Below are 115,343 nucleotides of genomic sequence, written 5' to 3'. Positions count from 1 at the left end.
GCAAAAGAGGTTAAGGAATTACCAGCAAAGTTTAAAAGCTTAAGAGCAGACCTGGAAACAGTATACGGCAAGACTCGTAAACTCAACAAGCCGGACAATTATATTTTAGACCAGGATCATCATGTTCACCTGGCCAATCAGTCACTTAATTTCGACTGGCAGTTTTATGCTGAAATGTTGTTCCTTGAAAAAGTGAGCGAGGCTTTCGGAAAATAATTTAATTACGCATAGTTAGATGGTTAAACTGTGGTAGGGTCTACTTAATCCTATCACAGTTTTTATTTATATTGGGCTCTAACTGACCAATACCAACTGGCTATCATGCATAAACACTTTGCTGTTCTCGCTTTAATTTGCACTTTATTAAACCTTACATCATGTAAAACAAAGGAGGAATCTTCCGTACCCCCACCTAACATTGTCTGGATTACTTCAGAGGACAATTCTAAACACTACATGAAACTTTTTGACCCCCATGGGGTTGCCACTCCGAATATTGAAAAACTGGCGGAGCAAGGTCTTAAGTTTAACCATGCCTTTTCTAATGCTCCTGTATGCAGCGTGGCTCGTTCGACGATTATCAGCGGATGTTATGCGCCAAGAACGGGCACTCAGTTTCACCGGAGAATGAAGCTGGTTACTATGCCTGAACATCTGCAGATGTTTCCTGCCTACCTGAGGGCTCATGGCTACTATACCACCAATAACAACAAGGAAGACTACAACTATATTAAAGGTGACAGTGTATGGGACGAATCATCAAAAAAGGCCAGCTGGAAGCACAGAAAACCCGGACAACCTTTCTTTCATGTTCAGAACATTGCTAATACCCATGAAGGCAGTTTACATTTCAAAAAGGAGCAATTGGAAAAACGACCTACAATCACTAACAAGGACAGTGTATTCGTATTGCCAAACCATCCTGACTCTGAACTTTTCAGATATACGAATGCTCGCTACCGCGACCAGATCGTCAAACTGGATTCATTAGTAGGTTCTGTTGTTAACGACCTGGCTCAAGATGGCTTATTAGAAAACACCTTTATTTTTTATTACGGAGATCATGGCGGCGTGCTACCGGGTAGTAAAGGTTATTTATATGAAACCGGGTTGCATGTTCCTATGGTTGTTTATGTTCCGGAGAAATACCAACATCTGGCGCCTGCCAACCAAGGTAGCAGCATTGACGGCTTTGTAAACTTTATTGACCTGGCTCCTACGGTACTTAACTTAGCAGGTATTTCTATTCCGGAACAAATTGACGGTAAGCCTTTTATGGGAGATGGGGTAAACCTGACAGAGCTAAACACCCGAGATGAGAGTTTCGGATATGCGGATCGTTTTGACGAAAAGTACGACCTGGTGCGAAGCTATCGCAAAGGGAGGTTCAAATATATCAGAAGCTATCAACCTTTTAATTACGACGGCTTATTCAATGAATATCGTTACCGTCAACTGGCTTATCAGGAATGGAAGCAACGCTATGAGGAAGGCACTCTAAATCTGGCACAAGCTGCATTTTTCGAATCCCGACCGGCCGAATTATTATTCGACCTGGAGAGCGACCCCTATGAAACCAAGAACCTGGCTAACGACTCTGCTTATCAGGACACCCTTTTAACGCTGAGAAAAGGCTTAAAGAAATGGGTCACCAGAATGCCTGACCTTTCTTTCTTTCCTGAATTCTATTTAAGGCAAAAAGCATTTGATAATCCGGTGGCTTTCGGGAAGAAACATCAAAGTGACATTGAAACTTATATTGCCATCGCGGACTATTCGTTAAATCCTTTTGAAGAAGTCAAATCGCAACTTCGAATGGCTTTGAAAGCTAAGGACCCATGGAAAAGATACTGGGCATTAATCAGTTGCAGTGCTTTTGGAGCGGAGGCTCTTTCACTGGCCGGAACTATAGAGAACATTCTAAGCACCGACCCTGAACTTATCAATAAAGTAAGAGCTGCCGAATTTTTGGGCCTTACGAACTCCGAAGATCCAGCACCAGTAATGACGAAAGCTCTTTATGAAAGCACCGATCCGGTGGAAGCCTTGTTAATCATGAATTCCATTACCCTGATGCATGATGCTCCTTATACATATGACTTTAACATCGATAGTGATAAATTACAACCTGCGGTGGCTAAAGACATGGAAATAGGCAGAAGAATTAAATATTTAAAAGATTAATGAGCCAGGTGACAAAATCAATTATTGAGGCATTCATAATAAGGTCTGCCCTGATAATTTGTTCCCTAACGTTATATCTATTAACTTGTAACTGAGATTCATAATCAAGTATAATTTAAAGTAGCATCAAATGGTAGAGCAGTTAAAAACATTTACCAACAACGTGTTGGCCCTTGAGGTTATTGACGGGTTTACAGAGAACGACGAAAAGCTTTGTCAAAAATTTTTCCAGCAAAAAAGGGATGCAGGTTTCGACAGTATCAATGTTCTGATCAAACTGGATGAGATGAAATTATCCAAGACAAGCACCAAAGCTTTCTTTGAAGATGTATTATGGTCTTTAAGAAACTATCAGCATATGGGGCATATTGCCATTGTAGCGCATTCAAAAATCTTAAAAGCCCTCGTACCTATAGATAATCTGTTTTTTGAGCGTGCCAGCAAGGGCAGACAAGAACGTTATTTTGATGTGTCTGAAATAGACGATGCGTATGCTTTTGTAAAAGGCAGCCGGAGTCAGTTTTTGCATTAATGCCGACGTCTTTATTTCCCTTCGGAAAATTATAAAATCCCCGTATTTGAGGTTAATCCGAAGAATTCCATATCAAATCATCAATTAATAGTATCTTAGAGGAAAATCATGTCTTTCTTAGGCATGTACTCAAATAAATAAAACGTTTATGGATTTAAATATTGCCGTCCTTATCGACGGAGACAACATCCCCTCTGCTTATGTAAAAGAAATGATGGAAGAGATTGCCAAATACGGGAATCCGACCATTAAACGTATCTATGGTGACTGGACATCTCCCAGACTGGGCAAATGGAAAAACATGCTATTGGAAAATGCCATCACTCCCATACAACAATACAGTTATACGAGCGGAAAGAATGCGACAGATTCAGCTATGATCATCGACGCTATGGACATCCTCTATTCCGGAAAGGTGAATGGATTTTGCCTGGTTTCCAGCGATAGTGACTTCACCCGACTGGCCACCAGGTTAAGAGAAGCCGGAATGCATGTATTAGGTATTGGGGAGAAAAAGACACCGGATCCTTTTATAGTGGCTTGCGACAAGTTCATCTATGTAGAGGTATTAAAAACCAATAACAAAAAAGAGACTGAAGAGGACAAAAGCAACGCGAAAGATTCATTCGACAAACTGACGTCTAAAGAAATTAAACTCATAGCAACTTCAATCGAAGATCTATCGGACGAGAGTGGCTGGGCATTTTTGGGTGATGTCGGGAACCTCATACAGAAAAAGAGACCGAGTTTCGATTCCAGAAACTACGGTTTTCAGAAACTTACTCCACTTATTAAATCGACCGGAACCTTTGAAATCGAAGAGCGGGAAACTTCTAAAAGTCGCCATAAACTCATTTATGTAAAGAATAAAGAAAATACCAAAAGAAAGTCACGGTCTCGCAAAAATTAATGGTGACTCATTTGTACCGTTACTGCATGAAACTGGTAGTAAACTATTTGCATTCATTTCAAGATATTATATGTTTACCTCAACTAAGCTATTCTCCAAACTTTAAATAATTATGAAATGAGGCTACCAAGACTATTCATGATCTGTATACTTCTAATGGGTATATTCCCAACAGTGGCACAAGGCCAGACAAAAGATCAACAACCTAACATTATTCTTATTGTAGCCGACGATCTGGGATTTGGAGATTTAAGTATAAACGGGAGCAAACAAATTAAGACACCATACATTGATGCCCTGGCTAAAAACGGCATACGTTTTACGGAGGGTTATGTATCTGCCCCAGTTTGTAGTCCGTCGAGAGCCGGACTTTTAACGGGTGTGAACCAGGTTGAATTCGGACATGACAATAACCTTGGCGGGAATCAACCGGGTTTTGATCCGGAATATAACGGGATGCCTGTCAGTCAAACCACCATTGCCGACCGTCTCAAATCATTAGGTTACGCCACGGGTATTATCGGGAAGTGGCATTTAGGGAAGCTCCCGCAATTTCATCCGTTAAAAAGAGGGTTTGATGAATTCTGGGGTTATACTGGTGGCGGCCATGATTATTTTGAAGCCTTACCTAATGGAAAAGGCTATAAAGAACCGTTGGAAAGTAATTTCAAGACCCCACAGGCCATTACCTATCTAACGGATGATAAAGGTGATGAATGCATTGACTTTATTAAAAGGCATCGCGATGAGCCCTTCTTTTTATATGCTGCTTTCAATGCCCCTCATACGCCTATGCAGGCAACTAAATCAGACCTTACATTGTACAAGCACATCGCTGATAAAAAAAGAAGAACTTATGCCGCCATGGTCCATCGCTTAGATGTGAACGTCGGCAGGATCATGGAGACTTTAAAAAAGGAAAAACTCGATAAGCAGACTCTGGTTGTCTTTATAAGTGATAACGGGGGACCGGTTACCACCAATGCGTCGAATAATGCGCCGTATCGGGGACAAAAAGGCATCCTGCTCGAAGGAGGTATTCACGTACCCTTTATTATGAGTTACCCAGATCTTTTGGAAAAGAATCAGACCTATAAGAATCCGGTATCGGCCTTAGACCTGGCTCCCACATTTGTAGCCCTTGCCGGGGGATCACAAACCATAGAAGCCGATACGTTTTCGGGAGAAAACCTTATCCCTTTTCTGCAGGGTTCTAAAAATGCAACTCCTGAACGTGAATTTAAATGGCGTTTTACCATTAGTGCGGCTATCAGAGAGGGCGACTGGAAACTCATCAGGTTACCGGACCGACTTCCACAACTCTACCATTTACCAACGGACGTTACTGAAGAAAACGACCTGGCACTGGAGCGTCTTGATATAACCAAAGCGCTTCTTAAAAAGCTAGGTGATTGGGATGTACAACTCCCCCACCCTGTATTTTTAGAAGGTCCGATGTGGCGAAAAAGACAAGTAAGCCTTTATGATTATGACTATATAATGAAGCAACCGGAGTAATTGGCTTTATCTGTATAGATTGATGAGAGAACTATACTGGTGAAGAGAAATTATGTATGTTTGTAAGCCATAGATAAAAACCATGTACGAGAACAGTTTTCCGAACAAACGATATAAGCACACCATTAGCTTTTTAAAAGAACACATCGATACTTCTGCCAAGATTTTAGATCTTGGTGTGAGTAATCCCTTCTCCGATATTATGCAACAACAGGGGTACAATGTTACCAACACCAAAGGAGAAGATCTGGACCTCCATACGGAAGCGGTTCAAGGCACTGACTACGATGTGGTAACAGCCTTCGAAATATTCGAACATTTATTAGCGCCTTTAAACGTTTTAAAAGATATTAAAGCCGATAAACTGGTGGCCAGCATACCGCTTAAATTATGGTTTGCTCCTGCATACCGCAGTAAAACTGATATGTGGGACCGTCATTACCACGAGTTCGAAGACTGGCAGTTTGATTGGCTGTTAGAAAAGGCTGGCTGGGAAATAAAAGCGAGGGAAAAATTCACCAATCCGGTTAAAAAACTCGGTATTCGTCCGCTATTACGTAGTTTCACCCCTCGTTATTATATGGTTTATGCTGAGCGTAAAAAGTAAGATACTATCGTCATGAAGTATTATGTAGTTATCCCTGCTCACAACGAGGAAGCGTTTCTTAAACTAACGCTTGACTCTGTAGTCCAACAATCCTTACTCCCTGAAAAAGTAGTAGTGGTTAATGATCACTCTACAGATGGTACCGAGCAGATCATTGACAGTTTTACTGTTAAGTATGATTTCATAGAGAAACTAAACACGACCTCTTCTACGCTGCATATGCCGGGTAGCAAAGTTGTAAATGCGTTTAAAAAAGGACTGGAAGTATTGGATGATGCCTATGACTTTATCGTAAAGTTAGATGCTGACCTGATCTTACCTCCTCATTATTTTGAACGTATTGCGGCTATCTTCTCTGTAAATAAGAAGGTGGGACTGGCCGGAGGATTTGTTTATGAGGAAGCACCTGAGGGACAATGGCTGTTAAACCACCCTATGAACAAAGATCATGTTCGCGGTGCTTTTAAGGCTTATTCCAAAGACTGCTTTAAAGCAATTGGCGGATTACAAAGTAGTATGGGATGGGATACGGTTGATGAGCTCTTATGTCGTTATCACGGTTTTGACATTATTACAGACGAATCGCTTATTGTAAAACACCTACGACCGACGGGGAAAGGATACAATAAAAAAGCGAAGTTATTGCAAGGGGAGGCTATGTATAAAATGAGGTATGGCTTTTTACTAACCGTTATCGCTTCGGCTAAAATGGCTATAAAACAACAGAAAGCCAAGGTGCTTATTCACAATCTCAAAGGGTATTTTCAAGCCAAAAGAAATGGAGTTCCATTAATGGTGAATGAGGCTGAAGGGAAATTTATAAGGAACTATCGTTTTCAGAATATCAAAAAGAAGTTATTTTAGTAGTCATAATCACTACTTTATGTATTTCAGAGGTCTTTTTGTTTTTTATCTACTACTTACTTTTTGTCAATCTCATGCGCAGAAGTCGGTGGCAATCACCATCGACGATGTGCCGAATACCAGAGCCTACGAAAAAGCTAATTATCAAACGCCTTTACTGGACCAGCTCGATTCGCTGAAAATTCCTATTGCAATTTTTATTAACGAAGGATTAATCTATAAAGGAGGTGCTACTGCCAAGAATTTTGCCCTTCTCGATGCTTGGAGTCAAAGATCTTATATTACGCTTGCCAATCATTCCTTTAGTCATTCAAGGTATTCTGAAGCTGGATTTGAATCTTTTTCTGTGGATGTTCTAAAAGGGGCTTATATCACCCGCGAACTTTCTAAGAAATACGAAAAGTCACTCTCCTATTTTCGGTTTCCATTCAATGACTTGGGGAAGGACAGCTTACAGCACAAGCAGATAGCAGAATTTCTTTCTTCAAACAACTATACGATCACGCCATTCACTATAGAAAGTTCGGACTGGATGTTCAACTATATCTATGAATATTACCTCGATAATAATCAGCCGGAGAAAGCTAAAGCGATTGGTTTGACCTACGTAGAAAAGACGCTCGAATATTTTGAGTTTTTTGAGGAGCTAAGCGATACGATCTACAACCGTGATATAAAGCATATCTACCTCTGTCATGATAATCCGTTGAATGCTGCTTATTTACCGCAACTGGTAAAGTTGCTCAAAGACAGGGGCTACGGTTTTATCAGTTTAGATGAAGCGCTGACAGATTCGGTGTATCAACAGGAGGACACTTATTATAAAAAATGGGGTGTTTCGTGGCTGTATCGTTATATGCCGACCCAAGAGGAGCGATTGCCATTTATGAGGAGTGAGCCTGATATGAAGGAGGTTATTTCTTTGTATGAGGGGATTCAGAATAAGTCGAATTAGTCCTTCGACTTTCGGCTCTTAATATTATTTTTCTAATGTTATTCCACATTTATTGGGGAATCTATTGAAGGAAGGAATTCGAAGTCCCTTGTCATTCCGCACTTGGTGCGGAATCGATTGAAGGCTGATAACTACCATTGAAGAGATTGCGAGCCTTTCTATCGAAAGGCTCGCAATGACGTATCTCAATTTCTTACCCCTGCACCCCTAAAGGGGAGAAATTGCTTCTCATGCTCTTTGTCATTCCGCATTTATTACGGAATCGATTGAAGGAAGGAGTCGACCATTACCTGGGAGAGAATGTTATCTTTTTTAAAGGAAAAGGGTTTATATATGAAGCTTTAAAGTGGATTTGATGAAATCATGATGAATCTTTATTCACCAATTTACTTATTGCTTTGTTTAGGAGCTCCTGATTTGCTACGCAATTGCCCATCCACAGAGAACGAATCAAAAGAAAGGATGCCCGTCAAGAGGTATTTTTGCTAGCACAAAACCATAAAGCACTTTCATTCTTTTTTGCATTGCCAAAAAAAGAACCAAAAAACGCTAGGCTTGGCTATTCAGCTACCCCCTGGTATTTCAATCACTAAATTTTCTGAACTCACCTCGTTCATAAACGAGGCTCAGACAGCAGATAATTTAACGCGATTTTCAATTAGGGGGCCCCAGCTTGCCATAGCCCATGCCGTCTTATTTCTTAAGAAAAGTTATCTTTTTTATTGAAAAAGTAGTTCGACCAAGAAAAATTGCTTTGCTTACTCTATGTTATTCCGCATTTATTACGGAATCTATATCTATTGAAGGTGTAAGTCGAAATCAAACCGTCATCGCGAACGGAACGAAGTGTAGTGCGGCGATCTTTTGAAGGATAGTAACCATCATTGAAGAGATTGCCACGCCTTTCTATCGAAAGGCTCGCAATGACGTATCGCAATTTCTTACCCCTGCACCCCTAAAGGGGAGAAATTGCTTCTCATGCTTTTTGTCATTCCGCATTTATTACGGAATCCATTGTCCAAGGCTTACCTTTTAGGCGAGGGTGCGGCACCACAATCGCTGTTGCAGTAGTATTTGCTCTATTTCTCTTTCGGTTATACCACTAGAGACTACTCTTAAGATGTTGTCTACGTCTTCCATATCGAAATTGGCTTGTTTTACGCCATCGTGTAAAAGGAGTTTTTCGAGGATAATATTGGCCTGTTCTACAGAGGTAACACCTGTAGCAAAAACCATAATATCTAATGTGGTTGCAGTGTTATTCATCATTGTTTTGTTGTTGAGTTTTACATTTTTCTTCCCACCGTTGTCTGAAATTTGACTTCCAGTGGGCTTTATAAGCCTCGTCATCCTTAGATGATTCATCTTTGTTACATCGCCAACCGTTTCCTAAGAATAATAGTTTAAATAGTAGCAACAGACCGGCTGCCTGCCAATAGGTAATAGAGGTAACCCCAAACATATCAGGTATTAACCAGTTCCATAAGTGCATGATCACAAACACATACAAAGCGACGAGTGTAACTCCCAGAATTACGGCTCCAATAATTTTTAATGCTTTCATATTCTTAATCATTTAGTTCGTTATACAATAGTTGTAATTCTTTTTTTAGTGCTGTAACGGCATAACGCTTACGCGATAATATGGTGTTAACCGATACCTGTTCCTGTCTGGCTATTTCTGCCATTGGCACCCCTTCCATTTCATGTAATACAAAGGCATCACGCTGAGCTGCCGGTAAACGGGCCAAGGCATTTGCCAATACTTCATAGACCTCTTCCTGCCACATCGCAATCTCTTGTTGCGGAGGGATGTAGTCTTGCAGCCATTCAAAGATGTCGCTCGCTTGTTCTTCAGTATCATGGCTCCTGTTCATATCCGAAGCCAGGGTGGGTTTCTTTTTACGTAAGAAGTCGATGGCCTTAAACCGCGCTGTGCTATACAGCCAAGAGGTCATTTTATCGATATCTTTTATTTCTTCGAACCCTAATACCAGGTTATAGAACACATCTTGCGCAATGTCTTTGGCATCTTCCTTATTAGGAATCCACTGTTTTAAAAAGTGCACCAAACGACTTTCCTCCTTGCGGGTAAGTTGTTGAATGACACTGTTTTTTTCTTTTTGATTCATGAATTGGTTGATGCTATACTATATAGTCGTTCGAAAAGCAGAAATATTTTAAATAGTATTGATTTTTATTCATTTCTCCTCAAAAAACTAACGGATTTTATGGCACTTTTTACTTGGTTTAGTTGAATTATCATCTATTTATGCCCCATCGAAGGTATATATTAACCCTATGGTATCCATGCCTTATCTATGCCTTATCTATGCCTTTGCACCGGGCCTAGAGGGTACAAAACTACCTTAACGGTAGGATTAAACCTATTTCATGTAGTGTTTTTCGTCGAAAAAAGATAAGATTTCATGGATTCGTTTTAATTAAGGGTTATATTGAACTATTCATCAACGCTAATTTATTGATTATGGGAGAAGTAAAAGGTCCGGTTCAGTTATCGGGAAGCATAGGAAACACCACCTATTACAACAAGGATGGAAAAACCTTTACCAGAAGGAGGACGGTCACCGTCACCGCGGATATGATCCAAACCTTGCCTAGTTTAGAGGAGGTAAAGCAGAATGTTTCAGAATTTGGAAAAGCTTCTTTGACTGCCAAATCAGTGTATGCAGCAATTAAGTATTTTAGTTATCAGGCTTCTGTAAACAAGTTGTATGCAAAGCTAACCGGGTTGTTCACAAGGGTCATTAAGGAGGATACGTTATCGGAACCAGGTGAGCGCAGCCTTATTAAGGGATTAGGTTTCAGGAAAGGCTTTCAGTTATTAAAAGACTTCGCCCTGAATCCGTGCGCTCCCCTATCTACGAAATTACATGGTGAAATAATGTATGCAACTGAAACGAACAGCCTACATATAAAGAACCTTGAACCCTCCGATCGACTGAAGAAACGAGTCACCCACCTGGAACTGATGGTAATCGTCGTAGAAATCGACCTAAATACATACGAAACGATGGCTTACACCGGTGATGCTGTTGTTGTGCAGAAAGGGAAGTCGGATATGGGGGAAATTATATTAACCTGTGACCCATTGGAACATCCGGAACATTCGCGGTTCGTTATTTTGTGTTGCCAGGATCTTATAAAGTCGGAAGAAAATTTCTATGACCGAAAGGGTAAAGACAGCTATGCCCTGCAGTTTGTTGATTTTAAGGTTTAATAATCGGGTATTTAAAAATTAAGGAGGTGATATAATCGACCTCATAGCCGTTATTGTGAGAAATTATTAGATGTGCCCCTGATGGAAATAAGTCCTACAAGAAAAAAACTTTTCATCGTGTAAATTATGAAACAAAACCGTAAGGCTATTACGCTCATTATATCACAAATTTACTATATTGTCGATCATATTAAATTTGACATTACAGTTCCACCTATGACTTATTCTTGCAGTCCGACCTCAAGGCTTTTATTTTTAATATTTGGTTTATTCCTGATTACAACGGGTGTTTACGCTCAAGAAGATCTAACGGTAGATGAAGGGGATCAAGCCTATAATTTTATTGGTATTGACGAGAAAGGTAAGGAGATCGCTTTAGAGGACTATCGGGGTAAGCAATATGTATTATTGAATTTTACCGCCACCTATTGCGGACCTTGCTGGGGTACCTATGAGCAAATGAATCACGTACAGAAAAAGTATGACAAGGAATTAAAGGTGATTTCATTTCATTGGGACGATGCAAAGGCGCATTGGAATAAAATGGCTGAGAAAGCGAAGATAGATTTTGAATGTACTTCTATATGGGAGGCGAAGGATAAGGCTAAGATCAGTGAAGTATATCAGATTGATGGCTGGCCGTATTTTTTCCTGATTGATAAAGAAGGTAAGATCGTAGCGAAGTGGTTTGGGAACAATGAGAAGAAGCTCAACAGAAAAATTAAGAAATGGGTGTTATGAGGTTTAATTACTAAGGATTAGGTAATCGGTTCAGAAATTATGACCACAATATTCGACAAAAACGTAAAAACTAAATTTGACGTTGTCCCATAAAAAAACCAATCACAACACCGCATATAGTTCATCACCACTGACTTTTCCAGAGATAAGTTACTCAGGATAAACACTATAAGGCTTGTTTTTTTTCTTAGTCTTCAACCAAGGTAACAAAACATATACAAAATCGTTGGCAAACCTTAATGAATACTACATGAATAATCTTAAAACCTTAATTTATTTATTACTATTTCCGACAATTATTTTAGCGCAAGAAAATAAACTTTCTTCAATTGATGGAATAGTGAATGAACTTCTTGGTCAAATAACAATTGAAAAGGGAGAAAAAATGGATACTACCGCAATTAGAAATTTATTTCATCCTTCAGCGATACTCACAGTTGCCAATTCCTCAAATGCCGAAACTGTATCCATTGATGAATTCTTAATACTATTAAAAGATCCGTACTATGAAGAGGGATATCTTGAAAGGGAAATCTATAAAGTTGTCGATGAATACAATGGAATAGCACAGGTATTTCAAAGTTTCTATGGCAAGGACTCTGAAGGACTGGAAGAAAAGGGTATAAATAGTTATCAGTTGACTTACTATCAAAAACGTTGGTGGATTGTTAGTCTTTTATGGACCATTGAATCCGAAAACTTAAAAATACCTTCCAGATATTTGAGAAATTAAAATTAACATTGGCCAACAACGCCTATTACAAATTTCTCAGTAACCAACTAAATTTAAATTCCTACTTTTAATAAAATAACAGGTTCTAATTATCATTGTTAAGCAACACCGCCAATACAGCTGATTCCTATGCAGGGCAGAGCGCTGCTTACCACAAATCTTTACAGGGTTTTTGACTCTGAGCCAATACAGTGTCATTAATCGCAACTATTAATAGCCGGAGCCGTTGTGCGTTACCTTTAAACAAGTATGATTTTTAAAATTTAAGTATTATGAAATATTGTCGGATATTATTGACCTGCATCGTAGTAACCATATCCTTACAAACTTTATATTCCCAAAGCGGCAATAAATCGGTTTTTGTTTTAGTTCACGGGACCTGGGGTGGTGGATGGGCTTTTAAAGAGGTGGACTCATTACTTAGTGAAAATGGTAATATAGTTTATAGACCAACTCTTACCGGCCAAGGTGAAAGAGTTCATTTTATCATCACCTGAAATTGGATTAAAAACACATATCACAGATATTGTAAATACAATTCTTTATGAAGACCTTCATGATGTTATTTTAGTTGGTCATAGCTATGGTGGAATGGTTATTACCGGAGTAGCCGACAGTATTCCAGAGAGAATAAAGAAACTTGTATATGTTGATGCAGTCATTCCTGATAATGGTGAGAGTATTTCATCCATTTTCAAAATAAAAAATGAAGGTCCTTTTAGAAATGTAAATGGATATCTAATACCAACTTGGGTTGCAGAAGGACAAAAACCACCAAAGGATGTGCCTCATCCGTATAAAACTTACACAGACACCATAATTCTTAAAAACCCTTTGAGGATACAACTTCCAACAACCTATGTCCTGACGGTTGACAAAGGTAAAGAACCAAAAAATGATGATTTTGCCTCTCAAGCCGAACGTGCTAAGGAAAAGGGATGGATTGTTTTGCAATTAGAAGCTGACCACAATCCTCAATGGTCTTCTCCGGAGGAATTTGTTAAACTGCTCCAGGAAATCGTCGAAAACTAAAAAAGCGAATGCACAACATCGTATAAAATTCATTGCTCCAGACCTTCCTCTCGGAAAGATCTCAAAGATTTGCTATCTTCGGTTTACGGCCAAATATCCGCGAGGATTTTATTCATGTAATATTGATGGTTAATCAGGTATTCATGAAATCCTTTGGTTTTCACGCAACCCAACCATTGCCGAACCGCATACATATTAAATAACTCATGCAAAAAGAAAACCGTAAGAAGGATATGAATTGGCCCAATGAGGCCGATAGAGAGTTATATACTTCTGAATGGTTCGGTGCAATTATTCGGTATTTTTGGAACTTTGGCAGAAAGAAATTTAATGATCTATACACACCTAAAGAAATAAAAAAGAATGCGCTTATTGGATGGCTATTTAAGGTCATTTTTGTTTTGATTTTAATATATCTAAGCTACAGATTTAGCTTAGCTGACTAAAAAACGATTTACAACACATTATAACCGCAATTTAGCTCGTTGATAATCTTGTTAAGGAGATGTTCCAAACCGAAAATCACTATCTTTAATCCCATTATTAAGGCTTATACAAACCATTGTGTGGCATTAAACTAAACATATCAAAATGAATCTGAGAGAAAAGAAACCTGCATTAATTCTTATAGACGTTCAAAAAGCCTTTCTTGATGAGGACTACTGGGGTGGAAACAGGAATAATAAAAACGCTGAAATCGTTTGTGGAAAGATCCTTAACAAATGGCGTGGACTAAATTTGCCTGTTTTTCATATTAGACATAGTTCTTTAAACCCAGAATCTAAACTTAATAAAGATAATATAGGATTTGAGTTTAACAGCAATGTTTTACCCAAAGAAAATGAACCTATAATAACTAAAAATGTAAACAGTGCTTTTATCGGCACCAATTTAAAGGAGCAATTAGATGAAATGGGTATTACTGCATTGGTAATAGTTGGAATCACTACTAATCACTGTGTATCGACAACGACTCGAATGGCCGGGAATTTTGGCTACGAGACCTATTTAATCTCTGATGCAACCGCTACTTTTGACCGAATTGGAATTAATGGAGAAAAATATGACTCTGAAATAATACACTTAACAACACTTGCTAATTTGAACGAAGAATTTGCTACTATCTGGAATTCTGAAACATTGACAAAGGAGTTGTAAAAAGTATCACACAACAATAGCAGTGAATAATTACTACCACTCGCCTACTTCTAAATCCTGATAATTATCGGGGCTTGGAGGTTTTTATTGGGTTTGAATTTGTTAAGTCAGAAAGTTATAACACGCTACAAACCATACGACAATGGAAGTATAATCAATATGAAAAAACTAATTCTGATTTTTACCATTCTAACTTTTATATAATGCGGAATTGAATCGGGTAAAATGATTTATAAAACCAAAGGCGGAGCATTTGCCTCCCTACCTGGGAACTATATAGCTGACTTCGAGATTTTCGGAAAAAAATCCAAAATCCATCGACTGCCAAAGTAGATTTTTATGTAGGTGTAAAAGTGAACAAAATGGGTAAACTAAAAATAAAAACTGATCCGAAAGTAGAAAAAGTCTTTGCGAATTATCCCGACATTGTTAGGGATAAAATACAGTTTTTAAGAAAGCTGGTCATTGAAGCGGCTGAAGAAATGCAGGAGGTAACCATTTTGGAGGAAACTCTGAAATGGGGAGAACCCAGCTTTGTCACAAAGTATGGCAGCACATTACGAATGGATTGGAAAGATAAAAGACCTGACCAATATGCCATGTATTTTCAATGCTCCAGCACATTGGTCGAAACTTTTAGATTAGTTTTTGACAACAAATTTCAGTATGAGGGAAAACGAGCAATCATTTTTCAATTAAACGAAAAAATTGCTGAATTAGAATTAAAAGAGTGTATTAAAGCGGCTTTAAGATACCATAATGTCAAAGACCAAATAACATTGGGAATATAAAAAGTAATGCCTATCAACGGATATAAAAAATAGTGGCTTAGCTACTTACACTAATTAAATTTAACAATTTAAATGTCGTTGTAATACTGAATATCCAGGCCTTAAAAAAAAGCTACTCTTCATTTAATGAGACCGTTGTACTTAATTGAAAAAATCTATCGAAATATTAACACAAAGAACAAGATTAAGATTGATTGAAATCTCAGATTTAGATTCAATTCATAAACTGCATTCATTACCTGAAACTGATAAATATAATGCGCTAGGAATACCCAAAAGTATTGAAGAAACTAAATCTGTAATTGAACCTTGGGTTGCAGAGAATAAACAGAATAACATTAGGAATTACACTTTTGCTATCGAAAATAATTTGAATAAAGACTTCATAGGGTTATTTGGATTAAAACTCGGAAATGAAAAATATAAACGAGGAGAGATTTGGTATAAAATACATTCTGATTATTGGAAAAAAGGTATTGCAACAGAAGTTTTAGCGCGAATGATTGATTACGGATTTAATGAATTAAATCTACACAGAATTCAAGCAGGGTGTGCCGTGGACAATATAGGTTCAATCAAGGTTCTTGAAAAGGCTGGTATGATACGAGAAGGAAGAGGAAGACAAATATTGCCTTTAAAATCGGGTTGGTCTGATAATTTTGAATACTCAATTCTTGAAACAGATAACCGAAAATTAAGTTCAACAATACCTTAACTGCATTAAAACGTTGTTTAACCACCGCATTAGCCATTTAAAGAAATGAAAAAACTAATAGGAATTGAAGTAATATTTTTGACTTTATTTTCTTGTCAATATCTGGACACATTGCATTCGGACCATACTCTGACTGAAAAAATTGAAGCGGAATTTAATTCGGATTCGGAAATAATTGACCTGACCGAACTGAATAATTTTGAGTGGGAGGCATTACTAATACTTGGGCCTTATTCTGTGATTGAAAATATTGAGAAAGAACTGAATTTGGATTTAGAAAACATTAGAGAAAATGGAATTGAATTTAGCGACTCTATCAATCTTCTGATTTTTTTAAAAAATGGAAAATCAGTTAAAATCTCAGAGGTTTCAAGAGAGATAGGAGATTTTACGAATATGGGAGAGGTTATTAAAAAGAACGGGGTAAAATTTGTAAAAACAGCGAACAGGGTAAATAAATTAGCGGAATAAAATTGCTAAGAACAATGTATCCCCCCTATTAAGACTGATTAATGCATATGAGCATTATTTAAACCAATAAAACTCGTATCTTAAACCCTAATTGACACCATACGAGACCATTGTGCGTCATTTTAACTAACCAAAGGCCAATGATAAAATTCTTTCGAAAAATCAGACAAATCCTACTTTCAGAAGGCAAAACCGGAACGTATCTGAAATATGCTATTGGCGAAATAATTCTTGTTGTCATTGGTATTTTGATTGCCATTCAAATTAATAATTGGAGACAGCTAAAGGTCGAAAACACCTTAGAAAACAAATATCTAAAGAACCTTATTGTTGAATTAAAGCAGGACTCTCTTAGCTTGATGAACACCTATCTAAAATTAGATAGACAGGCAAGAACAAAAGGTCCCTTTTTAAATATGGTTAAAGGAAAAATCAAGAATGATTCTTTAATAGAATACTTTGAATACCAATGGCGGCCGATATCACGATATAATCCAATAAAATCTACATACACAGAAATGGGTACCAATTCTCATTTAAGAATCATCAAAGATGATATACTTCGAGAAAGAATAATTAAATTATATAATACCTATGAAGCCCTGGAAAAAGAAGAGGATTTTTTGATTAATTCTTCAACAAATAGTGTTCTAAATATAATAGCAGAAAAAATACCTGATATGTCTGATTACGATATAGATGATATTATGTCACTAAAATCCGAACCTCAATTATTAAATACTATTCAATTAAATGGTGCTTATACCCGACGTGATAATTACAAAAAAATATTGACAGAATGTTCGGCCTTAATTGAGAGCATTAAGGAATACAGGCCAATACTTAATTAATTGTACTATACAATTATCGAGAAAGAACTAAGGTAAGTAATGCTTTAAGTAATTTTGTGTAATGGTTAAGAAGTAGAATTATTCTTAATTTTATACTGCATCACAACCTGAGAAAACAAAAAATCAAAAATCGCAACCGCTAACAGTCTAATTCGTTGTTATTCATTGTAAGTAAAACTATGAATCGGAATTATAAATCTTTAAGAAATTGAGTACTATGAAAAAACTCTTAATACTGACAACCCTCTTATTCTTTTCATTTTCATCATCGCTCATCGCCCAAGAAAATGATTTTATCAAAGAATATTTAGAGCGACTTGAAACTTCAAAGAACTATTTAATTCTTGTAGCGCAAATGATGCCGGAGGATAAGTATGCCTTTAAAGCAACGCCTGAATCGATGAGCTTTGAGGAAAATTTAATGCATATCGGTTGGGCCATGGATTGGCACAGTCAATCATTGATGGGAGGACGTGAAGCCAGGGATTGGAATGCCGACGCGGAACTTAAAGTGGACAACAAATCGAAAAAGCAAATGATTGCCAAAATCAACGAAACCTTCGACAAAACCATAGAATTTATCTCAAATTTTGACGTGAATAGACTTGTAGAAAGATTGGACTATTTTGGAGCAGACCGAACAAAAAGACAGATTTTATTATTGCTTGCCGATCACATAACCCACCACCGAGCACAAATGCTTGTTTATATGCGACTCAATGGACTAAAACCGCCGAGGTATGTTTTGTACCAATAATACCAAATGAAATACATACATTTAACCTAATTCCTTTCACGGAATAATCCTGTGAACTGTTCCTTTCCGAAATCATATATAAAACCGTTAGCGCTAAACACCAAAAATGATATGAAAAAAGTCTGTTTCATACTATTTCTTCTTTTAACAATCAATCAAGTCGTATCTCAAAGTACAAAAGAAGGAACATTATTTAATCATTCGATAGTTTTAAAATCTGATGTTTTACAGGAAGAACGGGAAATCCAAATCTTCTTACCTCCCGACTACGAAAAAAATTCAAATAAATACCCAGTTCTTTATGTCCTGGATGCCCAACGTTATTTTTTAAATGGCATTGTGTTTCAGCAAAATCTTGTATGGCAAGAAATGGCACCTGAATTCATTGTTGTTGGAATAAATACAGATCCGGTAAAAAGACGCAACCTGTTTTATAAGGAGTCATCTAAATTTATTCAATTCATGGAAGAAGAATTGATTCCCAAAATAAATACCAGGTTTAATACTCTCGACGAGCGCATTTATTTTGGATGGGAAATGGCAGGCGGCCTGGGAATTCAAATCTTTAGCCAAAAACCTCATCTTTTTAATGGCTTTCTTTTATCGAGTCCGACACATATTTCTAAAGACCGCCTGAAAATGGTGGGGAAAATGTTGAAATCAGCTCCTAAAGATGATCTACAACTATATGCAACCTTAGGGACAGTTGAAAATTGGGCGACAGCATCCATGGCTTCTTTAGATTCTATTTTTCAAAAGTATCCGGTAAAAAATATCATATGGAAATATCATCTTTCCGATAATGAGAATCATTATACCACTCCATTAACCACTATAAATGAGGGGTTAAAATTATTTTTTAGTAACTATGGCCCACTAAGGTTTTATTCAGTCCAGGAGTTTAAAGATTTCGGAGGTATTGATAGTCTTAAAAAACATTATCAAACCAGGGGTGAAAAATATCATATTTCAAATGAGATTCATTCCGACACCAAGCACTATCTTCTGCTACAAGCTCTTAAAGAAAATAATTTTATACTCTTCGATGCGTTAATGACTGAAATGGATGGCAAAACTTTTATTAAGAGTTACTATCGTCAGGCCAGATGGTTTAATAGATTTTCTGGTTTTTATACAGATAATAACCGGTTCGCCGATGCTCTTGAAATAATAGAATCAGGACTTCATAAATTTCCGAATGCATCCATTTTACATTTTGCCAAAGGGAATTATTACAGGATAAAAGGTGATTTTAAAGAATCCAGAAAATGGTATGAAGAAGCTATTGAGATCGCAAGAATGAATAATGAACCTGAACTCGAGAAGTATGTTAGTGAAATAAAAAAATATAACAAGGATTAACAAAGTTCGTAAATCATTACTTCGATTCAGGATATTTACTGAATTAAAGATTCTATAGCCAGCACCTCATACAATTCAGCATGGTTGAATTATTAAAATTTGGCTATATTCATATCAATGAAATTTGATTTCGGCTGAAATAAACTGTGAATTTATCAATGCCATAATCACATGCAAAACCGTTAGTATTAATTAAAAATGAAAACACGGGGGTTAAAAACAACGATCAACAAGCTCCTACAGCCAAATTTCGGAACGTTGGTGGTATTTTGTATCGCACTTTATGGGTTGGCAATTTTTCAAGACTACGTCTTCTCCAGAATTAAACCAACTCATTTTTATTGGACTGATACTATGCTCTATAACATTTATTGGCTTCTATTTATTCCATTTATTAAAATTGCACATTCCTTTTACATTAAAATTCAATTCAAATCACTTCATCGGAAAGTACTTTACGCTATTGGCAGCGGACTTCTATTAAGTGTTCTTCATATATTAATTTTTACCTCCATATTTATTTTAGGGAGTCATCTTATTTATTCTATACCTCACCGTTTTTTAACCATCCTTAAAAATGCAATCTCAAATCAATTACATATAACCATTATTGTTTATTTATTTAGTCCTTTGGTTTTTGACTTTCTTAAAAGAAAAAGGTATCCCACTGCTAAAAAAGCCAACACAACCATAACCCTAAAAAGCGGAGTTAGAAGAATAAAAATTGACATTTCTACCATTCTATTCATTGTAACTGACAGACCATATGCGGCGGTTTATTCAAACGATCAAAAGTATCTACATGATGAGAGTTTGAAAAAACTTGAAAAACTTTTAGACCCTCAAATCTTTTTAAGGGTTCACCGTTCAGCAATTATCAACAAAAATCACATCACTGAACTAAAATCGCGGAAAAATGGTGATTACGATGGTATACTAACCAATGGACAATCTATCAGGCTCAGCAGACATTATCGCCAGAATTGGAATCAATTGTTAAACCACTAAGCTGCAAAACCACTCCAGCCAGCCAATTTACAGGCGGTTCCCTTTTCAATACATTAGATTTAGCAGACTTTTGAAATTCATTAAAACTTAAACAATGAATAAACAAAAAGTCACCTTAGTACAATGTATTGTGAGTTTATTTTTCACTCTAAGTGCCTGTTCACAAACGACAAAAAAGAATGATCCGATCTTAAACAGCCAAGCGTCATCTGAATTCACCAATAGAGAAGATTGTAGTTGGTGCGGAACTTCAGAAGCTCCGGAAGATGTATCCTGGAGAACCGTTATTCCTCCAAAAGGAGAACCCGGAAAGAAGCTTATTATATCCGGAACCGTTTATTTATCCGATGGTAAAACCCCTGCCAAAGATGTTATTGTTTACGTTTATCACACCAACGTTAATGGAGTTTATCCTAAAAGAGGAAACGAAAAAGGAAATGATAAATACCATGGTTATTTGAGAGGTTGGATGAAAACAGACGCTAACGGAAAGTACGAATTTGAGACCATTCGTCCTGCACCCTATAACACCCATGAGGGAGAACCAGCACATATCCATTATACCATTGAAGGTCCTGGTTATCCCGAGTATTGGCTGACGGGGCTATGGTTTACTGACGATCCCAGAGTAGGTGCATATGAAAAGAAAATTGAAAGAAGCGGAGGATTTTCAAATATTGTCACCTTAACAAAAGATGAAAACAATGTTTTAAGAGGCAGAAGGAATATTAGACTGGAAAAATTTAAAAATTAAAGTTTGAAATCATTATTAAATAAAACTATTTGGACGATCTCCGAAAAAGGTGTCAGTATTAGCATCCTTGTACTAAGGGTTGGCGTTTCATTTTCAATGCTTTACCTTCATGGATATCCAAGACTCATAAGTTTCAATGAAATAAGTTCTGAATTTGCCGACCCTTTAGGAATAGGATCTCCCACAAGTTTAGGTCTTGTTGTGTTTGCCGAGTTCTTCTGTTCGTTGCTGTTAATTATTGGGTTATTTACAAGATGGAGCTGTATTCCGTTAATAATTACCATGATGGTAGCTACCTGGGTGATTAACGAAGGGAAAGATTTTATTTTTCAAGAAAAAAGTTTTGTTTACTTAATTACCTATTCCAGTTTATTTCTAAGTGGAGGAGGATACTTTTCTTTAGACCATCTACGATCAATTCAAAAAAAAACTTAAACAATAACTATTACCAGCAAATATGCATAACCGCCATTACGGTCAATCCCACTAACCTTCAACTGTCCTCTAGGCAAGTTAGAGTTTCGCCTGTCAAAACAGGTCTTTCAGGTAAATTGGAGTTGGTTTCGCCAGACATTCATTTTTCCTGACCTCATACTAAATCAAAAATCATTAACTTTAAAATAATAACTAACACATATACAGCTTGTTAATTAAAATCATGATTTTAAAACAACCAAAGTATGATAACAAAAAACACGCTCTTCATAGCTGTGACCCTTATTTGTCTCACCTCATCGTGTACCCCTAAAACAGATTCGGAGACTAAAAAGTCAGTGGTTGCAAAAACAATCAATTCATTTTACCAATCCTTTGAACAGAAAGACATCAACCTCATGTCTGAAGTAATGGCACACGATGATAGTATGCTCAGTTTTGGCACAGCTATGTTTGACATTCATAAAAGTTGGTCGGAATGGAAAGAAAATCACATCGCGCAATTTAAAGCCTTTGATAGGGCTACAATCAACCCCACCAACTTAAATGTATATCTTAGCAAGAATGGAAATGTAGCCTGGTTTGCGGATATAACTAATTGGGCACTCGTTATTGAAAATGAAACTATCGAGATTGATAATGTCAGAATTACCGGGGTGCTTGAAAAGCGAGACCATGAATGGAAAATAGTGCAAATTCATGCTTCCGTCCCCCAAGGATAGCGTAATTACATTTGCCCAAGGTTGGATGTAAGAAATTGCAGAAGATAATTAACCTGAAGAATTATCCTTACATTTATAATGTATCCTAACCGTAGGATATACAAATTACAAAACCCAACTGCGCTTAGACGAACTGATATAAGCAATACAAACAGCACTCAACATGATTATCAAATCCTGGAGCATCTTATTTTTTTTATTGATTTCAGTTGTTTGTACCGGGCAGGGAATACAAGATTTTAAACCCAAATTTAAAACATCAAAAAAGACAACTCATAAAATCCCCAAGGTACAGGCGTATACTTTTGGGTATTTGGAGGTATTGGAAAACAGAAATAACCCAAGTAGCAAAACCATCCAAATTCCCATCTACATCTTTAAAAGCAGAAGCGACCATCCTAAACCTGATCCGATCATATATACCGTTGGGGGTCCGGGTTCTACTACGATGCCATCGGCCCAATATATGAAATATTATAAATATCTGGACGACCGAGACTTTATTTTGGTAGAGCAACGAGGGAACTATTATGCGAGTCCTTCTTTAAATTGTCCTGAATGGTCGCAGGCTCTTAAAACCATAAATCTACCTGGTTTTGATGCTAAAAAATCCGGTTCGCTTCTTACAAAAGCAGCTAAAAGTTGTAGAGACCGATTGACCAGAAAAGGGATTGACCTGAATGGATATAATACAAACGAAATAGCTGCTGATATCAATGACCTGGTTACTGTTTTAGGGATCAAACAGTACAATCTGCTCACCATGTCTTACAGTACAAAGATCGCACAGGTATTAATGCGGGATTATGCACAGCGGATTAGAAGCGTGGTGATGGATTCACCTCTACCTTTGGAAGTGAACTATGATGAAGAAAGCGTTCAAAACCTAATAGAATCTGTGGACAGGCTTCTTTCTGATTGTGAGGCTGACAAGCAGTGTAACAGTGCCTTCCCTAACCTAAAAAATAGATTCTATACGTATCTTAAAGAGAAGACCAAAGATCCGTTGGAGGTCCATATTGAAAATCCGAAGAATGGAAAAACAGAAATCTTTTACTTGGCAGGAAAGGATTTAATAACGGTATTTACCTCTGCATCCACTGCAGATGTTATCAGTATTCCATTGGAGATGGACAAGCTGCTCAAAGGGGATTTAACCCTTGTGAAAGAACAGCTTATATATGTATTCCAGGAACCAGGAAATGGGGCTGGAGTCGGGATGCGGCTATCGGTCTGGTGTTCGGAGGAACATCCATTCAATTCACGGGAAATCATAAAAGCCGAAACTTCAAAATATCCTCAGGTTGAGGGATTATCACCAGCGGTTTTCGATGATGAAATCTGTAACATCTGGAGTGTCAAAAAAGTATCTGATATCGAAAATCGGCCCGTTAAAAGTGATATTCCTGTATTACTCATAAGTGGCGAATATGACAATGAAACCCCGGTTAAATGGGCGAAAGCAATGATGACCAATTTAACCAATAGCTATCATATAATTTTCAGAGGCTGGAAGCACACCCCAACTACTAATTGGGGAAATCAATGTGCGATGCAAGCTGCCAATGACTTCTTTAATCATCCATTTGAACAACCAAAACCAGATTGTTTTGAACACCTCAAAAATCCTGAATTTAAAACGGAATGAATAATTGTTTGGAACATTCTACAACCCCAACTTAGCCCGCTAACTCATCGTACTCTGTTAATGAATTCTATTTGTTAACGTACGTTCTAAGTTGAAAATCGTTAACTTTAGTAAAATAACTGACGGCTAAACAAAATCATTGGGAATCAATGACAATTTTGAATAAACAATGAATAAACCTGACATCATACTTAGACCCACGAAGATTTCGGATTTAGAAATTTTGTTTGAATTCCAACTTGACGAAGAAGGTGGATACATGGCTGGATTCATGCCAGAAGACTCGACTGACAAAGTTGCCTACGTCAGCAAATACACAAAATTGTTGGGGGACCCTGAAGTTAATAATCAAACCATCACGGTTAATAATATCATAATAGGAAGCATTGCTAAGTTTGTAATGGCCAATGAAGCAGAAATCACCTATTGGATTGATCGAAATTTTTGGGGACAAGGCATTGCCACCACAGCGTTAAAATCATTTCTTAATGATGAAACTGCCAGACCAATTTTCGGACGAGTGGCTTTTGATAATTATGGTTCGCAGAAAGTTTTAGAGAAATGTGGTTTTAAAAAAGTAGGCTCCGACAAAGGGTTTGCTAATGCCCGACAGATGGAAATAGAGGAATTCATTTATAAACTTGAAATATAAAAACGAAGAATCACATTTTATATTCCATTTAGGTTTTGAGGTTTTCATAAAAAATCCAATTCGCTATAACACAAAGACAAAATCAAACTTTAGACCAAAAATAGAAATCATGAAAAAATTAGAATTCAAGATAGATATCAACGCGTCGGCTGAAAAGGTTTATAACACTATGCTTGGTATTAACAATATTGAAACCTATAACCAATGGACGTCCGAATTTAATCCCACCTCAACCTATGAAGGAAGTTGGGATAAAGGCTCAAAAATCTACTTTATCGGAACGGATAAAAATGGTAAAAAGGTTGGAATGATATCTGAAATTGCTGACAATATTCCTTACCGATTTGTTTCTATTCGCCATTACGGAATTTTAGATGGTGAAAATGAAATTACCGAAGGTCCTGAGGTTGAAGAATGGGCAGGCGGACTTGAAAATTATTCATTCCATGAGGATAACGGGGTGACAACGGTAGCCGTATCAACTGATGCCGCAGATGACTATCATGATTATTTTAACACCACCTGGTCAAAAGCCTTAAATAAGCTTAAAGAGCTTGCGGAAATTTAAAGGAACCATAATTGTTCAATTAAATAAGCAACCACTCCAGATAGCTATCGCACCTCTCGGGATTTCTATTTGGTTTGAATTTGCTAATCTATAGAACCCTGATCTTGAATTCGATTTTCTATCGTGCATACTAAGCCGAAAAACATTAACTTTAATACTTTAGGTTACTGACACTTATACGAATCCCTGGCACGCATTGGATAAAATTTAAATTATGACTTTAGAAACAGGAATCAGTTTATTGACTTCAATTGGCGTCATTATCTCAGTTATTTTTCTCGCCATAGAAATTAAAAAAAACACACAAGCTGTGCGATCTAACTTTTACGACTCTTTTGCGAATTCCAACAGAGAGTTTCTAAATCAACTCATCGCCAATAATGATTTAGGGAAATTGTTCGAGAAAGGAACCAAATCATGGAAAACATTAGAAGAAGATGATAAGCGAACTTCGAATTATATGTATATCCAACTTTTTCGTATTTGGGAGAACTTGTACTATCAAAACAAAATGAAAGTTCTCGAGCCATGGCTTTGGCAAAGTAATAAAAACACCATAGTTTCTTATTTCTATCTGAAAGGCATTCAGGAATGGTGGCAATTCCGGAGACAGTCATTTTCAAAAGAATTTGTTGATTTCCTGGAAAAATCGAAAAAGCCTACGAATGAAATTAAAGTTATTGAAGATTTATTGGCCACCGACAAAGAAGGAAAAATTCCCGCTAACTAAATATCAGTCCAATAAAAACGTTCTACGGTTGGGATTTTAACCTGTTATCAAAAGAATATTAGAGGTTTCCCATAAATAATAGGCACATACTAAGATTATAATCAATTTTAAACATACTATTATGAAAGCAATTAAGTATCCTAAATCCTTTTCTCATATTGGAATAACCGTCCCCGATATCCACAAAGCGGTTGATTTCTATGAGAGCGTTATGGGATGGTATGTTATTATGCCCCCGTCAACGGTTAAGAAAGAGAGGGAAACTACTATAGGACAGATGTGTATTGATGTATTTGGAGAGGATTGGGTGCAATTTGAAATTGCTCATATGTCGACATCTGACGGCATTGGAATTGAACTTTTTTCATTCCCACATGGAATTAAAGAAGCACCGGAATTCAACCCATTTAACACAGGACTTTTTCATTTTTGTGTCCAGGACCCTGACATAGAAAATTTGACAAAAAAAATTGTTGAGGCCGGAGGAAAACAAAGAATGCCTATACGGTCATATTATCCGAATGAAAAGCCATATAAAATGGTTTATGTCGAAGATCCATTTGGAATCGTATTTGAAATATATACCCATAGTTATGAATTGACCTATTCTTCAGGGGCCTATCAAGAGTAAATGAATGAGTATGCGACCAAAAATAAAACTGCCATTAACGCCGGCTGATAAGGTCATTGAATTTATCGGTTGGAGTGCATTGATAGGAATTTGGATCCTGACCTTACTAAATTATAGTAGGTTACCAGAAACTATTCCGATTCATTATAATGGGGCTGGAGAAGCAGACGGATATGGGACCAAAGGAAGTATTCTGACCTTACCTATCATATCGTCATTTTTATTCATTGGGTTAACGGTACTGAATAAACATCCACACCTTTTTAATTATCCGGGTACCATCACCGAAGAAAATGCTGTCCGACAATATACCCTTGCAACCCGATTGATAAGACTTTTAAAATTGGTTATCTTAATCATATTCGGACTTATCGTATATCAAACCATTCAAAACGCAAACGGTATTTCGGACGGACTAGGAATTTGGCTTTTACCCATATCGATTTGCCTTATTTTTATTCCAATTGCCTACTATCTGACCAAATCAATTCAATCGAACAAGGATAAAAAAAGGTCTATAAGTAACAACTCATAGCTTAAACCGATATCTATAAATAAAATACGATGTAACATAATCAGTATCTCCTCGTCTTACTTTTATCGTAAAATGTCGTTTTAATGTACAAATCCATTATTCCTGTATTATTCTTACTTACTAATGTATCGGTTAAATCACAGAGTATAAAAGATTCAATCACTTTGGAGTTAACAGCGTTCAGTAAAAACAGTTCACTTGCTGGATTTGGTGTTGCCATTGTAAATAAAGACAGTATTGTCTATTCAAAAGGCTTTGGTTACGCTGATATAGAATCTCAAAAAGTCTACACTAGTTATACCCAGCAACCCATTGCCTCCATTTCAAAAACATTACTAGCCGTTGCTTTGATGAAAGCTCAAGAAATGGGAAAATTGAATTTGAATGATCCTATCAATAAACACCTACCATTTAAAATTGTTAATCCGAATTTTCCCGGTGACAACATAACCATACAACAGCTTGCAAATCACACTTCCAGTATTCTTGATGGTGAAACATATTTAAATACGTATGTATTTAAAAAGAAGATCCCGCCGTTTTACACCCATTTAGCTGACAAGGATATAAAATTGGAAGTACAAAAATGGGTTGAATTGCTCAATGCAAATGAGATGATGACGTTCGGTGAATTTATTAAAAAACAGTATGTGAGGGGACAAATATGGTATGATGAAAAGCAAAACTTTTCCACCAACAAACCTGGAAGCACCTATAAATACAGTAATATGGGAGCTAATATTGCGGCTTATATAATCGAACAGGCATCTGGAGAAAGTTATTCCTCTTTCATACAAAAATATATACTAAATCCGCTTCAAATGAATAACTCGGGTTGGCGAGGAAAAAGTTATGAGCCAAAGAACGCTTCAACCCTATATTGGTATGGACATCCTATTCCGGAATACGATCTCATAACCTATCCTGATGGAAATTTCATGACCAACATTGTCGATTATGGTAAGTTTTTATGTGCTATGATTCGTGGGTATGAAGGTGAAGATAATTTATTAACCGCTGAGAGTTACAAGGAAATGATGAAAGATCCGGTTTCATCTGATTTTAGAAAAGGTATTTTTTGGAGTGTGGATTCGGAAAAAATTGGTCATAGTGGCAGTGATTTTGGTATTCTTACTCACGCTTATTTCTTAAGGGAACATAATATGGATATTATCGTATTCGTCAACACCTCGGATACCAAGAACGGGACAACGGAAGTAAGAGATATTTACAGAACTCTTTTAAAGTATGTGAGGCTTACCCCATAAAAAGTTAATGGCTACCGCATGCCTCCTCATGAATCCCAATTTCTCTAAGAGGTTATAAATTTCCTAATCGCTAAGCATTTGCTAAATTAGCTATTTAAACCATGTAATAAATCTTACAGAACAGTGTTGTTTACAAGTTAAATCGAAAGAATAAAAACATGAATAAGACTCTTGAAGTTATTATAATTGGTGGTGGTCCTGCTGGAATGAGCGCCGCCCTTGTATTAGGTCGCAGTAGAATACAAACACTTGTATTGAATACGGAGAGACCAAGAAATATGGTTACAAAACATTCTCATGGCTTTCTGACTCAAGATGGAAAACATCCTACGGAGATTTTTGAAACTGCCAAAAAGCAAATGGCCAAGTACCCGTCGGTGGTCTATAAAAACGAAAAGGCGTTGCAGCTAATATCTAATGAAAGTGGATTCCGCGTTGAAACAGAAAACGCTGTATACGATTCCAGAAGAGTCATTATCGCAACGGGACACCGTGATAATATCGAAAGCATTGGGATTAAGGGCCTGAAAGAGGTGTATGGTACCTCCGTCTACCCTTGTCCGTTTTGTGACGGTTTTGAAATGGCAGATAAAAAACTGGCTGTAATCGGTGATGCTGCAATGGCAACTATGTTCGCAAAAAAAATCAAGCATTGGTCTGATGATGTTATTGTATTTACCAATGGAGAACCGGTATTAGATGAGGCTATTGTGGAAAACCTTAATCTGAATGGTATCCCCATCATGGAGGAGAAAATCACACAGCTGAATTCGAACCATGGAGTATTACAATCTATTGTGCTCGAAGGTGGGCAAATGATCGAAAGAGAAGGTGGTTTTATACCAGATACCAAATCGACCGAGTATACGGATTTTGCAAAAACTTTGGGAGTCGCTAAGGAAGAAGGGTTTATGGGAATGGAAATCTATAAAGTTGACGATTTTAAAGAAACGGATATTAAAGGATTGTTTATTATTGGAGACGCCAGAACGGGATGGAGCGGAGTGGCTTCTTCGGTAGCGGAGGGCAGTGAAGTTGGCAAAGCAATTACCTTTCAAATCATCGATGAAAATTGGAAATAAAGCCCTGTAAGCTACATTCTCTTTAAATCAGTTAGATCATAGTTCAATTCACAGACCTTGCTCTCTTTTAAGTATATTTATCAACATCTAAGTCAAAACATTACATTCAATCCAAAAACCATGAAACATCTGTTATACGTTTTCTCACTGCTACCATGCTTCATCTTAAGTCAGGAAATTGAATTTGTTTCAAGTCCGAGATATGTATTAGGTACCGACATGAAAAAATCGGCTTCGGTAAGTGCCGGTGATATTGATAATGACGGGGATATAGATATTATTGTTGCTAACGGACGGCATTGGCCTGAATATAATAAGGTATTCTATAACAGCGGGCACGGGATATTTACCGTATCTAAGTTACTGGACCATATCGCTGAAACCAGTTATGCAACAGAATTGGCAGATTTTGATGGCGACGGTGATCTGGATGTGGCCGTTGGTAATGATATGGCTCCCAATGCTCTTTACTTAAATGACGGCAAAGGAAATTTCATAAGGGCCGATCATTTTGGAAACCCATACTCCCCTACCCGGAACTTAAAAACAGCGGATATTGATTCTGATGGGGATATTGATATTTTAATCACCAACCGGGGAAAAGAAAACGAGATATGCTTAAATAATGGAAAAGGAAAGTTCACTGAAACAGTATACTTCGGAACAAAAGATGACTCAACCATCGATGTGGAAGTAGCTGACATAAATATAGATGGTAAGCAAGACTTAATTTTAGCCAATCGTGACGGTCAACAAAATTACATTTACCTGAATGATGGTGGTTTACATTTTAATCAAAAGATTCCTTTTGGCAATGGAACCGATGAAACACGATCTGTAGGGGTGGCAGACATTGATCAGGACGGTTATCCGGATATTATTACTGCGAATATCGAAGAGCCAAACGTTATTTACTTCGGGAGTAAAGAAATAAACTATGGTAGAAAAATGATTTTTGATCCTGCCTCCGACCCTTCCTATTCTCTGGATCTTGGAGATATAGACGGGAATGGTAGTATTGATATCGTTGTGGCCAATTCAGGGTCACCCAATAAGGTCTTTCTGAATTTTAATAAAGGGGCTTCGTGGAAGGAAATCAGTCTGAGCGATGAAGAACTTCATACCTATGATATCATTCTCGCCGATTTGAATAAAGACAACAGACCCGATATTATAGAAAGTAATTCGGATGCCATTAATTACTACTATCGCAATAAAGGTGTTGGCAATTAAATTGCAGGCTGATCCTTACTTCAAACAATATTGGTGAATCGCTGCAATCTTTTAGAAGAAGGCTGTTATCTTTGGGATCCGTTATGCAAATGTTGTACTCCGGGTCTTAATACGCCATTATTCGGGGGATAGACCCCATTACAGGCAAAGACTGCAAACAATATAATTTTATAAACTAGCATGAAACAACACAACTACCAAGTCAAGGTTGAATGGACGGGTAATGAAGGAAAAGGAACCCTTAATTACAAGTCGTATAATCGTAACCATACCATTATAGCTGAGGGAAAATACGATGCTATTTCGGGTTCATCTGATCCTTCATTTATGGGTGATAAGACCCGCTATAATCCGGAAGACCTTTTTCTGTCCTCACTATCGGCTTGTCATATGTTATGGTATCTGCATCTATGCTCTTTACACAAAATCGTGGTGACCGAATATCTGGATCATGCTACGGGGGTTATGGAGGAAATGGCCAACGGTAGTGGAAGATTTACCGCAGTTACGCTCAACCCCCAGGTGAAAATAACTGATCCCAGTAACATCGAAAAGGCAAATGAATTGCACGAAGAGGCTAATAAAATGTGTTTTATTGCTAATTCCTGTAATTTTAAGATTGGACATAAACCGAATACCACAGTTGAATGAAGGATGCTTTCATGATACCCTATTCCCGATACTTGCATTTCTTTAATATAGCATGAAATAAACCAAATAATTGTAGTTCCATTAGAACCATGAATATTGAAAAAACCTTAGATGAACTTGGAGCAATCTATACTCCTTTATCTCCTGAATGTCGCCAGGAACTAATTGCTCATTCAAACATTGAAAGCTTCCAAAAGCGAGATGTTGTAGTACGTGAAGGAGAATACTCCAAAAAGGTTCATTTAATTTTACAAGGTTGTGCGCGGGCCTATTATTTAAAAGACGGGAAAGATATATCGGATTGGTTTTCTTTCGAAAAACAGTTTATGGCCCCTATTGTGAGCTTTTTCAGCGATCAGCCAAGTCCTCATTATGTCGAATTTGTAGAAGATTCTATAGCACTTGAATTTACAAAAGACACCATGGATCTTCTCACTGCGAAACATCATGACTTCGAACGTTTTATCAGCAGGGTCGTTACTGAAACCATGCTCGGTCTCTGTGAACGCTTATATACGATTCAGTTTAACAAGGCAGAAGAAAGGTATACTCACCTGCTCAGCATTTACCCCGACATTATCAATCGGATTCCGCTAACCCATATTGCTTCTTATTTGGGAATTACCCTGGAGACTTTGAGTAGAATAAGAACCCCTAAAAAACGAATTTGATCTATATCAAATGATATGGCTTCGGTTACCCTGATCTTTGAAAAAAGATTTAAAAAATGGAAGCAACCAACAAACAATTAACATCAATTTGGGGCCCCTGGTGGGTACCTGTAAGAAGGTGGTTTTATCCAGCCTGGCTCATTTATGAAACCTCCTGCCGTTTTTACAATTACTCTATAGATGTTTACCTTTATATTCATCATTCTCAAGGCGGCATCACCACATATATTGGAGATACGGCAACACAAGTTTTAGCCATCCTTGGGGGGCTTGCTACCTTCTTGATTTGTACTGCGTTTTTAACCGCTCCTACCTCTTTTATCTTGTTTAAATTCTTCGAAAAAGAGGGATTAACCGGTAGCACCCTGGAAACACAAATAAAAAGATTCCTCTAATTCTTCACCTACATTAAATACACTTATGAAAAGAATACTCATTATAAACGGGCATCCTGACAAGGAGAGTTTTAATTTTGGCCTAGCAGAGGCTTATAAGAACGGAGCTGTAAAGTCTGGCGCTGAAGTCAAAGAAATAAATATCCGGGATCTAGACTTTAACCCTAACCTTCAATTCGGATATCGAAAGCGCACCGAACTGGAGCCTGATCTGATAATGGTTCAGGACCATTTAAAATGGGCTGAACATTTAGTTTGGGTTTATCCTGTTTGGTGGAGTTCTGTGCCTGCAATGATGAAAGGTTTACTGGACCGGGTTTTGCTTCCCGGGTTTGCCTTTAAGAAAAGAGAAAACTCCTTATTCAGCGATAAATGTCTGACGGGAAAGACGGCACGTCTTATATGCACCTTAGACCAACCCGGATGGTACTATAAGTTAATCTATGGCAGCCCGAGTCATAATGCCCTGAAAAAAGGAACCCTGCATTATATTGGCGTTAAAAAAGTCGGTATCACCGCTATAGGCCCTATACGATTATCTAAAGATGAATTTAGATCAAAATGGTTGAAAAAAGTAGAAAGATTGGGAAGTCAGCATAAATAACATGCACTAAAAACCAACTGAAGGTGATTAAATATGTTTTAATCACCTTCATGGTTCCGTCGTGAAAGATCTCACAAAATTTAGCTATCTTCATATTAATAAAAAACAGGTTTGATCGGATGGTTTTATAAACCATTTATCAAGACAAACCCCAGGCAACATCTTTCGCATTAATTATACTACAATGAGCAAGCTACAAGACAAAATGTTTCTGGACCTCAGGAACAAGAATATATTTAACCAGGCCCAACAGTATTCCTATGAATATTTAAAAAGTATTTTTGACCGGGAGGTTTATCCGACAGAGGCAGCGCTGAAGAATTTGTCTGCTTTCGACGAAGAACTCCCTGAAAACCCTACGGAGGCTTCTAGCGTCATTGAACAATTAAACACTTATGGGAGTCCTGCGACAACCGCTACTTTGGGAGGAAGGTATTTTGGATTTGTATGTGGTAGTGTGGTTCCTGTAGGATTGGCTGCCAAAAACCTGGGCACTTATTGGGATCAGGCACCAGCCATGAATGTGCTCTCCCCTATTGGAAGCAAATTAGAATCGGTGGTTGAAAAATGGTTAATTAATTTATTTAATTTGCCGCAGCATACCTCTGCAGGTTTTGTAAGTGGAACCTCTTCCGCGAATTTGTGTGGTTTGGCTGCCGCCAGATATCGTATTCTGGAAAGAAATCAATGGGATATCAATAAAAAAGGACTAAGGAATGCTCCAGAAATCAGAATTGTAACCGGTAAACAAGCACATTCAACCGTTTTAAAAGCCATCGGAATATTAGGCTTGGGAACAGAAAATATTGAGTGGGTAGATGTCGACGATCAAGGCAGGATCTTATATGAGTCGATTCCGAAATTAGACGCAAATACCATTTTGATTCTTCAAGCGGGAAATGTAAACAGTGGGGCTTTTGATGACTTTGACCGCATTTGCAAAAAAGCGAATAAAGTGGGCGCCTGGGTACATATTGACGGGGCATTCGGATTATGGGCTGGGGCTGTAAATGAATTGAAGTACTTAACGAAAGGAATGGAGCATGCATCTTCATGGGCGGTTGATGGTCACAAAACGCTTAATACTCCTTATGACTGTGGCATTGTTTTATGCTCGGACCCGGAAGCTATGACCTCAGCGCTGCACATGTCTGGAAGTTATATCATTGAAAGCTCAGAAAGAGATGGTATGTTCTTTACTCCGGAAATGTCGAGAAGAGCAAGGATTATTGAGTTATGGGCCATACTGAGGCACCTTGGGAAACAAGGTGTAGATGAAATGATTTTAACCATGCATCACCGAGCTAAACAGTTTGCAAATGAAATCACACCAATAAAGGGATTTTATGTGGAAAATGATGTGGTTTTTAATCAAATAATCGTTCGGTGTGACACCGATGAACTTACAGAAAGAGTTTTAGGAACCATTCAAAAGCTAAGAACGTGTTGGCTAGGTGGTTCTTTATGGTCTGGTAAAAGAGTCATAAGGGTTAGCATTTGCTCCTGGGCAACCACTGAATATGATATCACTACTTCTGTAAAATCATTTAAAAAGGCATTAGAAATTGTTAGAATTAAGTAACCATCACAATAAATAGGGATAAATGGCATATGATAATTTTTTAGCGGATCGCATCAGGCTTTGCCTTAAAGAGAAGCATATCTCTTTTGAGGAAAAGAAAATGATGGGAGGGCTCTGTTTTATGGTTGAGGATAAAATGTGTGTAGGGGTTGTAAAAGACAATTTGATGGCGCGTATTGATCCGGACATCTATGATAAGGCCTTACAAAAAAAAGGTTGTCGCGAAATGGACTTTACGGGACGCCCTATGAAGGGCTTTGTGTTTGTAGAACCTGAAGGGATCGATTTGGATCAGGATCTGAATTATTGGATTCAATTGTGCCTGAAATATAACCCAAAAGCTAAATCAAGTAAGAAAAAGCAGCCTTAAAAACTAGACCTCAACCGTATATGATGACTATTGACCATATTCTTGACCAAATATATGTGATTCCTGAATCCTCGAAGCAGACACTCAAAAAACACTTTAATGAAGTCAGTTTTCCGAAGGGACATATTTTACTTCGGGCTGATACGGTTGAAAATTCAGCTTACTTTATCAAGAAAGGCATTGTTCGAGCGTATGCCAAAACACCTGATAACGACATTACATTTTGGTTTGGTAAAGAGGGTGATCCTGTACTATCAATGAATAGTTATGTTGCTAATAAAAAGGGGTATGAAGACATTGAATTACTAGAAGCATGCGAATTGTATCAAATAAAAACAACCGACCTTCAAAATCTTTTTGATAAAGACATACACTTGGCCAATTGGGGAAGAAGACTCGCTGAACAAGAGCTTGTAAAAACAGAGGAGCGACTTATTTCCCGACAGTTTCGGACAGCCAAGGAACGATACCTAGATCTTTTGATCCAAAATCCCGACTTAGTAAGACGTGTCCAGTTAGGGCATATTGCTTCTTATTTGGGCATTACGCAGGTCACTTTAAGCAGAATAAGAGCGAAAAAGCATTAAGGTTACATTTTTTATCATTTGTAAAATTTTTATTCAATTCCATTGCTGACCTTTGCCAAAAAATTAAGGAGATGAACTGGATTCTTTTGATTATTGCAGGTTTATTTGAGGTAGCTTTTGCTTTCTGTTTAGGAAAGGCGAAAGAAGCTACAGGAAATGAGATGTACCTATGGTATGGAAGTTTTATTATTACGCTAGTAATAAGTATGGCCCTTTTAATAAAAGTAACTCAACATTTGCCCATCGGGACGGCCTATGCCATTTGGACAGGAATTGGTGCTGTAGGAACTGTTATCATTGGTATTACAGTTTTTAAGGAGCCTGCATCCTTTTTTCGTTTACTATTCCTTACCACTTTAATTGGTTCGATTGTTGGGTTGAAAGTTGTATCTCATTAAACCTTTTAGTATTCTATATTTATTTGAATTGGAACACCTCAGGATGTTACTCATTAATGGAATGACTTTGGACGCAACCTATGGCTGCTATTAACATCTTTTAGAAAACAGCTTTATGAAGTGTATTTTAAGTTTACTCCTGTTTGGACTCTTTATCGCTAGTTGTTCTAATAAAGATGATGGGATCGATTGTTCACTTTTTGATCCGGCATTTCCGGAATTAAACATACGTATCACAGATGAGGCAGGAAACAACCTCATTGAAAATGGCACTATTGACCCGGATAGCATTACGGTGACAGGTGATTTTTCCGGAGCGGGATTTCGATATATTCCGGCTATAGATTATGTTAGTCCAGATGCGGAAATACGAGCCTTTGATCATACTCTTTCGCTATATATACCCAGAGAATCGGAATTTCAGTATACCATAAACCTGAAGGATTACGAAGCCATTAATATAGATTTTACAGCCACCTTCATTAAAATCCCTTGTGACCTGTCTTACTACATCCCCTCAGAGGCTTTTTATAATAATGAGAAACTTGAATTACAAGAAATTTCGCCTCTTCAATTTTTGGTAATTATCGGGTTGTAAAAAAGGATTGTCTCTTTCTATAAATATTTAGGCATTTATGTTTTTTACTCATTAGTTTAATATAAGTAAAATTTGTAGTTTAGTTCCTCAATAAACCTAAATCCAACCAAACCATTTCAGGTTCATTATAAACGATTTATGAAAAACCTATTTTTAGTCTTTTTTACAACAAGTATATTATGCTCATGTTCGAACACCAAAAAACAAATTCTACCTGTTTCTTCTGAAACTCCAAGTGAGGCACAGCGCAAACAAATTGAACGTCAATATGGGATGTTCATTCATTTTGGGATCAACACCTTCCATGATATGGAGTGGACTGATGGCACGAAACCTGCTTCATCATACAAACCATCCGATATCGATGCTGATCAATGGGTAAAAACGGCTAAAGATGCCGGCATGAAATATGTTATTTTAATTACCAAGCATCACGATGGATTTTGTCTTTGGGATAGTGAATATACTGACTATGATGTGGCCAGCTCCGGAAATTCTACCAATGTGGTAGAAGCGGTAGCTAAGGCATGTAAAAAGTATGATGTTGGCTTGGGTTTATACTACTCATTATGGGATCGAAATAAAAATGGTGACGTAAAAAACACCGAACTGGACCGCACTTATAATTCCTATATGGTTAAACAATTAAATGAATTATTAGCCATTTCCCAAAAACATGTAAATATTGTAGAATTCTGGTTTGACGGGGGTTGGGTAAAAGAAAATCATCGCTGGCCATTAGGAGACATATACCAAACCATTAAATCGAGAGAGCCTGAATGCCAAATAGGGGTTAACTGGTCTATTGGTTTACCGGAGGATCCGGATCATCACCCTGTGTATCCCGAAGACCAAAAAGAGGGATATCCGGTCAGGTATTTCCCTAGTGATTTTAGACTGGGGGATCCATATTTGCCGGGGAAGAACGATCCAAAGGTATTTACCCATAATGGAAAGCCTTATTATATGCCTTGGGAATCTACCATTTGCATAAGTCAACGTTGGTTTTACAATACGAATGACACCCTTTTTAAATCTGTAGATGAACTGGTTGATTTGTATAAGGTTGCTACGGCACAGGATAATATCCTGATCCTTAACTGTCCTCCAGATCGAGCGGGCAAAATAAGGACTAAAGACATTGAGATCTTATCGGAATTAAGAACGAGGCTAGACATCAAACTATAGTTCAGGAATTGGAGTAGACTTAAATTCATCCAGTTAGACTATTGAGGTAAGTGGTAGTACTTATTATGAAATAATAAATCTGAAACTCGAAATTTACTCTTTTGTATATCGAGGTTGGTCGTGATGCCAACCAAAATGCTTATATTGTTGTTACACAACTAAATCAACTGATCTCTATACGTTTCAGGTCTATCTGGAAGTAACTAGTTTTTATAATATTTCGACTAATTTTAATTGGATTAGCACCATGTCAAATGGCCGTAATTATTAAATGACGTATAAATGTCGTGCCTATGACACTTCATTCTTTAACCTTTAAATATAATTTTACGATGTATAAAGACAAACAGCAAATGATAGCCAAAATCGTAAAAGAACAAAGGATTCAATTAAATTATACACAAAAGGATTTAGCGGACATTTCCAATATTAGTCTACGCTCCATTCAACGTATTGAAAAGGGAGAGGTCACCCCGAGAATTTCTACGCTAAAAATTCTTTCAAAATTTTTGAATTTCACCTTAGATGATTTGGACAACAATCACCTTAATGGTTCAAAAAAAAGAGTAACGTTTTTCAGGGAGGTCACCATTTCGATTTTACTAATATGTATTATTCTTTTGATAGCGACAGCCTATATCGCTCAATCAAAAACATTCCCCGAAACCGATTTTGAGCTTTTGATGTATTACTCTATTGTAATTGTGTTGTTGGGGGTTATTTTAATCAAGCTCTGGAAAAATAAAAAGATAGGTTTACTAACCCAGTCGAAGGGAAAAGTTTCATAATATGATCGGTATTCTTATAATCCTTGGTGTATCGTGGTTATTGCTACATTATTTTGAGAAAGAAAACCTAGGTGTCTTAGGTTTTCGCCCTGTCATGAATGGATTACAGCAATTTATAATTGGATTAAGTTTTATCATTTTTCTTAAACTACTTTTCATTCTAATTGAAACCCAGGTTAATGGTATCTCCTGGAGCTTAAATCAATCTTTTGATTATCGCTCTCTTTTTGGTTCTTTTTGGTATCATTTAAAGTCGGCTCTAACGGAAGATCTTATTTTCCGTGCAGCTCTTTTATATCTCTTAATTAAACGATTGGGAATGTACCGGGCTATTTTTTTATTAGCGGTGGCTTTTGGTGTATATCACTGGTTTTCTTATGGCCTCCTTGGTTCCAGAATTATAGTTTTATTGTATGTATTCCTCACTACTGGTTTTACAGGATATGTTTGGGGTTATACCTATGCAAAAACCAAATCTATACTGATGCCGTTAGGCTTTCATTTGGGTTGGAATTTTATTAATACCCTCTTTTATGATACCCAACCTTATGGACAGCTTTTATTTCAGGAAACTGGAAATATGGCATTACAAGAGCCTTATCAAACTTACTTTTCACTATTTATTGGTTTTGCACCTTCGATCATCACTTTAATTTTTGTAAAATCAGTACTAAAGATACCTTCGATTAACAATCTATTTAATTCAGCATAGGAAAGGTTTAAGATGGTGAAGGTTTTTTTTTTACATGAAAAGGTCACTATTTATAATCTTCAACAATCCATTATTAGGAATCGGCAGCGTATTAATCTTTAAAATTAGTCAATACGGTCAGGCCTACCAGATCGCCCTTTTTATTATATTCTTCTTGTTTAACTAAGCCAACTCCCTTGGCATACCATAATTTAGAAGTGGTCTTTTTAGTAATCATCATTTTTGTTTCTGTGTGTTCCGTAACTACCATACAATCATAGGTGCCTGCCGGGACATTAATGGTTTCTTCGGCAACCACTTTTTTATTAAAGCTTTTCACCCCAAAATCCATTTTAACGCTCCCTGCCATGATTTCCATTTCCATAGTTGAATCTGGTAATTCTTGTCCTACCCTCATTAATCTTTCAACATGGTACTCTTTTACGAATCCATATCCTCCATGAATTTGTACAGCCTCAACAGTTACGTCCATAGCTACCTTAGAGGCGTAGACTTTTGCTGCCGCACTAGAGAGGTCATAATTATCATCATTGTCTTTGTCTCTGGCGGCCTTCATAATGAGGAGTCTTGCTGCTTCAATCTCAGTATACATATCGGCTAATTTAAAAGCTATTGCCTGATGATTGCAAATTTCAGTACCAAAAGCTTTGCGTTCCTTGGAGTATTTTTTGGCGAGCTCATAAGCGCCTGAAGCAATACCAAGGGCTTGAGAAGCAATTCCTATTCTGCCGCCAGATAATGTTTTCATGGCAAATTTAAAACCAAACCCATCTTCTCCAATCCTGTTTTCTTTAGGTACTTTAACGTCTGTAAACATTAAGGAGTGCGTGTCACTTCCGCGAATACCTAACTTATTCTCTTTAAGCCCTACCTCAAAACCGGGCATTCCTTTTTCAACAATTAATGCGTTAATACCGTGATGTCCTTTTTCAGGATAGGTTTGAGCAATAACTAAATATACATCTGCAGTACCACCATTAGTAATCCAGTTCTTGGTCCCGTTTAATATGTAATGATCCCCTTGGTCAATGGCCGTAGTTCTTTGAGAAGTGGCATCACTACCAGCTTCAGGTTCCGATAAACAGAACGCGCCAAGAATTTCACCTGATGCAAGCCTTGGCAGGTATTTTTGTTTTTGTTCTTCGGTCCCATATTTTTCCAGACCCCAACAAACTAACGAGTTGTTTACGCTCATGACTACAGAGGCTGAAGCGTCAATTTTGGATATTTCTTCCATAGCTAGTACATAAGAAACAGTGTCCAGGCCGCTTCCGCCATATTCAGGCGCTACCATCATTCCCATAAATCCAAGCTCGCCCATTTTTTTTATTTGTTCAGTAGGGAACTCTTGTAACTTCTCTTATACCATAAAAAAAGAAGTGAAGACTAAAATTAAAACAATTGATGGAATTCAATATTATTTTAAAAACCATGCAGTATATGAAAATACGGAGGCTCCGTTCTCTGAAAATTTCAAATTTAAAAACACCGTTTTTTTTAATGGGTTGGAAGAGGATATTTGTAAAGTGTTTAGCAAATCTGATTTTAAGAAAAAAATCAACTTTGAAAACATTGACAAATTTCATATCGACAGTGTTTCGTTTTCCATTAATAAATTTAAAAATAAAATAGACCTGATTTATTTTCTTGACTTAGGCAGTCAATTAAAATCTATCACCATGGTACTTGAAAAGGAAGAAAACACCTGGATGTTGTATTAAAATTAACCCTGGTAATACTTTAATTTAACCATTTACTTCACCAAACCAAGACATTGCACTATCCATAACTCACGACCATAGAACGGACTGTTATTTAACCTTCTGATTGTAGCAAATTCAGAACTGTATCGTCTAAAATGAAAACAATATTCTATGGATCCACTTGACAGAATCAAACGGAATAAGGCTTTCATTTTTTTGTACTGGTGTGCGAGGGTTGGTATGGGAATCACATTTATAATATCCGGCATCAGGAAACTTCCAGGTGTAGAGTTTACGACCCTGCCCATTGATAATCCAGTTGGAGCCTACTTTAATGCCATGTATGAAACCGGCTTTTATTGGAATGCTATTGGATATCTTCAAATAATTATCGGGGTATTGCTATTCTTTAACCGGTTTGTGGTGATCTCCAGTATACTTATGATGCCTGTGGTGATCAATATATTTTTAATTTCTATAGCTCTACATATGCAAGGCACCCCTATTATTACTTCAGCAATGGTTTTAGGAAATACATTTCTAATTACCTGGCATTTTAAAAACTATCGATCTTTATTTCTAAGACCCCTACAATAACTACGCTTTAAATAGGAGAAGATGTTATCAGTCTATTTTTGAGAAGTATCATTCATACGTATAGAGAACTTCAGTCTAAAGCTTATAGTCATAATAATAATTTCTACAAATTAAATTAATAAAATTTCCATTAATCATTTTTAGGGATTTTCCTAAATCCATCTTTATTTAATTAAGCAACTATGTAGTTAACTAACTAATTTTCAGTATATTTATAGTGGAATAAAAAATATAATGGAAAGAGATTTTTTAATGGAGCAAGGCTTCAGAGCTCTGGACAATCGATTAAAACGGATTAGTGATCGAATGACTCATGATACGCGTAAATTTTTTAAGCAAATTGACGTGGATGTGGAGCCGAGTTGGCATCTTGTTTTTAAACTATTGAGGGATCATGATTCCTTTACCATGGTAGATATCGCAGAAAGGTTGGGCTATAGCCATCCATCTACGGTGAATATGCTAAAGAAAATGACCCTAAAAGGTTATATCATCTCGGAAAAAGACTCCTATGATAAAAGAAAACAAAATATAAAACTAACTCAAAAGTCTTTGGACCTTCTACCAAAACTAGAGCACATTTGGACTTGTTGCGAATCAACCATATTTAAATTACTAAATGAAGATCTTTCTATTATTAAACAACTTGATGAACTTGAAACGTCATTAAAAGCCAAGCCTTTAAATGAGCGTTTTTTAGACGACTACCAAAAAGATTAAAAAATGAAATTATGTGTAATGAAAATGAAGAATCAAGCAAAACTCCTAAAGGGAATGATAAGGAAGTATCGAGAAGAGGTATGATAAAAACTTTGGGATTAGGATTAAGCCTTACTGCCCTTCCCTCATTTATGCCTTCGAAAATGACAGCGATTTCATTAGAAATTTTGGATCACGGTGAACGTATAATTCCCATTCAAAAAAAGGAATTAGAACAAATGCAAAAGTTCATTGAAGCCTGTGTTAAAGCTAACAAAGAGTCCAATCCTCAAAAAGCAGTAAAAGAAGTAATGAAAAGGGCTTTCTCAAACCCAGCTTCCATGCTGAAGGCCATTGGAGAACCTAAGAAAGCAGGTTTAAAGGTATTTCTTAGATCAAAAGATCTTACCATTTTCGCTGCTACGTGGACTCCTCAAATGAATCTTATGCCTCATAATCATTTAATGTGGGCCAATATAGGTATCTACACGGGACGTGAAGACAATATATTATGGGAGCGAAATAATGAAGGCTTAGCTGCCTCTAAAGCACGATGTTTATTTTCGGGAGATGTAACCTCCCTTGATAAAAATGCTATTCACTCGGTCACTAACCCTTTACAGCGGTTTACTGGCGGACTTCACATTTATGGAGGTGATTTCTTTGCTACGGAGCGCAGTCAATGGAATCCAGAAACCTTAGAAGAAAAACCTTCCAATGGGGAAGTAATTCGAGAAGTTTTCAGGCAGGCTAATAAACAAATGCGTAAATTGAAAAACGATTAAAATAATTCTGTGGTTTCAACAAATTATGATGAAGCGAAAATTAATTTCAAGTGGAAGTCCTTATGAAAAAATTATAGGATTTAGCAGAGCGGTTCGCGTTGGACCCTACATTACGATTGGAGGAACTGCGCCTCTGGATTCCAATGGTAAAACGATTGGTGTCGGGGATATCGGCCTTCAAACTAAACAATGTCTGGAAACAATAAAAATTGCTTTAGAGAAAGCCGGTGCCACACTTGAGCATGTGGTTAGAACTCGCATGATGTTGACTAATATCGAAGATTGGAAGATTGCTTCTGAAGTGAGAGCATCGTATTTTAAAACTATTAAACCTGTTGATACTATTGTTGAAGTGGGAGGTTTTATCAACCCGGATTGGTTGATAGAAATAGAAGTTGATGCTATTGTAGACTTTTAATATTCATTTCACCATTTATAAAAAACTCATGACTAAATATTCTAGAATGGAGTCCTCATTGATATTCCGTGTTCGATTATCAATCTTCTTTTTAACATCAGTACTTATATTTGGTTGTAAGGAACAAAATACCAGCGAGTCATTAAAGGATCCGGTTTTGGAATCTACGATCTCTAACCAAAACAACTCGCATCCTCTTTTGTTCAAAAAAGAAGCAACAGATACGCTATCGCATGCAACTTTTAATGGGGTAATTACTGAATTCGTTTGGCAAATATATCAAGATAAACAAGGGCATTTTTGGTTTGGAACGAATCATAATGGAGTCCTGTATTACGATCATAAATTACTTAGGCAATTTACCTCCCAGCATGGAGTTGGGGGCAGTGCGGTAAGAGCGATCATCGAGGATAAGGAGGGCACTATATGGTTGGGAACATCGGAAGGCCTCACCAGTTATAACGGAAAATCATTTACCAACTATACGGTTACCGACGGGTTAGCCAACGATGAAGTCTGGACCCTGGCCATTGATAAATCTGGCACCCTCTGGGTTGGAACCGTTGGAGGAGTAAGTACGTTTGATGGATATCAATTTGAAACCTTTAAAGTGGACAAAGCGAAGGTATCTGATCCAAAGCCGATGTTGTCTGAAAACAGAATCAGTGATATTCTTATCGATTTAAATGATCATATATGGTTCGTTACTGATGGTTATGGCATCAGCAAATATGATGGAAAAGGATTTGAATTTTTCACTGTAAATAACGGACTTCCCGATAACCATGTTGCGGATCTGCTACAAGATCATGAAGGAAATATCTGGATCGGTACCTTTTATGGTGGCGTCAGCAAATACGACGGTCGGAAGTTTATTAATTTCACGAAAGACGGCCTTATTCAAGGTATAGAAGCTTATAACTTTTTGGAAGATAGCGAAGGTAATATTTGGTTTTCGGCAGAAAATCACGGAGTGTATCGCTATGATGGCAAACAGTTTGTTCTATTTACAACCAAAGACGGGTTAGCTACCAATGGCATTCAAAGCATTTACCAAGATAAAAAAGGGCAGATCTGGTTTAGTACCTGGAATGGGCTAAGTCTATACGATGGAAAGAATATCAGTAATGCTGCTTTAAAGGAACCGTGGGTTCAATAACTATCGTAAAAATTTATTCTCCTTCGAAATTAGCAGGACACATTTAAATCATAGGTTATGGCAGTTTTATTTATATTTACTCAGGACGATAAATAATTTTCAATTTTTAAATACCATCCGATAACACTCACCTTATGAAGTACTCTGTTAAGCTTCTGGCTTTGTTTTACCTCAGCTGTTTATCATCACTTTTTGGGCAGTCCGAAAACAGCTTACAACCTGTAAAGGAATTTAGCATTAATTCTACTATTCTCAATGAAGACAGAACATGCTTAATAAGTCTGCCTGACTCTTATCATGATGCTCATAACAACATGAGCTATCCACTGATAATTCTTTTAGATGGTGCTACCTTCTTTAAAACGGCCACTGGAACTGTTCATTTTATGAGCTCGAGGATCAACAGAAATTATTTAATGCCGGAGACTATAATTGTCGCTATTGAAAATATTGACCGTGAGCGTGATTTTACTGTAACGAAACTAAAAACTAAACGTCCGAATACGATGGGTGGAGGTAATAATTTTTTAGATTTCATAGAAAAAGAGCTCATTCCGTATGTTGACCATCGTTACCGAACATTACATCACAGAACGCTTATAGGACATTCTTTGGGTGGCCTTCTCACCTTAAATGCCTATATGGACGAGCACAGAAACTTTGACGCTTTTCTTTGTATAGACCCAAGTATATGGTGGGATGAGGAGACCATGAAAAGGAAAACTGAAATGGTCAGCTCATCATGCTTAAAAAAAAAGATATACATGGCCACCGCTAATCAGGGGGAAGCTAATTATGCCCGAAACAAAAAAAGACATGATCGTTTATATGCGTTGTTAAACAGCAAATCTAATGAACCGCTTCAATTTAAATTGGAGTACTTTGAACATGAAAACCATCGCTCGGTTCCATTATTGGCCTTATACAACGGTTTGAGATTTCTCAATAACGAAAATGAATAGATACCTTATGTAGGGATATTATTGGCTATGTTCTTTATAGCAGCTTCCTTGGATCGACTTACCTATCAAGCTTAAGCTGCATCTTTATTACAGTGTAGTCCTGCCGGGTTCTATCATATGGTCTCTTTATACCTGACAGGCTACTGATTAGGTATACTATTTTTAAAGGGTTCTTTTTTTTATTATATTCATAATCAACACACCACCCTTATTATAAATTAATAATCACCAATCCTAACCATTATGAAATCATGTTTCTCAAAACACCGTTTTAGATTTTACCCACCAGTATTATTTCTCCTGCTGTCATTTTCTCTGACTCAAACAACCTCTTCCCAAACGACAACAGAATCTACAGCTAAGACTTTTAATCTTAAATTACAACATACTACCTTAGTTGTCAGTAATTTTAAGAAAAGTAAAAGGTTCTACACAGAAGTATTAGGATTAAAAAATTTAAATGCTTCATGGTTACCAAAAAATCAGATGTTCCTTTCTCTGGGTAATAATTTAGAGCTACACGTAGGAGAGGTGGATGGTGTTGAAATTAATCCTAGTAAATTTAATCACTTTGCCATTTCTACGAATGATTTGAATGGCTACCTAAAACATTTAGAAGCACATGGAGTGGTTTATTATAGTTTAGGAGGGGCCAAAAAACATTTTATCCAAAAGAGGCCTGATGGTATAAGGCAAACCTTTATACAAGATCCGGATGGGTATTGGATTGAAATTAACGACGCGAATTAATTATTGGTTTTATAATTAACCCAAAGCCATTACAATAATCGGTGATAATGTGCTAAATTAGTAAGGTATTAATTCAACTATAAAATTCAGAATTATTGTTATTGTACAACCTAGAACGCTTTAAATGATCCTAAAAAAACTAGTCCCGCTCCTTCTATCTATTTTTATTAGTTCACAACTTCTTTCACAAAATAAGGCTGTAAGCATTGGTGTAGTTGGGCTTACCCATTCACATGTACAATGGATTTTTGACAGTGAAAAAATGGGTACTATTAAAATTGTGGGGATTGTTGAACCCAATAGAGAATTAGCAGAACGGTATGCTCGCCTGAATAATTTCCCAATTAGTATGGTATATCGTACTATGGAAGAAATGATCGAGGCCACAAAACCAGAAGCCGTATGTGCATTTGGCACCATATATGACCATTTGGAGGTTGTTGAGAAAGCTGCTCCACGTGGTATTCATGTTATGGTAGAAAAGCCTTTGGCTGTAAGTTTAGACCATGCACAACGAATGCAATCCTTAGCTAAAAAGCACCGAATTCATCTCCTTACCAATTATGAAACCACCTGGTATCCTACCAATCATAAAGCCATGGAATTCTTACGTAAAGATTCTATTGGCGCTATTCGAAAAGTTGTCATTCGCGACGGACATAAAGGACCCAAGAAAATAGGTGTTAATAAGGAGTTTTTAGAATGGTTGACAGATCCGAAAGAAAATGGAGGCGGTGCCATCACCGATTTCGGTTGTTATGGGGTGAATTTAATGACTTGGTTAATGCAAGGTGAGATTCCACTAACTGTTACAGCTGTCACTCAACAGCTGCAGCCTGAAAATAATCCTAAAGTGGATGATGACGCAACCATATTACTCAATTATGCCAAAGCAAATGCTACAATTCAAGCTTCCTGGAATTGGCCAATAGGACGAAAGGATATGGAAATCTATGGTTTGACCGGAGTTATTTATGCTGACAACCGACATAATCTCCGAATGCGCATAGCTGAAGGTTATGATGGTTACCAGGAAAGATCGTATGAGTTGGCGGAAAACGAAGCCCCTATGAATGATCCATTCTCCTATTTTGCAGCGGTGATACGTAATGAAATAACTCTTGAACCCTATGATCCGTCTTCCTTAGAAAACAACATGATCGTTATGAAAATTTTAGATGCCGCTATAAAAAGTTCAAAAACAAACCGGGCCATAGAATTGGAAAAAAGATGATTGAACTCAAAAAAATAATTTTTATCCTGGTTATTAGTTTTGGATTCCCTTATGTGACATGTGCTCAAGATATTAAAACCATAAAGGTCAAGGATAACCTTTATTTTGTAGGTGACAGGGCTTTCTCTTGTTTCTACATCACCGATAAAGAGGTTATTGTAATTGACCCTTTGGATTCTGCAAGAGCTGAAGCAACATTAACTGCAATTCGAGAAATAACTCAAAAACCTATTACCAAAGTTTTCTATAGTCATAATCATTGGGATCATATTCGTGGAGGCCAGGTATTTAAAAACCCAGAAACTACTTATATTGCTCATCGTGAGGCAAAAAATAATATACCCCCACATACCGATGTAATTACTCCTACAGCAGTCTGGGAAGGAGCATATAAGTCTTATGATTTTGGAAATGGGCAGGTTTTAGAATTACATTATTTTGGAGCTAACCATGGTGCGGGAATGACGGTGTTTCGATTTGCTGAACACAACGCCATTTTTGTGGTGGATCTGGTAGTACCCGATCGGGTATTGTATGCCTATCTACCTGATGCCAGTCCGAAAGCATGGGTTAAAAGTCTGGAAAAAATTCAGGAACTTAAGTTTAAAGAGGTATATATGGCCCATGTGCGTGTACAAGGAGACAGAAGTGATGTTACCTTTATGCAAAATTATTTCAGGGCGCTGTATGCCGGTGTAGAACAGGAGCTCAAAAAAGGGACTCCTTTTTTTGATATTCCTCATACGGTAAAATTACCACCATATAACCATCTTAAAAATTATGATGAATGGCTTCCTATGAACGTCTGGCGTATTCTGATGGAGCTATCGATTGGACAATAATTTAAAAATATGTAAAAGCATTAAATCCGGAACATGAACAGCTCGCAAATATTTAACAGGAACCTTTTAAATTTTGGAATCCCTTTAATTTTACTAGGAAGTCTTATTCTGTTAATGACGTCTTCGTCCATCATAATTAACGACACATTAGGTATGGCAATCTCCGCAGACCTGTTACTCACCATTCCAGCAATATATTATCTGCTTATTCGTAACACAAAGGTTTCTAAACTCACCGTGATTCCATTCATAGTTTTTGGGCTATTAGCAGGTTCTTATTTTCTACCCATTGAAAAACAAACCTATTTAATATTATTTAAAACCTGGGCTTTACCTGTAATTGAACTATCTGTTTTTAGTCTCATTATTATCAAAATTAGTCGTGCCATAAAAAAATTCAAGGCGTTAAAAGGTGATTCACCTGACTTTTATGATGTTTTGAGAAGAACCTGTTATGATGTGCTGCCCGGCAGACTTGTTTTACCCTTTGCCACAGAGGTTGCGGTGCTTTACTATAGTTTTATTTGCTGGAAAAGACGACCATTGAAAGAGAATGAATTTAGTTATCATTTAAAAAGTGGATCTCCAGCTCTCATGGGGGCTTTAATTTTTATAATACTGATTGAAGCTGTTGCCATGCACTTTTTAATTGTTTTATGGAGTCACATAGCTGCCTGGATTCTGACAGGGCTGAGTATTTACACGGCCATTCAGTTTTTAGGGTTTGTAAAATCGCTTTCCCAAAGACCTATATCTCTTGACGGTAGGCATATGAGCCTCCGATATGGCATTATGAATGAGACCCGAATTCCTTATTCCTGCATCAAATCAATACACATTTTCACCAAAGACCTCAAAAAAGACACATTGACCAGAACTTTATCTCCATTGGGAGCTCTTGAGAGTCACAACATAATTATCTATCTAAAAGACGTTCATACCTTAAATGGTCTTTATGGTATTAAAAAGGATTATAAAGTTATAGGTTTTCATATTGACGAACCACAAGAATTTGTAGTACAGGTTCTGCACCTCATTCATTCCGACGTTAAGTAATACTACTATTATTTATCTTAATTAAAGAATTACATACGCACTGTTATTAAATTAGATCAGGAAAGATAAATGTTATTGATTATCTTAGAGACAGAACAACCTCACTTCAATTCAGGAGGTTCTGATTCTAATATGCTTTACCCCATCAAATGGCATTTTAACAAGGTTGATATAAATTAACAGCAACATGGAGCGTATCATTAAAAGCATCAACAACGTATGGATTGAATTCCAAAATAGCGTCATTGATCATATCCCAAAGCTCATTCTGGCGATTCTTGTAATCCTTATTTTTGCACTGATTGCCAATACGATCAAGAATCTTTGCTTAAGGGTTTATAAAAAAGTTTTTAAAAATCATTATCTGAATATTGAACGCATACTGGCCTCCACTTTTTATGTATTATTTTTTGCCTTGGGAATATTCCTTGCTCTCAACATTTTAGGACTGGAAAAACCTTTGGAGAAATTATTAGCTGGAGCTGGTATAGTAAGTATTGTTGCCGGATTTGCCTTTAAGGACATTGCATCTAACGTGTTTTCCGGGCTTTTAGTAGATCTACAAAGGCCTTATAATATTGGTGATTGGGTAGAAATTGATGGAAATTATGGTGATGGTTGTAGACATCAGTTGGCTTACCACCAAGGTAAAAACCGTGCCCGGGCAAGAGGTTTTTATTCCCAATCAGATTATTTACAATGGCACCTTTACAAATTATTCAACATGGGGGAAGCGACGAATCATTTTAAGAAGTGGTGTGTCTTATGGAGATGATCTTGAGCGGGTAAAAAGTGTTGCCATGGATGAAGTAAAGAAAATTGAAGAGCTACTTCCCGAAGAGGGCATTGATTTTTACTTTACAGCCATTGGTGATTCAACTTATAATTTTATGCTCAGATATTGGGTACAGTTTAATTCGAATGATGACTATTGTAAGGGTATGAATGATGTGATTATTCGCATTAAAAAACGATTTGAACAAGAAGGCATTTCGATCGCATATCCTGTTACTACACTTGACTTCGGTGTAAAAGGAGGAGTAAATTTATTCGACAAAGAAATTAATATAAAATCGTAATGTACTACTTGGTTTACCTTGTGTGTCATTTCGATATCAATATAGTTTTGCAGTCTACTTATTCAAGTATATAAAATAATCCTTACCTTTATATCGCAAACGATTTAATCACTTACGATCACCAAATGAAATCTATTCAAAATTTCTTAAGAATACTACTCGGTTCCCTCATGTTACTTGCAGGTATAGGGCATCTTAGCTTTCAAAGAGAAGAATTTTTAGCCCAAGTGCCATTGTGGTTATCTAATGATCCTGCAATAATGGATTTTGTGGTGTTGTCTTCAGGGATTATTGAGATTTGCCTGGGACTTGCCATGGTTTTTTTAGTGAAACATAAGATTAAAGTGGGGATTGTACTGGCCATTTTTTACGTTTTAATATTTCCCGGTAATATTTCTCAATATACCCATGAGATAAATGCTTTTGGTCTGGATACGGATCGAAAAAGGCTTATAAGACTCTTTTTTCAGCCTGTACTTATACTGTGGGCCTTGTGGTCGACAGAGGCACTTAAACATATCATCAACAAAATAAAAGGATAATATGGAAACATTTTCATTTTATGACTTTGAAGCTGATAAACTAAATGATGAAAAAATTCGTTTAGATGCTTATAAAGATAAAACTGTTATCGTAGTTAATACCGCCAGTAAATGTGGGCTTACACCTCAGTATGAGGGGTTAGAAAAATTATATCAAAAATATAAGGACCGGGGGTTGGTAATCCTCGGATTTCCATGCAATCAATTTGCGAATCAGGAATCTGGAAGTTCCGATGAAATTCAGGAATTCTGTCAACGCAATTATGGGGTAAGTTTTCCGATGTTTGAAAAAATTGAGGTGAATGGTAAAAACGCCCATCCTTTATTTAAATATTTAAAATCTGAACTTTCGGGTGGGATTTTTGGCCGAAAAATTAAATGGAATTTCACCAAGTTCTTAATTGACAAAAACGGGAATCCTGTGAAGCGGTATGCACCAACTACGGTTCCTGAAAAGATGGAGAAAGATATTATAAAAATATTATGATGATGAAAAAAGATGTACCAGCGCTGTTTTTGGAGAATCAACTTTGCTTCCCTCTTTATGCTGCTTCGCGTTTTACTACGAAAATGTACACTCCTTATTTAAACATTTTAGGAATTACATACCCACAATATTTAGTCATGTTAACTCTCTGGCAATATGACCAGCAAAGTGTGAAGGAAATAGGACAACGCCTTTTTTTGGAATCCAATACCCTTACCCCTTTGTTAAAACGATTAGAGCAGAAAGAACTGATACGAAGAACTCGTTCACCTTTGGATGAACGCACTGTATTGATCTCACTGACGAATGCAGGGATTGAGATGAAGGAAAACGCCCAGGAGATACCTTATAAAATTTTAGCATCCTTTAAAGAAGAATCAATTACCAAAGATGAATTCGAGACTTTCCAAAAAACCTTATTCAAGTTAGTAGATGCATTAAATAGAAAAATCACCATTCAGGAGAAAAATGAATAATCTCAATTTACATGGATTCAATTTTTTAAGCTTCTTTTAAAATTCGTCTTATCCAGTTGTAAAAATTGCTGAGAATACATTTGTTCCCTTTTAATTATCTTTAATATTAAAACACTTCAACTTCAAAACGACCAATATATCCTGACCTCATTATGAAAAGCATCCATGAATATAAATTAAAGGCTTTTGTTCTTATTTTCATACTCATTAGTTTACCTTGCTTTTGTCAACCTAATTCAAAAATTCACACTACACAAAAAAATATTCAAACGAACCAATCGAGACCTTTTGTCAAATATACCTCTGGCATTCGTTCTGTTTTGGAGGATTCTAAAGGCAACACCTGGATTGGCAGTCATAGCGAAGGTGTCTGTTTGATCAGGAATGGGAAATTCAAATATTTCACCATCGCTGATGGATTGAGTGACAATCAAGTCCGTAATATTTATGAAGACCAACATGGACTCATATGGTTTGAATGTGGGAGGGGATTGAGTTTTTATGATGGTCAACATATAACTGTCTATGACCAAAGAAACTATGATTTTAAAAATAAATGGTCCCCAACTTCTAATGACCTGTGGTTTAAAGGAGATCTAAGTACAGGTTACAATGCACGTGAGGAGCAACCCGGAGTTTACCAATACGATGGTAACACCCTTTCTTTTCGCAAATTCCCAATTGCGCCGAAAGGTGGAGAGGAAAATTACTTTTCAGTGACCACGCCATTTATCAAGGCAAAAAACGGGACCCTATGGTTTGGTACCTACGGAGCTGTTATAGGATATACAGGTTCGACTTTTAAAATTATAGATAACACTTACCTTGGTTTGAATGAGGCTAACGCTGCCTTACATATTCGAAGTATTATGGAGGATCGTAATGGAAATTTATGGATTGGAAATAATGGTATTGGTGTTTTCAAATATGATGGAAATAAAACGATCCATTTCAGCAAGCAACAATCAATAAAGAAAGATGATTTTAACGGTAACACACTTGACAGGGTCTTTGCTTTAGGGGAAGATTCTAAAGGAAATATTTGGTTTGGAACCGTAAAATCCGGTCTTTGGAAATTTGACGGTATTTCATTGACAAATTTCACTAAAAAAGATGGATTCCCTTCAGGTCAGGTTTGGACCATCTATAAAACCATAAATGGAACATTGTGGTTTTGTGGTGCGAATCCGAGCGGGATCTATAAATTTAATGGCAAAACCTTTGAACGGGTATATTAATTATAAGTATTTACAAGTGAATTGATATTTTAGACCGTTGAAACATAAAAGTGAATCATCAAAAACAGTTCAAAAGCTCATGATCATTACTATCTTAAATAGGAACGCACCATGAAACCATCTAAAAGGATTCTTCCCGTTATTGTAATTTCACAGTTCTGCTGCACCTCTTTATGGTTTGCTGGAAATGGTGTAATGCGTGATTTGGTTATTAATTTCAATCTTAACGAAAGTGCTATAGGGCATTTAACCTCTGCCGTTCAATTCGGATTTATTATAGGTACGCTCATCTTTGCCATTTTAACTATTGCTGACCGATTTTCTCCTTCAAAGGTGTTTTTATCATCAGCGCTTTTGGGAGCTTTGTTTAATCTTGGGATCATTTGGGAAGGAAATAGTTTTACCAGTATATTGAGTTTTCGTTTTTTAACCGGTTTTTTTCTAGCTGGAATTTACCCTGTTGGGATGAAGATTGCTTCTGATTATTTTGAAAAAGGCCTTGGTAAGTCTCTGGGTTATCTCGTTGGTGCTCTTGTGGTAGGCACGGCATTTCCTCATCTACTGAAAGACATGACCGGTAACTTTCCCTGGAAATCTGTGTTGTTGATCACCTCAACCCTTGCGATTGCCGGAGGTGTCTTGATGTCGGTTTTAGTTCCTGATGGTCCATTTCGCAAACAGAGTCAGCAATTGGATCTTTCGGCCTTTTTCAAAGTATTCAGGCAACGAGATTTTCGTTCGGCTGCCTTTGGCTATTTTGGACATATGTGGGAACTCTACGCATTTTGGACCTTTGTACCGTTGATGCTTCAAACCTACCTTCTAGCAAATCCGAATGCAGCATTTAATATACCATTTTTGTCATTCCTGATCATTGGAATTGGTGGGTTGGCCTGCATCATTGGAGGATATCTTGCGGAAGCCCTTGGTACCAAACGGACCGCATTTACAGCCCTTCTTTTATCATGTATCTGCTGCTTAGCCTCACCCTTGATTTTCTCTCTTAAAGCTCCTGGTTTTGTTATAGCTTATCTTTTATTTTGGGGGATGGTAGTGATTGCTGATTCTCCTTTGTTCTCTACTTTAGTCGCTCAAAACAGTCGTCCTGAAATAAAAGGAACGGCTCTGACTATTGTTAACTGCATAGGTTTTAGCATTACCATAGTAAGCATTCAAATAGTAAATGTTATCAGATCCCTGACTGACACGAATAGTATTTATGCTGTATTAGCCATCGGACCTGTTCTTGGCTTAATTGCATTACTACCCAAAAGAAAGGTTACAGCCTGATTTTGACGCTTGAGCAGTGAAAAGCTATTTTTTGTATGTCAAATCTTATTTTAAAAAATCATCTTGTGATTTTCAACCCATTAAAATTCATTAGAGTTTCTTAAATTTATGACAGGGTAACTATTATCCAAACTACCCAACCTGAACTAATATTAAAAGCATCATACAGAAATGAATGTTTCTATAAAATTGAAATTATTAATCTTCTTCACCTCCACTTTATCACTGATCAGTTGCCAAAACGAATCGAAAATTGAAGGACAATGGGTTATAAAATCAGCAACCGTTGGAAATGAAAAAATGACTCCTGATGCACGATGGGTACGTTTTCATTCCGATTTCACTCAAGAATCAGGTAATGGGTGGTTGCAGCATTCTTTCGGCACTTATAACTTTGATAAAGATACGGGGTCCCTAACTATTATTAACACCAACGGAATCCATGATTCTAATGAACCATTTAAGGTTGAAATAGATAATAAATCCATGACATTGAATCGAATTCAGGATGGACAAATGGTTGAAGTAATTTTAGAGCAGGCTCAAAAACTCCCCATGACTCATGGTGATGAATTATTTGGATTATGGAAATTAAATGAGGCAATTGGTTCAGGACCTTATTTTAAAGATCCTGACCGTATAATTGATAGTGATTATATATTTTTCAGATGGGACAAACGCTTTGTTATAAGTTCTGGCACAGTAAATATTAATGGGGTTTATAATGTTCACGGACATAAACCTGAGGTTGAGTTGATACCGTATGGCGCGCATCTTCAACGAAATTTTTGGAATATGAAAATTAATAAAGACACAATTACATTACAGCTTTTAAATACGGACAGTACTGTAACACGAACATTTAAGAGGATTCATGAATTCCCTGGCTCCTAAACCGATTACAAAAAGCAGGCAGATCATACGGAAAGCGCCTCTTCTTTTTACTTAAAAAAGATTCGATCACTTAAATTCGTTACCTTATAAATGAATCCCATAGGAATTGTATTTTCGTCAGTTGATGGTCAAACCAGAAAAATCTGTGAAAAATTGGCCAGTATCATTCGTCAGGAGGGAATTGAGGTAGACCTATGTTCCATTGACCAATTTCAAAAGCACCTATCGGATTATGAAATTTTCGTTATTGGCTCAAGTATTCGCTACGGGAAGCATCATCCTTTAATTGAAAATTTTGTTGTTAATCATACAGACCAATTAAATAAGATAAATACGGCCTTTTTTTCTGTGAATCTTGTCGCTCGTAAAAACGACAAAAACAGTCCGGATACCAATCCATATATGCAAAAATTCATTAAGTCAATTCATTGGTCACCCAATTTATTAGAAGTTTTCGCTGGCAGGCTTGATTATAGCATATATTCATTTACCGATAAGTTAATGATTAAACTTATTATGTTATTCACCAATGGTCCAACCAGCACAGAACACCCCATAGAATATACAGATTGGCAACGCGTCGAGAAATTCGCAGGAGAAATACTCCAACTTGGAAAAAGAACCAATCCAGACAGTACTGAATAACCATTTGAAAGGTATATTCCACTTATAATACCCTCTCAAATTTTGAGATAAACCAAATTTGATCTTAAAGTTTATGAAACTCTTCAACAACAGTACTGAAGATTCAAACCACCTTCTTCAAACTAAATAATTAGTTAAAACTAATTATTTAGTTATATTTGTTTTTATCAATCAAAACCAACAACATGTATTTAAAAAAATTCTCTAAGACTTTTTCAGTGGGTCTTATCATGATTGTGTTTTCAAATTGTCATTCATCGAAAAATATCACTGAAAAAAATGATTTTAAAACACCTTATCAATTTTCTTCTTCAATCGCCAATAAGGTTGCTAAAGACACTGTACCCTGGAAGCATCAATTATCGGCTGCAAACTATGCCAACAAAGGCGATTATAGAAATGCCCTTATTGAATGGGATTTGGCTATGGGTACCAGGGAGCGAAATTACAATTCCATTCAAATTGATTCTATAAAAGATTTGTATGCCACTCTAAATGCTAAAAAGTATATTATTGAAAAAGCTAAGAAAACCAATGTAATTATTATTAACGAGGCTCATCACAACTCTTTTCACCGTGTTTTTACAAAGTCTCTTCTTAAAGAGCTCTATGATCTCGGATATAGAAACCTTGGCCTTGAAGCTCTTGGGAATGGAGGTTACCTGGATAAAGAAATCAATATCAGGAAATATCCCATTCTCGAATCCGGGTATTACACCAAGGATCCTCAATTCGGAAATTTGATTCGTGAGGCTTTAGCTATTGGCTATGAGCTTTTTCCGTATGAAAATACGGGTGAGGGAAATGGTAAAGAGAGAGAGATCGCACAAGCCCAGAACATCCAAAAGTATATGAGCACCAAACCCAATGAAAAGTTTTTAATTCATTGTGGTTTTGAACACGTCCTAGAAGGGAAACATAAATCATGGGAAAAAGCCATGGCCTCACGTTTAACTGAATATACCGGAATAGATCCGTTAACTATAAATCAGGTGATTTATAGTGAAAGAAGTGATGTGAAATTCAACCATCCATTCAGGAAAGCTTTTGATATTGATGAATCTTCTGTTATTATTAACAAGACAACAGGTGAAGCTCTACCTTATAAACGTAGGGAAGCCTGGGCTGATCTTATTGTTTTACATCCTTTAACCTCCTATATTAATAACCGGCCACATTGGGTCTTTCAAGGAGCAAACAAAAATGTTTCCATTAACTTAAAAGATATTTCAATTGAATTTCCGGTAATGTTACTAGCTTATAAAAAGGGAGAGCCCATAGATTTAGCGGTTCCAATTGATGTTACCGAAGTTACGAATCGAAATCTGACAGGCCATCTAGGCTTGAAAAAAGGCACTTATGAAATTATAGTTACGAATGGAGCGGAGTCTCTAAAGCTTGAAAAGCGAGTACATTGATTCTGAAAATCTCTAAGCTTTTTGCTTATTCATAAACCTGATTTTATTTTCCAGTATGTTTAACTTGTTCATTTTCCATCAAATATTTAGTTTTATCTATTGTTCAAAAAACTATTAAAGGCTACACATCGATGCTCAACCTCAACAAATTCATTCTTGCCCTCCTATTCATCTCAAGTATTTCCACAATCGGACATTCTCAACAAAAAGAGAAATCCTCCTTGAAGATAATGACCTATAATATCTGGAATGGTTTTGACTGGGGTAAAGACATAGAGCGCAAATCGAATTTAACGGCATGGGTTAAAGCACAAAATCCGGATGTATTAGCACTACAGGAATTATGTGGTTATACTGAAGAACAACTTAAGGAAGATGCTTTGAAATGGGGGCATGAGTATGTAGCAATTTTAAAGACAGAAGGATACCCTACCGGAATAACTTCAAATCAACCCATCATTGTAAAAGATCGAATAAAAAAACCTTTCTGGCATGGTTTATTACATTGTGAGACTTATGGGATTGATTTTTATATAGTTCACCTTTCGCCTTCTGATGCTGATATCAGATTAAAAGAAGCGCAGTACATTACTAAGCTTATTTCAGAGAACGCTCATAAAAATTACTTAATCTTAGGTGATTTTAATGCCTTCTCCCCTTTTGATGCCTACTGGATGGAATCAAAGCCGGCTCTTAAAGATAGATCAAAAAGCAATGAAAAATACTCAAACCTAAGACTTGGAGAGTTTGACTACGCTGTAATTTCAAAGTTTTTAAGCATTCCTGCTATTGATGTTAGTATTAATACAATAATGCCTTCTAATAAAAATTTCACTTTTCCTACTCCGGCGTTAATTGGGAAATACAACAATACTGCTAATTCAATAATCAAAAACCGACAACGGATTGATTATATTTTTGCGAATCCGGAGTTGGCAAAAAAATGTATGAAGGTTACTTTCTTTAACCAAGAAGATACAAGTCTATTGTCTGACCATTATCCGGTTATGGCTGAATTCAATACTCAGAAAACACCTTAAGTTTCTTTATACTGATCCGGCTAAGGTATAGATGGTATGATTTTACTCAATTATTACTTTTTTTAAAATTTCTAAACAGTCGAATTTTAAGCGGAATTGATACACCAATTCTGGTTCAGGCAATTTGCCACCCAAGGCTATGTTTGTATAAAAAATAAAATGGTGATAAAAACTTAACTTTTGTTATCCTGTAAAAATCATTTCTGGGTTTTTAAAAGTTTTACCTTTGATCCTAAAATTAGACTTAGTGTTACAACAATACATAATTCCTATTATCAATAAGCCTTATCCGTATTTGTTTTATTTTAAACGAAATTTGGGGGTTGCTATGGCAATTGGACTACTTATTTCAATGATCAATTGGTTTGCCTTGGATATTGATCAGGTCAATAGCCAATTTATACTTTCTAAAATACAGGTTTGCACCCTAGCCGGTTTATCCAGTTTTTGCAGTATTTTATTTATCACAGAGTTGGTACCCAGGTTATTTTTCAATCCAATTACAAGGGAGCATTGGACCATCGGCAAAGAGTTTCTTTTAATTGTTTCTCTGCTTTTCTTTATTGCAGTCTGCAATAACATAATGGCTTATATTATTGAAAAAGAACATCATAACACTAATCTTTTATTAAAGTTTATAAACGCTTCCTTTTATGTCGTTGCTGTTGGCTCGCTACCTACATTTTTGATTGTTTGGTTTAATTACACCATTATTTTAAAACAAAACTTAAAGGAAGTTTCTTTATTCAATGAAGAACTACAGCGTAGGATTGATTTTACCAAAAACAGTGAAGGTGATGTTGTTAGGATTCAAACCAATAATAAAACTGAATTAATAGAACTCGACACTGATAAATTTCTCTTTGCAAAGGCCGATGGAAATTATATTGACTTGTATTCCAAAAGCACTAACGGGGTGGCCTGTAAACCCTATCGAATTGGAATTCAAACTTTAGAAAACGCTTTAGACAAATTTCCTTTTATCATTTGCACCCATCGATCGTATGTTGTAAATATTAAAAATATTAAGGCTACTGCCGGAAATGCTCGAAATTATCGGATTATTTTTAATGGAGTAAAGGAGGAGGTTCCAGTTTCAAGAAATAAGTTTCAGGTATTTAAGGAAGCTTTTCATTCTGAAAAGGTGTAATCAGGACTCAGATTACACCTTCATAATTTTATACTCCCTATTTCATATTTATAAAGAATAGCCTAAGCCAATCCCCAGAAAAAGTCGTGAATCAAAATCTGCAGGGCGACTTCTTCCATTGTCTAAAAATCCTTTTAAGGATCCCCATGCAAAACCACTAATACTAAAATCATTTATATTAATTCCAATTGATTGGGACAACCCATAATTAAAGTACGTATAGTTATTCTTATATTTTTGGTAGACATCATGTTCGGGTATTCGTAAAGTTCCTTTTGATTTTAAATGGGTTAATCCGATAAATGGCTCAAGAGACACATAAAACTTTTTCTTTTGAAAAGGCTGGTAGCGTAGTTCATATACCACATATAGTCCATTGTCTTTGGTATAGCCATCTATTCCCTTCGTAAATAAATTATCGGTTTCATCTATATAGCTATTTTGATAACAAACCCCATAATAAATGTCAAAATGCTTTTTTTGAAAAGCAGGTCTTTTCACTTTAAATACGAAACCAAAATTATCTCCATAGCTGGTATTTAGAATATCTTGGGTAAATAAAAGCTCCAACCTCCACTTTTTTTTCTCCGGGTATTTAACCGAAGGCTGGGTTTGACCAATGGTTTTAAATGTAATTAAGGTTATTATGATGAATAGTTGATTTTTCATGAGGACTTTATTAAAATAAAATTGAAACTGAGTTTTCAAAGGTGACTATAGGACTATTTCTATGCGAGGTATTTTTAAGTCGTTCAAAATTTAAGCTGAACCCTGAATACGATCTACTCCTTAATTTTTCAACAAACGCATCATGAAACAAGTTTAAGGAGGCTCCTTCGAGATCACCCACAGCAAGAAACAATCTTATTTCCAAACCTTTAAAGGCATTATAATAATCCTGTTCCAAATCGAATAGGTAAGCATTGTACCACATGAGGTTGGAGCTGCCAGCAATGATATTATCGAACGGATTTGTCTGATTTTGCTGAAATAGGGTAAAGAGCGCAAAATACCCTCCCAAAGAATGACCAAACAGGGTTTTATCACTACTATGAATGCCCATATTAATTTCGACCCATGGAATGAGTTCGTTGTTTAAAAATTTAAGAAATGCCAAAGCACCACCTGAATCACCAGGGAAGTCTTTATCTTCAGGAAAAGAATAATCTGTACCTCTCTGATTTTTATCTGCATATCCAATTCCAACAAGGACTATTTTTTCCTTACTTAATCTGGCAATGACATTCGCTGCTTCATTGAAATAATCATCTCCATCTAAAAGAAATATTGTATGGTAATTATTTTCCGTATTGAATCTTTCGGGATACATAATGTTTATACGATATTTGGTTTTGGTGTATTCCGAAATCATGGAGAATGATTCATGTTGAATCTGCGATAATAATTCTTCTTTTGTACAACCGTTAAGGCTAAAAGTCCCTATAATAAAACTAAAAAGCCAGATAGTTTTCCAAATTTGTTTTTTCATAAAAATGTTTTTAGAATGAATTTTCAATAGGGTAAAATTATTCAGTCTAAAGGCACTAAAGGACTATAAAACAGGGCTTGGTGTGAAGGGTCGTAGTTTTGTGATGTAATGCCCATTTTGTTGAATAGGCATTTAGGGATATTTTTTTTAGTCTAATAAAAAAGGTGGTCCGAAGACCACCTTTAAAGGATTTTATAAGTGTTAAAAATCTGCTTAGGCAAGATCGAAACGATCGAGGTTCATTACCTTATTCCACGCTGCAATAAAATCGTGTACGAATTTATCTTTACTATCTGAACATCCGTAAACTTCTGCAACTGCCCTCAACTCGGAATTTGATCCGAAAATTAAATCGGCACGCGAGCCTGTCCATTTCAGTGCTCCTGAGTTACGATCACGACCTTCAAAAATCTCATTATCTTCAGTCACTGGTTTCCATGTGGTATCCATGCTTAACAGGTTTATGAAGAAATCATTGCTCAGCACTTCAGGCTGCTCTGTAAAAACTCCATGATCCAAACCATCAAAATTGGTGTTTAACACCCGTAAGCCACCCAATAGGACTGTCATCTCAGGAGCTGTTAGGGTTAATAGCTGAGCCTTATCGATCAATAATTCTTCTGTAGAGACAGGAAACTTTGTTTTACGGTAGTTTCGGAATCCATCTGCCACAGGTTCCAAATATGCAAAAGAATCAATTTCCGTTTGTTCCTGAGAAGCATCCATTCTTCCAGGGGTAAAAGGAACACTAATATCGTAACCTGCTTTTTTAGCTGCCTTTTCAACACCTACACAACCACCTAAAACAATAAGGTCTGCCATTGAAACCTTTTTACTTCCACTGTTAAAGTCTCTTTGAATATTCTCTAACACCTCAAGTACTTTGGCCAATTGTTTCGGTTTATTTACTTCCCAATCTTTTTGGGGAGTTAAACGAATTCTGGCACCATTAGCACCACCTCGTTTATCTGAACCCCGGTACGTAGAAGCTGAAGCCCAGGCGGTACTCACTAATTCCGATATCGATAAACCACTCTCTGAAATTATATTTTTAAGTGACTTTATATCCTCGGCATTAACAACCTCATGGTTTACCTCTGGGATTGGGTCTTGCCAGATCAAATCTTCAGCTGGCACTTCAGGTCCGAGATATCTCGCCTTAGGTCCCATATCTCGATGAGTTAGCTTGAACCAAGCACGTGCAAAGGCATCGGCAAACTCATCAGGATTTTCATAGAATCTTCTTGAAATCTTTTCATATTCCGGATCGAATTTAAGTGACAGGTCTGTAGTTAACATTGTTGGCAAGTGCTTTTTTGTATTGTCAAAAGCATCCGGTATAGCAGCCTCGGCATTTTTGGCCACCCATTGTATAGCACCTGCTGGGCTTTTAGTTCGTTCCCATTCGTAGCCAAACAAGTTTTCAAAGAAATAATTACTCCATTGGGTTGGTGTCTGTGTCCAGGTAACTTCCGGACCTCCAGTAATTGCATCAGGTCCTTTTCCGGATTTATAGCTATTCCTCCAGCCAAAACCTTGCTCTTCTATAGGAGCAGCTTCTGGCTCGGGACCTACATACTGACCTGGGTCAGCAGCTCCATGTGTTTTTCCGAAAGAGTGACCTCCAGCAATCAAAGCTACTGTTTCTTCATCATTCATGGCCATTCTCTTGAAGGTTTCTCTTATATCGCGTGCAGCACTCACAGGATCACCGTTAGCGTTAGGACCTTCCGGGTCAACATATATCAACCCCATTACCACCGCAGCCAAAGGATCTTCCAAATCACGTTCTCCTGAATATCTTTTATCTTCTAACCAATTAGTTTCGGAACCCCAATATACATCTTCTTCAGGCTCCCAAACATCTTCACGACCTCCTGCAAATCCAAAAGTTTTAAAACCCATGGACTCCAAAGCTACATTTCCTGCTAACACCATCAAGTCTGCCCAAGAGATCTTTTTACCATATTTTTGTTTAATAGGCCATAACAACCTGCGTGCTTTATCTAAACTGGCATTATCCGGCCAGCTATTGAGCGGTGCAAACCTTTGTTGACCAGCACCAGCACCTCCTCTACCATCTCCTATTCTATAGGTTCCAGCACTGTGCCATGCCATACGTATAAACAAACCACCATAGTGTCCAAAATCAGCAGGCCACCAGTCTTGTGAATCAGTCATTAAATCATTTAAATCTTTTTTCAGCGCATCGTAATCCAGACTTTTGAATGCCTTTGCATAATCAAAATCATCACCCATAGGATTAGATAATGAAGAGTGTTGCCTCAGGATATTGACCTTTAACTGATTGGGCCACCAGTCTCTATTTCTAGCTCCACCACCGGCAGCTTTTTTAGGTGCCCCTCCAGAGAACGGACATTTACTTTCGCCATTAGAATTATGTGATGAATGACTCATGTGTTTGTTATTTTCCATTTTTTTAAGGTTTTTTGAGTTCTATATTTTTCTTTCTTAACTATTCAAATTTACCATAAAAAATAATTATTGATTTTTAATTTCAATAGATTAAAACTATAAAATCATAATTATTATAAACGTCTGATTAATTTACGGAATTCTAACTAAAAGAGAAAGCGACTAAGTATGAATAAGTTATATTTATCAATTACTTAATTAATTGCTAACTTCACTTTACCGGTTGTTTTGATAAGGTTACTAAAATCAACAAGATATCTTTACAGACGACTTTTCCACAAATGGATTCCTTCAGATATAGGTAGATAGATAAGAAAAGGGTATATTCAACTGCTAAATATGAAATAATGGCTATGACTGTAAAGAAAATTCTATTTCCTTTATTCTCCGTATTTCTTCTTTATCGATCCTTTGATCTAATCAGGAATCTAATCAATACCCATCCTCAAGACTATTCAATTACAGAAATTTTTATTCTTTCTTTATTATTAGCCCTATTCATTACAGGGGTATTTGCTTTTACAGGATTTGCCTATGCAACCCACAAAATGCTTCCCGAAACCTATTATAAGGTTAAAAACAAAAAATTGACCAATAAATTATATGATACCCTCAATATTGCTTTCTTCAAGAAATTATTATTACTGTTCTTCTGGGGGCATAAAACACAAAGGAAAAAGTATTTTAATGGTAAACGAACCGGACTGCAGAGTTTCGTTTACCAAACCAAGCAATCAGAATTCGGTCACCTGGCATCTTTCATCATTATTCAAATTGTGGTTATAATTTTAATATTCCATAATTATGCACTTCTGGGGTTATTCATGACTATTATAAATATTTTCGGGAATCTATATCCTGTTTTGTTACAGCGACACCACCGTATGCGCATTCAATCCTTGTAAATACTCACAGAAATTATCATTTACTTTACAATATCAAACAAACGATTGTATTTCTGATTTTTTAATTTATATTGTTCCTTTCTTTAAATCATAGTACTATATGCTTCTTAAATATTTCCATCAAATTACGTCTAAACTGCTAATTGCATTCTTATTACTAACTTCCCTGCATTCATTTTCCCAGGAAGAAAACCAAAAATATACTCCTGTTACGGACCCAAAGGTGTCAGAAAAATTAACGAAATGGCAAGATCTAAAATTTGGATTAATGATGCATTGGGGCACCTACAGTCAGTGGGGAATTATTGAATCCTGGTCCATTTGTGGTGAGGATGAAGAATGGATTAAGCGTTTTAGGAACAACGATAATTACGAGCAATATAAAAAAGACTATGAAGGTCTACAGCATACTTTTAACCCTGTAAAGTTTAATCCCAAGAAATGGGCAAAAGCAGCCAGGGAAGCTGGCATGAAATACGTTGTGTTTACTACAAAGCATCACGATGGATTCGCCATGTATGACACTCAATATTCTGACTATAAAATAACCTCAGTCAACACTCCCTTTCACGAGCATCCGAAAGCGGATGTTACCAAAGAAATTTTTAAAGAATTTGGAAAAGAAGGTTTTATGATCGGTGCCTATTTTTCAAAACCTGACTGGCACTCATCTTACTTTTGGTGGCCAGAGAATGCAACCGCCGATCGAAATCCAAATTATAGCATAGAGCGTTATCCCGAGCGATGGGATAAATTTGTTCAGTATACCCATAACCAAATAGATGAGTTAATGACCAACTATGGTAATATTGACATACTATGGCTTGATGGTGGATGGGTACAACCCTATACCGAACAGGAATTATGGGCTTACCGAAGTATGAAAGGTTTTAAGCAATTTAACCTTCAGAGTCAAGATTTAAAAATGGCTGAGATTGCAAAGAAAGCAAGAGATAAGCAACCAGGATTAATCGTGGTGGACAGAGCTGTTGAGGGCCCTTACCAAAACTATATTACACCAGAAAACAGGGTTCCTGATCATGCTATGCTGGTTCCGTGGGAGACTTGTTATACGAGTGCAAAGGATGGTTGGTCGTGGAGAAAAAGTCGGGAATATAAGCCAATAGGTAAAATTATTCACACCATGGTAGACATTGTTGCCAAAGGTGGTAATTTCCTTTTAAATATAGCTCCGAATCCCGAAGGAGAATTGGATCCGGAAGCTTATGAACTTATGGAAGGAATCGGAGCGTGGATGAACATCAATGGTGAAGCTATTTACAAATCGAGGGCTATTGCTCCCTATCGAGAAGGAAAAATAGCACTCACGCAAAATCGTCATACAAAATCGGTGTACGCAATCTATCTCCCTGATGAAAACGAAAAGCAAATGCCTTCAAAAATGTGGTTATCTTCTATTGCTCCTTCTCAAAATGCAACCATAACTTTACTAGGCACCAATGAGTCATTAAAATGGGAAAAAGTTGGTGATGGATTTATTGTTGACATTCCATTAAAGTATCGTAAGAAACTAGAGGAGCAGAAAGCATGGGTACTAAAAATAGATGCTATTGATTAAAAGTTCTATATCATTTAGTGTCATCTTTAATCAAGCCTAAATTAAAAGGCCCTGTTAAAAACAGGGCCTTTTAATTAATTAGATTTATATTTAGTCTATAACCTCACTGATTGGATTTCCAGTAGTCGCATTCGGGAATGCGATTCCCAACAATGCTGAGATTGTTGGCGCTATATCAGGTATTTCCGTTCTTTCCGTAGTTTCTCCATGGTTAATTCCATGTCCGAAAAATAATAGCGGTGCATGGGTATCGTAATTAAAATTAGATCCATGTGTTGATCCTGTTCTTGAATAGCTTATCACACCCGGTTCCAGAACCACCATAACATCACCTGATCGTTTGTGATTGTATCCTTTTTGCAATAAATATGGTACTGGTTGGGTAAAGTCATGCTTTCGCATCTCCTGTGCTGTAAAAACTTCAAATACACCATCGTAATTAACCACTTCATTAGCTATAGCCTCTTCAACCTCAGCTAAATCAAGATCTAACTCTTCCAGTTTTTCATAATTAAGGAATATTTGAAAATTAGAGAAGTTCTTAACCAATCCTTTTGCTCCATACTCCACTTGCAGAAACTCATTTAATTTAACTTTAAAATCTGATGTACTAAAATAGCCCCCAGGAATCTTCACAGACTCCAAATAGGCAGGTACATGAACAGCAGCATGATCTGCAGTTAAAAAAACCGAATAGTTTCCTTTCCCTACTTCTTGATCAAGCTTATTAAACAGACGCTCCAAATCCTGGTCTAATCGTAAATACGTATCTTCAATTTCAACGGAATTAACACCAAATTGATGCCCTACGTAATCGGTACTTGAAAAGCTTACCGCCAGAAAATCCGTTTCGTCATCTTTTCCTAATTCTTCTCCTTCAATTGCTGCAATAGCAAAGTCGGTAGTCAGGCTATTACCAAATGGCGTTGCCTTAATGATATCATATTCGTTATTCTCTTTCCAAAGTTTATTCAATTTATGAGGGAAAACCGCATCTTTCTCGCCTTTAAATTTTCCTTCAAAATTATTCTTATCAGTACCGCTGGCTGTATAAGTTTCAATATCATATAATGTATTCCACTCTTTCTTATATTGTTTTGCCGCATCGGATTTATTAAACCTGGTCACCCATTTAGGAAGTTCATCCATATAATAAGTACTGCTAATAAAAGCACCTTCATCCTTTCCATGGAACCAATAGGCTGCATTGGCACTATGACCAGCTGGAAGGATAGCTCCTCTGTCTTTAATAGCAATGCCTATGACCTTACCTCTCATTTGGGTTGCTAACCTCAATTGATCCGTAACTGTGGTCGTTATCATTCTATTTGGAGACATTTTACCGGCATCCGAATTTGTTCCTACCGAATTTACATTATCATCCTGAGCGCAATAAACACTTTCATCTATGGTTTTATCATACCAGTCGTTCGCTATAATTCCGTGAAAGGCAGGGGTTGTTCCCGTATAAACTGAGGCATGGCCAGGCCCTGTATAAGTAGGCACATAATTAAAATGATTGTTTTTGCAGTTAAATCCTTCGGCAACCATTCTTTTGAATCCACCGTCTCCATAACGATTCCAAAAACGAGGTAAATAATCGTACCGCATCTGATCGACAACGATACCTACAACTAATTTGGGTTTTTTATAAGCATCATTAACCGATTGCGCACTCAAACCGTTACTAAGAAATAAAGCTGCTGTGGCAGTCAAAAAAGCAAGCTTTGACAATTTAATTTTCTTCACTTTGTTTTGTATTTAATATTTCTAATATAAAATTTACGAACCTAAACAAACAAAAATAGGGGATTCGATTATTATTCGCTTTAAGAATTGGTTAAAATACCGCTTAAGATTATTATTTTTACCTCAGTTATTCTATTTTTAACTTTTAGTGACCATCATCCTGACAGTATTGTTATTAGGGATGGGTGTCCTTAAATAATTACCTGAATTTTAATACATGAAGTATCTTCAAAATATAGGCAAGTACTTTTTAATGATAAGAGAAGTCTTCAATAAACCTACAAAATGGTCGATTATGAAGACTTTAATTTTAAAAGAAATCGACGACCTTATATTCGGTTCTCTGGGTATAATCGTATTTATTTCATTTTTTGTAGGTGGTGTAGTTGCCATTCAAACTGCACTAAACATAGATAACCCTCTGATTCCAAAATATTTAGTTGGTTTTGCAACACGCCAATCTGTAATTCTTGAATTTGCACCTACTTTTACCTCTATCATCATGGCAGGAAAAGTAGGATCATATATTACCTCAAGTATAGGAACCATGCGTGTCACTGAACAAATAGATGCCCTAGAAGTAATGGGTATTAATGCATTGAACTATTTAGTGTTCCCAAAGATTATAGCTTTGATGCTTTATCCGTTTATTATTGCCATTGCCATGTACCTGGGTATATTTGGAGGCTGGGTGGCTGCAGTATTTGGAAATTACAGTACCAGTGCTGAGTTCGTACAGGGGATTCAAGTTGATTTTAAGGATTTTCATGTGATCTATGCTTTCACTAAAACCATCATCTTTGCTTTTATACTTGCCACCATTCCTGCTTTTTATGGATTTTATATGAAAGGTGGTGCCCTAGAAGTTGGAAAAGCCAGTACTACTTCGTTTGTATGGACGAGTGTCGTTATCATTATTGTAAATTATATTATTACCCAAATGATGTTGGGTTAATCAATGCTCATAAAAAACAACGGAAATGATTGTAGTAGAAGATCTTCATAAATCGTTTGGAAATGTTGAAATCTTAAAAGGAATTTCAACTGTGTTTGACAAGGGTAAAACCAATCTTATTATTGGTCAGAGTGGTTCAGGTAAGACCGTTTTCCTTAAATCGCTCTTGGGCTTACATACTCCTGACCAAGGAAAGATTATTTATGACGGAAAGGTTTATTCTGAACTCAACGATGATGAGAAAAGAAATCTCCGGCAAGAAATGGGAATGGTTTTTCAGGGAAGTGCCCTGTTTGATTCCATGAATGTTGAAGAGAATGTAATGTTTCCATTAAAAATGTTTACTCATAAGGAATACGATGAAATGAAAGAACGTGTGGATTTTGTTTTAAAAAGGGTAAACCTTAAAAATGCGCACACAAAATACCCGGCCGAATTATCCGGTGGTATGCAAAAACGTGTAGCTATTGCCCGAGCTATTGTCAACAACCCAAAATATCTATTTTGTGATGAACCTAATTCCGGACTTGATCCAAAAACGGCAATTTTAATAGACAATCTCATTCAGGAAATTACAAAAGAATATGACATCACCACAGTCATCAATACACATGACATGAACTCGGTAATGGAAATCGGGGAAAAGATTATCTTTCTTAAAGATGGTCATAAGGAATGGGAAGGCACCAATAACGAAATTTTCAAAACAAATAATGAAGCAGTAACTAATTTTGTTTACTCTTCTGACTTGTTTAAAAAAGTAAGACAAATGTATATTGAAGAAAGGAATTAAAAAAAGGAGCTCATGAGCTCCTTTTTTTAATTGACTTGTTTGACTTCAACCTTAGTATTATTCGTTCTAACTTTTAGCCACTCTTTCATTTTCTCTAACTCCTTGGAGGCTGTTGCTGTCTTTTTCATCTTTACATAAAAAACCGGTATGGTATCAGTTTTTTGGTAATTAGTTTTCATTTGAAACGCAAAGGCAAATTCTTCAAGATTCTGATAATTTATTTTAGCTTCTTTACTTATCTCGGCAAACGGAATTTGGTTATATGCATACATACTCAACTTCTCCAATTCATTTTCCAAAACTGAAATTCGTTGATCTTTAGTTTCCATTTCACGCTTTTTTGATTCATAAAGTTCCGAAACGTATTTAAACTTTTCTTCAGAATCATCCTTACCTCCTTTAATTTCCAATGTTGCATTTTCCAGATACGGATATGTAGCCATTTGTGTTCTCCAAGTTTGAATTACATTATCGGGTATGGACTCGCCACCACCAAAAACCAATTCAATTATTGGATTATCTCCTCCATTGTATTCTATGGTATTATATTTATCAAGAAAATATCCTTGATCTGAAAATTGATAAGTTTTCACCTTCTCATTAATAAATGAATTTGCATTCTTCTTAAACATCGATTCCTGCCACACGTTATAAAACGTAAACAATGCAGGCACTATAACTATAATTGCTACTATAGATGCTACTCTTGCAATAAACCTTCTTCTGGCCGAATTAGCATAGCGCACCATCGGAAATCGTAAAATCTTTAATACCAAAAAGGTAGCCAATCCTATGAAAATCGTATTAATAATGAAGAGATACATAGCTCCACCGGCATATTGTAAATTCCATATAGCAAGTCCAAAACCAACAGTACAAAGCGGAGGCATTAAGGCTGTTGCAATTGCTACCCCAAAGATCACACTTGCTATTGTACCTTTTTTTGCACGAGCAATTACAAGTGCCAAACCACCAAAAAATGCAATAAGTACGTCCCGAATATCCGGAGCAGTTCGAGCTAAAAGTTCTGATGATTCATCTCGAAGTGGAAACAGTTTAAAAAACAAGAAAGCTGTTAAAACACTTAAAACCACCATTACGAGAAAGTTTTTAACGGATCTTCGTAAAGTGTCTATATCATTAATTGCTAATGACATTCCCATCCCCAAAATAGGTCCCATTAGGGGTGAAATTAACATGGCTCCAATTACTACAGCGGTTGAATTTGCATTTAACCCAACAGATGCTATAAAAATGGAACAAATTAAAATCCAGGAAGTATGGCCTTTAAAAGCTATATCCCCTTTGATTTCATCAATGGTAGTTTCTTGGTCGGTATTTCCTCTAATATCCAGAAGGTCTGCCAGAAAGGTCTTAAGACTTCCTAGCAGGCCGGAAAAATCCTTTTTAACCTTATCTGTACTTTGATTGATTTTCTCCTCTTGTACCTTGTCTTCCTGATTGGTATTGTTTGCTTTCTCTTCCATGCGCTATATTAAATGATCGCCTAACTTTTGTTTAACAGAAACCAATACTGTTTTAATATCTTGTTCTTTTTCTTTAGGATAAACTAAAAGAATATTGTCTTTATCCACCACAATATAATCATTTAATCCTTCCATAACGACAATTTTTCCCGGGCCTGTTTTAATAATATTCCTATTACTGTTAGTAAGCAAAGTTTTTGCATTCAGAATGGCATTTTGGTTTCCGTCTTTCTCTAGTTCATTATATAAAGAGCCCCATGTTCCTAAATCGTTCCAATCAAAACCTGCTAAAAGTACATGAATATTTTTAGCGTGCTCAAGGATTGCGTAATCTATTGATATGTCTTGTGCCTTTTCATAATTTTCTGCTATAAAATCAGATTCATTATCGGAATTGTACACTTCCATACCCTGAGCAAACAAGGTGTATAGCTCTGGCTGAAACTTTTGAAAGGCATTTACAATACTCCGGACCCCCCAAACAAAAATTCCGGCATTCCATAAAAAGTTTCCTTTTGTTAAAAATATTTTAGCCGTTTCATAGTCAGGTTTCTCTCTAAACTGACGTACCTTTTTAATTTCTACTCCTGATTTCTTTTTGAACTCGATATATCCATATCCTGTATTAGGGAAAGTTGGTTTAACTCCTAGTGTCATTAGAATCTCCTTTTGAGCGCATTCTTCAAAGCATCTTTTAATGTTTTTCTCAAAAGTAAATTCATCTTCAATCCAGTGATCGCTAGGGGCAACTAACATAAGCGCATTTGGATTCTTTTTGAGAATTTTTAATGATGCATATAAAACACAAGGGGCTGTGTTTCGCCTTGCGGGTTCCAAAATTACCTGATCTTCTTTAACATCCACAAGTTGCTCTAAAACAAGTTCTTTATATCGCTCATTGGTTAAAACCAATATGTTCTCTTTTGGAATAAAACGATTCAGGCGTGAGAACGTTTTTTGAATAAGCGTTTGCCCTGACCCTAAAAGATCATGAAATTGTTTTGGATAGCCTTGGGTACTTAACGGCCAAAACCGAGAACCTACGCCTCCGGCCATGATTACCGCATAATAATTTTTATTCATCTTGAATGATTTACTGTGGGAGTTCCTCAACCTCAGCATTTGGTTGAAAAAGATACACCTTGCCTGAATTTACATCAAGACACTCATATCGCTTTATTTTTCTATTTCCTTTTTTAAAAATTTTACCATTATAGATCCTAAACAAACTCCCATATGGTAATTCAAATATAAAGGTTTTATCGGGTCCTTCATCAAACTGCTTCAATGCTAACGATAATTTAGCATCAGTATCGCTACTTGCTTTGGGATTTCTAAAATGATTTGCCAATACAGGCAGTAGGACAGAAGGGAATATTTCCGGGCGTATGAATGGCAGCATTAATTGTTGAAAGGTATACTTCCACTCATTGCCATGGGGTTTGATATAACGACCATACTTTTGAAACGCAATTAAATGTGCTATTTCATGTATGAGCGTTATCAAAAAGCGATACTTATTGAGGCTGGCGTTAACTGTTATTTGATGCATCCCATTGGACAGTCTCCTATAATCACCATGACGTGTTACGCGTTCATTAACCACTTTCAAATGAACTTCATTTTGCTTAATCAATTCAAAGCACGGTTGAGCAGCATTATCCGGCACATATTTTTTTAAGACGTCAAACATTCAGCAAATTGTTTAGGGTGTACTATTCGAAACCTGCAGTAATTTACCATTGTAATATTTATGACCACTTAAGGAGAATTCATAAATATAAGTTGCCATTTCCAAAGCTGATAATGGTGCCTTGTAACCGGGAAAAGCTTCTTCCAACATCTCAGTTTGAACGGCTCCCAATGCTAATACATTAAATGAAGGACCTGTTTCTTTGTACTCTTCAGCTAATAACTCGGTAAGTGTAATCACTGCTCCTTTTGAAGAACTGTAAGCTGAGAGCCCTGCAAATTTCACACTTCCCTGTACACCTCCCATACTGCTAACGCTCACAACATGACTTTCTTTGTTCATATATGGAATAATTATTCTGGTTAATTCTGCTAATCCAAAAACATTTACTTTGTACACTGCCTCGAATTCAGTTCGCGAGGTTTCGGAAAAAGGTTTATTGAGCAATCTACCGGCATTATTGATAAGCACATCTACATGCTTCCATTCATTTTCTACAAATGATTTCACTCGATTAACATCTTCATCAGTGTTTAAATCAAATGAAAAACTGGTAACATTCGGATACTCTAACTGCGATACGGGTTTATCGTTTCTGGAAAGAGCCAATACTTTATGGCCTGCATCTGCAAAAAGTTTTACCAGTTCAAATCCAATTCCACGGCTAACTCCGGTTATAATTATATGTTTCTTATTACTCATAAAAATAAACTTCCTTCTTTTTAGTATTTGCCATTTGCGTAATTACTGGAATCATCTGTTTGATAAATGAGGTCATATGTGGTATGTCTATCTCCGACATTTCATCATCCACATGGTGGTAAAAATCATAATTTGTAAAATCGAATGTGCATAAGGTCTGAGAAGGCACTTTAAAGACTTCATAGAAAGGATAGTTATCTGATCTTTTAAACAAATTGAACTCTTTAGCTTGAGGTAAAAAACCAACTAAATTTTCATCTCCGGAATATTCATTCATCTTAGCCGCCATATTGGAGGCCTCATACCCTGTTAAATAGGCTGTATAGCCTTTACTCATAGGCACCCCAATCATCTCAAAATTCACCATTGCATATAGATTAATACCTTTTTCTTTTAATTTTGGTGCCAGGTGCTTTGACCCGAGCAATCCTTTTTCCTCGGCCGCGAACAATGCAAATATCAGGCTTCTTTTATTTTCTTTTGTCTTACCGAAATATTCTGCTAATTCTATTACTGCTGTTGTCCCGGAGGCATTATCATTCGCTCCGTTGGCTATAGAATCTTTTTCTATTGCGTCTATGATACCAACATGATCATAATGAGCTCCCAGAACGATAAATTCATTTTTTAACTCCGGATCACTTCCTTCTACTACTCCGACAACATTAAACGCATTTTTAAAATTTGACAAAGAATCCTTGTAGGTTTCAAAATATGGTTTCACCCCGCTTTTAGAAAAAACATGTTCAATATAGTTTGCGGCTTCTTCAAGTCCCTTTGTTCCGGAATCTCGACCCATTAGTAGATCTGAGGACAAAAAATCCATTAATTCAGCTACTGATTCTTCGGTTACAGATTCAGGATTTTCACGGTCATTATATTTGCTATTTGACAAAGGCTTACATCCAAATGCAATTAAGCCAAGGATTGTCACTAAAAGTATATTTTTTATCATCTCTAAATTTTAATTGGATATAAAGATAAAAAAAGAAGCTGCTTTATTTATAAACAAAGCAGCTTTCTAATAAATATATATTATTTGTAGTCTACGCAAGCATAGTAACCGGATTCTCCATATACGCTTTTAAGGTTTGAAGAAACTGTGCTCCAGTAGCACCATCTACAGTTCTGTGATCGCATGCTAAAGTAACTTTCATGGTATTACCCACAACAATCTGTCCATCTTTAACCACTGGCTTCTGAACAATTGCACCTACAGAAAGAATGGCAGAATTAGGTTGGTTGATAATAGAAGTGAACTCTTGAATACCAAACATACCAAGGTTAGAAACTGTAAAGGTGCTTCCTTCCATTTCTGCAGGCGTAAGCTTCTTATTTCTCGCTTTACCCGCAAGGTCCTTAACCTGACTGCCAATCTGTGTTAAGCCCAGCTGATCTGTGAACTTAAGCACAGGAACAACAAGTCCTTCATCTACAGCAACAGCTACCCCTACATGAACATGATGGTTATACTGAGTGGTATCTCCTTTCCATGAAGTATTAACCTGAGGATGCTTTTTCAATGCCATCGCACATGCTTTTACTACCATATCATTGAAAGACACTTTTGTATCTGGCAGGTTATTAATTTGTTTTCTTGAAGCCATTGCATTGTCCATATCTACTTCTATTGTCAAGTAGTAGTGAGGAGCGTTAAATTTAGACTCTGCCAAACGTTTGGCAATGGTTTTACGCATTTGAGAGTTCTTAACCTCTTCAACACTTTCCTGACCTGAAGGCACAAATGGCTGAACACCACTTACCTCTGTAGAAGCAGGAGCAGAAGTTTCAACTGGTTTGTAGCTCTCTATATCCTTTTTAACAATTCTTCCATTTTCTCCAGTACCTTGTACATTTGCTAAATCGATTCCTTTTTCGGAAGCCATTTTTTTAGCAAGTGGAGAGGCTAAAATTCTACCTCCTGCAGTTGTACTTGTCGTTACTGTTGCAGCAGGTTTACTTTCAACCACTGGTTCTGGTTTTGCCACAGCTGTATCCTTCTTAGGTTCAGACTTTGGAGTCTCAGTTTGAGCACTTCCTCCAGACTTAGAGGCGTTAAGCACTGCATCCACATCGGTACCCTTAGGTCCAATTACCGCCAATATCGAATCAACGGGTGCAGATTCACCTTCCTGAACACCTATATATAATAGGGTCCCGGCATAGAAAGACTCAAATTCCATGGTGGCTTTATCAGTTTCGATCTCAGCAAGAATATCTCCCTCAGTGACTTCATCTCCAATTTTCTTAAGCCAAGACGCAACGGTACCTTCTTCCATGGTATCACTCAGACGTGGCATGGTAACCACTTCTACACCTTCCGGCATCTCTGCAGCCGGAGCTGCTTTATCAGCGGTTGTTTCCTGAGGTGTTTCCGTTTTTTCTTCAACTGTTTCAGTTGCCTGAGCACCATTAATAATGGCATTTACATCCTCTCCTTCATCACCAATAACAGCTAAAAGCTCATCAACTTTTGTAGTTTCGCCTTCAGCAACACCAATATGAAGTAGTGTTCCAGAATAGAACGATTCGAACTCCATAGTAGCCTTATCTGTTTCTATTTCGGCCAATATATCACCTTCTTCTACTTTGTCTCCTACTTTTTTAAGCCATTTTGCAACGGTACCTTCTTCCATGGTATCGCTCAAACGTGGCATATTAATGATTTCTGCCATTATATATTAAAGTTTATGTGATAAAAACGGATAATCTTCTTGTTCGTATACCGTATCGTACATTACATTTTTCTCAGGGAACGGAGACTCTTCTGCAAACTTCTCACATTCTTTAACCCGATCAGTTACACGCTTATTGATTTCTTCAATTTTCGCTTTAGAAGCGTATTTCTTTTCTTTAATGATATCTAATACCTGAGTAATCGGATCAATCTTTTTGTACTCTTCTACCTCCTCTTTAGTTCGGTAATGCTGAGCATCAGACATTGAGTGACCTCTGTATCTATAAGTTTTAATCTCAAGGAAAGTTGGGCCATCACCTTTTCGAGCTCTTTCAACAGCCTCATGTACGGCTTCTGCAACTTTAACAGGGTTCATACCATCTACCGCCGCACATGGCATATCATATCCAAGTCCGAGTTTATAGATGTCGGTATGGTTAGCAGTTCTTGCAACTGAGGTCCCCATTGCGTATCCGTTATTTTCACAAATAAACACAACAGGTAAATTCCATAACATTGCAAGATTAAATGTTTCATGAAGTGATCCCTGACGAACAGCACCATCTCCCATATAACATAAAGTCACCCCATCATTACCCTGATATTTATCTGCAAATGCAAGTCCGGCACCAAGAGGAATTTGCCCTCCTACAATACCATGACCTCCATAGAAGTTATGTTCTTTAGAGAAGATATGCATTGAACCTCCCAAACCTTGAGAAGTACCCGTACCTTTTCCGAACAATTCGGCCATTACTCGTTTTGGGTCTACCCCCATTCCGATAGGCTGCACGTGGTTTCGATAAGCTGTTATCAGTTTATCTTTTTTAGGATCTATAGCATGTAAAGATCCTGCTAAAACGGCTTCTTGTCCGTTGTACAAATGAAGAAACCCTCTTACCTTTTGTTGTATATATGCTGCCGCAAGCTTGTCTTCAAACTTTCTCCAAAACAACATATCTTCGTACCATTTCAGGTAAACTTCTTTAGTAACTTTTTTCACACGTTTAAATTTTACTAATTACTACCTATATAAAATAATTCATAAAATTGAGACCGTATGCAACCACTCATTGCCTTCGTTCTCACATTAAAAAACTTCAACACGCTTAAGCTGTAATTAAAATTTATTAATGCTCGTTTCCTTAATCACTTATTTTAACTTTCTAAGCAGATAAATCATTACAATTAATTGCGAACTACAAAAGTAGCATATTCAAAAAAAGTGAAAAAATGAAAAAAGGCTTTTATCTCATTTTTTTGTTAAATAAAGTTGTTTTTATCGAAAAGCAAGGGCAAAAGACCTTTTAAGGAATTTGATTTCATCACTTTCCCCACAGCCCCCATGAAGTAGATAGGGATTGGAGACTCCTGATTTATTTCATATTCGGCGATAGCTTGACGACAAGCACCACAAGGAGGAATCGGAGCACTTGTTACATATTTATCGGATGAGGCAGTGATGGCTATGGCTTTTATTCGAACCTCAGGAAACCTAGCACCTGCGTGATATATTGCAACACGTTCAGCACAAAGTCCTGATGGGAATGAAGCATTTTCCTGATTATTCCCCACCACTACCTCTTTATTAGCAAGAAGAATGGCCGCACCCACCTTAAAATTGGAATAAGGAGCATAGGCATTTTTTCTGGTTTCAACTGCCAGACTCATTAAATCCTGAATATCTTCAGGCAATTCCTGAAGACCTTCATAAATTTCAAATTCGGATTGAACAGTGAGCTTCTCCATATTTAATAATCATAATAGGTTTCTCCAAAATTAAAAGTTAACCCAAACCTCAAGGTATTTTCTAACGGATTCGACACATTAGAGGTTGAGAATAAATAGGAGAGATCTATGGTTGTATTATTAAACTTAAACCCTGCACCTAAGGTAAAGTATCTCCGCACTCCTTTCTTCTTACTTTCATGATAATAACCCGACCTAAGAGCAAAAATCTCACGATAATTATACTCAGCTCCCAATGCCCATATTATTTCACTCAGTTCCTCATCAAAACCACCCGGGGCATCTCCAAAGGATTTAAACACTCCCTCGAAAAAACCAATATCGTTATACATTTGGTTATCTATATTATCGATATCTCCATCTCCGTCAAAATCCTTAGGAGTCGGGACTAATAATTTATTGAACTCCGATGAAACTGCAACAGTATTATCCTGATCGAGGATAAAATCAAAGCCACCACCTAATTTTAAATTGGTAGGCAACGAACTTTCTTGTCCCCCTTCATCATATTGAATTTTAGGTCCGAGGTTAGAAACATTAAATCCCGCACGCCATCTTCCGTTAAACTTATCATATACTTTTTCTTCAGACTGATAATACCCGGAGACATCAACTGCAAAACTGTTAGCCGATCTGGAATTGGCATCAATTTGTTGCAGTTTTAAATTGGACCTTATATAACGTCCTGTAACGCCCATTGAAAAATAATCACTTAATTTCAGGGAATATGTACCATCAAGTGCAAATTCATTAGGTTCTGCAGGTATTGGCTCATCGTCTATACCCTGACGGAATAAAATCTCACCAAGACCAAAATATTTCAAACTAAACGCATAGGCACTTCTATCATTATATCTATTATAGTAGGTAACATTCATAAGGGAGATATCTGTGGCCAACTCTCTTAAATATGGTGTGTAACTAACTCCGATACCAGCCTGTTCACCAGAAAATGAATATTTCGAAGGATTCCATTGCTGAGAAAAGGCATTAGGTGAAGTTGCCACGCCAAGATCACCCATTCCAGAAGCCCTTGCATCTGCTGAAATTAATAAGAAAGGAACTCCTGTGGTTATTTCTTGATACTCTTCTTGCGAATAAACCATATTCACCATAGAATAAATCAAAATAAACATTAGCATATTCTTCATACGAGAAAAATCTATTTAAGCAAAAATAATCTTTTGCCCCGTTAAAGCAAGTACAAAGCTCACAAAGGTTAACTGAAAGGTTAACGAAGATATGCAGAAAATCTTATAAAAAATGGTCGTCTTTTATATTAAAAACGCCACCAACATACTTTATACAAATCAATTAGACCTTTATTAAAAACGTCTTCCTACGGCATGACTCTCATTTTTATTAACAATCGTCATAATAAAATTACAAAATAAACGTTAAAGGATTAGTGTAATACAACGAAAACGAATTGCATTTTTTATTTCAAAAAATTGAATTTATATAGTTAATTATTATATTGCACAATGTTTTTATGACAACTCAAATCTTAACTATGGGAAAGTATTCTATTAAAATCTTGTCGCTCTGTTTTATTTCAGTAGCGTGTTTTACAGGATGCAAAAACTCTTTATCTTCTAAAAACACCTCCAGGGCAACCGGGTGGCAAATCAACTCCAAAGAAGGTGGTTTTCAATACAACAGCAACTTTAAGGAGCAAGAAACACCTCCAGGTATGGTGTTTGTAGAAGGAGGAACTTTTGTTAAAGGAAAAGTGCAGGACGATGTTATGCACGATTGGAACAACACACCAACACAACAACACGTTCAATCATTCTACATGGACGAAACGGAGGTTACTAATGTAATGTATCTAGAATATCTGGATTGGCTTAAAAGCGTATTTCCTCCAGATGATCCATCTTACAAAAACATTTATGTAGGGGCATTACCTGATACATTAGTTTGGAGAAACCGTTTAGGCTATAACGAAGAAATGGTAGACAATTACCTAAGACACCCGGCATATGCAGAATATCCTGTCGTTGGTGTTAACTGGGTTCAAGCTGCTCAATTTGCAGAATGGAGAACTGATCGTGTTAACGAGCACATTCTTGAGAGAGAAGGATTTCTAGCTCGAAACACAAAATATGCAGTTACACAAGGAGATATCGATGGTACCTTCAGTACTGAAACCTACTTAAACAGACCTGAAGAAGCCTACGGCGGTAACATAGACTCATTACAAGGAAAAGCTCAAAGAGATTCTACAAATGTTTTTGCAAAAAGAACAAGTGGTATCATACTTCCAGATTACAGATTACCTACTGAAACTGAATGGGAGTACGCTGCACAGGCAATTGTAGGTACCAGAGAATACAACAACTACAGAGGTAGAAAAAAATATCCATGGGAAGGTGAATACACCCGATCTGGAAGAAGAAAAAATATTGGTGATCAACTAGCCAACTTCAAGCAAGGAAAAGGTGATTACGGTGGAATCGCAGGATGGTCTGACGATGGAGCCGATATTACAGCGAAAGTTAAAACTTATCCCCCAAATGACTTCGGGCTTTATGATATGGCCGGTAATGTTGCTGAATGGGTAGCAGATGTATATCGACCTATAGTTGATGATGAAGCAAACGATTTTAACTATTACAGAGGAAACGTTTATATGAAACCTGCCATCAATCAAGATGGACAATTAAAGATCGTTTCTCAAAGCGAAATCAAATATGACACCTTGAGTAATGGTAGAATTGTAGCCAGAGATCTTCCTGGCGAATTGGCTATGGTTCCAGTAGACGAAAAAGACACCTACTTAAGAACAAACTTCTCTAAAAGTGACAACAGAGACTATAGAGATGGTGATGAAGGTTCTACAAGAAATTTCTATGAAAGGTTTGATGACGGTGAGTCAGAAGAGGATATGTATAATGCTCCAAAGCACAAAATATCCACGGATTCTACCGGAAACATGATCATGGAGTATGACAAGTCTAATAACAGAACAACCCTTATCAATGATGAAGTAAGAGTATATAAAGGTGGTTCCTGGAGAGATAGAGCATATTGGTTAGATCCGGCACAAAGGAGATATTTACCACAATACATGGCTACTGATTATATCGGATTTAGATGCGCCATGTCTCGTGTAGGTTCTAAAGCCAAGAAAAGAACAAAAAGAGCAAGACATTAATACTACACAAATATGTCGATAAAAAGCCCTGTTTTAAACAGGGCTTTTTTTATACATTTATCCTATGAATATTGAAGATATATACAAGGTGTTTTTAAAATGCAACAAGGTTTGTACCGACACCCGTAAATTAGAAAAGGGAGACCTTTTCTTTGCTCTTAAAGGCGATAAATTTAACGGCAATAAATTTGCCCATCAAGCACTTCAAGCTGGCGCCATAGCCGCTGTAATAGACGAAGAACAATACAAAGGACCTAATACTATACATGTTACAGACACTCTTAATACCCTACAGCAATTAGCCAGTTACCACAGAAAAGAGCTTAACACACCTATCATTGCATTAACTGGCAGTAATGGCAAAACGACTACCAAAGAGTTGATTAATGCTGTTCTATCGCAGAAATACAAAACTACTGCAACCGTTGGCAATCTCAATAACCACATAGGCGTACCTCTAACCTTATTAAGCATGGATCATCGTACAGAAATTGGTATTGTGGAAATGGGAGCCAACCATTTGAAAGAAATTGCATTCTTAACTTCTATTACACAACCAGACTACGGTTTTATCACTAATTTCGGAAAAGCACATTTGGAAGGTTTCGGAGGCATCGAAGGAGTGATTCAAGGAAAAAGCGAGCTTTTCATACATTTGATATCCAACAACAAAACCATATTCTATAATGCCGATGACCGAATTCAACAAGAAAAACTAGAAGGCTACCCAAACAAATATGGATTTAGCGAGCATACTATTGCTGACATACAAATCACAAATAAAAAAACGACCCCCTATGTTACTGTTTCCTACGCCGAAACGGATATTCACACCAATCTAATAGGAAACTATAATTTCAGCAATATTGCAGTTGCAATCACTATTGGACTCTATTTCGAAATCGACCTTAACTCTATAAAGAAAGGTGTTGAGGCCTACGTTCCTTCAAACAACCGTTCGCAAATCATTAACAAAAACGGAAAGAAAATCATCCTGGACGCATACAATGCTAACCCAACAAGCATGAAAGCTGCTATAGAGAACTTCGCCCAACAAAAAGGCAAAAAAATCCTGATACTGGGTGATATGTTTGAGTTAGGCAAGGACGCTGCCAAAGAACATCAAATCATATCTGACCTCTGCTCTACAATGGGTTTTGAAATCGTTCATTTGGTGGGTAAAAACTTTTATAACACCAAAAACAATTTCATTAAGCACGAAACCTATGAGGATCTTGCCAAGGATTTAGACGTTAAGAATGAGCAATCATTAAATATCCTAATCAAAGGCTCAAGAGGAATGGCTTTAGAGCGTACTCTTGAGTTATTGTAACCAAAAAATACTGTCACAAAAAAATCCCGTAAAGCTATGCCTTACGGGATTTAATATATTCTATTGATAAGTCTTACTTGTAAACTTCATTTTGATCCTCATCAGTCAACGCCTCATTTGCATTGATTTCATCTTGAGGGATTGGTAAACAAAAACGCTTACTTACACTATTTCTAGGAATAATGTTTGGATCGTTACTGATATCATTATTAGTAAAGTCTGACCAATGATCCTTATCTGAAAGAGTTCTATCCAAGTCCTGATCTAATCTCTTTATGTCAAAGAATCTATGTCCTTCAAAGAACAATTCTTTTCTTCTTTCCAAATAGATTTCATCTAACAAATCCTGACCAGTTAAGGTTACAGATGCAACAGTGTTATCGGCTCTCTGCTTAATAGTCAATAAAGCACTTTGAGCAGCCGCTGTATTACCTAAGTTTGCTTCAGCTTCAGCTTCGATAAGATACATTTCACTAGCACGAATTCTAGGGAAATCTCCTGTACCCAATGAGCTAACACTTTTATACTTGGTAGTTAAATAACCGTCTGCAGCTCCATACTGAGCATAGGTCTTATCTGGAGAAACATCTCCAATTCTATTTCCGTCAGGATCTAAGTTAACAGGGAACATTTTCTTTCTGAAATCAGTATCTTCAAAAAGTTCGATAAAATACTCAGTAACTCTTAAACTATTGTAACCAAATACAAATTCAGCACCCGGAGTTCCAGCATTTACATCATTCCCATCAACAACACCATCACCATTGTTATCACCATAGGTGATATTACCTGATGTATAAGTAAACGAAGGAATACTTAAGAAAATGTTGGTATCGTTATCAACGAATCTTTGTTCCCAAATTACTTCTGAGTTCGTACTGTTAAAACCACTTAAATAAGTTTGCTCATCTATAAGAGAAAAACCTGCATAAGCTTTTTTAGCGTACTTAGAAGCATTTTGCCAATCTCCCATAGTTAGATATACTCTTGCCTGTATTGCTGCAACTGCACTAGCATCAATATATCCTTTGTAATCAGCAGGCTGACTTAATTGCTCTGCTAAGGTTAAATCTGAAACTATTTGCTCGTACACCTCACCCACTGTACTTCTTGGAATGTTATACCCATCCAAACTATTCACAGTTGTGTTAATAGGAACACCTCTACCATTAGGATCGTCAGTATACGCCGTTTCACCAAACCATCTTACAAGACTAAAGTAAGCAAATGCTCTTAATGATAAAGCCTGAGCTTTAAGGTCATTCTTTTCAGTCTCATTTCCTTCGATACCATCGATTTGAGATAAGAATAAGTTAGCATTTGAAATTGTTCTGTAACTGTAATAGTAAAGGTTGTAAGCTCTACTACTTTCTACTGTGTAGTTATAACGATACTCATTCACATATCTAGTATAGTTATTACTAGAGATAACTAAAGCATCATCCCCCATAACCGCAGGAATCAAGATACCTCTCGTACCTTCACCATAGTAATAGTTCTGCAAAGAATATAAACCATTTAAATGAATCTTTGCTCCCTCTACAGAGTTGAACAGGACATCTTCTGTAGGTCTGTCTGATGGTTGCTGCTCTAGGAAATCATTACTACAACTTGCAGCACTAACTACCAGAAACAACAATAATAATTTATTAATATATCTTTTCATTTTCATATGTTTTTATAGTCCTAATTTTAATCCCATAACAATAGTTCTTGCATTAGGAGTTACATAACCAGTCAACCCGTTTAGTCCTACTTCCGGATCAAAACCTTCAAAATCTGATTTAGTCCAAGTTAGCAAGTTATTTCCTGAAGCATAAACAGACAAGCTATTTACACCAAATTTATCCAACACATCTCTATCAACTGAATACGAAATGGTAACGGACTTCAATTTAGCATAAGTACCATCGTATAAGTATCTAGTAGACAAACCACCATTAGAGTTGTTTGAATTATTAGGAATGAAACGAGGTACATCTGTAATATCACCAGCCTGCGACCAAGAGTTTGCTTGTTTAGCAGATAATTGGTATCCTAATTCATTACCATCATTTAATAAGTCAGCTTCAACCTGATCTAGGATCTTTCCACCAATGCTAAAGTAAGTATTTGCAGATAAGCTCCATCCTTTATAGCTCCAAGTTGTCTGGAAACCTCCATAACCATCAGGAAGTGCAGAACCTACATTAAATCTGTCGGCTGTATTATAATCATTAGTTGTTTCAAGCGTTTCGTTACCATCCGCATCAACAACCCTAGTATACCAAAGTGGATCACCATTATCAGGATCAACTCCAGCCCATCTTCTTAGGTAAAAATCATAAATACTTCCACCTTCTTTCCAGATCTTAGTTCCGTTAATCTGTTCTTCAGTAGGCAAACTTAAGATCTCATTTGTATTAATTGTATAATTAGCGGCAATATCCCAATTAAAGTTTTCACCGTCGATCAATCTATAATCTAGACTAAATTCGAAACCTGAGTTTCTAACTGACGCTGAGTTTTTAATTACATTAGCAAAACCTGAAACAAGTGAAATTGGAGTCTCATATAATAACTGAGAAGTTTCTCTGTTATAGTATTCCGCACTACCGTTTAATCTATTTCTAAATAAACGGAAGTCTAGACCAACGTTTAAAGTAGCACTTTCTTCCCATGAAAGATCTGGGTTACCAGGCTTAAATAATGCATTACCAGGCATACCGTCATAGTTCCATGATGAGAAGTTTGTTATATAGTCATACAACCCTACTCGATCATTTCCTGAAGTACCATAACTACCTCTTAATTTTAAGTTATCTACCCAATCAACACTCTGCATAAACTCTTCACCAGAAATTCTCCAAGAACCTGCAACCGAGTAAAAGTTACCAAATCGGTTATTTTCTCCGAATCTACTAGAACCATCACGTCTGTATGAAGCAGATATTGAATATTTATCCTTCCAATCGTAATTTACACGACCGAAATATGACATAATAGACCATTTATCAGTTGTTGAACTTGCTCCTTCATATTGCGCAGCGTTCGCTAAGTCTGATAACACTACATCACCATAGATAGCATACTGAGTAGCATGTGCAGTAATTACGCGATTTCTATTTTCTGAACTCTCGAAACCTGCTAACACATTAAAGTGGTGATCACCAAAAGTTCTGTCATAGATAAACTTCTGTGAAGCTGTCCATAAAGAATTCCATGAAGCGATCGCATACCCTCTACCGTTAACACTTGGCCCATTACCATGGAATGGATTATAAAACTGAAAATCATCAACACTTGAAAAGTCGATAGACTCATCGGTTCTGAATTTCAATCCTTCTGTAATGAAATCTAAATCGAACTCAGCAAAAATACCAGACAAAACTCTGTAAGTCTTTGTATTGTACACATCATTCTCTACTGTATATAATGGGTTAAAATCTAAACTTACGGGATTGTTAAAGTTATACACTCTATTACCCTTATCATCTAGCACGATATTACCATCAGCATCTCTTTGATAAACCGGAATGGCATTTGCATATAACAAAGCATTTCTAACTGCAGAAGCACCAGCGGTACTTGCAGAGGCTCTGTTTTGGTTTGTGTAAGTTAATGAAGTATTTGTTCCAACCTTAACTTTATCAGAAAGTTGAGTCTCTAAATTAATTCTGGTAGAAATTCTCTCAAAATCAGTACCACCAACGATACCTGTTTGATCTAAATACCCCAATGAAGTAAAGTAAGATGTTTTTTCAGTACCACCAGAAGCACTTAAATTGTATTCTTTGATCTCACCAGTTCCAAACACCTGATCAACCCAGTCAACATCTGTAGCAATTTGCGCACCTGGCACAAGCTGACCGTCAGCACCAATTGGATTTACAACGTTGTATGGGTTATTACCAGATAAAGCAGCTACAGTACGCTGATTAGCCTCGTCAGAAGAATATCCATTCGCAATATACCCATCGTAGTAAGTACGATAATACTGTGCTGAATTCATAAGGTCATACCCTTCTCTTGGCAATGAAGAAAGACCATACTTAGTATCGAAATTAATTCTTACTGTTCCTTTCTTACCTTTTTTAGTTGTAATTAAAACCACCCCGTTAGCAGCTCTAGCACCATAAATTGATGTAGAAGCAGCATCTTTTAAAACGGTTACTGATTCTACATCAGCAGGATTTAAAGAAGATAACACATCAGAAGTCGCTAAACTTCTATCTCCCTCTTCTGCTAATTCTGATACGTTACCGTTATTCACGATAACTCCATCAATAACATAAAGGGGAGAACTGTTAGCACTCAACGACCCAATACCTCTAATTCTAATGGCAGAACCTGACCCAGGATCACCAGAGGTACTGTTCACTTGAAGTCCACTTGAATTACCTTGTAAAGCATCAGTAAAAGTAGCTACAGGAATATTCTCAAGCTCCGGAGACTTAACCTCAGATGCAGAACCTGTAAAAGTAGCCTTCTTAGCTGTACCATAAGCCACAACTACCACTTCTTCTAAAGCCTGTGAATCTTGCTCCAATGAAACATTTATAGTTGAAGAAGCTCCTACAACTCTTTCTGTAGTTTTTAAACCAACATAAGAATAAACTAATGTTGATCCATTTTGAACATTGATGGAATAATTACCATCAAAATCTGTTTGAGTACCATTTGTGGTACCCTTAACAATAACACTCGCCCCTGGCAACGGCAGACCATCTTGATCTGTTACCACACCGGTTACTGTTTTTTCCTGAGCCATCGCAATGACTGAAATCAGGAACACCTTTAAAAACAAGTAAAACCTAATTCTCATAAAAGTTAATAATTTGAGTTAGTAATAAATAATAGATCCAGAAGACTCTATAGAACTTTATCGCATTATTCCTGAAACAAATTTGGAATAACATCGATATTCAGAAGTTAATACAAATCTATACAGCCAACTGAAACCGCAACAAATGACGTTAAACGAATGTTAAACATGATAAACTCCGACCCAAATTAATAGTTCCCGACCTATGTTAACACCTAGACCAAACAGGGGTTTTAACACATTAGACCCTTAATAACTCAACTAAAAGCATTATTTATTAAAAAATCCGCATATAGACGATTAAATCAATAAAAACTTATAAGTTTATTAAGACAATTTGGCTTTTCTAAGAATTAAAGCTTACAAAAAGTAAAAAATATACTCAATCTGGGTTAGGCAGGAAGATGATTAACTCAAGTTTTTAAAAAGAAAAATTATCACAATAGCTCTGTAAAATGGAGTATCCAAAAAGAAAAAAAGGCCAGGTTCGATATTTTATAAAGAGGACTAATTCAAATAAAATACTTAACAAAGTTTAGTAGATAACACTACTCCCAGCCTTTATTAAGACAAATTAACGACATAACGTCTTGACATAAATTAACTCCGATAGAAAATAACACAATCCCGACAAGAATTGACACTTCGGTATGAAGATTACAGAAAATTTAAGAATTAAAACCTCTCTTGACACCATTAATATACTCAGTAGGTGTCATCCCTGTTCTTTTCTTGAAAGCTTTGTTGAAAGATACTCTATTACTAAAACCGACGCTGTAAGCTATTTGAATAACACTCTCATTTAAATGATTAGAGTTATTTAATAGGATTTTAACCTCTTGTACCCTGTAATCATTCAAAAGCTCATAGAAACTCTTATCAAACTCCTGATTAATGACCTGCGATGCACTATAGCGATCAGTATCGAGTAATTCGGCAAGCTTATCCAATGTAATATCATTTTCCAAATAAACCTTATCAACACTTCAAGAAGCCTTAATAAATCATTCTTATACTGAGCCACCATACTTTCTGTCAACCCACTATTCTTATATTTTTGAACAGAATGAGAATAGTCAGTGGCATCCGTTTCAAGCTCCATACCCTTCTCGCTCTCAAGGTCCGAAGCTTCCAAAGAATCTTCATCCTTCTTTGATATAAAACTCTTTACCAGGACTCTTTCGTCAAAAAACATCACTAAGGCCGTAAACAATATAAATACAGAGAACAGAATAGCGAAAATATAACTGGCAATATAAACAAACCAAACCTCATCATTAAGCACAGCCCTCACTAACAAAAGTCCGATTAAGTGCATATAATACACAAATAAAGCAATAATATATTTCTTATGATACCTTGAGAGACTACTATTAGCCTTAACATAAAGCTTATACATCCCGACAAAATACAGCAGTAAGAAAAGCACCTTAAACCAGACACTATTCGCAATGAAGTCAAACACAAGGAAAATTAAATTTCCAGAATTAATATCATTATTCGCGGTAAAGGAGAGGTACCAAATACCAAAAAAACATATGAAGAAAGCGAAATAATGACCCAGCAATTCTTTTGCTGTTATTTTTAAAACCTCCGAATTTAACTTTACCTTCAAAAAAAGATATATAGATGGGGCCCATAAAAAAAAGAACAGCCTATACAAAGGAACCACGGGATCGTAACTCCAATCTTCGGACCAATACAAAACCAACTCCAAAATAGCAAGGGAAATGGCTAGTACAAATACAGAAAGGTATGAAATTGCTAAATTCCGCTTTGATTTCATAATAAGGTTAATGCCAAGCACAATTCCGGAAATACCTGCCAATAAGAAAAGAGTATTAAAGAACAAGTTATGTATATGAAACCTATCTTCAACACCTCCAACAATTTCGTGCGCTGAAGAAAACGAATTAATATAACTCAAAAAATTTATCAGCATCTAAACCTAACAAAAATTAACCACAATTATTTAATAAAAAAGAATTCAAAAGTAACAAGTAAAACAAAAACTAACTTGGTGATATTCCTTAAATTTTAGTTAATTAACCTGAGTTAACACCATAAAAAAAGGAGATGAAAAAAACATCTCCTTCTTGTGGGCCCTGCTGGATTCGAACCAGCGACCCCCTGCTTGTAAGGCAGGTGCTCTGAACCAACTGAGCTAAGAGCCCGATAAAAACATTAAGACAATAATTGTGGGCCCTGCTGGATTCGAACCAGCGACCCCCTGCTTGTAAGGCAGGTGCTCTGAACCAACTGAGCTAAGAGCCCTCACTTCTTTATTGCGGATGCAAAAATACAATTGTTTTTGACTCACACAAAAAAATACAGCATTTTTTTCTAGATTATTTCAGCTACCACAAAAGTGCTCCCCCCTATGTAAATGCAATCCCCGGGACCAGCATTTTTCTTTGCGGCCATATAGGCCTCACTAACAGAAACATAAGAACTTCCATTTAATAAAAACTTTGCTGCTTCATTTTTTAGAACTTCAACATCAAGGGCACGAGAAATTTCTGGTTGACAAAAGTAATATTCTGCATTCCGTGGAAAAACCGGCAAAATCTCTTGCAAATTCTTATCCTTTACGACACCCAAAACAATATGCAACTTCTCACATGGCGTCTTAATTAATTGCTGTAACACCATAGAGAGCCCCTCCTTATTATGTGCCGTATCAGCAATTACAAGTGGACTTTGCTGTAGTTGTTGCCATCTACCAAGCAAACCTGTATTTGCAACAACCTTTGACAGTCCGGCAACAATATCAGATTCGCTAATTTTAAATTTACTTTTTAATAAATGGATTGCGGTGACGACTCCTTTTATATTTCGTTTCTGATAATGCCCCCGTAAGTCTGACTCATAGGAATTAAGCAATTCTGATCCTAAGTAAAGATCAGATCCAAGCGTTTCTGCCACCTGTTTAAAAACAGGGTAGGTTTCCTGATGATATTCACTAATAACAACCGGAACACCAGGTTTTATTATCCCTGCTTTCTCATAAGCAATTTGCTCCAGGGTATCCCCCAACATATCGGTATGATCTAATCCGATATTAGTAATCACAGAAACCTCAGGAGTAATGATGTTCGTAGAATCTAACCTGCCTCCCAGCCCAACTTCTATGATAGCAATATCTACCTGGTTAGCTGCAAAAAAACCATAGGCCATACCAACGGTCATTTCAAAAAAAGAGCAATCATGATTTTCAAAGAATAGTTTATGCTCAGTAATAAACTCAACTACTTCCTGTTCAGAAATAGGCAAACCATTGATCTTAATGCGCTCTCTAAAATCTTTTAAGTGGGGCGAAGTATACAAACCAACCTTATAGCCGGCCTCCTGGAACACCGATGCCAACATATGACTAGTAGACCCCTTTCCGTTCGTCCCAGCCACATGAATACTCTTAAAACGCTTCTCAGGAGATCCTAAATGCTTAGCAAGCGCCTTTATGTTATCTAATTTTGCTTTAAAAGCCAATTTCCCCTGCTTTTGATACATAGGAAGCTGGCTGAACATCCAATTCAGAGTTTCTTGATATGTCATAAATGAATTATTCGCCCAATCTAAAATTAACAACCACAAAACCAATCTGACGAGATGGTGCATCTTCATCTAAATTCCAGCGGTGAGACATTGCAGTTCGTTTAGCAGGCTCTAAGAGGCATGGTGCATTATTGGTAGTTCCTTTGACTCCCGGGGTTGCTCTAACCACTTTTCCAGTCCTATCTACTTCTATCTGAACAACAACCACTCCGGACTCATTACAATCCTGCACGAATTTTTTACGCGAAACAAGAGATCTACCATTTAACCCATAACCTACACCATTTCCTGCACCACCACCAAAATAACTACTGGCGTATGGATTTCCATCAGGCTGACCTTTATCTCCTGCAACTTTATCATCACCTTCACTTCCAGAAGCTTTCCCGTCATTTTCAGGACCATTTATAATACTTGACAAAGCATCCGTTGTAGTTTTGGATGGCTTTTTAGGTTCCTGGACAACCTCCTTGACTTCTTCTTTTTTAGGCTCCGCTTTTGGAGTATCTTTTGGAGTCGATTTTTTTGGAGGAATCACCGGAACATCTTCCTGTTCACTGGTAATCACATCTTCCACCTGCTCATCCGCTTTTACAGGTTCAACTTCTTGCGGCATTTCCTGTTTAGGCTGAGGCGCCGTTTTAACGCGCTCTACAGGTTGATTATTACCAGAACCATAATCGGTAACGCCAAAATTTACTGTAATACCATTTTCGATCGGAGGATCCAAATACGATAGACCCACATAGAACATCAAAAGCAATAACCCTATCAACAAAGTAGTGGTTATTGCTAATGACTTTCTTTTATGTTTGGTATCTATTAATGACATTATTGAGGCCTTACGGCAAGTATTACTTTATAACTATTTCTATTTGCTATATCCATTACATTTACAGCATTTTCTATAGGAACACTTTCTTCGGCTCTTAGAATAATCGTTGGTTTATCGACGTTTTTAAGCTTTCTTTTTAATTCCGTCTCTAAAAATTCAGGATTTACTTTTTCACTATCAACAAAGAACTCAAGATTTCTGTTTATACTCACAGCAACATTTTGAGTATTTGTCGATTTACCTTTCGCCTTTGGCAACAAAAGATCTAAGGCATTTGGCGCATTGGATGTTAGCATAAAGAACACCAATAACAGAAAAACAATATCTGTCATTGAGCTCATGCTAAACTCCGGCGATATTTTATTTCTTCCCTTCAGTTTCATCTTAAATCGGTTCGTTTAAAAGATCTAAGAAATCTACGGCATTTGCCTCCATATTATGAACCACTTTATCTGTTCTAACCACTAAATGGTTATATCCAATATAAGCAATAATCCCCACAACCAATCCCGCAACTGTGGTAGTCATCGCCGTATATATTCCACTGGCTAATAATCCCATTTCAGCCTGGCCTCCACTTGTTGCCATTTGATGGAAAGCTAAAATCATACCAATCACAGTTCCCAGGAAACCAATCATTGGCGCTGCACCTGCCACGGTAGCCAATATACTCACATTTTTTTCGAGCTTATAAACCTCTAATGTTCCCGCATTTTCAATGGCCTTATTAATATCTTCCAATGGCTTACCTACACGAGCTATACCCTTTTCAGTAAGTCTGGCCACCGGAGAATCAGTTTGTGCACAAAGTAATCTGGCAGCTTCTAATTTACCGTTAGATACATGATCTCGTATCTGGTTCATAAAATTTTTGTCCACCTTAGACGCAGCCTTAATAGCAAGTATTCTCTCAAAATAAATATAAAGCGCAACTGCGAGCAGCACAAAAAGTACTGCAATAATTACAATACTGGCAACACCGCCATTCATGATAAGGTCAACTACCGAAAGTGTTTTCTCTTCAGAGATCACTTCCTCTGCAACTTCTTGTGCAGCTTCTTGAAATAATAGCATAGGTTATTTGATTTTTGATATAACGATTATTGGGGTTAAAAATTATGCATTTAGCAACAAATTCCTCAAAAGAATAAATCCTACTCCTCCTGATAAAAATCCAACAGCTGCCAACCAACCAATTTTCTTAAGATACCAGAAAAAATTGATTTTTTCCATTCCCATGGCCACCACTCCTGCAGCAGAACCAATGATTAACATACTTCCTCCTGTACCTGCTGAATACGCAATAAAGTGCCATGCCGGCTCATCCATAGGAATTTGGAACATTCCTATACTGGCCGCAACCAGTGGTACGTTATCAATAACCGCAGAACCTGCTCCCAGAAGCATTACAACTATATCAGACAAATGCGTTGAATGCATTTCTGTTCCTAATTTAGGCATTGTCTCATTCATTGAACTTGCAAAATGGAATAACATTCCTAAAGACTCTAATGCAGCAACAGCTAATAAAATTCCGAGGAAGAACAAGATACTTGGCATTTCAATTCTACCAAGAGCCTTGTGTACAGGACTATGGTGAGAATGAGCTTCACTTTCTCCCCCCATTTCAGTTAGACTGAATTTCTTATTGCTGTATATTTCAGCTAATGTAGCTACTACTGCTAAAGATAACATCATACCAACATAAGGTGGTAAGTGCGTAACTGTTTTAAAAATCGGAACAAAAACAATTGCCCCAAGACCCAGATAAAACATAATCGCCGCATGCTTAGAACCAGAAGGCTCCTCATCTTCAAACTCGATTGAACCTTGAAAAACCTTCATCCTCGATGCAATAAAGGTAGGCACAATATAACAAAGTAATGATGGTATAAACACATGCTCAACCAACTGCAACACACTTACCTTTTTTGCTATCCAAAGCATCGTAGTGGTCACATCACCAATTGGAGACCAAGCTCCACCCGCGTTCGCAGCAATCACAATTAAACCTGCAAACCATAAACGCAGCTCTTTATCTTTAATTACCTTTTGTAAAATAGTGATCAGTACTATCGTCGCAGTTAAATTATCAATAATGGCAGAAAGAATGAATCCTAATGCAGTTATAATCCACAACAACTTTCTTTTACTTCTTGTCTTTATATACCCTTTGATGGTAGAAAACCCATCGAAATAATCGATTATCTCAACAATGGTCATCGCACCTAAAAGGAATACTAATATCTCTGCTGTCTTACCCAAATGATGTAAGAGTGTCTCTTCCAGAATATGAACTTTCTCCTGATGTTCTAATAATGAAAAGTTCTCCATTATAGATTGCTTAGCAGAATCATACCAGGAAGGAAAAACATCAATATTCAAAGCTACTAATGCCCACAACACCGCCATCATTGCAAGAGCAGGCACCAACTTATCTACTTTCAGACTATGCTCTAACGTAATGGCTAGATACCCTAATACAAATACTATAAGAATAATGGTTTCCATGAATAAATTTTAAAAAATTATACTAATTGTTTTAACGCAATTTCAAATGCTGTACTGCTAATATTTGTTTTAGCAGCACTTTGTTTAAATGTATTTAATAATGCTTTTTTAATGGTATTAGAAGTATCTTCAAAAATGGCCTCATCAGTCATTTCTACTCTTCTTTCCATAAAGTAAGCAAAGACTCTTGCCATTCCACAATTTGAAATAAAATCAGGAATAAGGCTAATTTGCTTATCGGTAAATTCCATAATTGGCCCAAAAAATATCTCTTTGTCAGCAAAAGGAACATTCGCCCCACATGAAACTACTTCTAAGCCTTTATTTATCATGCTATCGATTTGTGCCCTTGTAATTAATCTGGAAGCTGCACAAGGCGCAAAAATCTCAGCAGGTATATCCCACACTTTTTCATTCATTTCTTCAAAAGGAATTAAATTATCAGCACTAAGGTTATTTCCTTTTTTATCGAGATAAAATGATTTAATCTCCTCAAAACTAAAGCCTTCTTCCTTCATCACACCTCCAACAACATCGACTATAGCAACCACTTTGGCACCCATTTCAGCCAGATAATATGCGGCAGCGGCACCAACATTACCAAACCCTTGAACTATGGCCTTTTTACCTTTTATGGTACCCCCGTATATATCATAATAATGTTTTGCAGAAACTGCAACACCGTAACCGGTTATCATATCAGCAACAGTATACTTTGTTGACACATCAGGCGAATAGTTTTCACTTTCAATCACCTTGATCACCCCTTGCCTTAATTGCCCAATTCTATTAATCTTATCAGCCTCAGTTGGCTTAAAGTGCCCATTAAAAACACCTTCCTGTGGATGCCATACACCACAATCTTCGGTTATTGGAATTACTTCGTGAATCTCATCCACATTCAAATCACCTCCGGTCCCATAGTAACTTTTTAAAAGAGGTGACACAGCTTTATACCAGCGCTCCAGCACTCCTTTTTTTCTTGGATCCTTTGGGTTGAAATTAATCCCTGACTTTGCCCCTCCAATTGCCGGCCCGGAAACGGTGAACTTCACCTCCATGGTTTTCGCCAACGAGGTAACTTCATTCATATCCAACCCTACTCGCATTCTAGTTCCTCCTCCAGCAGCTCCGCCTCTTAGTGAATTTATTACCGTCCAGCCCTCAGCCTCGGTTTCAGGATCATTCCAATGAAAAACTATTTCCGGTTCTTTTTCTTCGTATTGCTTTAATAATTCTTTCATTCAGTGTGTGTTCTTAGTTCTTAGTGAGTGTTAAATAATAGAGGATGAATACAATCGCTCAAAATTTAATAGCAACAAATATAAAAAACTCCTTAACTTTCCTATGTAAATAGGACAACTAATACATATTAAATCTTTTCGGTTAAAGTTTTAATAACCGTGATACATTCCATAAATTATTGATTTATCACTAAACACGTGTTCCAATTGATAATATTACAATTAAAGATTATATTTGAACACTTTTTATACAAAAACACTAAAAACAACATGGATTTTAAACTATCTGAAGAACATTTAATGATACAGCAGGCAGCAAGAGACTTTGCTCAAACTGAATTATTGCCTGGGGTAATTGAGAGAGATGAAAAACAAGAGTTCCCTACTGAACAAATAAAAAAAATGGGCGAGCTTGGATTTATGGGAATGATGGTAGCGCCTGAATATGGCGGAAGCGGCCTGGACACTGTTTCTTATGTACTAGCTATGGAAGAAATATCCAAAATTGACGCTTCAGCCTCTGTAGTCATGAGCGTAAACAACTCGTTAGTTTGTTGGGGTCTGGAAAAATATGGGACCGAAGAACAAAAACAAAAATACCTGCCAAGGCTTGCATCAGGTGAAATTCTTGGCGCGTTCTGTTTATCGGAACCTGAAGCTGGTAGTGATGCCACTTCTCAAAGAACTACGGCCATTGACCAAGGGGATCATTACATATTAAACGGGACCAAGAACTGGATTACTAATGGTGGTACTGCAGATGTATATTTAGTTATTGCTCAAACCTATCCTGAAAAAGGACATCACGGTATTAACGCATTAATTGTTGAAAAAGGAATGCCCGGTTTTGAGGTAGGGCTTAAAGAGAATAAGTTAGGTATTCGCGGAAGTGACACGCACTCCTTAATGTTTACAGACGTTAAAGTACCTAAAGAAAACAGGATTGGAGAAGATGGGTTTGGTTTTAAATTTGCCATGAAAACATTATCTGGCGGCAGAATAGGAATTGCTTCTCAAGCCCTTGGTATTGCTTCAGGCGCTTATGAGCTCGCCAAAAAATACTCCAAGGAACGCAAAGCTTTTGGTACTGAAATTTGCAATCATCAGGCAATAGCTTTTAAATTAGCCGATATGTATACTGAGATTGAAGCAGCAAGACTCCTCATTATGAAGGCCGCCAGAGACAAAGACAATGATGATAATTATGACCTCTCTAGTGCGGCAGCAAAAGTCTACGCCTCTAAGGTAGCTATGGACGTAACTGTTGAGGCTGTACAAATTCATGGAGGATATGGATTCGTAAAAGAGTACCATGTTGAAAGATTAATGAGGGATGCCAAAATTACCCAGATTTACGAAGGAACTTCGGAAATTCAAAAAATTGTAATTTCAAGATCTATTTTAAAAGATTAAGAGGTCATTTACAACTAATAAAAGAGGGTTTTGGCCCTCTTTTTCACTTAAACAAGATTCCAAACAGGGGGTGTCGTAGTCAAAACCGTGTTTTTATGCGCGAATTAATGAATTATTCAGGGGGATAACCGCAAACTTCAACAATAAAGGCCTGCCTCCCCTCAAAAAAATAGGGGTTTGAAAAAATATAAAGTTTAAATTCCTATTTTAATAATCTCACCCCCTTCAAAGTAGTAATTTTACATTTTCTTAGAACAAATTTAACAATCATTAAATTTTATGTTGTTTATCAGGTGATTACAAGTATTATTCGCAGAGGTTTGGGTAAATTTGTGAAAATAATTCAACGATTATGACACCAAAACAACAAGGACTTTACTCACCGAAATTTGAACGAGATAACTGTGGAGCAGGATTTATATGTAACCTTAAGGGTGTTCGTACCAACGACATTATCCATAAAGCTCTAGATATTCTTGTTAGGTTAGAACATAGAGGTGCAGTTAGTGCAGACGGAAAAACGGGTGATGGTGCTGGTATTTTAATTGAAATCCCCCATGAATACTTTAAAAAAGTATGTAGCTTCGAGCTCCCGAAACAAAAAGATTACGCTGTAGGAATGGTTTTCCTGCCGAAATCTGATAATCAAACTCAACTTTGTATAAATTCATTCAACAGCAATATCGAAAAACAAGGCCTAAACATAATAGGCTGGAGGGATGTACCTGTTAACAAAGAAGTTTTAGGCGAGATTGCTGCCAATAGCGAACCTACTGTTAAGCAAGTTTTTATTGGTAAAAATAATCAGGATCTAAGTGAGCAGGAATTTAATGCTAAAATATATGCTGCCAGAAAAATTTCTGAGCACGAAATATATGATTCCGGTATTGCTGAAGCGGATTTCTATTATTTCGCCAGTCTTTCAACCACGACCATCATATACAAAGGTCTTCTTATGCCTCAAGACATCAGTGGTTATTATCTGGATCTGTTAGACCCGGATGTAGTTACAAAGTTAGCATTGGTGCATCAACGATTTTCAACAAACACCTTCCCAACATGGGATTTGGCTCAGCCATTCCGATATATGTGTCACAATGGAGAGATCAACACCCTTACTGGAAACTTGAGTAGAATGAAGGCTCGTGAAGAACTTTTTGCCAGCAAGTTATTCGGCGAGGATTTAAAACATATTCCTCCAATCGTACTTGATGGTAAATCAGATTCTGCTTCCATGGACATGGTATTGGAATTATTGTTGCAAACAGGAAGATCACTACCTGAAGCCATGATGATGCTTGTCCCTGAAGCCTGGGAAAGACATCAATCTATGCCAGATAACAAAAAAGCTTTCTACGAATATAATGCTTGTATAATGGAACCATGGGATGGTCCTGCTTCAATCCCTTTTACTGATGGTAATTACATCGGTGCATTATTAGATAGAAACGGTCTTCGTCCCTCTCGTTATTCTGTAACTAAAGACGGATACGTTATCATGTCATCTGAAACAGGTGTTGTAGATGTTGAACCTGAAAATATTGAATATCATGGTAGATTAGAGCCTGGTAAGATGTTTTTGGTAGACATGAATGAAGGACGAATTATTGAAGATGAAGAGGTAAAAGAGACCATTGTTTCTAAACGACCTTACAGACAATGGGTTGACGAAAACTTACTTCCATTGGCAAAGATTGCCTATACTGGAAACAAGACACCTGTAGAGGCTGTTGATCCTATCACCCGCGAAAAATTATTCGGATATACACAGGAAGATATCAAAACAATTATTAGTCCAATGGCTATCGGAGCTAAGGAGGCTATTGGGTCAATGGGTACCGACACTCCTCTTGCGGTTTTATCAGATAAGCCACAATTATTATTTAACTATTTCAAGCAATTATTCGCGCAAGTTACCAATCCGCCTTTGGATGGAATTCGTGAGGAAATAGTTACTGACATCAGTTTATCCATCGGAGCAGATAAAAATATATTTGATGTTATTCCTGAACAAGCCAAAAAGCTACGCATACAAAACCCTGTTATTTCAAATGAGGATTTAGACAAAATAAAATACATTGAGCATCCGGACTTTAAAACGAAGTCTATTTCCATTCTTTATGAAGCAGCTAAAGGACTTAACGGTCTGGAATCCAGACTAGAAGATATTATCAAAGAAATATCTACTGCTATTGACGAAGGGTTTAACATTATAATTCTTTCGGACAGAGGTGTTTCTGAAACTATGGCTCCAATACCTTCGCTATTAGCTTGTTCTTATGTTCACCACGGATTGAAGAAGCATAAAAAGCGTTCTTCTGTAGGAATCATCATTGAATCTGCTGAGCCACGTGAACCTCATCACTTTGCTACATTATTTGGCTATGGAGCCAGTGCAATTAATCCGTATATGGTTAATGAAATTATAGCGAATCTTGTTGATGAAGGTGAAATTAACGGAATTGAGGCTCCGGTTGCTATTCAAAACTTTAACAAAGCCATCGGTAAGGGGATCATTAAAATAATGAACAAAATCGGAATCTCCACTTTACATTCTTACCGAGGTTCCCAAATATTTGAAGCGTTAGGTCTTAACGAAAAGTTTGTCAACAAATATTTTAGCAACACCTCTACCCGTATAGAGGGTATTGGTCTTTACGAAATAGAAAAAGAAATACAAAAGCGCTTCCAAAAAGCATTCTCAAAAAGACAGATTGGCGCCGAAATGGATCTGGAAATCGGTGGTGATTATCGTTGGAGAAGAAATGGAGAACGCCATATGTTCAACCCTGCTTCAGTTGCTAAATTGCAGCAGTCAGTAAGACAGAACAGATATGACACTTATAAAGAATACGCTTCCCTTATAAATGAACAAAGCGAACGTTTGATGACCTTGAGAGGGATGTTCAAATTCAAAGACCTGAATCCTATATCTATTGACGAGGTAGAACCTTGGACGGATATTGTTAAGCGATTTAAAACAGGCGCCATGTCGTTTGGATCTATTAGCCGTGAAGCTCATGAGAATCTAGCTATTGCCATGAACAGAATTGGCGGTAAGAGTAATTCTGGAGAAGGTGGAGAAGATCCTGGACGCTTCCAAAAAGACCTTAACGGAAACTGGAGAAACAGTGCAATAAAGCAAGTTGCATCGGGTAGGTTTGGTGTTTCTATAGATTACCTATCGAATGCCAGAGAGATACAAATTAAAATGGCTCAAGGTGCAAAACCAGGAGAAGGTGGTCAATTACCCGGACCAAAAGTAAATCCGGAAATTGCCAAAACAAGAAACTCAACCCCTTATGTTGGATTAATCTCTCCTCCTCCGCACCACGACATCTATTCGATAGAAGATTTAGCTCAACTGATCTTTGACTTAAAAAATGCGAACAGAGAAGCCAGAGTTAACGTTAAATTAGTTTCTAAGGTAGGCGTAGGTACAATTGCTGCCGGTGTTGCAAAAGCGAAGGCCGATGTTGTTTTAATATCAGGATATGATGGAGGTACTGGTGCATCGCCTTTGACCTCTCTAAGGCACGCAGGACTTCCTTGGGAACTAGGTATTGCTGAAGCACAACAAACATTAGTACTAAACGATCTAAGAAATCGAATTGTAGTTGAATGTGATGGTCAATTAAAAACAGGACGTGATGTAGCAATCGCTGCTTTATTAGGTGCCGAAGAATTTGGTTTTGCTACGGCTCCGCTTGTTGCCTCCGGATGTATTATGATGCGTGCTTGTCACCTTAACACTTGTCCTGTAGGTATTGCTACTCAGGACCCTGAATTAAGAAAGAATTTTAAAGGGACACCTGAGCATGTAATTAACTACATGTACTTTATTGCCCAGGAATTAAGAGAAATAATGGCTTCTCTAGGCTTCAGGACTATTGAAGAAATGGTTGGTCAGAGTCAAAAACTTGACATGAATACTGCCATTGAACATTATAAAGCACAAGGAATAGACCTTTCTAACATACTATACAAACCGCAAGTTGATCCAACAACAAAGCTTTACAACACAACGAAGCAAGATCATCAACTCGATAATGTGTTAGATTTTGATATAATCAGTCAGGCGCATCCAGCGATTTATCGTAAGGAAAAAATGTCATTAGACTTTCCAATTACGAACATCAACAGAACCACGGGGGCCATTTTAAGTAATGAAATTACTAAAACACATGGCGCTAACGGATTGCCTGAAGACACCCTCACGTTAAACTTTAAAGGTGCAGCTGGTCAAAGTTTCGGAGCTTTTGCTACTAAAGGTTTAACAATGGTTGTAACCGGTAACACCAACGATTACCTGGGTAAAGGATTATCAGGTGGAAAACTTATCGTTAAAGTTCCTGAGGAGGCGACTTTCGAACCACACAAGAACATCATTATCGGTAATGTTGCTATGTATGGTGCTATTAATGGTGAAGCTTATATTAATGGTATTGCAGGAGAAAGATTCCTGGTTAGAAACTCCGGAGCAAAAGCTGTCGTGGAGGGAATTGGAGACCATGGTTGTGAATATATGACTGGAGGTATTGCAGTGATTCTTGGTAAAATAGGCAGAAACTTTGCTGCAGGTATGAGCGGAGGTATCGCCTATATCTATAACAAAGACAACTCGCTTGACTCCAGAAACTTTAATATGGAAATGGTTGAAATTGAAGAACCTTCGACGGAGAATATCGAAGAATTGAAAGATTTAATCAGCAACCATTTGAAGTACACTGGCAGTCCGATTGCAAAGTCTATCCTTGATAATTGGGATCAGGAACAGAAAAACTTTGTAAAAGTAATGCCTACTGAATACAAAAAAGCATTGGAAATGCTTGCTAAACAAAAAGAAGAACAAGAATTAACAACAGCATAATCATGGGAAAACTAAGAGGATTTTTAGAATTTGATAAAGGATACGAAAGCAACCTTGCTGTTGAAGAACGTGTAGAAAACTATAAAGAATTTACACAGGAACTTCCTCAGGAAGAATTAGAAAAACAAGGAGCTCGTTGTATGGATTGCGGTATTCCTTTTTGCCACAGTGGTTGTCCATTGGGTAATTTAATACCGGATTTTAACGACGCAGTATTTAAGAACAATTGGGAAAAAGCATTGCACATCCTGCATTCTACAAACAACTTTCCTGAGTTTACCGGAAGACTTTGCCCAGCACCTTGTGAATCGGCATGTGTATTAGGCATCATAAAACCATCTGTTTCGATAGAGTTAATTGAAAAATATATTGTTGAAAGAGGATTTAAAGAAGGATGGATTAAGCCACAACCTCCGACAAACCGTACGGGTAAGAAAGTAGCTGTAGTGGGTTCTGGCCCCGCAGGTTTAGCTACTGCACAGCAGTTAAACAGAGCAGGTCATACCGTAACGGTTTTTGAAAGAGACGCCAAGATCGGTGGATTACTACGCTATGGAATTCCTGATTTTAAGTTGGAGAAATCTGTTATTGACAGAAGACTCGACATTATGAAAGAAGAGGGCATCGAATTTAAAACCAATGTACACGTTGGAAAGAATTACGATGTTGAGGAACTGAAATCATTCGATGCTGTAGTACTTTGTGGTGGAGCCACACAAAGGAGAGGTTTACCAATTGAAGGAAGCGATGCAAATGGAGTTGTTCAGGCTATGGAATTCTTAAAGAGAAATAACGAGGTTGTTGATGGACTTAATGAAACAACTGAGGCTTTACACGCCAAAGACAAGCATGTTATTGTTATTGGAGGTGGAGACACAGGGTCTGACTGCGTAGGAACTTCCAACAGACACGGGGCTAAATCAGTTACAAATTTTGAGATCATGCCTCGTCCTGCGGATAGCAGAACTTCAGACAACCCATGGCCTTATTGGCCATTCACCCTTAAAACCAGTTCATCGCACGAAGAAGGATGTGATCGTAACTGGAGCATTTTAACCAAGGAGTTTATTAAGGACGATAAAGGAAATTTAAAAGCCTTAAAAACTGTAGAGGTAGAATGGGTCCACACTCCAGGTCAACGTCCACAGTTGAAAGAGGTTGAAGGCTCTGAAAAAGAATGGCCATGCGACCTTGCTTTATTAGCACTTGGTTTTACAGGACCGGAAAAAACATTACCGGAGCAATTAGGTTTAGATACTGATGCGAGAAGCAACATAAAAGGCAACAATTACCAAACAAATGTTCCTAATGTTTTTACTGCCGGGGATATGCGTAGAGGTCAATCGTTAATCGTTTGGGCTATTTCTGAAGGAAGAGAGGCTGCCAGACAGGTAGACGTCTACTTAACAGGCTCATCAGATCTTCCAACAAAAGAAAAAGGAGATTTACCTACAGTTTAGAATCCATTAACCAACCACTATATATTTTAAACCCCACAATACTAGTCATATTGTGGGGTTTTTTCCTTTAACATTGAGATCAAATCATCAACACTATCTAACGAAGCCATCTCATAATAGGAACAATTACAAATCAAGATGTTTTAACTGCTCAACCCGGTTCCTTTCCAAAAACTCATCGATAGTTTCAAAATGTTCAATCACACGCTGGTCTTTAAATTCAAACACCTTTTGCGAAAGTCCTTCCAAAAATGCTCTGTCGTGCGATACCAGAATAAGGGTTCCGTCAAACTTTAGCAATGCTTCTTTAAGCACATCTTTTGACTTGAGATCAAGGTGGTTTGTCGGCTCATCGAGGATTAACACATTCACTGGCTCCAATAGTAATTTCACCATTGCCAACCTGGTTTTTTCACCTCCTGACAAGTATTGTACCTTTTTATCAATCGCATCACCCGAAAACATGAATGCACCCAGGATATTTTTTATCTCTTTCCTGATTTCCCCTTCAGCAACACTGTCTACCGTCTCAAAAACAGTTAGGTCATTATCCAACAAAGATGCCTGGTTCTGAGCAAAATATCCTACTTTGGCATTGTGCCCCAATTGTGCATGTCCGTCAAAACCTATTTCTCCCATGATAATCTTGATCATCGTAGATTTTCCTTCTCCATTTCTACCTACAAAAGAAACCTTCTCACCTCTGGCTATAGCCATATTGGCCTCCTGAAAAACTGTATGATCCCCATACGATTTACTTAAATCTTTAACCGTGACAGGAAAATCACCTGAACGCTCCGATGGTGGAAAACGCAAATGCATGGCAGAAGTATCGATCTCATCTATTTCTACGATTTCCATTTTTTCAAGCATTCTTTGTCGGGAGCTTACCTGATTCGTTTTTGAATAGGTTCCTTTAAACTGCTCTATAAACCGTTTAGTCTCCTTAATTAGCTTCTGCTGTTCATTGTATTCTTTTAATTGTTGAGCTCTTCTCTCTTCGCGAAGCGTCAAGTAATGTGAATAATTAGCTTTATAATCGTAAATACGCCCCATAGTTACTTCTATGGTTCTATTGGTTATGTTATCGATAAAGGTTTTATCGTGTGAGATCACGATAACTGCTTTGGCCTTATTCTTTAAGAAGTCCTCTAACCAAATAACTGATTCAATATCTATATGGTTGGTCGGCTCATCCAAAAGTACAAGGTCGGGTTTCTTCAACAGTATTTTCGCTAATTCTATTCGCATACGCCATCCACCACTAAACTCGGAAGTATTACGCGAAAAATCTGAACGCTTAAACCCTAATCCCAGCAAAGCCTTTTCGACCTCGGCATCGTAATTCGTGTCTTCTATTGAATAAAATTTTTCTCCAAGCTCACTTACCCGTTCAATGATTTTCATATACTCATCAGACTCATAATCTGTTCGAGTTTCCAACTGTTTATTAAGCGCTTCCATCTCCCGCTTCATTTCGAATATATGACCAAAGGCTTTAGAGGTCTCCTCAAAAACGGTACAATTATCTTCTGTTAGTAAATGCTGCGGCAGATACGCTATTACCGTTTCAGGAGCACATTGTATACTTCCTTTATTTGGTTGCTTTTCGCCTGCTATAATTTTCATCATAGTTGACTTTCCCGCACCATTTTTTCCCATTAATGCAATCTTGTCATTTGGGTTAATAACAAAGTTCACATCCTTAAACAAGGTTCTTGCACTAAACTCAACAGTAAGACCGTTAATTGAAATCATAACAATATTTTTAAGCCTGCAAAAGTAGAGTTTTGAAGCGATATTGTAACCGATTTCATGACAAATTAATAATCAGTGATTTGTCACAAACTTTATATGTCTTCACTAAGATAATTTATTCCATTCTTGGCCCATGGTTTCATTTATTGTTCTTAATTCCAGGGCCCGGTTGTTGTTACATTTATGATATCTCTTGAATCCAAACGATATAATCCGCCCGAACAACCAAACCATAAACGACCATCCTTATCTTCCAACATATTCATAGTAGGCTTCGACAAGGGATAATTCTTAAATTCTTTATTCTCATATTTATAAATTCCGTCACCTAAAGTACTAACCCATAAATTGCCAGAGTTGTCCTTATAGATAGTATATACATCATTTTTACTCAAACCATCAATATTTGGAAACTAAATAAACTTCTCTCCATCGAATTTGTTCAAACCACCTTTACCAAATCTTTTAGTGGCATCAGCATTGTCTTTTTCTGCCACTCTCGTTCCTATCCAGATATTTCCTTCATGATCTTCTGCAATTGCCTGTACATTATTAGAATTCAAACCATCTTTAATGGTATAATGAATAAAAGAGCTTCCGTCGTATTTAACAGCTCCATATCCATCCCTCCCAAACCAAATACTTCCGTCGGAATCTTCCATAATTACTGTTACCCAGTCTTTTGTATCCATATTAAGTCGAGTGTCGATACTTGGATTCGGAATAATAAACTTCTCGAATACTACTCCATCGAATTTACAGACGCCACCCCAGGTTCCTATCCAAAAATTTTCCTTGCTGTCTATAAACAAATTACTGATCATATTATTACAAAGTCCGTCGGTTACCGAATAATTGCTAAATGACATCCCATCGAATTTTGATAGCCCTGAACCTGTACCAAACCATAGATTCCCTGATCTATCCTCTACAACACTCACAACTCTGTTACTCGGTAATCCATCTTTGGTAGTGAGATAAATCAATTCACTTCCATCATATTTGGCAACACCTTTTTCTAAGGTTCCGAACCACAGGTTTCCTTTAGAATCCTGATATATTTCAACTACATATTGTCCAATCTGCGATGCATTGTTTTGCCCAATTAAACTTGCTATTTCTAGTATATTCTCCTTTTGGTTTTCAGCAATACAAGAAACCGACCAAATTGATAATAACACTATTAAAATATATCTCATGTCTGTATTTGGTTTTTAGAATGTATTACTATTGCTTTAGTATTTATTTCGTATCAAGATAAATAATGGCTTCTATGGCTATAGCATCGGAAATAGCATGATTCTTTACTTTGGCGACACCTTTTGCATTATAATTAATACCCCATTCTGAACGATCTATTTTGAATTTTGCAGTTAGTGTATGCGCTTCCCGATCATAATCCGCTTTAAAAATTTCTATAGGTCTTTTGATGTTCTTTATTGTTAAATTGGCATCAAGTTTCATTCGGGTTTCATCAACATATTCTATCCCGGTAATTTCTAAAGAAGATTCAGGAAACTTACTGACTTCAAAAAAATCTTCATTCTTTAAATGATCAATCAGGTTTTTGTTGTAATCACCATCGGTATTCCAAATTGTATTCATATCGGCTGTAAAATTCCCGCCAACAATTTTATTGTCAGCAAAAGTAATTTCACCCTGCTTAAGCAGTAAGGTACCGTAGTGTTCTCCGAAATTAAATAGCATAGATCCTTTCCAGCTTATAACACTTCGCTCCAGATTAATAGCCATATCGCCATTTAAATTATTAGCAGCCTTCTGCTCGCTTTTTAATTCGTTATTAGCAGTTAAATCGTTCGGTTTTTCATCTTTGTTTTTTTGGGCACAACCATTAAGAATAAGGGCTAACACCATAATACTCGATAAGATAATTGCTTTTTGCATGGTTCTTGTTTTTTAAGATTATTCATCAAAGCTATAGGGAACCCATCCTGAAAGTGTCAAAAAAGTGTAAAAGAAGTACAAAGCCTTGTAAAAAGATATAAAATTGATGTTCTTTACCATGCCTATGAAAATTAAAAATCAAGTTACTACCTGGCTCGTGGTAGTGTTGCTCTTGGTGTCATGCAGTAATAACAAGCACGAAATAGCCCCGGAAAAAGTGAAGGTAGCCCTCAGAGCGGTTGGGCATCATTTACTATTGGCTCAAAATGACTCCACCTCCCTGGTGTTACCTATTGAACAAATAAGTACTTCGAAATACCAATTATCTTTTGAAAAAGAGATAACCATTGTACCTGATAGCTTAACAAGCATTATATCATATTATTTCAATAAAGCTTCGTTACCAGCACAATATATCGTTGAAGTCATCCCCTGTAGTGATGAGGAAATAGCGTATAGCTATCAAGTTCAGGAAACCAAAGACATGGATATCATTCCGTGCAAAGGTCGTAACCTTCCAGGAGCATGTTATTTGATAACGGTTGAATTCTTAGTTTCCAACACCTCCCCTAACCAATGGATATGGGTTTTCTTCATATTCCTTGGAGGTATTTTAACCAGCATGATCTTTTATTCTTTCAAAAAAAAGAACTATCCTGCGAAATCGATCGAAGATCATGCAATAATGAATATTGGTCATTTTTCATTTTACCCCAAACAACATAAACTCGTAAAGCAATCGGATGAAATATCGTTATCCAAAAAAGAATGTGAATTACTATTAATTTTAGTTACCAATGCTAATAATATTATTACTCGTGAGGAATTAACCAAAAAAATATGGGAAGATAACGGAGTGATTGTGGGCAGGAGTTTAGACACTTATATTTCTAAATTACGTAAAAAACTAAAAGACGACACGAGTATAAAAATAGTTAATGTACATGGTGTTGGGTATAAGTTAGAAACAAGTGTTCGTTAGACTATTTTATTTGCTTTCAAATAACTAATAGACGAAGTATCCCCACCGTCACATCGAGTGGGTTTCGGTGCATGGCGGAGAAATCTATAGCGATATTACTTCCGGCTTACATAGTCAAATTCTTTCATGTTAAGGTAAAAAACACTACTAACACTTACAAATTTGGCTTGTGTATTCCAATCACTTAACCTACTTTAGAGGTGTATATAAAATATCTGCCTCATAGGGCGTTTATGCTTATGTTTATTACAACATTTAAATTAAAAATCTTAAATATCAACTTCCCCCTTCAAAAGATTTTACAATCCTGAAAATATAAATTTACCTTATGAAAAAGCCTGGAATATTGTTCTTATTTCTATTGCTGATTATTTCATGTGACAACAACACAATGAATGAAAGAAGTCCAACCGAAATTCCAATGGAAGAGGATATGGTAGTTTCTTCCAATATTGATATTGAGAAACCGAAAATACCAGCGGAAAGAAAAATTATTTGGAGAGCTAATTTAGAGTTTCAAGTTAAAGATGTAGATAAATCTACAAAGGAGATTTCGAATATCTGCTCTAAATACGAAGCATTCATTTCGCACATGGATATGACCAGTACGAACTATGAAATATCGAACCAAATAACGATACGAGTTAATAATGAATACTTTAATAAGCTTATAAATGATATAAAAGGTACATCTACATTCATTCGTAAAGTAGAGATAAGCTCTAACGATGTAACAGAGGAGTTTATTGATATAGAAAGCAGACTAAAAACCAAGAAAGAAGTTCGTGAGAGGTATATTGATATTCTTAGAAATCGCGCTGGGGAGATTAAAGATGTTATTGCGGCAGAAGATGCAATTAGAAAGATTACAGAAGAAATAGAAGCTAAAGAAGGTAGGCTGAGATACCTTCAGGATATAGTTAGTCAGAGTACAATTGTCTTAGGGATTTATCAAAAAGTCGATTATAAATCAGAGCCTGAAACGTATGAGAAAGGTTTCTTTACAAAAGCGAAAGAATCATTAGAAACAGGTTGGGATATAATTACAGGGTTTTTCTTGTTGCTATTAAAGATATGGCCAATACTATTGATTGTAGTTATCATTTTAATCTGGAGACGTAAATGGTTTAAAAAGAAGATTAGGAAATAAAACAACGCAATGTATTATGCATGTAATTTTGAATATACCCCATATACTAATTGTTAGCTATATTCAACTTATATATAATTATGAAACTTAAATATTTAATCTGTATTGTATTTACAACCATAAGTCTTTATAAATGTGGTGCAAAAGAAAATAATGACATTACGCTGGAAGGAAAATGGCAAGTGATTGACTGGACATATTATAGCTATACAGGCAGAGGACTTGATGAAAAAGAAATCGAAAAAATGGACGACACCTTTATAGATTTAATTTTTGAGTTTACAACAGAAAGCTATATAAAAACAAACAAAGCAAACCTGTTTCCATTTTTAGATAACAAACGATTTTATGTAATCAATCCTTCTTTAAACTTTGAAGTGAGTAATCGACGTTATTTTATAAGAAACAGAGATAACGAAAAATTCTTTTTTATAATTGATAACATTATACTTCAAATAAAAAAGATTGAAAACCATCTTAACTCTAAAATCCTTATTGAAAAACTGGAAAATTTTAAAACAGAAAAACAAACGCCAAAAGAGTTTACTAATTTTTATTCAATTGATGAAATTGATACCGCTCCTCAAATCATAGGTTACCAGCCTAAAGGAGACGATAAAGAATTTATTATAGCTTCTTTTAAAAATTCAATAATTGATTTTATTGACTATAGTTTAATTGAAGATGATATAACTCTTGATATAAGTTTTATCATTGACAAACAAGGTAATATTCAAAACACTAAAATATCACCTATGAATGAAATAAATGATGACATTACAAAAACTATTATTTCGTTTCCGAAATTTGTTTCTGGTATAAAGGATGATAACAAAGTAAACACTCAATTTTCGTTTAAATTGAGATTAATATCAAAGTAAACTACCTCGGGGTAAACTCACGGGGCATTTAAACTAAAATACCTAAAAAGATTTCGACGCAAGTGTCGGAACATTATAAATCTCACTTGGTGAGTAAAACCATAGTTAACAACATCGGATCTATGCCTATAAACAAACTACCTAAGTCTGTCCTCTTATTTACTACAGCAACCCTTTTATCTTGTAACAGCAATAATCTTGAAAATAAAATAGCTAAAGACTGGCAAGTAACCAAAATGCAACGATATGTAAAAGTAACCTCTAATGGATTTGCTCCTATGGATATCGATATCAGCCCTAAAACCTCTTATAACTTTAAAAAGGATGGAAAAACAGAGATCATTACCCAATTAGGATCAAAAATGGATGGTACTTGGAAAAATATAGATAGTACTATTATAATCACTGCTATGGGAGAAAAAAAATCTTTTAAAATAGATAGTATCTCTGACACTTCAATGTTGTTATCTTCAAATACATTTAAATTCTATTTAAGAAAAAAAGTCCAAAACTGATTTTTAACTAAGAAGCTAGTATTAATGGACGGATATAATAATCGGTATAAACTCCTCCTGGCTGTACATAAAACATAATAGTGACTCATGCAAAACATCCAAATACGTACAATTAAAGAGCCTAATATAACTGGAAGTTTTGCTATAACCGATCTAGATCCTTTACTCGTTGAAAAAGATATGGTTGAAAAGATTCACCGTCATGATTTCTTTTTTATACTTGCCGTAGCAAAAGGAAGAGGTGATCATCAAATTGACTTTACAGATTATGCTGTAGAAGACAATTGTGTGTTTATTTTACGCCCCGGACAAGTACATCAGCTTCATTTAAAAAAAGGAACTAAAGGTTATTTAATAGGATTCGATTCCCGTTTTTATGCTCCTAAAAACAAAAAGAAAAAACAAGTGTTTAGTGTTGCCAGCTTTACAAACCTTCATAAACTCAACTCAAAAGTATATGAAGGACTGAACCTCATTTTAGATTGTATTTTTTATGAATATTTGAATAAATTCACCATGTACGAGGAGCATATAAAGGCCAACCTGGATCTTTTTTTTATCGAACTCTTCAGGGAAAATGAAAATCAGAAGATCTCAACCAGCAATAATAATTACAACCAGGAAGTTCTTGAAAACCTTTTAAAACTATTAGAAGAACATATCCACACCTCTAAACAGGTTACTTTTTATGCAAAAAGACTCCACCTAACCACATTTCAACTCAATGCTATTATAAAGAACTCTTTAGGGAAGACCTGTTCTCAATTAATAAATGAGCAGATTATACTGGAAGCCAAAAGGAATCTCTTAGCTACCTCTACGCAGGTAAAGGAAATTGCCTATAGCTTAGGTTATGATGATCCTTCTTATTTTATCAGGTTCTTTAAGAAAAGTACCGGTTATCCCCCTGAATCCTTTCGTCAACATTTTAAATAAGTCCTGCTACTCTTCAATTTTGTCCTATTCAAAAATGTAGTCTTTGTGTATTATTGCATTAAATAAAAAACTCATTATGAATGCTATAGCACAAACAATTTTAATTGGGATTGGAGCAACCCTAACAATGGATTTATATTCTTTGGTATTAAAAGCTTTTGGAATAAAGACTTTAAACTATCGATATGTAGGTCGGTGGATAGGACACTTTCCGAAAGGGAATTTTTTTCACACCAAAATAATAGACACGCCGGCAATTGTGGGAGAACAAATTATTGGATGGGCGGCTCATTACCTTATCGGAATCACGTTTGCTTTTTTATTAGTTACCACTAATGGTAAAAAATGGATAGAAACTCCTACCTTATTTCCTGCTTTAGTTATTGGAATCATAACCATTATTGCTCCTTTTTGTATCATGCAACCCGCCTTTGGTTTCGGAATTGCCGGTTCTAATTTACCCGACCCGAATACGGCTCGTTTAATGAGTTTTTTAACCCATAGCATTTACGGAATTGGCTTGTTTTTAAGCGCTTTAATTTTAAAAAGAATATTATAAGATTGCGATATCCAAACGGAAACGAACTCTGCATCTATTTTGTGCAGGGTTCTTTTATTTATAAATCAACCTAAATTTTTATTTTAATTACTTTTACAAAAAAAAGTAATGGAGCAACAGCGTACAGATAAAAAGTTATTTGCCAAGAGTTTTAAGTATTTCGCCTATACCCTGGCGTTAATGTTTATAGCTCCTATTCTTATTTACCAAGCTTTTAAAAATGAAGGACACCCTTTTTACTGGCCTGTACTAATTACAGGGGTTTTGAGTGCCTTTGCCGCAATTGCCATGGGATTTTACAGTATTAAGATCATGCTTCAGGCATTTTTCGGAAAGAAATAGAGACATTCTACTGATTACATTAAGCAACTAACCAAACATAACTTTACTTAATATTCGAAAAACGAATGCTGTAATTTTCAAATGCCCCTACGCTTCAACTAACTAACTTAATCTGTAATTTCTTTATATACTGTATTGTTCAACTGCATCAACCTAATGGCTTATATGCAATATTCATTTCAATTTTATCCTTGATTTAAGGAATTATTCAAGTTTCTCTAGAGACTTCTCACCTTAAGATTTCTCCAAAACACTTTAATTCCTCCTCCGTCGTGGATTTGTAATGCGATTTTACCGTTAGCGTTACCAATTTTTTCGTCAGTAAAACTCACCATTTCTTCTCCGTTTAACCAGGTAGTTACATGGTTACCAACTACTCTAATTTTCATTTTATTCCATTCACCATACTTAAGGTTTTCATCTTTTGAAGCTTCTGGCTGAATTAACCATCCTCTACCATAAGATTCATAAATACCTCCGGTATGTTTAGCTGGTGGTGCCACTTCTACCTGCCATCCAGTAATTTTAGTTCCTTCAATGCTAGAACGGAAGAATACACCACTATTTCCATCAGCTTCTTGCTTGAACTCTACAGTAAGTTCAAAATCTTTGTACTGCTCATCGGTAGCTAAATAACCGTATTTTTTATCCGGGCCGCTTTCTGAAATCAACAAGCCGTCTTCTACATACCATTTTTCGGTTCCGTAGATTTCCCAACCGGTTAAATCGTTTCCGTTAAACAATGAAGTATAACCAGACTTACATCCTACCAATGTTAAAAGTGTAATGGCTGATAAAACTAATTTTTTCATAATTTTTTAATTTTTATGTTTTTATACCAAATGAAACTTCCGTGGTCCTGAAGACCTATTAATCCTGTTTTTGCTTTACCGTAATTCGGGAACTTTTCCCATTTCCCCTTTTCCTTTCTTATTTTCCAGTCTTCTGACCAAGGTACAAACTCTACAGTTTTTTTACCATTCAGATAATAAGAAACTTTATCATTGGTAAACACTATACGACTCGTATTCCATTCACCTGCATTTTTAACAGCTCCTTCAAAGTCCGGATTATACATTCCATAATCCGCTCCTATAGATTGCCATAACTCCAGCTTCTGTGGAAAACCGATCTGATCGATCACCTGATATTCGGGAGCACTAAAGTAAGGTGCTTTAAACTCTTCACCTTCCAAAACGTGGTAGAAAATCCCACTGTTACCTCCTTTGGCAATTTTCCACTCGAGGTATAATTCAAATTCCCCGAACTCTTCCTTACCGTATACTATATCACCGCCTATATCTCCTCCTTTTCCGAGTGATTTTAAACTACCATCTTCGATCACCCAGCCTTCCGGTAGGGTTTCAGCGTTATAGCCTCTCCAGCCATCAGTACTTGTTCCATCAAATAAATACGTCCAATTGTCTTCTTGCGTTTGGTCAACGATTTTATTTTCCTGCTGACCGGCTTCAGCCGTTGCGTCATCTTTGCTCTTCTCATCTCCATTACTTTTACATGCCACCATAACAGACAGAGCAATGAAGGTATAAACTATTTTTTTCATTTATAAATTTTGGTTGTGGTTATACTAGTTTCATATTTACAGGATCCCATTCAATGAACTTATTCTGACGGTAGCTATCGTTACATAACAATGCCGGCGCTGCAGCTCTAAATCCAAACACTGGGTCTTGTACTACGGTTCCATTATTTCTTATTGCTCCAAAAAAGTTCGCGAAATGATCGTAATGCGCACCTTTATATCCCTTTTCTGCTTTATATACAGTTTCTAAAGGAGGCACAATACCCTTCCGATCTGCTCTTTGAGTTTTACCATCTTTTGCTTTTTCCTGAAGGAATGGATCCTCGCTATGACCATTCGCATTAAGCTTAAGCACAACTTCTTCCCACTTCACTTCCATAGATCCTTTACTACCTACAATCTTAAGGTATGTACTTCCACTGGTACCATCGACAAAATTACAACGTAACGACAAGTTAAATGCCGGGTGTTGATCACTCTCAGGGTAATCAAACATACCTAACAAAACATCCGGCACTTCTCTACCATCTTTCCAATATCTTAACCCACCGGTAGAAGCAATTTTATTCGGACCGTATGAATCTGTAATAAAATGTAAACTCGAAAATAAGTGTACAAATAAATCGCCAGACATTCCAGTTCCATAATCGGTATAATTTCTCCATCTAAAGAATCTGGTTTCATCGAAAGGTCTTTTCTTGGTATTTGAAACAAAACGCTTCCAATCTACCGTTTTAGTAGAGGCATCATCAGGAATGGCATATTGCCATGCCCCAGCAGGAGAGTTACGTGCCCAAAATCCTTCGACATAATTAATATCTCCTATAACACCAGCAGCAAGTAATTGTTTGGCTTTTTCATTTCCTAATGAAGACATGCCCTGACTTCCAACCATAAAAATCTTTCCAGATTTTTTCCATGTATCAATAAGCTCTAAACCTTCATCTACAGAATGTACCATTGGTTTTTCGCAATACACATGCTTACCTGCTTTTAAAGCATCAATACTAATTTGTTTATGCCAGTGATCTGGTGTTCCTATAATAACGGCATCTACGTCACTACGCTTTAATATTTCTTTATAGTCTTTGGTAGTAAAAATATCACTTCCCCATTTAGATTTTGCAGCATCAAGTCTACCGGTATATAAATCACAAACGGCTACTATTTCTATATTAGGATTTAACAATGCTGTTCTTGCATCAGCAACCCCCATTCCGCCTGCACCAATTAGCGCAATTTTGATAGTATTATTAAATGAAAATGTGTTGTTTCTTTTTAATAACTGAAAAGTCTTTGCTTCATTAGCAAATACCATTGGAGTAACACTTGCAGCAGCTCCCGCAAGCCCTAAGTTCTTTAAAAATGATCTCCTTTTATTATTCATGTGAATTTAAAGTTTAGGTTAAATAATTGTCTAAACTTAAGTAGACATGATGTATCAGAAGGGGTAATAAATGGGGTAGTACCTTAAAAAAGTTGAAATTTAAATAAGATTAGAAGTGTATTCTTCCTTGTAGAAGCTCAAATAGAGGCGCATAAAATTTTCAGCGACTTTTTTGGCAGACATATGCTTACCTTGTTTAATCAATAACTCTATTTTGGTTTTAACCGCAGATTCATGTAATGGATCAATAACTAAAACAGCATTACAAAGGTCGAATAGTAATTCGTCTG

The 115,343-nt window shown here is 36.7% G+C and carries 118 protein-coding genes, 2 tRNA genes and 1 pseudogene (2 of these 121 only partly in view); 84 read left to right on the top strand and 37 right to left on the bottom strand.

The features are described from left to right. The 8 genes from P278_RS00635 to P278_RS00600 form a co-directional block, all read left to right on the top strand. A protein-coding gene (locus tag P278_RS00635; RefSeq protein WP_038260689.1) for a glycoside hydrolase family 20 zincin-like fold domain-containing protein crosses the window boundary here: on the top strand, positions 1-216 show its 3' end. The gene continues 1,851 nt to the left of window position 1, outside the view; the window shows 216 of its 2,067 coding nt (coding positions 1,852-2,067); the start codon falls outside the window, past its left edge; it ends in the stop codon at positions 214-216. Positions 217-321: 105 nt separating this feature from the next. Beyond that, positions 322-2,184: a sulfatase family protein gene (locus P278_RS00630; protein ID WP_038260686.1), complete on the top strand. Its 1,863-nt coding sequence runs from the start codon at positions 322-324 to the stop codon at positions 2,182-2,184. A 130-nt stretch (positions 2,185-2,314) separates the two neighbouring features. Beyond that, positions 2,315-2,716: a SpoIIAA family protein gene (locus P278_RS00625; protein ID WP_038260682.1), complete on the top strand. Its 402-nt coding sequence runs from the start codon at positions 2,315-2,317 to the stop codon at positions 2,714-2,716. A 148-nt stretch (positions 2,717-2,864) separates the two neighbouring features. Beyond that, entirely contained in the window at positions 2,865-3,626 is a 762-nt protein-coding gene (locus tag P278_RS00620; RefSeq protein ID WP_038260679.1) for an NYN domain-containing protein, read from the top strand. A 117-nt stretch (positions 3,627-3,743) separates the two neighbouring features. Next, a complete protein-coding gene (locus tag P278_RS00615) occupies positions 3,744-5,144 on the top strand; it encodes a sulfatase-like hydrolase/transferase (RefSeq protein WP_082436053.1) in 1,401 nt (466 codons plus the stop codon). Between the two features lie 82 nt (positions 5,145-5,226). After that, positions 5,227-5,751 (top strand): methyltransferase domain-containing protein, encoded by a 525-nt coding sequence (locus P278_RS00610; protein WP_038260673.1) that lies wholly within the window; start codon positions 5,227-5,229, stop codon positions 5,749-5,751. A gap of 12 nt (positions 5,752-5,763) precedes the next feature. Then, on the top strand, positions 5,764-6,615 hold the full coding sequence (locus P278_RS00605) for a glycosyltransferase family 2 protein (protein WP_038260671.1): 852 nt from the start codon (positions 5,764-5,766) through the stop codon (positions 6,613-6,615). Between the two features lie 19 nt (positions 6,616-6,634). After that, the gene (locus tag P278_RS00600; RefSeq protein ID WP_038260662.1) at positions 6,635-7,570 is read left to right on the top strand and encodes a polysaccharide deacetylase family protein; all 936 of its coding nucleotides are present in this window, start codon (positions 6,635-6,637) and stop codon (positions 7,568-7,570) included. A 1,032-nt stretch (positions 7,571-8,602) separates the two neighbouring features. On the opposite strand, the gene P278_RS00590 is transcribed toward P278_RS00600, so the two are convergent. The 3 genes from P278_RS00590 to P278_RS00580 are packed head-to-tail and all read right to left on the bottom strand — an operon-like array spanning position 8,603 to position 9,702. After that, positions 8,603-8,839 carry a hypothetical protein gene (locus P278_RS00590; RefSeq protein WP_038260659.1) on the bottom strand — a complete coding sequence of 79 codons (237 nt, stop codon included), beginning with the start codon at positions 8,837-8,839 and terminating at the stop codon, positions 8,603-8,605. Beyond that, positions 8,829-9,134, bottom strand: coding sequence for a hypothetical protein (locus P278_RS00585; protein ID WP_139226706.1), 306 nt, complete (start codon positions 9,132-9,134; stop codon positions 8,829-8,831). Before P278_RS00585 ends, P278_RS00590 begins: the two co-directional genes overlap by 11 nt. A gap of 4 nt (positions 9,135-9,138) precedes the next feature. Further along, positions 9,139-9,702, bottom strand: coding sequence for an RNA polymerase sigma factor (locus P278_RS00580; protein WP_038260657.1), 564 nt, complete (start codon positions 9,700-9,702; stop codon positions 9,139-9,141). A 356-nt stretch (positions 9,703-10,058) separates the two neighbouring features. On the opposite strand from P278_RS00580, the gene P278_RS00575 reads away from it, so the two are divergent. From P278_RS00575 to P278_RS00390, 37 genes are all read left to right on the top strand, one after another. Continuing rightward, entirely contained in the window at positions 10,059-10,811 is a 753-nt protein-coding gene (locus tag P278_RS00575; protein WP_038260650.1) for a hypothetical protein, read from the top strand. Between the two features lie 126 nt (positions 10,812-10,937). Beyond that, entirely contained in the window at positions 10,938-11,552 is a 615-nt protein-coding gene (locus P278_RS00570) for a TlpA family protein disulfide reductase (RefSeq protein WP_038260647.1), read from the top strand. A 250-nt stretch (positions 11,553-11,802) separates the two neighbouring features. Continuing rightward, positions 11,803-12,285: a hypothetical protein gene (locus P278_RS00565; protein WP_038260644.1), complete on the top strand. Its 483-nt coding sequence runs from the start codon at positions 11,803-11,805 to the stop codon at positions 12,283-12,285. A 468-nt stretch (positions 12,286-12,753) separates the two neighbouring features. After that, the gene (locus P278_RS00555; RefSeq protein ID WP_051413334.1) at positions 12,754-13,317 is read left to right on the top strand and encodes an alpha/beta fold hydrolase; all 564 of its coding nucleotides are present in this window, start codon (positions 12,754-12,756) and stop codon (positions 13,315-13,317) included. Positions 13,318-13,523: 206 nt separating this feature from the next. Beyond that, positions 13,524-13,763 carry a hypothetical protein gene (locus P278_RS00550; protein WP_038260641.1) on the top strand — a complete coding sequence of 80 codons (240 nt, stop codon included), beginning with the start codon at positions 13,524-13,526 and terminating at the stop codon, positions 13,761-13,763. A 145-nt stretch (positions 13,764-13,908) separates the two neighbouring features. After that, entirely contained in the window at positions 13,909-14,475 is a 567-nt protein-coding gene (locus P278_RS00545; protein WP_038260638.1) for a cysteine hydrolase family protein, read from the top strand. Positions 14,476-14,837: 362 nt separating this feature from the next. Further along, a complete protein-coding gene (locus P278_RS00540; RefSeq protein WP_038260635.1) occupies positions 14,838-15,266 on the top strand; it encodes a DUF1801 domain-containing protein in 429 nt (142 codons plus the stop codon). 145 nt (positions 15,267-15,411) lie between these two features. After that, positions 15,412-15,981 carry a GNAT family N-acetyltransferase gene (locus tag P278_RS00535; protein WP_051413333.1) on the top strand — a complete coding sequence of 190 codons (570 nt, stop codon included), beginning with the start codon at positions 15,412-15,414 and terminating at the stop codon, positions 15,979-15,981. Positions 15,982-16,026: 45 nt separating this feature from the next. Continuing rightward, entirely contained in the window at positions 16,027-16,452 is a 426-nt protein-coding gene (locus tag P278_RS00530) for a hypothetical protein (protein WP_051413332.1), read from the top strand. A 140-nt stretch (positions 16,453-16,592) separates the two neighbouring features. After that, positions 16,593-17,303: a DUF6090 family protein gene (locus P278_RS16625; protein WP_038260634.1), complete on the top strand. Its 711-nt coding sequence runs from the start codon at positions 16,593-16,595 to the stop codon at positions 17,301-17,303. A gap of 217 nt (positions 17,304-17,520) precedes the next feature. Continuing rightward, positions 17,521-18,060 (top strand): DinB family protein, encoded by a 540-nt coding sequence (locus tag P278_RS00520; RefSeq protein WP_038260633.1) that lies wholly within the window; start codon positions 17,521-17,523, stop codon positions 18,058-18,060. 111 nt (positions 18,061-18,171) lie between these two features. Beyond that, positions 18,172-19,422: an alpha/beta hydrolase-fold protein gene (locus tag P278_RS00515; RefSeq protein WP_152973867.1), complete on the top strand. Its 1,251-nt coding sequence runs from the start codon at positions 18,172-18,174 to the stop codon at positions 19,420-19,422. A gap of 198 nt (positions 19,423-19,620) precedes the next feature. Beyond that, the gene (locus P278_RS00510; protein ID WP_082436051.1) at positions 19,621-20,430 is read left to right on the top strand and encodes a LytR/AlgR family response regulator transcription factor; all 810 of its coding nucleotides are present in this window, start codon (positions 19,621-19,623) and stop codon (positions 20,428-20,430) included. A gap of 94 nt (positions 20,431-20,524) precedes the next feature. After that, positions 20,525-21,184 carry a dioxygenase family protein gene (locus tag P278_RS00505; RefSeq protein ID WP_051413329.1) on the top strand — a complete coding sequence of 220 codons (660 nt, stop codon included), beginning with the start codon at positions 20,525-20,527 and terminating at the stop codon, positions 21,182-21,184. Between the two features lie 3 nt (positions 21,185-21,187). Further along, the gene (locus P278_RS00500) at positions 21,188-21,619 is read left to right on the top strand and encodes a DoxX family protein (protein WP_152973866.1); all 432 of its coding nucleotides are present in this window, start codon (positions 21,188-21,190) and stop codon (positions 21,617-21,619) included. A gap of 245 nt (positions 21,620-21,864) precedes the next feature. Then, entirely contained in the window at positions 21,865-22,341 is a 477-nt protein-coding gene (locus P278_RS00495) for a nuclear transport factor 2 family protein (protein WP_038260632.1), read from the top strand. A 163-nt stretch (positions 22,342-22,504) separates the two neighbouring features. Continuing rightward, the gene (locus tag P278_RS00490; protein WP_055725793.1) at positions 22,505-23,989 is read left to right on the top strand and encodes an alpha/beta fold hydrolase; all 1,485 of its coding nucleotides are present in this window, start codon (positions 22,505-22,507) and stop codon (positions 23,987-23,989) included. Positions 23,990-24,158: 169 nt separating this feature from the next. Then, the gene (locus tag P278_RS00485; protein WP_038260627.1) at positions 24,159-24,641 is read left to right on the top strand and encodes a GNAT family N-acetyltransferase; all 483 of its coding nucleotides are present in this window, start codon (positions 24,159-24,161) and stop codon (positions 24,639-24,641) included. A 109-nt stretch (positions 24,642-24,750) separates the two neighbouring features. Next, complete coding sequence (locus P278_RS00480) at positions 24,751-25,209, top strand: SRPBCC family protein (RefSeq protein ID WP_038261743.1); 459 nt, start codon at positions 24,751-24,753, stop codon at positions 25,207-25,209. A 214-nt stretch (positions 25,210-25,423) separates the two neighbouring features. Continuing rightward, a complete protein-coding gene (locus P278_RS00475; protein ID WP_038260625.1) occupies positions 25,424-25,939 on the top strand; it encodes a hypothetical protein in 516 nt (171 codons plus the stop codon). A gap of 121 nt (positions 25,940-26,060) precedes the next feature. Then, the gene (locus P278_RS00470) at positions 26,061-26,570 is read left to right on the top strand and encodes a VOC family protein (protein ID WP_038260623.1); all 510 of its coding nucleotides are present in this window, start codon (positions 26,061-26,063) and stop codon (positions 26,568-26,570) included. A 10-nt stretch (positions 26,571-26,580) separates the two neighbouring features. Further along, positions 26,581-27,105 carry a DUF1648 domain-containing protein gene (locus tag P278_RS00465; protein WP_235444220.1) on the top strand — a complete coding sequence of 175 codons (525 nt, stop codon included), beginning with the start codon at positions 26,581-26,583 and terminating at the stop codon, positions 27,103-27,105. Positions 27,106-27,188: 83 nt separating this feature from the next. Beyond that, positions 27,189-28,373: a serine hydrolase domain-containing protein gene (locus tag P278_RS00460; protein ID WP_051413327.1), complete on the top strand. Its 1,185-nt coding sequence runs from the start codon at positions 27,189-27,191 to the stop codon at positions 28,371-28,373. A 158-nt stretch (positions 28,374-28,531) separates the two neighbouring features. After that, positions 28,532-29,455 carry an NAD(P)/FAD-dependent oxidoreductase gene (locus P278_RS00455; RefSeq protein WP_038260620.1) on the top strand — a complete coding sequence of 308 codons (924 nt, stop codon included), beginning with the start codon at positions 28,532-28,534 and terminating at the stop codon, positions 29,453-29,455. Between the two features lie 120 nt (positions 29,456-29,575). Next, positions 29,576-30,688, top strand: coding sequence for an FG-GAP repeat domain-containing protein (locus P278_RS00450; protein ID WP_038261736.1), 1,113 nt, complete (start codon positions 29,576-29,578; stop codon positions 30,686-30,688). Between the two features lie 180 nt (positions 30,689-30,868). After that, positions 30,869-31,339, top strand: a complete 471-nt coding sequence (locus P278_RS00445) for an OsmC family protein (protein ID WP_038260618.1) — start codon at positions 30,869-30,871, stop codon at positions 31,337-31,339. A gap of 89 nt (positions 31,340-31,428) precedes the next feature. Continuing rightward, entirely contained in the window at positions 31,429-32,010 is a 582-nt protein-coding gene (locus P278_RS00440) for a Crp/Fnr family transcriptional regulator (RefSeq protein ID WP_038260617.1), read from the top strand. A gap of 56 nt (positions 32,011-32,066) precedes the next feature. Then, the gene (locus tag P278_RS00435; RefSeq protein WP_038260616.1) at positions 32,067-32,405 is read left to right on the top strand and encodes a hypothetical protein; all 339 of its coding nucleotides are present in this window, start codon (positions 32,067-32,069) and stop codon (positions 32,403-32,405) included. A gap of 25 nt (positions 32,406-32,430) precedes the next feature. Beyond that, entirely contained in the window at positions 32,431-33,009 is a 579-nt protein-coding gene (locus tag P278_RS00430; RefSeq protein WP_038260615.1) for an NAD(P)H-dependent oxidoreductase, read from the top strand. A 184-nt stretch (positions 33,010-33,193) separates the two neighbouring features. After that, positions 33,194-34,591 carry a pyridoxal phosphate-dependent decarboxylase family protein gene (locus P278_RS00425; RefSeq protein ID WP_038260612.1) on the top strand — a complete coding sequence of 466 codons (1,398 nt, stop codon included), beginning with the start codon at positions 33,194-33,196 and terminating at the stop codon, positions 34,589-34,591. Positions 34,592-34,613: 22 nt separating this feature from the next. Further along, positions 34,614-34,961 carry a TfoX/Sxy family protein gene (locus P278_RS00420; protein WP_038260610.1) on the top strand — a complete coding sequence of 116 codons (348 nt, stop codon included), beginning with the start codon at positions 34,614-34,616 and terminating at the stop codon, positions 34,959-34,961. Positions 34,962-34,984: 23 nt separating this feature from the next. After that, the gene (locus P278_RS00415; protein WP_038261734.1) at positions 34,985-35,548 is read left to right on the top strand and encodes a Crp/Fnr family transcriptional regulator; all 564 of its coding nucleotides are present in this window, start codon (positions 34,985-34,987) and stop codon (positions 35,546-35,548) included. Positions 35,549-35,619: 71 nt separating this feature from the next. Beyond that, positions 35,620-35,946: a DMT family transporter gene (locus P278_RS00410; protein WP_038260609.1), complete on the top strand. Its 327-nt coding sequence runs from the start codon at positions 35,620-35,622 to the stop codon at positions 35,944-35,946. A gap of 115 nt (positions 35,947-36,061) precedes the next feature. Next, positions 36,062-36,544, top strand: coding sequence for a hypothetical protein (locus P278_RS00405; RefSeq protein WP_038260606.1), 483 nt, complete (start codon positions 36,062-36,064; stop codon positions 36,542-36,544). Between the two features lie 138 nt (positions 36,545-36,682). Next, on the top strand, positions 36,683-37,732 hold the full coding sequence (locus tag P278_RS00400; protein WP_038260605.1) for an alpha-L-fucosidase: 1,050 nt from the start codon (positions 36,683-36,685) through the stop codon (positions 37,730-37,732). Positions 37,733-38,025: 293 nt separating this feature from the next. After that, a complete protein-coding gene (locus tag P278_RS00395; RefSeq protein ID WP_082436050.1) occupies positions 38,026-38,520 on the top strand; it encodes a helix-turn-helix domain-containing protein in 495 nt (164 codons plus the stop codon). Between the two features lies 1 nt (position 38,521). Then, on the top strand, positions 38,522-39,232 hold the full coding sequence (locus tag P278_RS00390) for a CPBP family intramembrane glutamic endopeptidase (protein ID WP_038260601.1): 711 nt from the start codon (positions 38,522-38,524) through the stop codon (positions 39,230-39,232). A gap of 91 nt (positions 39,233-39,323) precedes the next feature. Here P278_RS00390 and P278_RS00385 read toward each other — a convergent pair. Continuing rightward, positions 39,324-40,583 (bottom strand): annotated as a pseudogene (locus P278_RS00385) (TapB family protein); the annotation flags it as partial. Positions 40,584-40,611: 28 nt separating this feature from the next. On the opposite strand from P278_RS00385, the gene P278_RS00380 reads away from it, so the two are divergent. The 23 genes from P278_RS00380 to P278_RS00270 all read left to right on the top strand — a co-directional run bounded on the left by P278_RS00380 (position 40,612) and on the right by P278_RS00270 (position 59,696). Continuing rightward, positions 40,612-40,953, top strand: a complete 342-nt coding sequence (locus tag P278_RS00380; RefSeq protein WP_038260599.1) for a hypothetical protein — start codon at positions 40,612-40,614, stop codon at positions 40,951-40,953. 153 nt (positions 40,954-41,106) lie between these two features. Then, a complete protein-coding gene (locus P278_RS00375; protein WP_082436049.1) occupies positions 41,107-41,532 on the top strand; it encodes a DoxX family membrane protein in 426 nt (141 codons plus the stop codon). Between the two features lie 234 nt (positions 41,533-41,766). Then, a complete protein-coding gene (locus P278_RS00370; RefSeq protein WP_038260595.1) occupies positions 41,767-42,252 on the top strand; it encodes a MarR family winged helix-turn-helix transcriptional regulator in 486 nt (161 codons plus the stop codon). Positions 42,253-42,263: 11 nt separating this feature from the next. Then, the gene (locus tag P278_RS00365) at positions 42,264-43,016 is read left to right on the top strand and encodes a hypothetical protein (protein ID WP_051413326.1); all 753 of its coding nucleotides are present in this window, start codon (positions 42,264-42,266) and stop codon (positions 43,014-43,016) included. A gap of 25 nt (positions 43,017-43,041) precedes the next feature. After that, the gene (locus P278_RS00360; RefSeq protein ID WP_235444219.1) at positions 43,042-43,434 is read left to right on the top strand and encodes a RidA family protein; all 393 of its coding nucleotides are present in this window, start codon (positions 43,042-43,044) and stop codon (positions 43,432-43,434) included. A 28-nt stretch (positions 43,435-43,462) separates the two neighbouring features. After that, positions 43,463-44,593 carry a ligand-binding sensor domain-containing protein gene (locus tag P278_RS00355; protein WP_082436048.1) on the top strand — a complete coding sequence of 377 codons (1,131 nt, stop codon included), beginning with the start codon at positions 43,463-43,465 and terminating at the stop codon, positions 44,591-44,593. A gap of 134 nt (positions 44,594-44,727) precedes the next feature. Then, positions 44,728-45,555, top strand: coding sequence for an alpha/beta hydrolase (locus P278_RS00350; protein WP_051413325.1), 828 nt, complete (start codon positions 44,728-44,730; stop codon positions 45,553-45,555). 243 nt (positions 45,556-45,798) lie between these two features. Further along, complete coding sequence (locus P278_RS00345; protein ID WP_038260589.1) at positions 45,799-46,305, top strand: VOC family protein; 507 nt, start codon at positions 45,799-45,801, stop codon at positions 46,303-46,305. A gap of 124 nt (positions 46,306-46,429) precedes the next feature. Continuing rightward, positions 46,430-47,539: a Gfo/Idh/MocA family protein gene (locus tag P278_RS00340; RefSeq protein ID WP_038260587.1), complete on the top strand. Its 1,110-nt coding sequence runs from the start codon at positions 46,430-46,432 to the stop codon at positions 47,537-47,539. Continuing rightward, entirely contained in the window at positions 47,536-48,381 is an 846-nt protein-coding gene (locus tag P278_RS00335; RefSeq protein WP_038260585.1) for an MBL fold metallo-hydrolase, read from the top strand. The genes P278_RS00340 and P278_RS00335 overlap by 4 nt, the downstream gene beginning before the upstream one ends. Positions 48,382-48,414: 33 nt before the next feature. Then, a complete protein-coding gene (locus P278_RS00330) occupies positions 48,415-49,437 on the top strand; it encodes a hypothetical protein (protein ID WP_038260583.1) in 1,023 nt (340 codons plus the stop codon). Positions 49,438-49,624: 187 nt separating this feature from the next. Continuing rightward, complete coding sequence (locus tag P278_RS16695) at positions 49,625-50,212, top strand: mechanosensitive ion channel domain-containing protein (protein ID WP_051413324.1); 588 nt, start codon at positions 49,625-49,627, stop codon at positions 50,210-50,212. Further along, complete coding sequence (locus P278_RS16810; protein ID WP_262507893.1) at positions 50,094-50,516, top strand: mechanosensitive ion channel family protein; 423 nt, start codon at positions 50,094-50,096, stop codon at positions 50,514-50,516. Before P278_RS16695 ends, P278_RS16810 begins: the two co-directional genes overlap by 119 nt. 125 nt (positions 50,517-50,641) lie before the next feature. Beyond that, positions 50,642-51,058: a DoxX family protein gene (locus P278_RS00315; RefSeq protein ID WP_038260581.1), complete on the top strand. Its 417-nt coding sequence runs from the start codon at positions 50,642-50,644 to the stop codon at positions 51,056-51,058. A gap of 1 nt (position 51,059) precedes the next feature. Then, complete coding sequence (locus P278_RS00310; protein WP_038260579.1) at positions 51,060-51,545, top strand: glutathione peroxidase; 486 nt, start codon at positions 51,060-51,062, stop codon at positions 51,543-51,545. Then, the gene (locus P278_RS00305; RefSeq protein WP_082436046.1) at positions 51,545-52,021 is read left to right on the top strand and encodes a MarR family winged helix-turn-helix transcriptional regulator; all 477 of its coding nucleotides are present in this window, start codon (positions 51,545-51,547) and stop codon (positions 52,019-52,021) included. Before P278_RS00310 ends, P278_RS00305 begins: the two co-directional genes overlap by 1 nt. Before the next feature lie 152 nt (positions 52,022-52,173). Then, a complete protein-coding gene (locus P278_RS00300) occupies positions 52,174-53,259 on the top strand; it encodes a ligand-binding sensor domain-containing protein (protein WP_051413322.1) in 1,086 nt (361 codons plus the stop codon). 111 nt (positions 53,260-53,370) lie between these two features. Then, on the top strand, positions 53,371-54,549 hold the full coding sequence (locus P278_RS00295) for an MFS transporter (protein WP_038260577.1): 1,179 nt from the start codon (positions 53,371-53,373) through the stop codon (positions 54,547-54,549). A gap of 171 nt (positions 54,550-54,720) precedes the next feature. Beyond that, positions 54,721-55,443 carry a hypothetical protein gene (locus tag P278_RS00290; protein WP_038260575.1) on the top strand — a complete coding sequence of 241 codons (723 nt, stop codon included), beginning with the start codon at positions 54,721-54,723 and terminating at the stop codon, positions 55,441-55,443. A 90-nt stretch (positions 55,444-55,533) separates the two neighbouring features. Next, complete coding sequence (gene hemG / locus P278_RS00285; protein WP_038260573.1) at positions 55,534-56,088, top strand: menaquinone-dependent protoporphyrinogen IX dehydrogenase; 555 nt, start codon at positions 55,534-55,536, stop codon at positions 56,086-56,088. A 185-nt stretch (positions 56,089-56,273) separates the two neighbouring features. After that, positions 56,274-57,506 carry a hypothetical protein gene (locus P278_RS00280; RefSeq protein WP_038260571.1) on the top strand — a complete coding sequence of 411 codons (1,233 nt, stop codon included), beginning with the start codon at positions 56,274-56,276 and terminating at the stop codon, positions 57,504-57,506. A gap of 131 nt (positions 57,507-57,637) precedes the next feature. Then, the gene (locus P278_RS00275; RefSeq protein ID WP_038260569.1) at positions 57,638-58,546 is read left to right on the top strand and encodes an endonuclease/exonuclease/phosphatase family protein; all 909 of its coding nucleotides are present in this window, start codon (positions 57,638-57,640) and stop codon (positions 58,544-58,546) included. A gap of 226 nt (positions 58,547-58,772) precedes the next feature. Continuing rightward, complete coding sequence (locus P278_RS00270; RefSeq protein ID WP_152973865.1) at positions 58,773-59,696, top strand: LytTR family DNA-binding domain-containing protein; 924 nt, start codon at positions 58,773-58,775, stop codon at positions 59,694-59,696. 48 nt (positions 59,697-59,744) lie between these two features. On the opposite strand, the gene P278_RS00265 is transcribed toward P278_RS00270, so the two are convergent. The 3 genes from P278_RS00265 to katG all read right to left on the bottom strand — a co-directional run bounded on the left by P278_RS00265 (position 59,745) and on the right by katG (position 63,621). Beyond that, complete coding sequence (locus P278_RS00265) at positions 59,745-60,365, bottom strand: hypothetical protein (RefSeq protein ID WP_038260565.1); 621 nt, start codon at positions 60,363-60,365, stop codon at positions 59,745-59,747. Between the two features lie 10 nt (positions 60,366-60,375). Next, positions 60,376-61,185 (bottom strand): alpha/beta hydrolase, encoded by an 810-nt coding sequence (locus P278_RS00260; protein ID WP_038260563.1) that lies wholly within the window; start codon positions 61,183-61,185, stop codon positions 60,376-60,378. A 213-nt stretch (positions 61,186-61,398) separates the two neighbouring features. After that, the gene (katG, locus tag P278_RS00255; protein WP_051413321.1) at positions 61,399-63,621 is read right to left on the bottom strand and encodes a catalase/peroxidase HPI; all 2,223 of its coding nucleotides are present in this window, start codon (positions 63,619-63,621) and stop codon (positions 61,399-61,401) included. Positions 63,622-63,974: 353 nt separating this feature from the next. On the opposite strand from katG, the gene P278_RS00250 reads away from it, so the two are divergent. Further along, positions 63,975-64,526, top strand: coding sequence for a glycosyl-4,4'-diaponeurosporenoate acyltransferase CrtO family protein (locus tag P278_RS00250; RefSeq protein WP_038261712.1), 552 nt, complete (start codon positions 63,975-63,977; stop codon positions 64,524-64,526). 100 nt (positions 64,527-64,626) lie between these two features. Then, positions 64,627-66,105 carry an alpha-L-fucosidase gene (locus tag P278_RS00245; protein ID WP_051413320.1) on the top strand — a complete coding sequence of 493 codons (1,479 nt, stop codon included), beginning with the start codon at positions 64,627-64,629 and terminating at the stop codon, positions 66,103-66,105. A 90-nt stretch (positions 66,106-66,195) separates the two neighbouring features. Here the strand turns inward: P278_RS00245 and pafA are convergent, their stop codons facing one another. Beyond that, positions 66,196-67,854 (bottom strand): alkaline phosphatase PafA, encoded by a 1,659-nt coding sequence (gene pafA, locus P278_RS00240; RefSeq protein WP_038260561.1) that lies wholly within the window; start codon positions 67,852-67,854, stop codon positions 66,196-66,198. A 217-nt stretch (positions 67,855-68,071) separates the two neighbouring features. Between pafA and P278_RS00235 the strand changes: the two genes are divergently transcribed. Together P278_RS00235 and P278_RS00230 are read left to right on the top strand one after the other, a co-directional pair. Beyond that, on the top strand, positions 68,072-68,809 hold the full coding sequence (locus P278_RS00235) for an MlaE family ABC transporter permease (protein WP_038260559.1): 738 nt from the start codon (positions 68,072-68,074) through the stop codon (positions 68,807-68,809). A gap of 25 nt (positions 68,810-68,834) precedes the next feature. Continuing rightward, complete coding sequence (locus P278_RS00230) at positions 68,835-69,602, top strand: ABC transporter ATP-binding protein (RefSeq protein ID WP_038260558.1); 768 nt, start codon at positions 68,835-68,837, stop codon at positions 69,600-69,602. 26 nt (positions 69,603-69,628) lie between these two features. Here P278_RS00230 and P278_RS00225 read toward each other — a convergent pair whose 3' ends face one another. The 9 genes from P278_RS00225 to porV form a co-directional block, all read right to left on the bottom strand. Further along, positions 69,629-71,089: a DUF389 domain-containing protein gene (locus P278_RS00225; protein WP_038260557.1), complete on the bottom strand. Its 1,461-nt coding sequence runs from the start codon at positions 71,087-71,089 to the stop codon at positions 69,629-69,631. Positions 71,090-71,092: 3 nt separating this feature from the next. After that, positions 71,093-72,172 (bottom strand): mannose-1-phosphate guanylyltransferase, encoded by a 1,080-nt coding sequence (locus tag P278_RS00220; protein WP_038260554.1) that lies wholly within the window; start codon positions 72,170-72,172, stop codon positions 71,093-71,095. A gap of 10 nt (positions 72,173-72,182) precedes the next feature. Continuing rightward, on the bottom strand, positions 72,183-72,782 hold the full coding sequence (locus tag P278_RS00215; protein ID WP_038260553.1) for a SprT-like domain-containing protein: 600 nt from the start codon (positions 72,780-72,782) through the stop codon (positions 72,183-72,185). A gap of 12 nt (positions 72,783-72,794) precedes the next feature. Then, on the bottom strand, positions 72,795-73,484 hold the full coding sequence (locus P278_RS00210; protein WP_038260551.1) for an SDR family NAD(P)-dependent oxidoreductase: 690 nt from the start codon (positions 73,482-73,484) through the stop codon (positions 72,795-72,797). Continuing rightward, positions 73,477-74,439 (bottom strand): M28 family metallopeptidase, encoded by a 963-nt coding sequence (locus tag P278_RS00205; protein ID WP_038260549.1) that lies wholly within the window; start codon positions 74,437-74,439, stop codon positions 73,477-73,479. The genes P278_RS00210 and P278_RS00205 overlap by 8 nt, the downstream gene beginning before the upstream one ends. A 91-nt stretch (positions 74,440-74,530) precedes the next feature. Then, positions 74,531-76,159 carry a pyruvate dehydrogenase complex dihydrolipoamide acetyltransferase gene (locus tag P278_RS00200; protein ID WP_038260547.1) on the bottom strand — a complete coding sequence of 543 codons (1,629 nt, stop codon included), beginning with the start codon at positions 76,157-76,159 and terminating at the stop codon, positions 74,531-74,533. Between the two features lie 6 nt (positions 76,160-76,165). Then, entirely contained in the window at positions 76,166-77,164 is a 999-nt protein-coding gene (gene pdhA, locus P278_RS00195; RefSeq protein WP_038260545.1) for a pyruvate dehydrogenase (acetyl-transferring) E1 component subunit alpha, read from the bottom strand. Positions 77,165-77,424: 260 nt separating this feature from the next. After that, entirely contained in the window at positions 77,425-77,910 is a 486-nt protein-coding gene (gene cdd / locus P278_RS00190) for a cytidine deaminase (RefSeq protein WP_038260543.1), read from the bottom strand. Positions 77,911-77,912: 2 nt separating this feature from the next. After that, entirely contained in the window at positions 77,913-79,061 is a 1,149-nt protein-coding gene (gene porV / locus P278_RS00185) for a type IX secretion system outer membrane channel protein PorV (RefSeq protein ID WP_038260540.1), read from the bottom strand. A gap of 362 nt (positions 79,062-79,423) precedes the next feature. On the opposite strand from porV, the gene gldJ reads away from it, so the two are divergent. Together gldJ and P278_RS00175 are read left to right on the top strand one after the other, a co-directional pair. Continuing rightward, the gene (gldJ, locus tag P278_RS00180; RefSeq protein WP_038260538.1) at positions 79,424-81,070 is read left to right on the top strand and encodes a gliding motility lipoprotein GldJ; all 1,647 of its coding nucleotides are present in this window, start codon (positions 79,424-79,426) and stop codon (positions 81,068-81,070) included. A 64-nt stretch (positions 81,071-81,134) separates the two neighbouring features. Continuing rightward, a complete protein-coding gene (locus P278_RS00175; RefSeq protein WP_038260536.1) occupies positions 81,135-82,403 on the top strand; it encodes a UDP-N-acetylmuramoyl-tripeptide--D-alanyl-D-alanine ligase in 1,269 nt (422 codons plus the stop codon). 73 nt (positions 82,404-82,476) lie between these two features. Here P278_RS00175 and P278_RS00170 read toward each other — a convergent pair whose 3' ends face one another. The 12 genes from P278_RS00170 to P278_RS00120 all read right to left on the bottom strand — a co-directional run bounded on the left by P278_RS00170 (position 82,477) and on the right by P278_RS00120 (position 95,352). Then, entirely contained in the window at positions 82,477-84,069 is a 1,593-nt protein-coding gene (locus P278_RS00170) for a RagB/SusD family nutrient uptake outer membrane protein (RefSeq protein WP_161808326.1), read from the bottom strand. Positions 84,070-84,081: 12 nt separating this feature from the next. Further along, on the bottom strand, positions 84,082-87,207 hold the full coding sequence (locus tag P278_RS00165; RefSeq protein ID WP_055725792.1) for a SusC/RagA family TonB-linked outer membrane protein: 3,126 nt from the start codon (positions 87,205-87,207) through the stop codon (positions 84,082-84,084). 668 nt (positions 87,208-87,875) lie between these two features. Further along, positions 87,876-88,157, bottom strand: a complete 282-nt coding sequence (locus P278_RS16875) for a helix-turn-helix domain-containing protein (RefSeq protein ID WP_161808325.1) — start codon at positions 88,155-88,157, stop codon at positions 87,876-87,878. Further along, complete coding sequence (locus P278_RS16540; protein WP_038260532.1) at positions 88,064-89,149, bottom strand: hypothetical protein; 1,086 nt, start codon at positions 89,147-89,149, stop codon at positions 88,064-88,066. The genes P278_RS16875 and P278_RS16540 overlap by 94 nt, the downstream gene beginning before the upstream one ends. Positions 89,150-89,306: 157 nt before the next feature. Then, positions 89,307-89,381 (bottom strand) — tRNA-Val (locus P278_RS00155). Between the two features lie 25 nt (positions 89,382-89,406). Beyond that, positions 89,407-89,481 (bottom strand) — tRNA-Val (locus tag P278_RS00150). A gap of 69 nt (positions 89,482-89,550) precedes the next feature. Then, the gene (locus tag P278_RS00145; protein WP_038260530.1) at positions 89,551-90,762 is read right to left on the bottom strand and encodes a bifunctional folylpolyglutamate synthase/dihydrofolate synthase; all 1,212 of its coding nucleotides are present in this window, start codon (positions 90,760-90,762) and stop codon (positions 89,551-89,553) included. Between the two features lie 7 nt (positions 90,763-90,769). Further along, positions 90,770-91,594: an energy transducer TonB gene (locus tag P278_RS00140; RefSeq protein WP_038260528.1), complete on the bottom strand. Its 825-nt coding sequence runs from the start codon at positions 91,592-91,594 to the stop codon at positions 90,770-90,772. Then, on the bottom strand, positions 91,594-91,980 hold the full coding sequence (locus P278_RS00135) for an ExbD/TolR family protein (RefSeq protein WP_038260526.1): 387 nt from the start codon (positions 91,978-91,980) through the stop codon (positions 91,594-91,596). The genes P278_RS00140 and P278_RS00135 overlap by 1 nt, the downstream gene beginning before the upstream one ends. A gap of 1 nt (position 91,981) precedes the next feature. Beyond that, positions 91,982-92,671 carry a MotA/TolQ/ExbB proton channel family protein gene (locus P278_RS00130; protein WP_038260524.1) on the bottom strand — a complete coding sequence of 230 codons (690 nt, stop codon included), beginning with the start codon at positions 92,669-92,671 and terminating at the stop codon, positions 91,982-91,984. A 42-nt stretch (positions 92,672-92,713) separates the two neighbouring features. Then, complete coding sequence (nhaD, locus tag P278_RS00125; protein WP_038260523.1) at positions 92,714-94,108, bottom strand: sodium:proton antiporter NhaD; 1,395 nt, start codon at positions 94,106-94,108, stop codon at positions 92,714-92,716. 17 nt (positions 94,109-94,125) lie between these two features. Next, positions 94,126-95,352: a Glu/Leu/Phe/Val dehydrogenase dimerization domain-containing protein gene (locus P278_RS00120; protein WP_038260521.1), complete on the bottom strand. Its 1,227-nt coding sequence runs from the start codon at positions 95,350-95,352 to the stop codon at positions 94,126-94,128. Positions 95,353-95,622: 270 nt separating this feature from the next. Between P278_RS00120 and P278_RS00115 the strand changes: the two genes are divergently transcribed. The 3 genes from P278_RS00115 (at position 95,623) to P278_RS00105 (ending at position 103,095) form a co-directional block, all read left to right on the top strand. Beyond that, positions 95,623-96,765 carry an acyl-CoA dehydrogenase gene (locus P278_RS00115; protein WP_038260519.1) on the top strand — a complete coding sequence of 381 codons (1,143 nt, stop codon included), beginning with the start codon at positions 95,623-95,625 and terminating at the stop codon, positions 96,763-96,765. Positions 96,766-97,117: 352 nt separating this feature from the next. Then, positions 97,118-101,635: a glutamate synthase large subunit gene (gltB, locus tag P278_RS00110; RefSeq protein ID WP_038260517.1), complete on the top strand. Its 4,518-nt coding sequence runs from the start codon at positions 97,118-97,120 to the stop codon at positions 101,633-101,635. Between the two features lie 2 nt (positions 101,636-101,637). After that, a complete protein-coding gene (locus P278_RS00105) occupies positions 101,638-103,095 on the top strand; it encodes a glutamate synthase subunit beta (RefSeq protein ID WP_038260516.1) in 1,458 nt (485 codons plus the stop codon). Between the two features lie 126 nt (positions 103,096-103,221). On the opposite strand, the gene P278_RS00100 is transcribed toward P278_RS00105, so the two are convergent. The 4 genes from P278_RS00100 to P278_RS00085 form a co-directional block, all read right to left on the bottom strand. Then, positions 103,222-104,853 carry an ABC-F family ATP-binding cassette domain-containing protein gene (locus P278_RS00100; RefSeq protein WP_038260515.1) on the bottom strand — a complete coding sequence of 544 codons (1,632 nt, stop codon included), beginning with the start codon at positions 104,851-104,853 and terminating at the stop codon, positions 103,222-103,224. A 152-nt stretch (positions 104,854-105,005) separates the two neighbouring features. Continuing rightward, a complete protein-coding gene (locus P278_RS00095; protein WP_038260513.1) occupies positions 105,006-105,248 on the bottom strand; it encodes a two-component regulator propeller domain-containing protein in 243 nt (80 codons plus the stop codon). Positions 105,249-105,266: 18 nt separating this feature from the next. Continuing rightward, the gene (locus P278_RS00090; RefSeq protein ID WP_082436042.1) at positions 105,267-106,052 is read right to left on the bottom strand and encodes a ligand-binding sensor domain-containing protein; all 786 of its coding nucleotides are present in this window, start codon (positions 106,050-106,052) and stop codon (positions 105,267-105,269) included. Between the two features lie 43 nt (positions 106,053-106,095). Further along, the gene (locus P278_RS00085) at positions 106,096-106,758 is read right to left on the bottom strand and encodes a YceI family protein (RefSeq protein WP_051413317.1); all 663 of its coding nucleotides are present in this window, start codon (positions 106,756-106,758) and stop codon (positions 106,096-106,098) included. Between the two features lie 124 nt (positions 106,759-106,882). Between P278_RS00085 and P278_RS00080 the strand changes: the two genes are divergently transcribed. The 7 genes from P278_RS00080 to P278_RS00050 all read left to right on the top strand — a co-directional run bounded on the left by P278_RS00080 (position 106,883) and on the right by P278_RS00050 (position 112,123). Next, a complete protein-coding gene (locus tag P278_RS00080) occupies positions 106,883-107,740 on the top strand; it encodes a winged helix-turn-helix domain-containing protein (RefSeq protein WP_161808324.1) in 858 nt (285 codons plus the stop codon). A 328-nt stretch (positions 107,741-108,068) separates the two neighbouring features. Further along, positions 108,069-108,890 carry a DUF4349 domain-containing protein gene (locus P278_RS00075; protein WP_038260509.1) on the top strand — a complete coding sequence of 274 codons (822 nt, stop codon included), beginning with the start codon at positions 108,069-108,071 and terminating at the stop codon, positions 108,888-108,890. An 80-nt stretch (positions 108,891-108,970) separates the two neighbouring features. Then, the gene (locus P278_RS00070; protein ID WP_038260507.1) at positions 108,971-109,771 is read left to right on the top strand and encodes a hypothetical protein; all 801 of its coding nucleotides are present in this window, start codon (positions 108,971-108,973) and stop codon (positions 109,769-109,771) included. An 89-nt stretch (positions 109,772-109,860) separates the two neighbouring features. Beyond that, positions 109,861-110,286: a hypothetical protein gene (locus tag P278_RS00065; RefSeq protein WP_152973863.1), complete on the top strand. Its 426-nt coding sequence runs from the start codon at positions 109,861-109,863 to the stop codon at positions 110,284-110,286. Between the two features lie 87 nt (positions 110,287-110,373). Continuing rightward, positions 110,374-111,222 carry an AraC family transcriptional regulator gene (locus P278_RS00060; protein ID WP_038260504.1) on the top strand — a complete coding sequence of 283 codons (849 nt, stop codon included), beginning with the start codon at positions 110,374-110,376 and terminating at the stop codon, positions 111,220-111,222. A gap of 76 nt (positions 111,223-111,298) precedes the next feature. Beyond that, a complete protein-coding gene (locus tag P278_RS00055) occupies positions 111,299-111,781 on the top strand; it encodes a DUF2938 domain-containing protein (protein ID WP_152973862.1) in 483 nt (160 codons plus the stop codon). A 108-nt stretch (positions 111,782-111,889) separates the two neighbouring features. Then, positions 111,890-112,123 (top strand): DUF6095 family protein, encoded by a 234-nt coding sequence (locus tag P278_RS00050; protein WP_038260502.1) that lies wholly within the window; start codon positions 111,890-111,892, stop codon positions 112,121-112,123. Positions 112,124-112,341: 218 nt separating this feature from the next. Here P278_RS00050 and P278_RS00045 read toward each other — a convergent pair whose 3' ends face one another. From P278_RS00045 to P278_RS00030, 4 genes are all read right to left on the bottom strand, one after another. Next, on the bottom strand, positions 112,342-112,935 hold the full coding sequence (locus P278_RS00045; protein ID WP_038260500.1) for a 3-keto-disaccharide hydrolase: 594 nt from the start codon (positions 112,933-112,935) through the stop codon (positions 112,342-112,344). Then, positions 112,932-113,687 carry a 3-keto-disaccharide hydrolase gene (locus P278_RS00040; protein WP_038260498.1) on the bottom strand — a complete coding sequence of 252 codons (756 nt, stop codon included), beginning with the start codon at positions 113,685-113,687 and terminating at the stop codon, positions 112,932-112,934. Before P278_RS00040 ends, P278_RS00045 begins: the two co-directional genes overlap by 4 nt. A gap of 19 nt (positions 113,688-113,706) precedes the next feature. Next, the gene (locus P278_RS00035; RefSeq protein WP_038260496.1) at positions 113,707-115,053 is read right to left on the bottom strand and encodes a Gfo/Idh/MocA family protein; all 1,347 of its coding nucleotides are present in this window, start codon (positions 115,051-115,053) and stop codon (positions 113,707-113,709) included. Positions 115,054-115,152: 99 nt separating this feature from the next. Next, positions 115,153-115,343 carry the end of a LamG domain-containing protein gene (locus P278_RS00030; RefSeq protein ID WP_038260493.1) on the bottom strand. It continues 1,825 nt past the right edge of the window, so only the last 191 of its 2,016 coding nucleotides appear in the window; its start codon lies beyond the right edge, outside the window; it ends in the stop codon at positions 115,153-115,155.

Source organism: Zhouia amylolytica AD3, assembly GCF_000511935.2.
Classification (GTDB): Bacteria; Bacteroidota; Bacteroidia; order Flavobacteriales; family Flavobacteriaceae; genus Zhouia; species Zhouia amylolytica.
The sequence above is the reverse complement of the archived record's forward strand: the minus strand, read 5'-3'. Positions and strand labels throughout refer to the sequence as shown.

What these genes read in the sequence shown, in the direction of transcription:
- cdd (WP_038260543.1), bottom strand. Translation starts at nt 77,910, where the DNA reads ATGGAGAAGCTCACTGTTCAATCCGAATTTGAAATTTATGAAGGTCTT.
- P278_RS00540 (WP_038260635.1), top strand. Translation starts at nt 14,838, where the DNA reads ATGGGTAAACTAAAAATAAAAACTGATCCGAAAGTAGAAAAAGTCTTT.
- P278_RS00060 (WP_038260504.1), top strand. Translation starts at nt 110,374, where the DNA reads ATGCAAAACATCCAAATACGTACAATTAAAGAGCCTAATATAACTGGA.
- P278_RS00120 (WP_038260521.1), bottom strand. Translation starts at nt 95,352, where the DNA reads ATGAAAGAATTATTAAAGCAATACGAAGAAAAAGAACCGGAAATAGTT.
- P278_RS00355 (WP_082436048.1), top strand. Translation starts at nt 43,463, where the DNA reads ATGACTAAATATTCTAGAATGGAGTCCTCATTGATATTCCGTGTTCGA.
- P278_RS00170 (WP_161808326.1), bottom strand. Translation starts at nt 84,069, where the DNA reads ATGAAAAGATATATTAATAAATTATTATTGTTGTTTCTGGTAGTTAGT.
- gltB (WP_038260517.1), top strand. Translation starts at nt 97,118, where the DNA reads ATGACACCAAAACAACAAGGACTTTACTCACCGAAATTTGAACGAGAT.
- P278_RS00345 (WP_038260589.1), top strand. Translation starts at nt 45,799, where the DNA reads ATGAAATCATGTTTCTCAAAACACCGTTTTAGATTTTACCCACCAGTA.
- P278_RS00440 (WP_038260617.1), top strand. Translation starts at nt 31,429, where the DNA reads ATGAATATTGAAAAAACCTTAGATGAACTTGGAGCAATCTATACTCCT.
- P278_RS00335 (WP_038260585.1), top strand. Translation starts at nt 47,536, where the DNA reads ATGATTGAACTCAAAAAAATAATTTTTATCCTGGTTATTAGTTTTGGA.
- P278_RS00105 (WP_038260516.1), top strand. Translation starts at nt 101,638, where the DNA reads ATGGGAAAACTAAGAGGATTTTTAGAATTTGATAAAGGATACGAAAGC.
- P278_RS00410 (WP_038260609.1), top strand. Translation starts at nt 35,620, where the DNA reads ATGAACTGGATTCTTTTGATTATTGCAGGTTTATTTGAGGTAGCTTTT.
- P278_RS00430 (WP_038260615.1), top strand. Translation starts at nt 32,431, where the DNA reads ATGAAAAGAATACTCATTATAAACGGGCATCCTGACAAGGAGAGTTTT.
- P278_RS00225 (WP_038260557.1), bottom strand. Translation starts at nt 71,089, where the DNA reads ATGGAAGAGAAAGCAAACAATACCAATCAGGAAGACAAGGTACAAGAG.
- P278_RS00085 (WP_051413317.1), bottom strand. Translation starts at nt 106,758, where the DNA reads ATGCAAAAAGCAATTATCTTATCGAGTATTATGGTGTTAGCCCTTATT.
- P278_RS00365 (WP_051413326.1), top strand. Translation starts at nt 42,264, where the DNA reads ATGTGTAATGAAAATGAAGAATCAAGCAAAACTCCTAAAGGGAATGAT.
- P278_RS00040 (WP_038260498.1), bottom strand. Translation starts at nt 113,687, where the DNA reads ATGAAAAAAATAGTTTATACCTTCATTGCTCTGTCTGTTATGGTGGCA.
- P278_RS00280 (WP_038260571.1), top strand. Translation starts at nt 56,274, where the DNA reads ATGTATTTAAAAAAATTCTCTAAGACTTTTTCAGTGGGTCTTATCATG.
- porV (WP_038260540.1), bottom strand. Translation starts at nt 79,061, where the DNA reads ATGAAGAATATGCTAATGTTTATTTTGATTTATTCTATGGTGAATATG.
- P278_RS00275 (WP_038260569.1), top strand. Translation starts at nt 57,638, where the DNA reads ATGCTCAACCTCAACAAATTCATTCTTGCCCTCCTATTCATCTCAAGT.
- P278_RS00165 (WP_055725792.1), bottom strand. Translation starts at nt 87,207, where the DNA reads ATGAGAATTAGGTTTTACTTGTTTTTAAAGGTGTTCCTGATTTCAGTC.
- gldJ (WP_038260538.1), top strand. Translation starts at nt 79,424, where the DNA reads ATGGGAAAGTATTCTATTAAAATCTTGTCGCTCTGTTTTATTTCAGTA.
- P278_RS00045 (WP_038260500.1), bottom strand. Translation starts at nt 112,935, where the DNA reads ATGAAAAAATTAGTTTTATCAGCCATTACACTTTTAACATTGGTAGGA.
- P278_RS00470 (WP_038260623.1), top strand. Translation starts at nt 26,061, where the DNA reads ATGAAAGCAATTAAGTATCCTAAATCCTTTTCTCATATTGGAATAACC.
- P278_RS00570 (WP_038260647.1), top strand. Translation starts at nt 10,938, where the DNA reads ATGAAACAAAACCGTAAGGCTATTACGCTCATTATATCACAAATTTAC.
- P278_RS00140 (WP_038260528.1), bottom strand. Translation starts at nt 91,594, where the DNA reads ATGTCATTAATAGATACCAAACATAAAAGAAAGTCATTAGCAATAACC.
- P278_RS00210 (WP_038260551.1), bottom strand. Translation starts at nt 73,484, where the DNA reads ATGAGTAATAAGAAACATATAATTATAACCGGAGTTAGCCGTGGAATT.
- P278_RS00510 (WP_082436051.1), top strand. Translation starts at nt 19,621, where the DNA reads ATGAAAACACGGGGGTTAAAAACAACGATCAACAAGCTCCTACAGCCA.
- P278_RS00175 (WP_038260536.1), top strand. Translation starts at nt 81,135, where the DNA reads ATGAATATTGAAGATATATACAAGGTGTTTTTAAAATGCAACAAGGTT.
- P278_RS00620 (WP_038260679.1), top strand. Translation starts at nt 2,865, where the DNA reads ATGGATTTAAATATTGCCGTCCTTATCGACGGAGACAACATCCCCTCT.
- P278_RS00465 (WP_235444220.1), top strand. Translation starts at nt 26,581, where the DNA reads ATGCGACCAAAAATAAAACTGCCATTAACGCCGGCTGATAAGGTCATT.
- P278_RS00530 (WP_051413332.1), top strand. Translation starts at nt 16,027, where the DNA reads ATGAAAAAACTAATAGGAATTGAAGTAATATTTTTGACTTTATTTTCT.
- P278_RS00605 (WP_038260671.1), top strand. Translation starts at nt 5,764, where the DNA reads ATGAAGTATTATGTAGTTATCCCTGCTCACAACGAGGAAGCGTTTCTT.
- hemG (WP_038260573.1), top strand. Translation starts at nt 55,534, where the DNA reads ATGAATCCCATAGGAATTGTATTTTCGTCAGTTGATGGTCAAACCAGA.
- P278_RS00350 (WP_051413325.1), top strand. Translation starts at nt 44,728, where the DNA reads ATGAAGTACTCTGTTAAGCTTCTGGCTTTGTTTTACCTCAGCTGTTTA.
- P278_RS00055 (WP_152973862.1), top strand. Translation starts at nt 111,299, where the DNA reads ATGAATGCTATAGCACAAACAATTTTAATTGGGATTGGAGCAACCCTA.
- P278_RS00625 (WP_038260682.1), top strand. Translation starts at nt 2,315, where the DNA reads ATGGTAGAGCAGTTAAAAACATTTACCAACAACGTGTTGGCCCTTGAG.
- P278_RS00415 (WP_038261734.1), top strand. Translation starts at nt 34,985, where the DNA reads ATGACTATTGACCATATTCTTGACCAAATATATGTGATTCCTGAATCC.
- P278_RS00135 (WP_038260526.1), bottom strand. Translation starts at nt 91,980, where the DNA reads ATGAAACTGAAGGGAAGAAATAAAATATCGCCGGAGTTTAGCATGAGC.
- P278_RS00075 (WP_038260509.1), top strand. Translation starts at nt 108,069, where the DNA reads ATGAAAAAGCCTGGAATATTGTTCTTATTTCTATTGCTGATTATTTCA.
- P278_RS00600 (WP_038260662.1), top strand. Translation starts at nt 6,635, where the DNA reads ATGTATTTCAGAGGTCTTTTTGTTTTTTATCTACTACTTACTTTTTGT.
- P278_RS00340 (WP_038260587.1), top strand. Translation starts at nt 46,430, where the DNA reads ATGATCCTAAAAAAACTAGTCCCGCTCCTTCTATCTATTTTTATTAGT.
- P278_RS00435 (WP_038260616.1), top strand. Translation starts at nt 32,067, where the DNA reads ATGGAAGCAACCAACAAACAATTAACATCAATTTGGGGCCCCTGGTGG.
- P278_RS00205 (WP_038260549.1), bottom strand. Translation starts at nt 74,439, where the DNA reads ATGATAAAAAATATACTTTTAGTGACAATCCTTGGCTTAATTGCATTT.
- P278_RS00455 (WP_038260620.1), top strand. Translation starts at nt 28,532, where the DNA reads ATGAATAAGACTCTTGAAGTTATTATAATTGGTGGTGGTCCTGCTGGA.
- P278_RS00070 (WP_038260507.1), top strand. Translation starts at nt 108,971, where the DNA reads ATGAAACTTAAATATTTAATCTGTATTGTATTTACAACCATAAGTCTT.
- P278_RS00425 (WP_038260612.1), top strand. Translation starts at nt 33,194, where the DNA reads ATGAGCAAGCTACAAGACAAAATGTTTCTGGACCTCAGGAACAAGAAT.
- P278_RS00610 (WP_038260673.1), top strand. Translation starts at nt 5,227, where the DNA reads ATGTACGAGAACAGTTTTCCGAACAAACGATATAAGCACACCATTAGC.
- P278_RS00300 (WP_051413322.1), top strand. Translation starts at nt 52,174, where the DNA reads ATGAAAAGCATCCATGAATATAAATTAAAGGCTTTTGTTCTTATTTTC.
- nhaD (WP_038260523.1), bottom strand. Translation starts at nt 94,108, where the DNA reads ATGGAAACCATTATTCTTATAGTATTTGTATTAGGGTATCTAGCCATT.
- P278_RS00485 (WP_038260627.1), top strand. Translation starts at nt 24,159, where the DNA reads ATGAATAAACCTGACATCATACTTAGACCCACGAAGATTTCGGATTTA.
- P278_RS00445 (WP_038260618.1), top strand. Translation starts at nt 30,869, where the DNA reads ATGAAACAACACAACTACCAAGTCAAGGTTGAATGGACGGGTAATGAA.
- P278_RS16695 (WP_051413324.1), top strand. Translation starts at nt 49,625, where the DNA reads ATGGAGCGTATCATTAAAAGCATCAACAACGTATGGATTGAATTCCAA.
- P278_RS00370 (WP_038260595.1), top strand. Translation starts at nt 41,767, where the DNA reads ATGGAAAGAGATTTTTTAATGGAGCAAGGCTTCAGAGCTCTGGACAAT.
- P278_RS00245 (WP_051413320.1), top strand. Translation starts at nt 64,627, where the DNA reads ATGCTTCTTAAATATTTCCATCAAATTACGTCTAAACTGCTAATTGCA.
- P278_RS00250 (WP_038261712.1), top strand. Translation starts at nt 63,975, where the DNA reads ATGACTGTAAAGAAAATTCTATTTCCTTTATTCTCCGTATTTCTTCTT.
- P278_RS00405 (WP_038260606.1), top strand. Translation starts at nt 36,062, where the DNA reads ATGAAGTGTATTTTAAGTTTACTCCTGTTTGGACTCTTTATCGCTAGT.
- P278_RS00215 (WP_038260553.1), bottom strand. Translation starts at nt 72,782, where the DNA reads ATGTTTGACGTCTTAAAAAAATATGTGCCGGATAATGCTGCTCAACCG.
- P278_RS00375 (WP_082436049.1), top strand. Translation starts at nt 41,107, where the DNA reads ATGGATCCACTTGACAGAATCAAACGGAATAAGGCTTTCATTTTTTTG.
- P278_RS00265 (WP_038260565.1), bottom strand. Translation starts at nt 60,365, where the DNA reads ATGAAAAATCAACTATTCATCATAATAACCTTAATTACATTTAAAACC.
- P278_RS00130 (WP_038260524.1), bottom strand. Translation starts at nt 92,671, where the DNA reads ATGCTATTATTTCAAGAAGCTGCACAAGAAGTTGCAGAGGAAGTGATC.
- P278_RS00090 (WP_082436042.1), bottom strand. Translation starts at nt 106,052, where the DNA reads ATGAGATATATTTTAATAGTGTTATTATCAATTTGGTCGGTTTCTTGT.
- P278_RS00330 (WP_038260583.1), top strand. Translation starts at nt 48,415, where the DNA reads ATGAACAGCTCGCAAATATTTAACAGGAACCTTTTAAATTTTGGAATC.
- P278_RS00100 (WP_038260515.1), bottom strand. Translation starts at nt 104,853, where the DNA reads ATGATTTCAATTAACGGTCTTACTGTTGAGTTTAGTGCAAGAACCTTG.
- P278_RS00290 (WP_038260575.1), top strand. Translation starts at nt 54,721, where the DNA reads ATGAATGTTTCTATAAAATTGAAATTATTAATCTTCTTCACCTCCACT.
- P278_RS00575 (WP_038260650.1), top strand. Translation starts at nt 10,059, where the DNA reads ATGGGAGAAGTAAAAGGTCCGGTTCAGTTATCGGGAAGCATAGGAAAC.
- P278_RS00615 (WP_082436053.1), top strand. Translation starts at nt 3,744, where the DNA reads ATGAGGCTACCAAGACTATTCATGATCTGTATACTTCTAATGGGTATA.
- P278_RS00080 (WP_161808324.1), top strand. Translation starts at nt 106,883, where the DNA reads ATGAAAATTAAAAATCAAGTTACTACCTGGCTCGTGGTAGTGTTGCTC.
- P278_RS00565 (WP_038260644.1), top strand. Translation starts at nt 11,803, where the DNA reads ATGAATAATCTTAAAACCTTAATTTATTTATTACTATTTCCGACAATT.
- P278_RS00480 (WP_038261743.1), top strand. Translation starts at nt 24,751, where the DNA reads ATGAAAAAATTAGAATTCAAGATAGATATCAACGCGTCGGCTGAAAAG.
- P278_RS00390 (WP_038260601.1), top strand. Translation starts at nt 38,522, where the DNA reads ATGATCGGTATTCTTATAATCCTTGGTGTATCGTGGTTATTGCTACAT.
- P278_RS00050 (WP_038260502.1), top strand. Translation starts at nt 111,890, where the DNA reads ATGGAGCAACAGCGTACAGATAAAAAGTTATTTGCCAAGAGTTTTAAG.
- P278_RS00550 (WP_038260641.1), top strand. Translation starts at nt 13,524, where the DNA reads ATGCAAAAAGAAAACCGTAAGAAGGATATGAATTGGCCCAATGAGGCC.
- P278_RS00220 (WP_038260554.1), bottom strand. Translation starts at nt 72,172, where the DNA reads ATGAATAAAAATTATTATGCGGTAATCATGGCCGGAGGCGTAGGTTCT.
- P278_RS00630 (WP_038260686.1), top strand. Translation starts at nt 322, where the DNA reads ATGCATAAACACTTTGCTGTTCTCGCTTTAATTTGCACTTTATTAAAC.
- P278_RS00515 (WP_152973867.1), top strand. Translation starts at nt 18,172, where the DNA reads ATGAAAAAAGTCTGTTTCATACTATTTCTTCTTTTAACAATCAATCAA.
- P278_RS00200 (WP_038260547.1), bottom strand. Translation starts at nt 76,159, where the DNA reads ATGGCAGAAATCATTAATATGCCACGTTTGAGCGATACCATGGAAGAA.
- P278_RS00395 (WP_082436050.1), top strand. Translation starts at nt 38,026, where the DNA reads ATGACACTTCATTCTTTAACCTTTAAATATAATTTTACGATGTATAAA.
- P278_RS00495 (WP_038260632.1), top strand. Translation starts at nt 21,865, where the DNA reads ATGATAACAAAAAACACGCTCTTCATAGCTGTGACCCTTATTTGTCTC.
- P278_RS00490 (WP_055725793.1), top strand. Translation starts at nt 22,505, where the DNA reads ATGATTATCAAATCCTGGAGCATCTTATTTTTTTTATTGATTTCAGTT.
- P278_RS00580 (WP_038260657.1), bottom strand. Translation starts at nt 9,702, where the DNA reads ATGAATCAAAAAGAAAAAAACAGTGTCATTCAACAACTTACCCGCAAG.
- P278_RS00585 (WP_139226706.1), bottom strand. Translation starts at nt 9,134, where the DNA reads ATGAAAGCATTAAAAATTATTGGAGCCGTAATTCTGGGAGTTACACTC.
- P278_RS00115 (WP_038260519.1), top strand. Translation starts at nt 95,623, where the DNA reads ATGGATTTTAAACTATCTGAAGAACATTTAATGATACAGCAGGCAGCA.
- P278_RS00035 (WP_038260496.1), bottom strand. Translation starts at nt 115,053, where the DNA reads ATGAATAATAAAAGGAGATCATTTTTAAAGAACTTAGGGCTTGCGGGA.
- P278_RS00315 (WP_038260581.1), top strand. Translation starts at nt 50,642, where the DNA reads ATGAAATCTATTCAAAATTTCTTAAGAATACTACTCGGTTCCCTCATG.
- P278_RS00420 (WP_038260610.1), top strand. Translation starts at nt 34,614, where the DNA reads ATGGCATATGATAATTTTTTAGCGGATCGCATCAGGCTTTGCCTTAAA.
- P278_RS00475 (WP_038260625.1), top strand. Translation starts at nt 25,424, where the DNA reads ATGACTTTAGAAACAGGAATCAGTTTATTGACTTCAATTGGCGTCATT.
- P278_RS00545 (WP_038260638.1), top strand. Translation starts at nt 13,909, where the DNA reads ATGAATCTGAGAGAAAAGAAACCTGCATTAATTCTTATAGACGTTCAA.
- P278_RS00230 (WP_038260558.1), top strand. Translation starts at nt 68,835, where the DNA reads ATGATTGTAGTAGAAGATCTTCATAAATCGTTTGGAAATGTTGAAATC.
- P278_RS00260 (WP_038260563.1), bottom strand. Translation starts at nt 61,185, where the DNA reads ATGAAAAAACAAATTTGGAAAACTATCTGGCTTTTTAGTTTTATTATA.
- P278_RS00450 (WP_038261736.1), top strand. Translation starts at nt 29,576, where the DNA reads ATGAAACATCTGTTATACGTTTTCTCACTGCTACCATGCTTCATCTTA.
- P278_RS00305 (WP_082436046.1), top strand. Translation starts at nt 51,545, where the DNA reads ATGATGAAAAAAGATGTACCAGCGCTGTTTTTGGAGAATCAACTTTGC.
- P278_RS16540 (WP_038260532.1), bottom strand. Translation starts at nt 89,149, where the DNA reads ATGCTGATAAATTTTTTGAGTTATATTAATTCGTTTTCTTCAGCGCAC.
- P278_RS00505 (WP_051413329.1), top strand. Translation starts at nt 20,525, where the DNA reads ATGAATAAACAAAAAGTCACCTTAGTACAATGTATTGTGAGTTTATTT.
- P278_RS00360 (WP_235444219.1), top strand. Translation starts at nt 43,042, where the DNA reads ATGATGAAGCGAAAATTAATTTCAAGTGGAAGTCCTTATGAAAAAATT.
- katG (WP_051413321.1), bottom strand. Translation starts at nt 63,621, where the DNA reads ATGGAAAATAACAAACACATGAGTCATTCATCACATAATTCTAATGGC.
- P278_RS00520 (WP_038260633.1), top strand. Translation starts at nt 17,521, where the DNA reads ATGAAAAAACTCTTAATACTGACAACCCTCTTATTCTTTTCATTTTCA.
- P278_RS00145 (WP_038260530.1), bottom strand. Translation starts at nt 90,762, where the DNA reads ATGACATATCAAGAAACTCTGAATTGGATGTTCAGCCAGCTTCCTATG.
- P278_RS00590 (WP_038260659.1), bottom strand. Translation starts at nt 8,839, where the DNA reads ATGATGAATAACACTGCAACCACATTAGATATTATGGTTTTTGCTACA.
- P278_RS00400 (WP_038260605.1), top strand. Translation starts at nt 36,683, where the DNA reads ATGAAAAACCTATTTTTAGTCTTTTTTACAACAAGTATATTATGCTCA.
- P278_RS00295 (WP_038260577.1), top strand. Translation starts at nt 53,371, where the DNA reads ATGAAACCATCTAAAAGGATTCTTCCCGTTATTGTAATTTCACAGTTC.
- P278_RS00460 (WP_051413327.1), top strand. Translation starts at nt 27,189, where the DNA reads ATGTACAAATCCATTATTCCTGTATTATTCTTACTTACTAATGTATCG.
- P278_RS00235 (WP_038260559.1), top strand. Translation starts at nt 68,072, where the DNA reads ATGAAGTATCTTCAAAATATAGGCAAGTACTTTTTAATGATAAGAGAA.
- P278_RS16625 (WP_038260634.1), top strand. Translation starts at nt 16,593, where the DNA reads ATGATAAAATTCTTTCGAAAAATCAGACAAATCCTACTTTCAGAAGGC.
- P278_RS00310 (WP_038260579.1), top strand. Translation starts at nt 51,060, where the DNA reads ATGGAAACATTTTCATTTTATGACTTTGAAGCTGATAAACTAAATGAT.